This is a genomic window from Curtobacterium sp. VKM Ac-1393 (assembly GCF_015350995.1).
Lineage (GTDB): Bacteria > Actinomycetota > Actinomycetes > Actinomycetales > Microbacteriaceae > Curtobacterium.
On sequence record NZ_JADKRW010000004.1, the window covers coordinates 55,541 to 169,804 of the forward strand.

Sequence of the window (114,264 nt, forward strand, 5' to 3'; positions counted from 1 at the left end):
GAACTTCTCGGAGAAGCCGGCCGAGTGAGATCCCGACGCCCGCTTCGGTAAGATGAGCGGCGTCAGCCGGCATGGCGCAATTGGTAGCGCACCGTACTTGTAATACGGGGGTTGCGGGTTCAAGTCCCGCTGCCGGCCCCATATACTGGATTCGCAGGCCGCGACCTCTTCGCCGCCCGCACCGCCTTCAGCCCCGCCGCGCGCGGGGCTGTCGTGCGTCTGGGGCGCGTCCACCACTCCGCCCTCGTCAGGGCCAGGCCCCCGCGCCGTACGCGCAGCGTTCGATGTCTGAGACGAGTGCGGCGAGAACCCGCGCCTGACGATGGTCGCGTTCGTCGACGGTCTGGGACCTCACCCAGACGAACGCTACGAGATCAGCGATCTGCAGCATCCGCGAGTAGTGACTCGGCGCGAAGTGCACCGTGTCGAGAAGCCGTTCGAGCCGGGTCTGCATGTACGTTCCCGGCGTCCCGTAGGCCTGGTACACCGCGAAGCGCTCACGATGGCGGTCCCGATCCGACCGTTCGTCGGCGATGACCAGGGCGTGCATCTCCAGGTCGCCCGCTCTCCTGTCCACCCGCTGCAGCAGGTGCTGGAACGCAACCTGCTCCGGAGCATGCCGATCACGGAAACCACGCGCGTCCTGGTAGCGACGGAGTTGCTCCGGCCGAGCGCCGCGGAGCAACACCGTCGCGCCGGAAGCAACCACGGCTTCGACGACGTCGAGGAACACCTTCACGCGCACGCGCGGCGGCACCCCGCTCCACTCCCCCTTCCCGTGGAAGATCGGATGGGCATGGAGCTCCGTCTGCGCTTCGACGCCGTACTCCTGGAGCGCGGCGACGATCTCGTGCATGCGCTGTGTGAGCCAGCGGGTCTGCGCTGCATCCGCCATCACTGCACCGAACCCGTAGAGGTCTGGCTTGAAGGATTCGTCGACGAAACAGAGCAGCACGCTGGAATACTGCCGTACAGGATGCACCGGAGGGATCGCGACGCTCTGTCGACCACGAAGCGATGCCCCGGGTGATCACTCACCCGGGGCATCGGCGCATCGTGAACACGGATCAGGGAGTGTTCCGGGCGCTGGACGCGGTAACCAGCCGGTCGTGCGACGAGGATGACACCTCACCCAACCGTGCGTCCACACGGGGACGCCACATCAGCGCGAATCCGCACGAACGTGCACGGATCCTCAGCGTCCGCCGGTGATCTTGCGCACGCGCTGAGCGACACCTGCCGTGCCGTACGGGTAGTCGTCGATGCGCGGAGCGCTGGCGTCGGTGAGCTGCGTGAGCTCCGCGTCGGTCAGCACGAGGTCCGCCGCACCGAGGTTGTCCTCGAGCTGGGACACCGTCCGGGCGCCGAGGATGACGCTCGTGACAGCCGGTCGGGCGAGCAGCCAGGCGAGGGCGACCTGCGAGCGCGAGGCGTCGTGCGCCTCGGCGACCGCGGACACCGCGTCGAGGACGGCCCAGGTGCGCTCGTCACCGTTCCGCGCCTCCCACGCCTCCATCCCACGCGACGGGTTCTCGCCGAGACGGGTGGAGCCGCTGGGTGCTTCGTCTCGCTGGTACTTGCCGGACAACCAGCCGCCGGCCAGGGGCGACCAGGGCAGCAGGCCGATCCCCGCGTCGAGGCTGGCGGGGACGATCTCGTGCTCGATGTCGCGGACGAGCAGGTTGTACTGCGGCTGCAGCGTGACCGGCGGCGCCCAACCGTGCGCCTTGGCCTCGTACACGGCCTTGGTGATCTGGTGGCCGAGGTAGTTCGAGAAGCCGTACGAACCGATCTTGCCCGCGGAGACCGCATCGTCGAGGAACCGGAGTGTCTCCTCGATCGGCGTCAGGGCGTCCCACGCGTGCATCTGGTACAGGTCGATGTGGTCGACCCCGAGGCGCTCGAGCGAGGCGTCGAGGGCGACCCGGAGGTGCCGGCGCGACAGGCCGACGTCGTTCGGACCGTCGCCCTGCGGGAAGCGGCCCTTCGTGGCGAGGACGACCTGCTGCGCCTCGGTGGGGTGTGCCGCGAGCCAGCGACCGATGATCCGCTCGGACTCGTTGCCCGAGTAGACGTCGGCCGTGTCGATCAGGGTGCCGCCGGCGGCGACGAACGTGTCGATGATGGTGTGGGAGGTGGGTTCGTCGGCTTCGCTGCCGAACGTCATGGTGCCGAGGGTCAGCGTCGACACCGATGTCCCGCTGTTGCCGAGGAGTCTGTAGTCCATGGCCGGGACGGTACGCGCGCCGACCCGGGACAACGAGGACCTGGCAGTACCCGTCAGCGTGGGGCGGACAGTCTTCCGCCCTGCAGGAACGCCAGCGCCGCCTCGCGGAACGCCCGCGACGTCGGGGCGTTGAAGTGGTTCCGCCCCGGGATCTCGAAGAACGACGCGTCCGGAGCCGCCTGCGCCAACCGCACGGCGCTGTCGCGGATGCCGTCTTCGCTGCCAGCGGCCATCAGGATCGGCTGCGCGGGGGCGTTGTCCGGCGTCGGCTCGATGCTGTTCCGCATTCCCTCGACCATCGCCACGAGCGCCGCGAGGTCGTTCCCCTCGACGTTCCCCGCCATGGTCAGGTAGCCGTTCGTCACCCGGTCCTCGATCGGCGTGCCGTCCGCCAGGTACGCCTTCGCCTGGTCGACCCGCACGCGGCGCATCGGGTCGGCGTCGGGGATCCCGCCGAACACGGCACGGGTGATGCGGTCCGGCAGCCGTTCGGCGGTGTGCCAGCCGACGCGGGCGCCGAGGGAGTACCCGAGGAACGCGACCTCGTCGAGCAGGTAGGTGTCGATGACGGTGGTGACGTCGGCGACGAGCAGGTCCATCGAGTACGCACCGGGGTCGCGCGGCTTCGCGCTCGCGCCGTGCCCGCGCTGGTCGAACGCCAGCACCCGGTACCCGGCGCGGACGAGGTCGCGGGTCCAGCCGGAGGCGTGCCAGTTCAGCACCGCACCGGAGGCGAACCCGTGCACCGCGACGACCGCGGGGGCGTCGGGGTCGCCGAAGTCGTAGGTCGCGAGGCGCAGGCCGTCGGGCGACATCACGATGCGGGGACGGGGCGCTTCGGGGACGAGTGACATGTCCCCTCCAGGCTACCGGGGCACTGTGGTCGTCATGGACGGCTACGGCGGTGACCAGATCCGGGCGGCGGAGCGGCCGCACCTCGACGCGGGTGAGCCCCTCATGCAGCGCGCGGCCGACGGGCTGGCTCGCATCGTCGGCGACCTGCTGGACGACCCGGCCGTCCGGCCGGGTGACGGACCGGGGTCCGTCCTCCTGCTGGTGGGCAGTGGCGACAACGGTGGTGACGCCCTGTTCGCGGGTGCGCGGCTGGCGGCGGCCGGGAGGCACGTGGCGATCCTGCGCGTCGGCTCACGTGTCCACGAGGCGGGCCTGGCAGCGGCGCTGGAAGGCGGGGCGCGCCTGCTGGACGACGCTGCCGGCCCCGAGGCGGTCGTGACGGACGCTGCGCTCGATGCCGACCTGGTGCTGGACGCGATCCTCGGGATCGGGGTGCGGGGGCCTGCGGCCCTCCGCTCCCCCGCCCGCGAGGTCGTCGACGCGATCCGCGAACTCGCCCGCGACCAACGCGCGCCGTTCGTCGTCGCCGTCGACGTGCCGAGCGGCATCGACGTCGACACCGGCGGCATCGCCGACGAGCACGTCCTGCACGCCGACGTCACGGTGACGTTCGGCGGGGTGAAGGCCGGATTGCTGATGGGTCCGGCCGCCACCCTCGCCGGGCGGATCGAACTGGTGGACGTCGGGATCGGCGCGGACCTGGCGACCGTGGAGCCGCTGGTCCGCACCTGACCCCGATCCGGTCAGCGCAGCCGTCCCTCAGCGGTGCTGGTACAGGACCGGCTCCGGCAGGCCGTGCTCGGCACGGATGCTGCGTGCGATGCCCTCGACGGCGATGAGGGCGTCCACCACGAGCTCCGGCGTGACCGGGAACGGCATGTTGTGGATGGTCTCGCCCTCGACCGTCGCGGCCTCGGCGACGGCGCGGAGTTCCGTCGTGTCGTCGACGGTCAGCCCGATCTCGGTCAGGGTGTTCGGCAGGCCGACCTTCGTGGTGAAGACGACGAAGTCCTCGATCTCCTCGGCCGGGGCCCCCTCGAGCACGAGCTGCGCGATCGTGCCGATGTTGACCTTCTGACCGTGCGCCAGGCCGTGCGCCTGCGGGGCCGCGGTCAGTCCGTTGTGGATGGCGTGCGCGGCCGCGAGCCCGCCGGACTCGAAGCCGAGGCCCGACAGCAGGGTGTTCGCCTCGACGACCTTCTCGAGCGCGGGCGTGACCACCTTGGCCTTCACGGCCTCGATGGCCTGCAGGGCGTTCTCGTGCAGCAGCTTCCAGGACAGCTCGGCGAGCGCGACGCCGGTCTCGGTCTGCAGCCCGCCGGCCATGGTGTCGGCGTTCGCACGCTTGGCGGCACGGGCCTCGACCCAGGTGGCCAGGGCGTCGCCGATGCCCGCGACCAGGAACTGGACGGGCGCGTTCGCGACGAGCTTCGTGTCGATGAGGACGAGGTCGGGGTTGTGCGGGAAGAACCGGTACTCGATGAACTCTCCTTCTTCGGAGTAGATCACCGCGAGCGCCGAGGTCGGGGCGTCGGTGCTCGCCGCCGTCGGGACGCTCGCCCAGCGGATGCCGGCGAGGTGCCCGGAGGCCTTCGCGGCGTCGATCGCCGAACCGCCGCCGAGCCCGACGATGACGTCCGCCTCGGTCGACCGGATCTGCTCGACGAGGTCGTCGACCGCCTTCGGGGTGGCGAACCGGCCGAACCCGACCCGCTCGACCCGCAGGTCGGCTGCTTCGAAGCTCGCCGTGACCGCCGCTTCGACGATGCCCCACACGACGTCGTCGGCGACGATCAGGGGACGCTTGCCGATGGGGGCGACGAACTCGCCGACGCGGGTGATCGCGTCCTTGCCCTGCACGTAGCGGGCGGGGCTCATCACGGTGCTGATGGGAGTGGCCATGGTGTGGTTCCTTCCGGTTGGACGACACGTGTCGGGGTCGCCGACGATCCCGACGGTACGCCCGGGGCATGCGTGCGGCGTGCGAGTCCGGTGAGCCGTACATTCGGGGCATGACGTTCAACGACGATTCGCAGCTCAAGGGCGGCCGGGTGAAGCGCCGGGGTCGGACAGCCGCGGTCGGCGGCGGAGCGGTCGGCGTCACGGCCATCATCGTGTTCCTGGTCGCGCAGTTCACCGGTTTCGATCTCAGTGGGCTGGTCGGCGACGGGGGCACGACGCAGATCCAACAACAGGGGGAAACCGTAGACGCCGCACCGGAGTGCCGCACCGGCCGTGACGCCAACCTGAAGGTCGAATGCCGGATGGAGGGCGCCGCGGAGTCCCTCGACGGCTACTGGACGGCCGAGGCACGGGCGCTGGGGATCGCGTACACGGCGCCGGACTTCTTCCTGTTCGACGGCTCGACCGACACGTCGTGCGGCCAGGCGTCGGCCGCCACCGGACCCTTCTACTGCCCGCCGGACCGCGCGGTCTACCTCGACACCGCGTTCTACGACGACCTGCAGTCGACGTACGGGTCGTCGGGCGGACCGCTCGCGCAGATGTACGTCGTCGCGCACGAGTGGGGCCACCACATCCAGCAGCTGCAGGGCGCGTTCGCCAGCACGGACCGCTCGGGCACCGGGGCGTCGTCCGGCAGTGTCCGCGTCGAGCTGCAGGCCGACTGCTACGCCGGCGCGTGGGTCGGCGACGCCGCGAACACCGAGGACGCGAACGGCGAGACCTTCTTCGAGCCGATCAGCCGCTCCGAGATCGCCGACGCCCTGTCCGCCGCGAGTGCGGTGGGCGACGACAGCATCCAGGAGCGCTCGAGCGGCCGTGTCGACCCGGACTCGTTCACGCACGGGTCGAGCGAACAGCGCCAGAAGTGGTTCATCCGCGGCTACCAGCAGGGCGCGACGAGCTGCGACACGTTCAGCGTTCCGGGCTCGTCCCTGTAGGCGACAGCGACGCTCAGCGGCGCATCACCCCTTCGACGGCGTCGCGCTCGGGGTGGGCGTCGGCGTCGGGGTGGCCTCGGTGGCTCCGGCCGCCGTCACCACGAAGGTGCGGAAGTCGTCGTTCGTGATCGGCGAGGTCAGCTCGTACTGCTGCCCGTTCACGAGCACCAGCGGTGTGCCGGGGAACTCGGTGAGCGTCGACCCGGGGATGTCCCCGCCGGACACCGCGGTGGTCTGCTCGTCGACCCACTTGCTGTAGTCCTGGTCGGCGATGCAGCTCGTCACGGCGCGGCGGTCCTGCAGCCCCGAGACGCCCGTGACGACCTTGGTGAGCTGCGCGTCGGTGAGCCCCGGGGTGCCCTCTTCCGGCTGCTCGGCGTAGAGCGCCTTGTTCACCGCGTAGAACTGGTTCGGCGAGCGCTCGGCGACACAGGCGGCAGCGTTCGCGGCGCGGAGCGAGTACTTCGTCCCCTGCGACCGGTTCGACAGGATCGCGACGGGGTGGATGTCGACGGTGGCCGCCCCGGAGTCGACCAGGCTCTCGATGTAGTCGCCGTTGGCCTGCTCGAACTCGCCGCAGGTCGGGCAGAGGTAGTCGACGTACAGGGTGATGCGCACGGTGCCGGCACCTGCGGTGGCCGAGGCGCTCGGCGACGCACTGCTCGAGGCGGTCACCGGCTTCAGACCCTGGCCGAGCGTGATGCCGCCCTGCGACATGGTCGACGGACCGGGGCCGGCGGGCTTCACGGAGTCGACGAGGACGAGCGTCACGATCGTGGCCGCGGCGAGGAGCACGACACCGATCCCGATCTGCAGTCCGAGCCGGGTTCCGCGCTGACGGCGCTTCTGCTGTGTCCTGTGGCGCTGCGCTCGCTGTCGGGCGGCTTCGCGGCGCTCGTTCCGCGCGGCGCGGGCGTCACCCTCGGGGCGGTTGGTCATCGGTGCGTCGTCCTCCTGATCGGCGTCCGCACGACCTACCCCCGCTCGGCGGACGGACCCGGCGATTGTAGTAGGCCGCTCTGGGAACCACCCAACCACGCTCTGGGAACGGCCCGGCCGGGTGGAAAACACTGGCGCAGCCGCGAGAACTCGTGTTGTATGAAGCTCGATGGTCGACGACGACCATCCGGGGCCCTCGCGGGCTGACCGCTTCACTCGGATCGTCCGGCACGTACCTGCCGGTGAAGAAAGGACCGAACGCTCATGGCGTCCGTCACCTATGACAAGGCAACCCGTCTCTACCCCGGAGGCAACCGTCCTGCGGTCGACTCCCTCGACCTGGACGTCGCCGACGGCGAGTTCCTCGTCCTCGTCGGCCCCTCGGGTTGCGGCAAGTCCACCTCCCTCCGCATGCTGGCCGGCCTCGAAGAGGTCAACTCCGGTCAGATCCGCATCGGCGACCGCGACGTCACGGACGTCCCGCCGAAGGACCGCGACATCGCGATGGTCTTCCAGAACTACGCGCTGTACCCGCACATGACCGTCGCCGAGAACATGGGCTTCGCGCTCAAGATCGCCGGCGTCGGCAAGGACGAGCGCGCCACCCGCGTGCAGGAGGCCGCCAAGCTCCTCGACCTCGAGGACTACCTCGGCCGCAAGCCGAAGGCGCTCTCCGGTGGTCAGCGACAGCGCGTCGCGATGGGCCGTGCGATCGTCCGTCAGCCGCAGGTGTTCCTCATGGACGAGCCGCTGTCGAACCTCGACGCCAAGCTCCGCGTCCAGACCCGTACGCAGATCGCATCGCTGCAGCGTCGTCTCGGCGTCACCACGGTCTACGTCACGCACGACCAGACCGAGGCCCTCACCATGGGTGACCGCATCGCGGTGCTCAAGGACGGCATCCTGCAGCAGGTCGGCACGCCGCGCGACCTGTACGAGAAGCCGAACAACGTCTTCGTCGCGGGCTTCATCGGCTCGCCGGCGATGAACCTGCTGCCCGCCGACGTCGTCGAGGGCGGCATCAAGTTCGGCTCGCTCAACCACGCGATCGACCGTGACACGCTCTCCAACGCGCGTTCCGCCCAGATCACCGTGGGCATCCGCCCCGAGGACGTCGTCGTGGCGCAGTCGGGCGAGGGCCTGCCGGTCACGGTCGACGTGGTCGAGGAACTCGGCGCCGACGGCTACCTCTACGGTCACGCCGACGTCAAGGGCACGCGCGTCGACATCGTCGCCCGCGTGGACGGCCGTTCGCACCCGTCGATCGGTGACACCATCGTGGTGACGCCGAAGTCGGGCCACGTGCACGCCTTCGACACCGAGTCGGGCGAGCGCCTGGACGACAAGGCCGTCGTCAGCGCGTAACCGAAGCGCACTCCCCGAGAGCCCGCGCCGCCTCACAAGGGCGGGTCGCGGGCTCTCGGCTGTCCCCCACGACACCGAAGGATCCACCGTGCCCGACTCGATGTCCATCACCGCAGCCACCGTCGACCCCGGCCTGCTCGACCTGCCGTGGGACCTGCCGCTCGCGGACTGGCCGGACGAGACCATCGTCGCCCTGCCGAAGGGCATCTCGCGGCACCTCGTGCGGTTCGTGCACCTGAGCGGCTACGTCGCAGCGGTCAAGGAGACCGGCGAAGAGGTCGCCCGGTCCGAGTACGACATGCTCCGCACACTGCAGCGGATGGACGTGCCGTGCGTGGACCCCGTCGCCGTGATCACGAACCGGGTGGACGCCGACGGCGAGCAGCTGCACCCCGTGCTCGTGACGCGGCACCTGCGCTTCTCGCTGCCCTACCGCGCGCTGTACTCGCAGACGCTGCGCCCGGAGACCGCGACCCGACTCGTCGACGCCCTCGCACTGCTGCTGGTCCGACTGCACGTCATCGGCTTCTACTGGGGCGACGTCTCGCTCTCGAACACGCTGTTCCGGCGCGACGCCGGCTCGTTCGCCGCGTACCTGGTCGACGCCGAGACCGGCAAGCTCTACCCCGGCGGCCTCTCGAACGGGCAGCGCGAGAACGACCTCGAGGTCGCACGCGTGAACATCGCCGGCGAACTCCTCGACCTCGAGGCGGGCGGCCGGCTGGACGAGAACGCCGACCCCGTCGACGTCTCGAACCGCATCGTGGCGCAGTACCGGACGCTCTGGACGGAGCTCACCGGCACCGAGCAGTTCGACATCAAGGAACGCTGGCGCATCAACGACCGCGTCGAGCGACTCAACGAGCTCGGCTTCGACATCGAGGAGCTCTCGATCCACACGACCGAGGGTGGTTCGCAGGTGCGGATCCAGCCGAAGGTCGTCGACGCCGGACACCACCAGCGTCGTCTGCTCCGGCTCACCGGCCTGGACGCCGGCGAGAACCAGGCCCGACGCCTGCTCAACGACCTCGACTCGTACCGCGCACGCAACGGGCGCGACGAACTCGACGAGGAGATGGTGGCGCACGAGTGGGTCTCGCGGGTGTTCGAGCCCGTCGTCCGCTCGATCCCCCGCGACCTGCGCGGCCGGCTCGAGCCCGCCGAGGTGTTCCACGAGCTGCTCGAGCATCGCTGGTTCATGTCGCAGGAAGAGGAGCGCTCGGTCTCGCTGCCCGAGGCCACGACCGCGTACATCAACGACGTGCTGCGACACCGTCGTGACGAGCGCCTGCTCATCAACCCGCCGACCTCGTCGATGACGCTGCCGATCCCCGTCGTCGACGACGCCGAGCCCGCAGCCGACGAGTCCGACGACGTCGAGGACTGGCGCGCCACCGTCTGACCCGCGCGCGCAGCCCCGCCAGCCCGCGCCCCGCCCCGCCCCGTCGAGGTTCCGAAATCTCGGAACCTCGGCGCACCGAACGTCCGTCTGTGGAACCTCGGCACGACGCACGCGGCATGTCGTGGAACCCCACGGACGCACAGGAGGCCCGGTGCCGGTCTCGCGGACCGGCCCCGGGCCTCCAGGGTGGTGGCGTCTACTCGGCGCGACGGCGCCGGGCGACCTCCCACAGGGTGACACTCGCGGCGATGCCGGCGTTGAGGGACTCGGTCGCGCTCGAGATCGGGATCGACACGATCGCGTCGCACGTCTCGGTGACCAGGCGCGACAGGCCCTTGCCCTCGGAACCCACGACGATCACGATCGGCCGGTCGGCGAGCGCGAGGCCGTCGAGCTCCACGTCGCCGTCGCCGTCCAGCCCGAGGACGAACAGGCCCATCGACTTGAGGGACTTCAGCGTCTGGGTGAGGTTCGGGGCCATCGCGACGGGCGTGCGGGCCGCGGCACCGGCCGAGGTCTTCCATGCCGAGGCCGTCACGCCGACCGAGCGACGCTGCGGCACGATGACGCCGTGCCCACCGAAGGCCGCAGTCGAGCGGATGATCGCACCGAGGTTGCGCGGGTCGGTGATGCCGTCGAGTGCGACGAGCAGCGGGACCTGGTCGCGCGAGAAGGCCTGCTCGACGATGTCCTCGGACACGGCGTACTCGTACGCCGGCACCTTGAGCGCGACGCCCTGGTGCACGCTGTCGTGGCCGGTGATGCGGTCGAGCTCGGGACGCATGAGCTCGATGATCGGCACGCTGCGGTGGTTCGCGAGCGTCAGGATCTCCTTGACGCGGTCGTCGACCTCGATGCGCGACGCGATGTAGAGCGTCGTCGACGGGGTCTTCGTGCGCAGCGCCTCGAGCACGGAGTTGCGTCCGGTCACCAGCTCGGAGTCGTCGGTCTTCCGAGCAGGCGGACGACCGGTGCGGCCCTGCGAGCTGCTCGAGGAACCGTGCCGGCCCTTGGCCGCCTCGAAGCGGTCCTTCGCGGCCTTGCGCTTGCCGGCGGGGTGGTACGGCCGGTCCTCGGCCTTCGGGGTCGGCTTGCGACCCTCGAGCGCCTGGGCACCCTGACCACCGGAGCCGACCTGCTTGTTGCCCTTGCGACCGGCGCGGACGGCGCCGGGCCGACCCTTCTTGCTTCCCGAGACGTTCTTCATGCGTAGCTCCTGTTCGGCACTGCCGTGTTCAGGCGATGCTCCAGCGTGTTCCGGACGGCGTGTCCTCGATCGTGATGCCCGCGGCTGCGAGGTCGTCGCGCACGCGGTCGGCCGCAGCGAAGTCCCGTGCTGCCCTTGCGTCCGCGCGCTCCTGCACGAGGCGTTCGACGAGAGCGGCGAGCGGGCCTGCCGAGGTGTCCTGGCCGCCCCCCGACCAGTGGGCGGCTCGCGGGTCGATGCCGAGGACCTCTACCATCGCGGCCACCTGATGGTACGCGACGCCGAGCGTTTCCGCATTGTCGGCGTCCAGCGCTGCGTTGCCGGCCCGGACGGTCTCGTGCAGGACGGCCAGCGCCTGGGGCACGGCGAGGTCGTCGTCCATGGCCGCAGCGAAGGCATCCGGTACGGCCGGGGCGTCGGCGAGGTGCACGCCCTCGAGCCGCTTCTCGCCCCGCGCCAGGAACCCGTCGATGCGGTCGTAGGCGGCCTCGGCCTCGGCCAACGAGCCGTCGTGGTGGTCGATCGAGGAACGGTAGTGCGCGGCGCCGAGGAAGTACCGCACGACGGCGGGCCGGGCCGCGGCGAGGAAGTCGGCGGCGAAGATCGAGTTGCCGAGCGACTTCGACATCTTCTGGCCCTCGACCGTGACGAGGCCGTTGTGCAGCCAGTACGACGCGAACGGGTCACCCGCGGCGGTCGACTGCGCGAGCTCGTTCTCGTGGTGCGGGAAGCGCAGGTCGAGGCCACCGCCGTGGATGTCGAACGCCGGGCCGAGGTAGCGCCGGGACATCGCGGAGCACTCGATGTGCCAGCCCGGACGGCCGGGTCCCCACGGGGAGTCCCACGACGCGGTCGACGGCTCACCGGGCTTCGCGCCCTTCCAGAGGGCGAAGTCGCGGGCGTCGCGCTTGCCGCGGGGGTCGGCGTCGGCGGCTTCGACCATGTCCTCGCGACGCTGTCGGGTGAGCGCCCCGTAGGACTCCCAGCTGCCGGTGTCGAAGTAGACGTCACCCGAGTCGTCGGCGGCGACGTAGGCGTGGCCACGCTCGAGGAGCTTCGTGATGATGTCGTGCATCTGCGGCACGCTCGCGGTGGCACGCGGCTCGTACGTCGGGGGCAGGATGCCGAGGGCGTTGTACGCGGCGGTGAACTCGAGTTCGACGCGGTACGCGCGGGCGAACCACGCTTCGTCGGTGCCGGCGGCCAGGTCGAGCACCTTGTCGTCGATGTCGGTGACGTTCCGCACGAGGGTGACGCGCAGGCCGCGGTACGTCAGCCAGCGCCGCCAGATGTCGTAGACCAGTGCCGAGCGCAGGTGCCCGATGTGCGGCGACGACTGCACCGTCGGACCGCAGACGTAGACGCTGACCTGTCCGTCGACCAGGGGGACGAGGTCGACGACGGCTGCGGCGCGGGAGTCGTAGAGGCGAACGGTCACGATCCCCAGCCTAGGACGTCAGACCGGACGGATGACGGCCGTGGCGATCGCGGCGAGCCCCTCGCCCCGGCCGGTGAACCCGAGGCCGTCGGTCGTCGTGCCGGACACCGCGACCGGGGCACCGACGGCGGCGGACAGGGCGTCCTGCATCTCGGCGCGACGGGCCCCGATGCGCGGTCGGTTCCCGATCACCTGGACCGTGACCGACACGGGCACGAGCCCGGCGTCGGCGAGCAGCCCGACGGCGCCGCGGACGAAGACGTCCCCGGCGGCACCGGCGTAGGCGGGGTCGGACGTGCCGAACGTCCCGCCGATGTCACCGAGTCCGCCGGCGGACAGCAGCGCGTCGCACACGGCGTGGGCCACCGCGTCGCCGTCGCTGTGGCCGGAGAGCCCGGGTTCGCCGGGGAAGTCGAGCAGGCCGACGCGGCAGGGCGACTCGGCGTCGAAGGCGTGGACGTCGACCCCCAGGCCGAAGCGGACGGGCGCGGCGGGATCGGCAGCACCCCCGGCCCCGGAACCGGACCGCGACCGGACGATCGACTCTGCTCGTCCGAGGTCCCACGGCGTCGTGATCTTGAACGCATCGGCGTCGCCGGGCACGAAGCGCACCGTGCCACCGGCAGCCTGGAACACGCCGGCGTCGTCGGTCTCGGACTGCGCCGACAGCGCGTACGCCCGTCGGAGCGCGTCGAGCGGGAAGCCCTGCGGCGTCTGGACCCCGACGAGTGCGGCGCGGTCGACGGTCTCGACGACCACGTCGCCGGACACCCGCTTGATCGTGTCCGTCACCGGGAGCGCGGGCACGAAGCCGACAACACCACCGACGTCGACGTCGACGCCGGCGCCCGCGCCCGCGCCCGCGCCCGCGCCCGCGCCCGCGTCGAGCGAACCCGCGTCGAGCGCACCCGCGTCGAGCGCACCCGCGACAGCGTCGAACACCCGCGCGAACTGCGCAGCGGGCGTCAGGCACCGCGCCGCGTCGTGCACCAGCACCGAGGTGACGGAGTCCGGCAGCACGGCCAGGCCGGCCTGGACCGAACCATGGCGATCCGTGCCTCCCGGCACCACCGCCGTGTACGCGACCGCAGCGCCCGCGACCGAGGCGACCACCTGGCGGCAGTCCTCGAGCAAGGCCGAGGGCGCGACCACGACGACCAGCGTCGGGGACGCCAGCGTGAACAGCGGCGCGAGCGCCCGTGCGAGCATCAGCTGCCCCGCGACGGGGACGAACGCCTTCGCGGTGCCGATGCCGAGTCGGGTCCCGGAACCCGCTGCAACGACGACGACCGCCCGGTCCACCCCTTCGGGGAACCGCGCGGTCGTGGTCGTTGCGTGCAGTGCGCTCAGGACGCGAGGACTTCGTCGAGGACGGTCGATGCCTTGTCCTCGTCGGTCTTCTCGGCCAGGGCCAGCTCGGAGATCAGGATCTGGCGCGCCTTGGCCAACATCCGCTTCTCGCCGGCGGACAGGCCGCGGTCCTGGTCTCGTCGCCAGAGGTCGCGGACGACCTCGGACACCTTGATGACGTCCCCGGAAGCGAGCTTCTCGAGGTTCGCCTTGTACCGGCGCGACCAGTTGGTGGGCTCTTCGGTGAACGGAGCCCGGAGGACCTCGAACACCTTGTCGAGCCCTTCCTTGCCGATCACGTCGCGGACCCCGACCAGGTCGACGTTGTCCGCCGGTACCTCGATCGTCAGGTCGCCCTGCGTGACCCGCAGTTTCAGGTAGACCTTTTCCTCACCCTTGATGACGCGCGTCTTGACTTCAGAGATGGTTGCCGCCCCGTGGTGGGGGTAGACGACGGTCTCGCCGACCTCGAATTGCATGTATCAGGCTCCGTTCCCAGACTTCCAGTTTACCACAAGGGGTGTTCGGGTAAGGGGACCCTCAGCACTCGGGCTTCCCGGTGATCGCTAAGATGGAGCGGGACCGTCTGGTCCTCATCGTCTTACGGAGGAATATCTTGCGAGCTCGGGTACTCGTGTCCGTCGCCGTTGCGGCAACCATCGCGCTGGGCGCCACCGGGTGCGAGTTCATGTCGCCCGCGCACACCGTCGACATCAAGCAGATCACCGACGGCGTGAACGTGACGACCGGCAAGGTCGACGTCCGCAACGCGATCCTGATCTCGGACGACGGCGAGGGTGCACGCTTCATCGGCACGTTGGTGAACAACTCGGACACCGACGGCATCACCGTCTCCGTCGAGATCGGCGGCGACACCGAGACCGTGCTGCTGCCGGCGAACTCGACCGTCGACCTGGCGAACGACTCGCAGCACGCCACCCTCGACTTCGACAGCGCGGACGCGAAGCCCGGCTCGCTCGTCAAGGTGTACTTCTCGTACCCCGACGCCGAGGGCGTCTCGGCCAACGTCCCGGTGCTGACCACCTCGCAAGAGGAGTACGCCACCCTCGCGCCGACCTCGACCCCCGAGCCGACCGGCGGGGTCACGCTGCCCGTCGAGACCCCGTCGGCCACGCCGACGGACGGCGAGTAGCCGCTCCGCGCACGCGCGAGCGCACGCGCTTCAGACCGGGAGGCCCGGTGCGAGTCCCTGGGACTCGCACCGGGCCTCCTGTCCGTGCGTCTCAGGCCTCGATGCGGTACCCGAGTCCGCGCACCGTCACCAGGATCTCCGGGGTGGAGGGCACCCGCTCGATCTTCGAGCGAATGCGCTTGATGTGCACGTCGAGCGTCTTCGTGTCGCCGAAGTAGTCGGAGCCCCACACCCGGTCGATGAGCTGGCCGCGGGTCAGCACCCGGCCAGCGTTGCGGAGCAGCAGCTCGAGCAGCTCGAACTCCTTGAGCGGCATCGCCGTCTCCGACCCGTCCACCGACACGGTGTGCCGCTCGACGTCCATGCGGATGCCGCCGACCTGCAGGATCCCGCTGTCCGCCGGGTCGTCCTCGGTGCGGCGACGCAGGACCGCACGGATCCGAGCCAGCAGCTCCCGGGTCGAGTACGGCTTCGTCACGTAGTCGTCGGCGCCGAGCTCGAGCCCGACCACGATGTCGACCTCGGAGTCCTTCGCCGTCAACATGATGATCGGTGCGTTCGACCTGGTGCGGATCTGACGGCAGACCTCGGTGCCGGACAACCCCGGCAGCATGAGGTCGAGGAGCACCAGGTCCGGGTTCTCCGAGTCGAACTTCGACAGCGCGGTCACGCCGTCGGCGGCGACGGAGGTCTCGTACCCTTCGCGCTGCAGCAGGAACTCCAGGGGCTCGCTCAGGGCCGGCTCGTCGTCGACGATGAGGATCTTGGTCACGATGGCTGCTCTTCCAGTTGCTCTTCGAGTGCGGTGGTCAGTTCGGTGTCCGCCTCGGGCAGGCGGATGGTGAAGGTCGAGCCCTTGCCGGGCTGCGACCACACACGGACGTCGCCGCCGTGGTTGCCCACGACGTGCTTGACGATGGCGAGGCCCAGGCCGGTGCCACCGGTGGCCCGCGAGCGCGCCGGATCGACACGGTAGAACCGCTCGAACACGCGGTCCAGGTCGGCCTCGGGGATACCGACGCCCTGGTCGGTGATCGCGATCTCGACGAACCCCTTGGCGGAGCGGACACCCACGCCGACACGGGTGTTGTCCGGCGAGTACTTCACCGCGTTGGCGATGAGGTTCGACACGGCGACCTGCAGCAGGCCGGGGTCGCCCATCACCCGGAGCTTGGACTTCTTCGCCCGGATGATCTCGATCGAACGGGCCCGGGCGACCACCTCGTTGGCGTCGATCGCGGCCTGCACGATCTTGTCGATGCCGGTCTCCTCGCTGTTCTCCAACGTGTCGACCGACTGCAGCCGGGACAGCTCGATGATGTCCTTCGTCAGCGCGCCGAGTCGTTCGGACTCGGTGATGAGCTGCGCGGCGAACTTCTTGACGTGTTCCGGGTCGTCGGCCGCGATCACGAGCGTCTCGGACAGCAGGCCGATGGCGCCGATCGGGGTCTTCAGCTCGTGCGAGATGTTGGCGACGAAGTCACGGCGGACCTCGTCGATGCGCCGGCTCTCGGTCAGGTCGTCCGCGGTGATGAGCACGTACCGGTTGCCGAGCTGCGCGGCCCGGAAGCTGAGGTACCCGATGAGCTCGCCGTGCCGACCACGTGGGAGTTCGAGGTCCTCCGCCCCCATCTCACCGCTCTTGCGGACCCGGTCGACCAGGTCGAGGAGCTCCTGGTGGGCGAGCCGGCGGCGCACGACCAGTCCGACGGTCAGTGCCTGCGGGGAGGCGGCGACGACGGTGTTCGACGGGTCGATGACCACCGCCGGGTTGTGCATCGTCGCGATCACCGCGGCGACGCCGTCCGGCAGGGTCCGCTCCGCCACGTCGGCAGCACGTGCCGTGCGCTCGGCGGTGATGATCAGCACCACGACGCCCGCGCCGAAGACCCCGCCGAGGAGCATCGACAGTGGCACGAGCCACGCGTTGTCCATGTCGCCAGTGTAGGGATGGTCATGCGGGGTTCCGGTACCGTTCACCCGCCCCGGAAGGCCGGATCGCGAAGCGTTCAGCCCCACGTCACCGTTCGTTCACCTGGGCTGACGACACTCGTCCGGTACGCAGAGAGAGGTACTCCCCCATGCGCGAAGTCTTCCAGCAGGAACTCCAGGACGTCCAGGAGCGACTGACCGAGATCGCAGGACTCGTCGAGTCCGCCATCACCCGGGCCACCCAGGCCTTCAGCGACTCCGACGTCGCCCTCGCCGAGGAGGTGATCGCCGACGACCAGAAGATCGACGAGGCCGCCAACAGCCTCGACGAGATCGCCATCGACATCCTGGCCCGCCAGGCACCGGTCGCCCGCGACCTGCGCGTCGTCGTCACCGCCCTGCGCGTGAGCTCCTCGCTCGAGCGCATGGGTGACATGGCCGAGCACATCGCGCAGCTCGCCCGCCAGCGCTTCCCCGAGAAGGTGGTGCCGAAGGGCCTCCGCGGCACCTTCAAGGAGATGGGTCGACACGACGTCGCGATGTCGCAGAAGCTCACGCGGCTGCTCGCGACCGAGGACATCGCCCTGGCGGCCGAGATCCGCGACGAGGACGACGCCGTCGACGAACTGCACGCGAGCGTTTTCGACTTCGTGCTCGGCGAGGCCTGGAAGGGCGGGCCGATCGACACGGTCGACGCCACCCTGGCCTCGCGGTACCACGAGCGCTTCGCCGACCACGCGGTGTCGATCGCCAAGAAGGTCGAGTACCTGGCGACCGGCGACTGGACCGGCGCCTCGAACTCGACCGCCGCGGTCTGACCCGGTTCGGGCCGCTCGGTCCGTCCGGGCCGCTCGGTTCTGCGAGGATCGTGACATGGCCCAGGTCGCGATCATCGTCAACGGCATGCCCGGTTCCGGCAAGAGCACGATCGGCACGGCGCTGGCCGAGGTGCTCGGGTGTCCCTTCCTGTCGAAGGACCGGATCAAAGAACCCCTCGCCGACATCGTCGGGCCGATGATCGCGTCGCGTCCCCTCGGTGGCATCGCCATGGACACCATGTGGTCCATGACGCGGGCCGTCGAGAACGGGGTCGTCCTCGACGCCGTCTGGCTGCCGTCACGTGATCGCGCCCTCCTGGAGGCTGGGCTCGCGTCCGCGGGATCGCCTCGCGCCGTCGAGGTGTGGTGCGACACGGACCGCGCCACCGCCGAGGACCGGCTGCACGACCGCTACGACCCGGGCACCGTCCCGGTGCGGCACGAGGTGCACGGGGACCTGGCCGACGTGCTGGCCTTCTGGGACGAGCACGGCGACGCCGCGCAGCCGGTCGGTCTGCCGGGTGTCCCGGTGGTCCGCGTCGACACGACGAAGCCCTACGACGTCGGAGCCCTCGTGCAGGAGATCGCGTCGCACTTCGTCTGACCAGCTGGAACCACGAACGCCCCGTCCGGACTCGGACGGGGCGTTCGCGTTTGCCGTGCTACTTCTTGGCGCCCTGGGCGGCCACGGCGGCAGCGCCGGCGGCAGCGGCCTCGGGGTCGAGGTAGTACGCCGGCTTCGTCGGACGGAAGTCGTCGTCGAGCTCGTACACCAGCGGGATGCCCGTCGGGATGTTCAGCCCGGCGATGTCGTCGTCGGAGATGTCGTCGAGGTGCTTGACGAGCGCGCGGAGCGAGTTGCCGTGCGCCGTGACCAGCACGGTCTTGCCCTCGCCGAGGTCCTTCGTGATGTCGGACTCCCAGTACGGCAGCAGGCGGTCGATCACGAGCTTGAGCGACTCGGTGCGGGGCAGCTGGTCACCGAGGTCGGCGTAGCGGCGGTCGCCGGCCTGCGACCACTCGGCGCCGTCGGCGATGGGGGGCGGCGGGACGTCGAACGAGCGGCGCCACTCCATGAACTGCTGCTCGCCGTACTCGGCCAGCGTCTGGGCCTTGTCCTTGCCCTGCAGGGCGCCGTAGTGGCGCTCGTTGAGTCGCCAGTCACGCTTCACCGGCAGCCACGCCAGGTCGGCCTGCAGCAGCGCGATGTCCGCCGTCTGGATCGCGCGGGTCAGGAGCGAGGTGTACAGGACGTCCGGGACGATGCCCGACTCGGCGATGAGGTCGCCGGCGCGCTTCGCCTCCTTCTCGCCCAGCTCGCTGAGCCGGACGTCGACCCAACCGGTGAACAGGTTCTTCTGGTTCCAGTCACTGTTTCCGTGACGGAGCAGGACGAGCGTGGAGGTCATGGTCACGAGTCTACCGAGCGTCGGCAGGCCCGTACCCTTGACGTCATGCCCATCGGGAACGTGACGCGCGGGACGACCGGGTACAACCGGCTCCGCCGTGTCGACCGGTGGATCGCGTCGCTGCCGGCGCTCCGCAGGGCCGACGATCCGCTGGTCGCCGACGTCGGGTACGGGGCTTCTCCGACGACGACGCTCGAGCTGCGCGACCGCCTGGCCCGGGGGCGTCCGGACGTCGAGGTCACCGGCATCGAGATCGAGCCGGCACGCGTGGCGTTCGCGAACGCTGGTGCCCGCGACGGGGTGACGTTCCGGCTCGGCGGCTTCGAGACCCCGACGCCCGGGCAGCGCCGGCCCGCCGTGATCCGGGCGTTCAACGTGCTGCGGCAGTACGACGAGTCCGCGGTGGTCGGGTCGTGGCGGATCATGCAGGACCGGTTGCAGCCCGGCGGCGCACTCGTCGAGGGGACGTGCAACGAGGTCGGACGGGTGGCCTCGTGGGTGACGCTCGACGCGTTCGCGCCGGTGACCTTCACGGTGTCACTGCGGCTCGCCGGACTCGACGTGCCCTCGATCGTCGCGGAACGGCTGCCCAAGGCGCTCATCCACCGGAACGTGCCCGGCGAGCGGGTGCACGCGTTCCTGCGCGACCTCGACCTGTCGTGGGCGGTCGCGGCGCCGCTCGGCACGTACGGACCCCGGCAGCGGTGGATCGCCACGGTGCGGGGCATGCGCGACCGCGGGTGGCCGGTGCTGCACGGGCCGACCAGGTGGCGACTCGGGGAGCTCAGCGTGCCGTGGTCCGCGGTCGCACCGGCCTGACGGCGGACCTAGGAGCGCTTGACGGCTCCGAGGCGGGGCAGCCGCGGGACGTTCGCCGTGGCGCCGGCCTCCGGCGGGACGATGGTCTCCTGCGCCGCCGTCACCACGACGTCGTCGGCGGTGAGCGTCAGCGTCGCGGTGGGGTCGAGGGACCGCTTGACCACGGCGAGCCCGATCGGTCCGAGTTCGTGGTGGACCGCCGAGGCCGACAGGCGCCCGACTTCCTTGTCACCGAGCATGACCGGCGTTCCCGGAGCGGGCAGCACCGCGTCGGACCCGTCGAGGTGCAGCTGCACGACACGACGCGGTGGGTGGCCCAGGTTGTGCACCTTCGCGACGGTCTCCTGCCCGCGGTAGCAGCCCTTCGACAGGTGCACGGCGGAGCGGAGCCAGTCGAGCTCGTGCGGGATGGTGCGCTCGTCGGCGTCGGACAGCGTCGGCCGCCAGGCGGCGATGCGCAGCGCCTCGAACGCCAGCAGCCCCGCGACGGACCGGTCGGACGCTGCCAGACCGGCCGCGGCCTCGGGCGTGAGCACCGCGATCCGGAGGGTCCAGTCGGAGCCGGGGTGGGCCTCCAGGCTGGCGTAGCTCCACCCACCGGGCGTGACGGACGCCCACGGGTCGACCCACTCGACGACCGCGTCGGTGACGGCACCGGTTTCGGTGAAGGAGCCGACGGTGACGAAGTCGGCGCTGCGGTCCGTGACCTCGACCCGGAGCATGAAGCGCATCGAGTCGAGCCAGGCGGCGAGCGGCGCCGCATCGGCACGCTCGGCCAGGAGCCAGACCGTCGCGCCGTCGTCGACCACGCGGGCCGCGTGCTCGACGCGACCGGACTGGTCGAGCACGAGGGTCTCGGTGCTGACCCCCGTCGGCAGGCCGCTCAGCTGCTGCGAGGTGATCGAGTTGAGCCACGACAGGCGGTCCGGGCCGGAGACGGTGACGACGCCCAGGCCGAGATCGACGACGGCCGAGCCACGTTCGAGCAGTCGCTGCTCGCCGATGGGGTTCCCGAAGTGCGCAGCAGGGCCGCTCGCGGAGGCGACGAAGCCGTCGCGCGCGCCGAAGACGGCCATCAGTCGACCTTCGCGAGCTGCCCCGAGGCGTGCGAGGTGAGTTCGCGGCCGAGCGCCGCGATGTCCCAGGCCCAGAAGAGCTTGCCCTCGACCAAGCCGTACAGGCGGGTCGCGGCGGAGTAGTCCTTGGCGTTCGGCGAGCGCATCACGGCGTCGGTGGCCAGGTCGATGCGGCCCTTCAGCACGCGACCGACGTAGAGCTCGTTGACGCCCGTCGGGTGCACGATCGCCGCTTCGACGTCGAAGCCGTCGGTGGCGTTGCGCAGCGCCTCGACGCTCTCGACGGTGCTGAACGGGGTCGGCCCCTCGCCCAGGAGCATCGCGGGGCCGCGGTCACCGGGTTCGGTCGGCCGGTCGATCCGCCAGTAGCCCATCTCGGCGGCGAGCGGGGTGTGGTCGTCGTCGAGCAGCCAGGTGGTGGACGAGTAGTTGAGGTAGGGCAGGCCGTCGTGGCTGAAGCTCACGCGCTGGCCGAACTCGTGCGTCCGGACCTCGTCGTCGGCACCGACGGGGTACTCCACGACGCCGGTTCCCTCCCAGACGCCGACGAGCCACGACAGCGGCACGAGTTCGGGCGCGAGGCCTTCGGGGAGCTCGATCAACGCTGACCCTTGAACAGCTTCACGACGACGACGACCGAGACGAACGCGATCGCGAGCGACGCCAGGCCGAGGAGGCCCACGTAGAACAGCTCGAGCGCTAGCAGCGAATCCATGCTGCGGAGTCTACGCGGCTCGGCTCAACGCGCCAGGAGCACCACCGCGGTGACGAGCACGACGACGAAGGCGCCGGACGACGCGATGCTGATCCGTTCGACCAGCCCGTCCTTGGTTGCGGTGATCAGCTGGAGCACGAAGCTCACCATCACGCAGGCGACGAACACGAGCAGCAGCCAGGCGAACGCGTCGCGCTCGGCGAGCGCCAGCACGAGCACCGCTCCGACGACGCTGAGGATCCAGACCGGCAGGACGGACGTCAGCTTGAGACGCCGCTGGTCGGTGGGCTGCACTGGCTGGGTCACGCGTTCCATCATGACAGGGGTCGCGCCCGGCGCTTGCGGCTTCACGCGCAAACCGTCCGGCCGGATGAGGACTTCCCGAGCATCACTAGGATGTGTCCACGACGTCATCCACCTGCGGAGGTCCTGTGGCACAGCTCCTGGTACTCACCTCGACCGCGCCCGGCGACGTCCTGCCGAGCCTGGGTCTCCTGAGCCACCGGATCCGTCACGTGCCGGCCGAGGCCGCACAGCTCGTCAACGCGCCGCAGAGCGACCTGATGTTCGTGGACGCCCGCACCGACCTGGTCAGCGCGAAGGCCCTGTGCAAGATCCTCGCCTCGTCCGGGTCGACGACGCCCATCGTGCTCGTCGTCACCGAGGGCGGCCTGACCGCCGTCAACAGCGAGTGGAACGTCGACGACGTGGTGCTCGAGAGCGCCGGGCCGGCCGAGATCGACGCTCGCATCCGGCTGTCCGCCGGCCGTGCGGCCAAGGGGCAGTCCAGCTCGAAGATCCAGGCCTCGGGTGTCGTCATCGACGAGGCCAGCTACTCGGCGAAGGTCCGTGGCCGGCCGCTCGACCTGACCTTCAAGGAGTTCGAGCTCCTCCGCTTCTTCGCCACGCACCCCTCCCGGGTCTTCACGCGCGAGCAGCTGCTCAGCGAGGTCTGGGGCTACGACTACTTCGGTGGCACCCGGACCGTCGACGTGCACGTCCGTCGTCTCCGCGCGAAGCTCGGCGACCTCGAGTCGCTCATCGGCACCGTCCGCAACGTCGGCTACCGCTTCAACGTCTACGACGACGAGGCCGAGCGCCTGATGGGTCAGTAGTGCCGGACCTCGCACGGTTCGTCGTGCCCGGTGAAGCACCGCCGTTCTCCGACCAGACCCTGGTCGACGTCCGCGCGGGGCGCGCGACCGTCCTCGAGGCCGACGACGGGGTCGCCGTGGTCCGCGACCGTGAGCTGGAACTCGTGGTCGACCGGGAGGCCCGTGGCCGCGGCACCGGGACCGCCCTCGTCACGCGGGCCCTCGCGCTGGGCGGCGGGGCCGCGCCCTTGCTCGCCTGGGCGCACGGGGACCACCCCGCAGCGCGGGCCCTGGCCGACCGGTTCGGCTGGCGCGCGACCCGCACCCTGCTGCAGCTCCGGGCGCCGATCGACCGGGCCGGGCCTTCTCCGGACGCGGCTCCTGCCGACGTGCCGGTCGGGTTCCGCCTGTCCGCGTTCCGGCCCGGCACCGAGGACGAGGCCGACTGGCTCGCCCTGAACGCCGCCGCGTTCGCGCACCACCCCGAGCAGGGGCGGATGACACTCGACGACCTGCACGCCCGCGAAGCGGACGCCTGGTTCTCCGGCGACGACCTCCTGCTGCTCCGCGACGCCTCCGGGCAGCTCGCGGGCTCGTGCTGGCTCAAGGTCGAGGACGGCATCGGCGAGTTCTACGCCGTCGCAGTCCGACCCGACCTGCAGGGACAGCGCCTCGGCGGGGTGCTCATGCGTGCCGGGACCGCTCGGTTGACCGGGCGTGGGCTGACCGCCGCCGCCCTGTACGTCGAGGGGGACAACGAGCCCGCACTGGCGTTGTACCGGCGGTCCGGATTCGTGCAGTACGCGATCGACGTGCAGTACGCGGCTCCGGGGCACGCCGAGCCGCCGTCCGGCCGGTAACATTGCGTGGTCGGCGAGGGGTCGGCCAGCGGGGCAATCGGGAAGTCGGGGGACACAGTGGCGCAGTACGGTCAGGGTGAGCCGCTCGGCGCGTCCTACCGGTTGGTCGAGTTGCTCGGCACCGGTGCGACCGGTGAGGTCTGGCGGACCGAGCACGTTGCGACGGGTGAGCAGTTCGCCGCGAAGCTGCTCCGTGCCGAGCTCGCCGCCGATCCGCAGATCGTCGAACGCTTCGTCCGCGAACGCTCGGTGCTCCTCGCGCTGCAGCACCCCTCGATCGTGCGGGTACGGGACCTCGTCGTCGAGGGCGACCGGCTCGCGATCGTCATGGACCTGGTGCCCGGCGGGTCCGCGCGCGATCTGCTCGCCTCGAACGGTCCACTGACCCCGCGGGACGCCCTCACGATCACCGCCGAGACCCTCGACGCCCTCGCCGCGGCACACGAGCGCGACGTGACCCACCGCGACGTCAAGCCCGACAACGTGCTGCTCCAGACCCCCTGGGTCCCCGGTGCGACGGGCGACGTCCGGGTCACCGACTTCGGCATCGCGTCGGTGGTCGCCGAGCGGGAGCGCACCACCACGGGGCTCCTCGGTACGCCGCAGTACATGGCCCCCGAGTCGATCAGCCACGGTCGCGCGGGTCCTGCTGCGGACGTCTACGGCGCCGGCGTGATGCTCTACGAGCTGCTGTCCGGTCGGACGCCCTTCGCCGGCCCCGGCACGGACTTCGCCGTCGCGTACCGGCACGTCACCTCGAACCCGCCCCGGCTCGAGGTGCCGGACGCCCTGTGGACCGCACTGTCCGCGCTGCTCGCGAAGGACCCGGCCGTTCGCCCCTCGGCAGTGGACGCGTCCGCGACCCTTCGTCGTCTGGCGCGCGCACTCGCCTCGACCCCTGCGCTCGCCGCGACGAGCGACCCGGATGCGTTCGACGAGGTCGAGCGGCCCGCCACCGTGGTCCGCGGGCTCCGGCCGGACGGCGACGCCCCCGGCTCCCCCGCGGACGGCGACGACGACGCGGCGGACTCCGCCGGGCCGGTGCCGGAACTCGGGCCCGCGGGATCCCAGACCGTCATCCGCCCGATGGTCCGACAGCCGCTGCCCACCGCCCCCGCTGCCGAGCCGACACCGCCGCGTCGGTTCGGACGCCCCGAGTGGCTGACGAACCGAGCCCTGCTGTTCGGCGGCATCGGCGTCGTGCTCGTGGCCGTGCTCGTCGTCGCCGGGGTCGTCTGGCTGCCCGGTGCCCTGCGGAAGACACCGGGGCCCGGCACCGCGACCGCGCAGGCTGCCACCGCGTACCAGCAGGACCGCCCGCTGCCCACCGGCCTCGCCACCACCCGCCGCGCGACCATCGACCCGGCGAAGGGAACCGTCGACCTGCGCGTCACGTACGCGGCGCAGGCATCGGCCCTGACCGGTCCGTTCCTCGAGGTCGTCCCCGGTGCCCGCTCGGGTGCCTCGTGCCCCGCAGTCACCTGGACCGGTGAGGGCATCTCGGCGAAGCGCAACCAGCCCTCGCTGACGGGTGTCGACACCGCGTGCGCCTGGGCCCTGTCCGGCGTCGAAGTCCCCGCCGGCGGTGACGTCACGGTCGAGGCCTCGGTGCCGCTCGCATCCGTCACGGACGGCGCGGCGCTGCAGACGTGGCTCGACGGCGTCGGCGAGGCCACCACCGCTTCCGTGACCAACGACGCCGTCCGCGGGACCGCCTACCCGGTGCAGCGGTTGCAGGGCATCGAGGTCCGGACGCCCGACCGCACGGTCAGCCAGACGGCGCTGCCGGTGACGCTCGTGCCGGTGTGGCCGAGCGGCGCGGACGAGCTCAACCCGCTCTACCGCAGTCCCGCCACGGGGCGCCCGTCACAGATGCTCGTCGACGTGGCCGGCGGAGAGTCCGGCGTGCGGTTCGCCGACGGTTGCTCGGGAGCGCTGGCGGTGTCGTCCGACGGGCTGGTCGTCACGGCGCTGTCGGTCGCGCCGTCGTGCACGGTGCGGGCGACGGTGGGGAACTTCACGAACCTCGAGAGCTCGCCGTTCGGGATCACGACGCGCGACTGAGCGCGCTGTTCCGGACACCGAGCGGCCGCGCTCGTGCGCCCGTGTGCCCTGGTCGCGACCACCGTGCGGACTGGAGGCGCGTGGCCGTGCCCGCCACGGGCCTCCCGTCCGTCTGTTCGTGCGTTCCAGTCAGCTGCCGGCAGACGCGGTCTGCACGAGACGGACGGTCCCGCCTGAAGCGGCGTAGCCGCGACCGACGGTCAGCGCGACCGGTGCGCGACGCGGCAGCGTGACGCCGAGGAGCTCGCCGTCGTAGTCGACGTCCGGCTGCAGCAGGACACCGCAACGGGACTTCCGGACCGATCGGGTCCAGTGGCTGTACAGCGACCGGAGGTCAGCTGACCGGCCAGCCGCCACGACGCACAGTCCGGGGCGCTCGGTCGTGAGCAGCGTCGCGATGGCCTGGTCGCCGTCGTCGAACCGCTCCGCGTCGTCGATGAGCAGCAGGACCGGGCCGCGCTCGAGGCGGAGTCCGGCGAGGAGCGCCGGCACCTCGTCCGCACCGACCGCGATCCGGTCGAACGCTCCCGAGGCGAGCGGGGAACGGCGGTCACAGATCGCCCAGACCGCCGGACGGACACCCTCGGCTGTCCGTGCGAGCTCGGCGACGGCGAGGAGCACGCTCGACTTGCCGGACCGCGCCGGGCCGGCGACGAGCACGTGTTCGCCGTCGTAGACCTCGACGGACGCCGGCTGCAGGTCGTCCTCGGCGATGCCGATCGGGATCCGCCAGGGCTCACCCGCGAACACGGCTCCGGTGCCGAGCTCGTCCACGAGCACGGCATCGGGCAGCCGACCGACGGCGCTCGCCTTCCTGCTGCTGCCCGAACGGCTCTCCGCGATCCGGGTGACGGCCTCGGCGAGCGGGACGTCCGGTGTCGCGACGTGCGACTGCAGCCGCTTGGTGGAGTCGATGAAGCGGCCGGGCACCGGCGGCGGGACGTCCTTCGGGCGGACCCCGATGGACGCGTAGTCGTAGGGGTCCGCGAGACGGAACATCCACTTCTGCGTGGTGACCTCGTCCATCGCCGACGGCACGGCCTTCGCGCGGGTCGTGGAGACCGCGAAGGAGATGCCGAGCGCTGGACCCTCGGCGTACACCCGGTAGAGCGCGTCGAGCAGCTGCTGCCCCTCGAAGTCCTGGTACTCGTCGCGCAGGGCGGCGAGGCCGTCGATGAGCACCACGGCACGGCGCCCACCGGGTGCCGCACGACGCCGCTCGAGCTCGACACGGAGGTGCCGCAGGAAGCGGGTCTGCAGCTCACCCGCACCCGCACCGGAGCCGACGTAGGCCGTCGTGTGCGGCAGCTGCGTGAGCGGAGCGAGGTCCCCCGGACCCATGTCGAGCACCAGGAGGTCGAGTTCGTCGGGGCTCGATGCTGCGGCGAGCTGCAGCGCGATCGTGGCGAGGGCGGTGCTCGTCCCGCTGCCGGGGATGCCCATGAGCATGAGGTTGCCCTCGTCGAGGTCCCAGCCGCTGGTGACCTGGCGTTGGTGGTCCGGGTCGTCGGCGAGCGCGACGGGCACCGTCCTGGGTCGCCCGTCGGTCAGTGCGGCGAGCTCGACGCGGTCGCCGAGCGCCTCGGGCCAGATCGGACGCGGCGGGGCGTACCCGGCGGCTTCGTTCGCCTGCCCGATCGCCTCGATCAGCTGGTCGAGGTCGGTGACGTCCGACGCGGTCGGGGCCGGTGCCGGCATCGGCGCGGGGACACCGAACACGTCGGTCGGCCGGACCGAGACCGGCTGCTCGGCACGCTCGTCACGGGCTCGGCCGGTGACCAGGGCGGTCTGCACCGGGGTGATGTCGTCCTGCCCGAGCTTCACGTAAGCGCGGCCGGTCTGCTGTCGCCCGATGCCGGCTGCCGCGGGGACGCCGATGACGTTCGTCGAGTCCTCGCGGCTCTGCACCCGCAGGGCGACCCGCATGTTCGTGTTCGCGAGGATGTCCTCGCTCACCACACCGGCCGGCCGCTGGGTCGCCAGGATCATGTGGACGCCGAGCGTGCGACCGACGGCCGCGATGCTGACGAGCGACGTCAGGACGTCCGGGAAGTCCTTCGCGAGCATCGCGAACTCGTCGACGACCAGCAGCAGACGCGGCATCGGCTCGACCGGCTTCGTCGCCAGGTAGGCATCGAGGTTGTCGATGTCGGCTCCGGCTGCGGCGAACACCCGCTGGCGTCGTTCGAGTTCGGCTTCGAGCGCCCGGATCGCACGGTCGGCGAGTTGTTCGTCGAGGTTGCTGATCGTGCCGATGGTGTGCGGGAGGCGCTCACACGCCGCGAAGGCCGCCCCGCCCTTGAAGTCGACGAGCAGGAAGTTCAGACGCGTCGGGTCGTTCCGCGCGGCGAGCCCGGCCACGAGGGACCGGAGGAACTCGCTCTTGCCGGAACCGGTGGTGCCGCCGACCAGGCCGTGGGGGCCGTCGCGGACCAGGTCGATCTCGAGGACACCGCTCTCCGACGAGCCGATCGGGGTCGAGAAGCCGGTGTGGGTGTCCCACGCCGCGCGGATCCCGTCGCTCGACAGCAGCTCGGGCAGGCGGACGAGCGAGGGCAAGGACGCCCCCGGCACCAGCAGTTCAGGATCGTCGAAGTGGGCGACGCTCCGTGCACTGCGCTCGGCGGTCTCGACGCTGAGGCCGGCGAGCACGACGTCCTCGACACGGGTGCGGTCTTCTGGCCGGTACACGGTGGCTGCGGCGTCCGCACCCACGGTGATGATCGACGTGCACGCGGCGGGCAGCTGCTGCTCGTTCGTCGCGATGACGATGCCGCTCACCTTCCGCGGTCGCTCGCCGGGGCGGTGGGACTGCCCTGGCACGGTGCGGCCCTGGCCGAGCAGGTTGCGGGCGGGGGCGTCCCGCCCCTCGGTGAGCACCTCGGAGTCGACCACGACGAGCAGGTTCGGCGTCGGCAGCTCGTCGAGCGACTCCCGCAGGCCACGCAGCATCGCCGCGCTCTGGTCGCGTTGTGCCGACATCCAGCGGGCGCCAGTGCTGCTCCCCGCCACACGCGCGTGCGGCAGCCAGGAGGCCCACCCCCAGTCGTCCGCGCGGCCTGCGTCGCAGAAGACGCCCAGCGTCAGGTCCGCGGGACCGCAGTGCACGGTGGCTTGCGTGAGCAGGCTGCGCGCCAGGGCGAGGGCACCCTGACGATCACCGACGATCCCGACCACGCCGGCGTCCGACAGGTCGGCCACCACCGGAGCGGCCGTCAGGCGGCTGTCAGCGATGGCGGCCTTCGCCGCGTCCTCGATCTTCGCGGACGCAGCGCGCTGGTCGACCTCGGGCCGCCATGGAGCGTCCCCGGTGCCGGCGTGCAGGCTCAGGAAGTCCTCGTCGTCCGAGCGACGCTGCCACAGCAGGGTGGTCGGCAGTTCGGCTCGCCGCACCACGGTCGCCGGATCCGGCACGAGCTCCTGGCGGCGGGCAGCTTCGACGGCCGCGGTTTCGGAGATCTCACCGCGGAAGGACTCCACGGCCTCGGCGAAGCGGGTGTCCTCCTCTTTCAGGTTCTTGGCGCGGCGGTGCTTCTGCTCGAACCACATGCCGATCGCGGTGACCGGGGAGAGCAGGGCGAAGAGCGCGAACCGTGCGTCGCCGAGCAGGAGCACCATCGCCCCGGCGAGCACCAGCGGCGCGGCGACGGTGATCCAGCTGAACTTCGACGCCGGTGGCACGTCCTTGCGCCCCGGTGGCACGACCGTCTCGGCGTCGGAGGTCCGTCCGGCGCGCGGCGGACGGTTGAACGGCGCCGTCGCCGCCGGGGTCAGGTTCGCCAGCGAGCCGGCCGCGGGAACTGGCACCTCGTCGAGCGCCGGCCGGACGAGCAGCACGGCCCCACCCACGATGACGCTCGTCGTCCCGGTGAGCAGGACGCCCTCGGGATCGATGCGTTCCCCGGCGATGACGGTGCCGTTCGTCGATCCTGCGTCGCGCACCCGGACGCCGTCGTCTTCGCGCTCGACGGTGCAGTGCTCCCACGACGCGCTCTCGGTGGGGAGCACGACGTCGGCCTGCGGCGCCCTTCCGACCACGAGCTTCCGCCCGAGCGGGACCGGCACCACGAGGCCGGCTTCGAGCCCGCCCGCGAGCGTGACGGTCCAGCCGTCGGTGCCGAGCGGACGTCCCGCGGGCGTCCGGCCGATGCGGGAGCCCTCGAGCAGCACCAGGTCACGGAGCGGGGTGTCGACGCTGGTGCGGTGCCCGTCGACGGCCAGGGTGGTGCCGGGTTCGAGCGTGACGCCGATGGCCGCGACGACGAGCTCCCCGAGCGAGGATGCGCCGGACCACCCGTCGACCTCGACCGCATCACGTCGGTCGTCGAGCTCGATCAGCAGGCGCATGCTCGCGTTCCTCTTCCGGGTCGGTGCGTGGGTGGGTCAGTCCGTGCTGGAGTCGTCGAACCAGACGAGCGACGCGGTCTGGGCAGCGTCGGTTCCGCTGCCGGTGCCGTCGCCGTCGCCGGACACGGTGCTGGCCGGACGGAGACCGAGCTGCTGCGCAGACGCCGCGAGCACCGTCGCGTGTGCGCCGAGTGCCTGCTGCCGCGTGAAGTCGAGCGCGGGACCGGCGATGCCCGCATCGGCGTCGACATCGAGCGCGGCGAGGGCTTCCGTGACGTCCGCCGGGTCGACGCTCCGCGCCGCACCGACCGCGCGGACCAGGGCGATGACGGCGTCGTGGCTGCGCGAGTCCGCCGCGCCCGCGACCGCCGAGAACGGCTGGTCGCCCGTGAGGTTCTCGGCGTCCTGATCACCGGCGAGCACCCGGACACCGCCGAGGAAGGCGGACATCGCGCGGCCCCCGGCGTCGGAGGCGAGTGCTCGGGCGTCGTCGGTGGCGACGCCCACGGTCCGGAAGGCACCGCTCAGGCTGCCGCCGGCCTCGACGAGTGCGGCGCCGAACGCCGGGCTCGTCGCATCCGGCGTGAGGACGACCGGCACCGTGACGTTCTCAGCCTGGAGCGCGGCGACGAAGGCACCCTGGCGTTCCGCGGAGCCGCTGACGACGACGGCGTCGGAGTCCGGCGTCACGGTCTTCGCGTCGGTGTCGGCATCGGCGTCTTGCTCGTTGTTCGTCGCGCCGGTGCGCTCGGCGACGGTCGTCGCGAGCGCTGCGGTGTCCGCGGTGTCGTCACCGTCCAGGACGTGTGCCACCCGCAGGCCCGCCGGAGCGCCGCCGCCCAGGTCGACCAGCAGTGGATCGTCGGCGTCGCCGAGTGCCGTGGTCATCGCCTTGCTGATCGAGCCAGCCGCCGGTGCAGTCGACCAGGAGTCCTTCTCCGCCGGAGCGTAGGGCAGGACGACCGGGATGCCCTTCGCCGCAGCTGCAGTGAGGGCACCCGACACGTGGCTGCCCGACGAGGCGACGACGATGCCCGCGACACCGCTCTTCGCGAGGGCGTCGACCGCGGCCTTGCCCCCGGCAGCGGTCCCGCCGTCGTTCTTCGTGACGAGCGCGACGTCCGTGCCACCGAGTGCGAGCCGACGCTCCGCAACCAACGCGCCCTGCGCCGCTTCGTTCCACTCGGATCCCTCGCTGTCACCGAGGGTGACGATGATGCCGATCTTCGTCTTCGCCGGGACGTGCGCCACCGTGATCTTCACCGGCACGGTCGCCGACACCGCTTCGGCCGGGGTACTGCTGCCGAACGCCCGGAACGTCAGGACGGCGGCGACCACCGCGGCCACGAGCAGCACCGCGATGCCGACGAGGACGAGCGGACGACGGCTGCGTGGACGCGTGCCGTCGGGGCCCTCGGTCTCGGTGGCCTCGGTCGTCTGGTCGCTCATCGGTCCGCCCCGATCCGGAAGGTGTACAGCGTGGTCGAGGTCGCGCTGGCCGGGACCTTCAGCTGGAACGCCGGCAGCGTCGTCGCCGCATCGAGCGACGCGCGGAACTGCTCCTGCTGGAGCAGGATGCCGGCGACGTCCTCGGCGCGGACGTTCGCGTAGCCCGCGGCGTTCTGCGACGCCAGGGCCAGCTGGTAGTCGGCGGAGTCGGACTTGGCCGCGCTCGTGGCCATCGCGCCGAGGATGCCGGAGCCGTTGACCTTGCGGTCGCCCAGGTCGAGCATCACCCGGTTGAGGTCGCCGGTCAGCAGCGTCGAAGCGCCCTGCACGTCACGCGTCGAGGCGCTCGTGCTGGCCGCGATGCGCTCGAGGCTGGACGCCGTCTGCCGGTCGACGGCCGAGGAGAGCGCCGAACCCTCTTGCTCGAGCGTGCCCTTCTGCTCGTCGATCGTGCCCTTCGAGTCCTTCGTGACCTCGCCCGAGGTCGACCGGAGGCCGGCGATCGACTTGTCGAAGGCGTCGCGGACGGCCTGGTTGCTCTCGGACGCCGTGGTCGAGACCTTCCGCACCTGCGCGTCGATGGCCTTCTTGAAGGTCTCCGACGACTGGTCAGAGGCATCCTTGAAGGTCTTCTCGACCTCGGCAGCCAGGTCGATCTGCGTCTGGCGGACCGTCCCGAGCTGCGTCGCGATGACCGCCTGCGACCCGTCAGCCTTCGTGAGAGCCGCGCGAAGGCTCTCGATCGTGGAACCCACGTCGTCGCTCCCACCACGGACAGCCTGTCGGACAGCGCGGATGCTGTCGTCGAGCGCGGTCAGATCGGTCCGCAGGCCGGCGATGGCGCTGCCGATGGAGCCCTCGGTCGTCGCGTCGGCGCTGGTCGAGTCGACGACCTCTTGCCAGCGCGCCGTCTGGTCGTCCAGTCGTTCGTCCATCGGGTCGGTGAACCCGAGGCCGGGCTGGAGCACGGTTCCCTCAGGCGCACCGGCGCAGGGCTCGGCCGTCAGGTAGCCGCGGAGGCGATCGGCGTCGGCCTGGTCGAGCTGTCCGAGCGTCGCGAGGGTGCAGAGCTGGTCCGCGACCGCTGAGTTCTGGCGTTGCATCGACAGCGGGAACCCTGCGCCGTCGACCAGGTCACGTGCAGCCTCGGCCCGGTCGTGCGTGGTCTGCACGGCCGTCGCCAGGGCGTCGAGTCGCTTGCCGATCTGGTCTGCGCTCGCCGACAGCGCGCGCAATGCGTCACCGGTGCCGCCGTCCCCACCGTTCTCGTACTCGTCCAGGGCATCGGAGATGCTGGTCAGCTGCGTGTCGAGGTCGGCGGCGCTCGCGATCGCGGCGTCGACCGTCTCCGGCTGCAAGCGCGCGGCGAGCGCCTGCCCGGTGCTCACCAGTCCGATCAGCGAACCGTTGATCGCGGTGGACGACTCGTAGAGCGTGCAGGTCAGCGTGTCTCGTGCTTCCGTCGCAGCGCAGGTCGTCGCGTCCGGGGCCTTCGGGCCGACGGCAGCGGCGAGCTGCGCGCTCACCTGCTGCTTGCACGCCTCGCTCGCGTCGGCGTAGCCCTGGAGCTGCGACGAGACGCGGAGCAAGTTGCCGTAGACGCTGCCGCCCGCGGTCGAGGTCTTCGGCGTCGCCGCACATCCGTTGCCGTCGAGCACCGTGGCCGGTGCCGTGGCCGAGGTGTCGCCGAGCAGGCTGTCGAGGCTGGTCGTGGTCTGCTGGAGCTGCTGCAACACCGTCGACTGTGTCGCCTTGACGGTCGTGCCGAGGTCCCCGTTCAAGGAACCGAGCTCGCCGGACAGCGACCGCATGGTGCCCGCGAGGGACGAGCTGCTCTCCTTGAGCCGCTCGGCCGTGCTGACGCCGAGGGTCTTCGACGTGGTCTCGAGGTTCGACCGGACCTCGGTGATCGTGCCGCCCGCTCGTGCGAGCACCTCGTTGACCTGCGAGATGAGGTCGATGGTGCGGCGCTGGAGCGCGAGTTCGGAGTCGCTGTCGGACCCGAACGCGGCGTTCACCACGCCGGTCGAGGACAGGTCCGTGGACAGCCCGGGCTGCGCGGCAACGTCGAACGTCGGCGCCGTGAAGTCCTTGACGTCGGCGACGAGGTGCAGCGTGCTGCTCGCGCCGGACGTCGGCGGTGCCAGCAGGCGGCCCCACTGGACGACCGCGTCGCCGTCCTCGTTGGTGCTGACAACACCGTCGGTGGACGAACCGGAGTCGGCGGCATCCGTGACGATGCGGTCGGCCGCGGTGCCGGCGAGCACGGTCGAGGCCGCGACGCTGAAGGGCGCACCCACGAGCGCCGGCGTCGACCGAGAGGTGCCGGCGACGTCGTAGGTCAGGTTCTTCGACGTGACCGTGAGGTTCTCGATCGTCAGGTCGATCGCGATCCGGCCCGAGTACCCGTCGAGGTCCGCGAGGTCGGTACCGGTCTTCTTCGACGTCGAGTACTGCGTCGTGATGCGGAGCGGGAGGTCGCCAGCCGCCTTCGCCGGATCGTGGTCGGTCGTCGCGGACGATGAGTCCTTGCCCGCGACGGAGATCGCGGTGTCGGAGATCGACGTGATCGAGCCGTCTGCGGCCAGACGGGTGTCGACCGTCTGCAGGATCCGAGACGGGTCAGCCACCGGCTTGTCGTCGGACGTGCACCCGGCGAGCACCAGCGCGGCGACGCCGGTGACGGCGACCGCCCCCACGAGCCGTCGAGTGGCACTTCGTGCTCCGGTGTTCCCGGCACGCTGGTTGATCACGGTCTTCCCCCCAAGAGAATCGTCGAGCACATCGATGCTAGTTGCTCGATGGCGTCGGGTCCGCGTCGATCGGCCGCCCTGACCGCCCCCGTTCGGGCCACACGCCCCGACTGGAATACAACGTATCGCATCCGGCGAGCTGCGCGATCGCCGTCCACAGCCGCGCTGATACTCTGCACGCATGATCCAGGGGGACCGGGGCTGTCAGCCCGTTCGACGTCGACGTCCAACAGCACGATCGAGGGGCGACCGGTGAACATCAACCTCTCGCCGGTGCTCATCGCCGTTCTCGTGATGATCGCCATCCCGGCCGTCGTCAGCGCGCTCGTCCGCCAGAGCGACCGGAAGCGACCGCCGTCCACCGTCGTCGGGGACGAGGCGAACGGGGTGCTCTTCACCGTCCGTGCACGCCGGTGGAGCTACCTCCTGCTCCGGATCATCGGGATCGTGTTCATCGTCGTGGGAGGGTTCTTCTTGCTCGTCACGCTGACGCTGCTCGACGAGCCTGACGCGATCGGGATGCTCATCACGGCCGTCGGCCTGGTGCTGTTCGGGACCTTGTTCGTCTACCTCGGCATCGGGCAGAAACGTCGCCGGGTCGAGGCGTACGACGACCAGCTCGTCGTCACACCGATGTTCCGCGCCGCTGGCGCCGTCGGCCCGGGCGCGATCACACGCATCAGTCCGACCACCAACCGGTTCGGTGGACTGGACATCAGGGCGAAGGGCCGGCGAGGCGTGATCAGCGTCCTGGCGATCGATGCCGCCTACCCCGAGCTGTGTGCCTGGCTCGAGCAGCGGGCGCCGGGACCGTGGGGTGAGTTCGCGCGCTGAGCGCGCGCCACCGCCCGACAGTTGGTGCAAATTGGAGCTATTCACCGTCGGACGTCGCACAGACAGCGCCGTGTCGCGGTCCCGCCCAGAACCGTCGCCCCGTTCGTGCGTCGGCAAAGGCGACGCTCGGCCCGTTCCACCGCCGACGATCTACGCGCTATCCGGACACTCTGTGTAGTGGTAGATCGACGGGACCACTTTCACCAGCTTGAGTACGTTCCGCAACTTGAACGAGCCGGCACCGAGTTCGAACCGGTACTCTTCACCCGCGCTCACCGCCGCGGCCACACTCTCCATGGTCGAGCGATCCACCTCACCCCAGAGCAGATTCCCGCAGTCGGTGTGAAAGTTGACTTGAGCCTGCGAAACACCTCTTGACGCATGGATCTCCGCCGCCGCTGAACGAACCCGACAGACGACGTCCACGCGGTGCTGATCGTCGTACCGTCCCAGTAGCCACGGGCCGAATCCGATTGCCATCAGGGGGACCACCACCACACCCATGAGAATGACGATCGCGATCGCGCGGTCACGAAGAACACGAGCACGCGAACCCCGGATGTGCCGCGCAGCCCGTCGGCCGTGCTCCTTGCTGTGTTCTGCACGTTGCACGATCACTCCTGCCTCGTTCGCTCGTATCGGCTGCGCATCGAGAAGCGGACGCCAATCCCCGACTTCATCCTGAGAATGCGACCGCTTCGCTCATCGGGTAAGTTCGCCTCAGCTCAACCGACGAGCCTGCTTCCGAGCGGTCTCGATCAGCTTGACGAAACGGTCCGACCGTTCGACGTCGGGCCTGCCTTCGCTGTCAACGAAGTACTGATCAGAAAGTGACCCAGGACCCGCGCGCAACAATCGCAAGATGTTCTCACGCGTTTTCTCGATCGCAGGCCCCGGTGCGACGACCCTCACCTCCGCCGCGTACTCCGCGAGGGCTGCCGCAGCCTTGCCTTCGGGCAACTCAGCGGTGAGCCGAGCGAGTTCCTCGAGCACCGCAGGCAAGCGGATGATCTCCTGCTGAACAGCACGCTTCAATGATCTCTCCCCTCCTCTCGAAGGTCTCGATGTGAGCGACCGGTAACTCCTGATGCCGACTAGATCGTGCACGCGGAGTTCATGTCTGGGCCATCCCGCCCCCAGGCAGAAAAGGCCCCTTCGAAACCAAGTGGGAGCGTTCCCCATCGACAGCGATTGCCTCCGCGGCTGCTCATCCGAAGTGACGTCAACCGCGGCGCGCTGTCAACTCGCCTTCCGGAATTCCTTCACGAAGACCGCTTGACGCATTGCCTGCAGCAAACCTCGAAGGTTGTACGAACCGGCCCCGATCTGAAATTCGTATCGCTGGCCCGACTCCACCGTCGAGGCGAGCCGGTCTTCATTTGCAGGCGTGACTCCCCACCGGAGAACGAGCGTCCCACAATTCGACGATTCGAACACGACCTGTGACGACGACGTGCCGACTCCTTTCAACGAGTGCGAGGACGCGGTCCCGCTGTGGGCGGACGTCACTGTACAAGTCACAGAGGTCTGGTGGGCCGCATCGTAGGCTTTCAGCGTGAGCGGACCGATGAATATGACGAGCAGAGGGACGAGGACGACAACGGCGAGTACGGAGATGGCCTTGACGCGATCGCGCCGAACCGACCGCGGGCCCTTCGTCCCACTTCTTGTTCTGCTGTCGTTCAAGTCGTCCCCTTTTCGATCCACCGGTGGCTCAATCAGTGCACCTCGACGGTCGGCCCACTCGCGCCCGAGATGGCACCGTTGATGCCGTCCTGGAGGTAGTCGCTCGGGTCCTTGCCCACGATGACGTCGTTTGTCACGGCACCGACCGCGCCCGCAAGGCGGTCGACTGTACCAGTGGCGATCGTGTTCCAGGCAGCAACGTTCGGCGCCAACGCGTGCTCGGGCACGAAGACATGCCGACCCGTCGGGACAGGGAAGCGTGGGGTGATGTGGAGATTGTCCACGACGTAGTCACCGAGCTTCCCCGACCCTGCACTGAACACTGTTCCGGTTCCGAAGCCCACTGCCGCCGTCTGGGCGAAGCCGCCGATCGTCTGGTCCTTGCCGTTCAGCGCGTAGTCAGTCATGTTCGAGGCGGCACCGGACGCTCCTGCGGCCAGGGCAGAACGGCCTGTCGAGCCGAGCAGAGGAGCGGCAGCACGCTGCACAACGTTGGTGGCGACCTGACCCGTCGCCGGAGCCAGCTTCGCGAGGCCGGTCGCAGCGGCTCCTCCCGCTGCGCCACCGGCGGCACCGATGACGGCGTCAACTCCGACCTTGTTCCAGTCCACTGTGCCGTTCTGCACCTTCTGAGTGGCGACTGACACACCGCCGGAGATCAGGGCACCCGAGGCCGCCATGAGGGCGATTCCAGCAGGACCGCCCACGCCGGTGAACATCAAGGCGACACCGACCACGATCGCGGCCCCTGCTACGACGTAATCACCGTATTCGTTCCACCAGCTCCCTACAGCAGCGATCGCACCCTGGTTCGCATCCCGGTACGCCTGCAGGTCCTTGTCCGTCGCCGGTCGCAACCCGAGCGGGTCGACGGCCTGCAACGGGTCGTTGCCCGCGTACGAGTAGGGGTTCCCCGACCACGCCGCACCCAGGATCGGCGCAAGCGGGTCGACCGACAGGAAGCCTCGCGCCGCCGGGTCGTACACACGGGCGCCGAGCCACTCCAGCCCGGCGACGGACACTCCCCCGGAGCCGGTCAGGGACACGCCCGCGGGCAGTCCGAGGTCGGTGACGGCGGCGAGCGCCGCCCAGGGGTCGGCAGCATCGGTGGCACGAGCGCTGCGCCACGCAGGCTGTGTGACGGACTCGCCGATCGCGGTGACCCCACCGGGCAGGTCGAGCAACGACGTGTCGGCGATGCTGATGAGCGACGGCACGACCGCGGCGGAGTCCCACCACGCGGCGACCCCAGCTGCCTCGGCGAGTTCACCGAGGGCATCGACCCAGACATCGAGTCGGCCGGTCTCGGCGTACGAGGCGTCGCGCTCGACGACGGTTGCGAGGTACCCCAGGTCGGACCACGCGTACTCGGTGGTGGATCCGTCAGCGCCGGTCCGTCGGATGCGTCGGCCGAGACCGTCGTGGACGTACTCGATCCGGCCGGCTTCGGTCGTCGTCGCGAGCAGCTGGGCCGCGGCGTCGTACTCGTGTCGGGTCTCGGTGCCGCCGATCACCTCGGCCACGAGTCGGCCACCGTCGTCGTAGGTCCAGGTCGAGTCCCCGGCGCGGACGAGCTGCCCGGCTGCGTCGTACGCGTACGACACCCGCCCGGAGGGTCCGTCGACGGCGGTGATCCGGGCATCGGCGTCGCGCTCGATGCGGGTGGTGGCGGCACCGTCGAGGCTGGTCGAGACGTGGGCGACGAGGGCACCGCCCTCGTACGACCACGACTGCACCAGGTCGCCGGTGGCCGACTGGAGGATCCGACCCGAAGCGTCGTACGAGAAGGAGCCGGCGGCGGCACCGTCACGGTCCACACCCACGACCCGGCCGGCGACGTCGCGTCGGTAGGTGGTCCGCGTGCCGTTCGGGTCGACCCGCGCGGTCCGGTTGCCGTCGGCGTCGTACTCCCACACAACGGACTGGCCACCCCGGGCACGCCGGACGAGCAGCCCCCGACGGTCGCACTGGAGCTCGTGTTCGATCGTGCGTCCGGCGCCACGGCCGTGGTCGGTCACGACGAGCGTGCGGTGGACGGCGTCGCGGGCGATCTCCGACTGCGCCGCACCGTCGACGAGCACGGCCCGCTGCCGACCGGCGGCGTCGTACGTCCACTCGGTGGTGCGGCCGTCGGGATCTGTCTGACGGACCTGGCGCCCGGCCTGGTCGTAGGACGCCGCAGTGGTCCGGCCGAGTGGGTCGGCGACGGCGATCAGACGGTCGGCGGCGTCGTACTCGCGCCGGGTGACCCCGCCCGCGGGGTCGGTGACGGCCACGAGCCGTCCGCGGTCGTCGTACTCGAACGTGGTGACCCCGTCGAGACCGTTGACGACCTGGATCAACTGCCCCGCGGGGTCGTAGCGGAACCGACGACGGCCGAAGCGTGCGTCGTGGCTGGAGACGAGCCTCCCGGCCTGGTCGTACCGGAACCGCGCGGTGCCGGAACCCGGAGTCGTCTGCGTGACCACGCGTCCGACAGCGTCGTACGCGACTTCTTCGACCTCGCCGGTGGGCAGGGTCCGGGCGACGACACGGGAGTCCGCGTCGTAGGTGAGGGTCGTCCGTGCCCCGGCGGCGTCGGTCGCCGCGGCGGGCCGACCGCAGGCGTCGTAATCGTAGGTCGAGCGCGCTCCCGAGGGGGCGACCAGCGCGACGACACGGCCGGCGAGGTCGCGCTCGAGTCGGGTCAGGCCGCCTTCGCCGTCGACCAGCTCGACGGGTCGGCCGGCGGCGTCGTAGGTGATGAGTTCGGAACCGGTGTCGTCAGAGGTCGATTCGACGGGTCGGCCGTACTCGTCGAACCGGACGGTCGCCGAGTCGAAGGCGTCACGCAGGGTCGCGACGCCGGTCGCGACGTCGTCCGAGAACTCCCGGCGGACGCCCGTCGGGTCGACGGTCGCCGTCAGCTCGCCGACGACGTCGTACTCACGACGCCAGGTCGCGCCCGCTGGGTCGGTGACGGCCTGGAGGCGCGACAAGGCGTCGTGCGCGAACGTCCAGACCGCGCCGCCCGGCAGTGCGAGCTCCGCCAGGTTCCCCTGGTCGTCGAACGTCCGCGAGACACGCCGACCCAGCGGATCGGTGGTCGTCGCCAGTTCGCCGTTCGGTGCGTACTCGAAGGCCGTGCGGGCTCCGAGTGGGTCCGTGATCGCGGCGATGCGGGCGCCCGGGGTGTACTCGAAGCGCCAGACCGCACCGTCGGCGTCATGGCGTGCGACGAGCAGCCCGGCGGCGTCGTAGCGGTACTCGCTCCGTGCGCCGGAGGGGCTGACCGCGGCGACCGGGCGGCCGGCGGCATCACGCTCGATCCGAGCGGTGTCGCCGACGGCGTTCGTGGTCGCGACGAGCTCGCCGAACGCGTCGTGGTCGAGGGTCAGGACCACACCGGTCGGGTCGACGACGTGGGTGAGGGCGCCGTCCTGCCAGGTCAGCTCCGTCCGGCCGCCGACCGGGTCGGTGATCACCGACGGGTCGCGGTCGTCGCCCGCGTACTCGGAGGTGACGACGGCACCGGCCTCGGTGACGACGGTCGTGACGCGGTCCTGCTCGTCGTACCCGAAGGTCAGGTCGCCGCCGGACGGCGTGACGGTACGGGTCTTCCGGCCGCGGTCGTCGTACGCGTGCACGGTGACGGACCCGTCGCGCTCGGTCGCCGACACCAGGTTGCCGTACCGGTCGTAGCTCATCGACTGGCGTCGGTCGTCGGAGTCGATGACCCCGACCAGACGCCCCTTGGCATCGGCGATGTAGGAGTTCGACCGCGACCCGTCGTGGTCGGACACCACCGTGACCCGGCCGGGCAGGTAGGCGAAGCGCACCGTGCGGCCGTGTGGACTGACCTGCTCGGCCACGCGGCGCTGGTCGTCGTAGGTGTTGTCGACCTCGACGACACCGGACGCGCTCGTGACCGTCGTGATGAGGTCGTCGTCGTTCCAGCCGTAGCGCCGGGTGCCGACGGCGTCGGTCGCCGAGACGAGGCGGCCCCGGTCGTCGTACCCGTACTCGACCCGGCGGCCGTCGGACGCGCGGAGGACCGCGACCCGGCCCTCGACGTGGTCGACGTCGATCGAGCGGCCTCGTTCGTGCACCAGACGGACGACGACGTCGTCGCTGTCCCGTTCGACACGGACCGCCGTGCCGGCACCGCCGCGCTGTCCGAGCCACTGGCCCGACGGCGAGAACTCGATGCGCTCGCCCTGGTTGTCACGGACGACGAGCCGGTCGCCCTCGACCGAGAGCCAGCGGTTCTCACCGACTCCGCGCGCCCAGCCCTCGCCGTCGCGCGGGAACCGGACCTGACGACCGTCGGCGCCGACGAAGGATGCGCCCTCGTCGTCGAGGAGCAGCCGGGTCTCGAGGATCGATGCCCAGCCCGGGCCGAAGAGCCCGAGGTGCTGGTCGAGGGAGTTGTACATGCGGGTGACCTGCAGTGCCGCGGATGCACCGGTGAACCCGAGGTCGAGCTCGGGCTCGAGGAAGTTGCCCGTCGTGGTGTTGACCGGGTCCATGGAGTAGCCGGTCGTCGGCTGGGCACCGTAGGCCGACGGCGGATCGAACTGCAGGTCGGTTCGGGACTGCGAGACCCCGGCGGCAGCCAGGGCTGCGGCGAGCGCCGAGTCCGCGACGGTGGAGACCGATCCCTCACCCCCGGCAGCAGCGAACGCGTCGGCGATGGTGTTCGCCCACGTGACGTCCTGCTCGTTGGCGGCGAGCCACTTGTCGAACGCCGACACGAGCCCGTCGGCGTTGATCGTGCCCCACGAGCACTTCGTCGCGAAGTCGTCGAGCTTGCCGCGGAGCCCCGCGGGCTTGCCGGCGAGGTCGCTGTTGAGCGAGGCCGATCCGGTGGCGAAGGAACGCAGGTCCTCCGGCTTCGCCGACGACGTCCCGCCACCACCGCCGCCACCGGCGCCGGGGTTGGGCGTCTGACGCGTCGTCGACTTCGCACTGGCAGGCGCGAAGGTCGGAGCATCCTCGTGCTTGACCTCGGGCGGGTTGTCGTTGCCGCTGGCCCAGTCGACGGCGACCTCGATGAAGTTGCGGTTCTCGTGGTGTTCGTACCAGTCGCTCGCCGTCTTGCGGCGAGCGTTCTCGCTCTTGGCGGCTGCCTTCATCTGGTCGACCCACCCCGCGACGGTGCGCAGGTTCGTGGCGATGTCCTCGGCGTCGCTCTTCGCGGTGCCGGCGTTCTCGGCGAAGAGCTCGGAGAAGTGCCCGCGGAACTCCTGCGATGCGGTGGTGACGTAGGACTGCCGCGAGCCGGCCTGTCCCTCGATCGATTCGGCCGCGCCGTTCAGCGCCGTGCTGAGTGCGTCGGCCGTCGCGTTGTCGAACTCGACCGGCTCATTGCCGTGCAGGTCAGCCATGGTTCATCCCCCGAAGTCGTACTGATCGTGCTGGTGACGCGGCCCCACCGACCGCGAACGCCCGGACCGCCGCGAGTGCGACGGTCCGGGCGGAACGAGTGTGGCTGCTTACGCGCCGCCACCCGCGGTGAAGATGTCCTGCGAGATCTTGTCGAGCTGTGTGCGGAGCTGCTCGAGTTCGGTCTTCGCCTTGTCCAGCGCCGCCTTGGTCTCGGGCCAGGTGGACCCGCGGAAGGTCGAGGCGAGCGGGCCGTCCCAGACGTTGGAGTCGGACAGGATCCGGCCCTGGGCGTCGAGCTGCGAGATCTGGTCGGTGAAACCGCCGTTGATGATCGACTGGACCTGACGGATGGCGGTCTTGGCCTGCTCGGTCGAAAGGACACGCGACATGATGAACCTCTTTCATTCGTAGCTGCACCCCCGCGCAGTGGAATCCCCCCGGAGGCTCTGACAGGACCCACCATACCCACAATCCGGCGCAGATGTCACCGTTCGTATATCGTGATCGTTCCTCCAGATACGCTCCGTTCACCGCGGGTTTCCACAGGCGACACCGGAGCCCCTCCGACCATGGGAGCCGGGTGGCAGGATGTGGACATGGACACCGAACCGCAGCTCGACGGCGAATCCGTCGCACCCGACCTCGACGACTTCGACGAGGTCGTCGAGATCGAGCACGAGTCGCTGCCGTCGGACCGCTACTTCGACCGAGAGCTGAGCTGGCTGCGCTTCAACCAGCGGGTGCTCGAACTGGGCGAGGACCGCACGCAGCCCCTGCTCGAGCGGGCGAACTTCCTCGCGATCTTCGCGTCCAACCTCGACGAGTTCTTCATGGTCCGGGTCGCCGGGCTCAAGCGCCGCATCGACACCGGCATCGCCGTGCCGACCAACGTCGGCCGCGCACCGAGCGACGTCCTGCGCGACATCGCCAAGAAGGCCCACGAGCTGCAGGACCGCCACGCCCAGGCGTTCATCGGCTCGCTCAAGCCCGACCTCGACGCAGCCGGCATCCACATCGAGCACTGGTCCGACCTCGACGAGGCCGACCGGCTGCGGATGCGCGAGTACTTCAACGAGCAGATCTTCCCGGTGCTCATGCCGCTGGCCGTCGACCCGGCGCATCCGTTCCCCTACATCTCCGGGCTCTCGCTCAACCTGGCGGTCCGGGTCCGCAACCCGAAGTCGCAGCGTCAGGAGTTCGCGCGCCTCAAGGTGCCGCAGAACTTCTCCCGCTTCATCAAGCTGCCGGACGACAACTCCGGCCGGATGCGGTTCATCCCGCTCGAAGACCTCATCGCGAACCACCTCGACGACCTGTTCCCGGGGATGGAGGTGCTCGAGCACCACGTGTTCCGGGTCACCCGCAACGAGGACGTCGAGATCGAGGAGGACGAGGCCGAGAACCTCATCCAGGCCCTCGAACGCGAACTGCTGCGCCGCCGGTTCGGTCCGCCCATCCGCCTCGAGATCACCGAGGACATGGACCCGGTGACCCTCGACCTGCTCGTCCGCGAGCTCGACATCACCGAGCAAGAGGTCTTCCGGCTGCCGTCGCCGCTCGACCTCGGCGGCCTGTTCGAGATCTCGAAGATCAACCGTCCGGACCTGCACTACCCGAAGCACGTGCCGACGACCCCGGTGCAGTTCCAGCCCGGCGAACCGAACACGAAGCCCGACCTGTTCCGCGCGATCAAGGCGAATGACGTCCTCGTGCACCACCCGTACGAGTCCTTCGCGACGAGCGTGCAGGCGTTCCTCGAGCAGGCCGCCGCCGACCCGCACGTGCTCGCGATCAAGCAGACGCTTTACCGCACCTCTGGTGACAGCCCCATCGTCGAGGCCTTGATCGACGCCGCGGCGGCCGGCAAGCAGGTCCTGGCCCTCGTCGAGATCAAGGCGCGCTTCGACGAGCAGAACAACATCACGTGGGCCCGCAAGCTCGAGAAGGCCGGCGTGCACGTCGTCTACGGCCTGGTCGGGCTGAAGACCCACTCCAAGCTCGTCCTCGTCATCCGGCAAGAGGGCGGCACGCTCAAGCACTACAGCCACATCGGCACGGGCAACTACAACCCGAAGACCTCGCGGATCTACGAGGACATGGGCCTGTTCACGTCGGACGACACCGTGGGCAAGGACCTCACGCGCCTGTTCAACGAGCTGTCCGGCTACGCGATCGAGAAGAAGTTCAAGCGGCTGCTCGTCGCGCCGTTGCACCTGCGCAAGGGCCTGCTCAAGCGGATCCAGACCGAGGCCGACAACGCCCGCGCCGGCAAGCCCTCCGGCATCCGGATCAAGGTCAACTCGATGGTCGACGAACAGATCATCGACGCGCTGTACCTGGCCAGCCAGGCCGGCGTGCCGGTCGATGTGTGGGTCCGCGGCATCTGCTCGCTCAAGCCGGGCATGGAGGGTGTCAGCGACACCATCCGGGTGCGGAGCATCGTCGGCAGGTACCTCGAGCACTCACGTGCGTTCGCGTTCCACAACGAGGGCGACCCGGCCGTGTTCATCGGCAGCGCCGACATGATGCACCGCAACCTCGACCGTCGCGTCGAAGCGCTCGTGCGGCTGACGGCGCCGGACCACATCACCGAGGTGCTCGACATGTTCGACCTGGCGATGGCCGACACCGCGAGTTCGTGGCACCTCGAGTCCGACGGCGAGTGGACGCGGCACTCGACCGACGATGACGGCCGCCCGCTCGAAGACGTGCAGAATGTGACCATGCGGAAGATCTCGGCTCGGAAGCGCTCCACTCGGTGAGCGGCGGTCCCTCGGGCCCCGTCCTCGCCGCCGGCGCAGTCGTCTGGCGCGAACAGGACGGCACGCCCCTCGTGCTGCTCATCCACCGCGACCACCACAAGGACGTCTCCCTGCCCAAGGGGAAGGTCGACCCGGGCGAGGCCGTCCCGACGACCGCCGTGCGCGAGATCGACGAGGAGACCGGGTACCGCGTGCACCTCGGCGCCCCGCTCGGCACCGCGGAGTACGTGCTGCCGAACGGTCGCGACAAGGTCGTGCACTACTGGGCCGCCCGCGTCTCGTCGAAGGAGTACGCCAGAGCCGGTGACTTCACCCCGAACCACGAGGTCGCCGCGCTCGAGTGGGTCACGATCGACGACGCCCGCAACCGCCTGACGTACGAGCGCGACGTGGCGATCCTCGACCGGTTCGCCGCGCGTGCCGCCGCCGGCCACCATCGGACGTTCGCCCTGATCGCCCTGCGGCACGCGAAGACCGTGCCAGGCTCGGACTGGAACGGCCCGGACGCCACCCGCCCGCTCCTGCCCGTCGGTCGTTCGCAGGCCAAGGCAGCAGCATCGCCCGTCGCCGCGTTCGGCCCGAAGAAGATCGTCAGCAGCACGGCGGCACGGTGCCTCGCGACCGTCGAACCGCTGTCGGCCACGACGAAGCTCGGCGTCTCGAGCACCGCCGACATCAGCCAGGACGCCCACGACCGCGGCGCCGCCGACGTCAAGGGCGTCGTGCGCCGCCGGCTCGACAAGGGCAAGAGCGCAGTGCTGTGCTCGCACGGCCCGGTGCTCCCCGACATCATCGCCCGGATCGCCACCGCGACCGCCGACGAGTCCGGCCGGTTCGACCTGCGCCGCGCCGCGATGCTGTCGGTCGGTGACTTCTCGGTCATGCACATCGCCGGCGAGACCCTCGTCGCCGTCGAGACGCACCGCAACACGATCCCGGCATAGCGACCGCACGCCCTGCACCCGGCCACGCGCCGGGCGTGCGCCGTGCCCGCAGAACGTGATCCGGGCCTCCCGGCCAGCGCCCTTCGGAACATGCATCTGCATCTTCCGCGCGCACGCACAATGCTCCCGATCCTGCTCCCCGCGCAGAGGCGGCGCACGCCGCCCCGTCCAGGACAACCCCTCGTTCACCTCCCGTTCACCAACGCGCGTGATCCCCGTCACCTCGCGTCCCTACAGTCGCTCCCGGGTCGGCACCGGCCCAGGGACCGCAGTGGTCCCACTGCATTCCATTCCCGAAGGGACCCCTGTGAACATCAAGCGAATCGGTTCGATCGCAGCAATCGCGATCGCCGGCGCCGTCGTGCTCTCCTCCTGCGCGGCGAACGAGGACGCGGGCAGCACCGAGTCCTCCTCGAGCAACACCGGCTCCTCGAGCCTCACCGGCACCCTGACCGGCTCCGGCTCGTCCGCCCAGCAGACCGCGCAGGCCACCTGGGCCGCCGGTTTCCAGGACGTCGCCAAGGGCGTCACGGTGAACTACTCGCCCGACGGCTCGGGCGCTGGTCGCAAGAACTTCATCTCGGGCGCCGCGGACTTCGCCGGCTCCGATGCAGCACTGAACGACGAGGAGCTCTCGGGCTCCTTCGACCTGTGCAAGGCCGACACCAAGGCCATCGACATCCCGGTCTACATCTCCCCGATCGCGATCGCCTACAAGGTCGACGGCGTCAGCGACCTGACCCTCGACGCGAAGACCATCGCGGGCATCTTCTCGGGCAAGATCACCAAGTGGAACGACTCGGAGATCGCCGCCCTGAACAAGGACGCGAAGCTGCCGTCCGCGAACATCACGGTCGTGCACCGCTCCGACGACTCGGGCACCACGCAGAACTTCTCGGAGTACCTCTCGGCGAACGCCGGTGACGTCTGGACCGAAGCGCCGAGCCAGACCTTCCCGTACTCCGTGGGCGACAGCGCCAAGGGCGGCTCGGGTGTGGCCTCCGCGATGGGCAGCGCCACCAACGCGATCACCTACATCGACGACTCCGGTGCGGGCGACCTCGACAAGGCGAAGCTCATGGTCGGCGACAAGGCCACCGAGATCTCCGCCGACGGCGCCGCACAGGTCGTCGCCGACTCGAAGGTCGCCACCGGCCGCGAGGACAACGACCTCGCGATCGACATCGACCGCAAGGACACCGCTGACGGCGCCTGGCCGCTCGTCCTCGTCTCCTACGCCATCGCGTGCCAGGAGTACAAGGACTCCGACAAGGCCGACCTGGTCAAGGGCTTCCTGAACTACGTCGTCTCCGGCGACGCACAGGACGCCGCGGCGAAGGAGGCCAAGTCGGCCGCCCTGTCGTCCGACCTGGCGAAGAAGGCCGCAGCAGCGGTCGACTCCATCAAGTAGCACTCCTCGAGCGCCCGGACGCCGGTCCCACCCACACGACCGGCGTCCGGGCTCTTCGCCCGTCCGGGCGCCCCGCACCACGCACCACCCCCGAACCCGTCGCCTCCCCCGGCGTTCCTCCGACAGGAGTCCCATGACGACCGCACCGGCCCAGCCAGGGGCCACCGTCACCCCGACCAAGCCGAAGGCCGTCGTCCGCGTCGGCGACCGGGTCTTCTCCGCCGCATCGGTCATCGCCGGCGGACTCATCCTCTTCGTGCTCGTGCTCGTCGCAGCCTTCCTCGTCTGGCAGAGCATCCCGGCGTTCTCCGCCAAGGTCGGTGAGCTGCCGAACAACGCCACCAACTTCTGGGACTACGTCGGCCCCCTGGTCTTCGGCACCGTCTGGTCCGCGCTCATCGCGCTCGTGATCTCCGTGCCGCTCGCCCTCGGGATCGCGCTGTTCATCTCGCACTACGCACCGCGGCGACTCGCCCCGGTGCTCGGCTACGTCATCGACCTGCTCGCCGCGGTGCCGTCGGTCGTCTACGGCCTCTGGGGCATCGTGGTCCTGGCGCCGTTCGTGAAGCCGTTCTACGGCTTCCTGAACGAGTACCTCGGCTGGTTCCCGCTCTTCTCCGGCCAGGTCTCCGGTACCGGCCGCACCATCCTGACCGCGTCGATCGTGCTCGCCGTGATGGCGATCCCGATCATGACGGCCGTGATGCGCGAGATCTTCCTGCAGGCCCCGACGCTCAACGAAGAGGCCGCCCTGGCCCTCGGCGCGACGCGCTGGGAGATGATCCGCCTGTCGGTGCTGCCGTTCGCCAAGTCCGGCATCGTGTCCGCGATCATGCTCGGGCTCGGACGTGCCCTCGGCGAGACGATGGCGATCGCCCTGGTGCTGTCGGTGTCGACGAACGTCACCTTCCAGATGCTGACCTCGCAGAACCCCTCCACGATCGCGGCGAACATCGCGCTGCAGTTCGCCGAGGCATCGGGGACCGCCCTGAACGCCCTGATCGCGTCGGGTCTGATCCTGTTCGTCATCACCCTGGTCATCAACATGCTCGCGCGGTACATCGTCCGCACGCGAGTCAGCTGAGAGGTCCACCCGATGTCCCTCGCTCTCCGTCAGACCGGCACCGCCGGCAACGTCTACGCCAACGGCAAGCTGCACCGCTCGGTGCCGTGGCTGCTGCTGGTCGGCAGCTGGGTCGCCCTGGTGGCCGTGTTCGCCCTGCTCAACGCCGGTGGCTCGGTCAAGGACTTCAACGTCGTCGCCGCGCTGTTCCTCGGCACGGTCCTGTTCGACGTCCTCATCGTGGTCGTCTCGCGCATCGTCGAGGGTGGCCGCCAGGCAGTCGACCGGCTGATCACCTCGCTCGTCATCACCGCGTTCGTCGTCGCGGTCCTGCCGCTGGTGTCGCTGCTCTGGACCGTCCTGGCCGACGGTCTCGCCCGCTTCGACGCGAACTTCTTCTCGTACTCGATGCGCGGCGTGATCTCCGAGGGCGGCGGCGCGGTCCACGCCCTGGTCGGCACGCTCGAGATCACCCTGTTCGCCGCGCTCATCTCGGTGCCGATCGGTCTGCTCACCTCGATCTACCTGGTCGAGTACGGCCGCGGTGCACTGGCCAAGGGCATCACGTTCTTCGTCGACGTCATGACGGGCATCCCGTCCATCGTGGCCGGCCTGTTCGCCTACTCGCTCTTCGCCCTGTTCCTCGGCCCCGGCGCCCGCTTCGGCCTCGTCGGCTCGGTCGCCCTGTCGGTACTGATGATCCCGATCGTCGTGCGCTCCACCGAAGAGGTGCTGAAGATCGTGCCGATGGAACTCCGCGAAGCGTCCTACGCCCTCGGGGTGCCGAAGTACCTCACGATCCTCAAGGTCGTGCTCCCCACGTCGCTCGCCGGCATCACCACCGGCGTCATGCTCTCCATCGCCCGCGTCATCGGCGAGACGGCACCACTGCTCGTCACGGCCGGGTTCACCGCGAGCATGAACTACGACCTGTTCCGCGACCCGATGATGACCCTGCCGGTGTACGCGTACACGCAGTACTCGCAGCAGGGCGCCAACCCGATGCCGTTCATCGACCGTGCCTGGACCGCAGCCCTGGTGCTCATCCTCATCGTGATGGCCCTCAACCTGCTCGCCCGGTTCGTCACCCGACTCTTCGCCCCCAAGCTCTCGCGCTAGCGAATCCGCTTCCCCACCCACAAGAAGGATCAACGTGTCCAAGCGCATCGAGGTCGACGGCCTCAACGTCTACTACTCGAAGTTCAAGGCGGTCGAGGGTGTCGACATCACCATCGAACCCCGCACCGTCACGGCCTTCATCGGCCCGTCGGGCTGCGGCAAGTCCACCTTCCTCCGCACCCTGAACCGCATGCACGAGGTCATCCCCGGCGCATGGGTCGAGGGCTCGGTCAAGATCGACGGCGACGACCTGTATGGTGCCGGCGTCGACCCCGTGCTCGTCCGTCGACAGGTCGGCATGGTCTTCCAGCGTCCGAACCCGTTCCCGACGATGTCCATCAAGGACAACGTGCTCGCGGGCGTGAAGCTCAACAACAAGCGCGTCTCGAAGTCCGAGGCGGACGACATCGTCGAGCGGTCCCTGCAGGGCGCGAACCTGTGGAACGAGGTCAAGGACCGCCTCGACAAGCCCGGCATGGGCCTGTCCGGTGGGCAGCAGCAGCGTCTCTGCATCGCCCGCGCCATCGCGGTGCAGCCGGACGTGCTCCTGATGGACGAGCCCTGCTCGGCGCTCGACCCCATCTCGACCCTGGCCATCGAGGACCTGATCGGCGAGCTCAAGAAGGAGTTCACGATCGTCATCGTCACGCACAACATGCAGCAGGCGTCGCGCGTCAGCGACAGGACGGCCTTCTTCAACATCGCGGGCACCGGTGCGCCGGGCAAGCTCATCGAGTTCGACGACACCGCCACGATCTTCTCGAACCCGTCCGTCCAGGCCACCGAGGACTACGTCTCGGGTCGCTTCGGTTGATCGCTGTCCGTCCGTCGTGCTGACGGACGACCGGGAGGCCCGGTGCACGTCCGCCACGGACGCGCACCGGGCCTTCGTGGTTGCGCCGGCCGCGGGGCGGGCGTGGGGCGGGCGTGGGGCGGGCGCGCCGACTCGGAACGACAGTCGCGACGTCGTGCGACGTCGACCTCGTCGCTCGTTGCAGGCGCTTCCCGTTGCAGGCGCGCAAGAACGACGAAACCGCTGTCGTGTGACAGCGGTTTCGTCGTTCTGCGTCGGAGCCCGGCCCGAGCGGATCAGACCGAGGTGGTCGGCACCGCCATGATCGGCGTCGTCGTCGGCTGCTTCGAACCACCGGCGGGCTCGACGGTCATGCCGATCGTCGCACCGTCGGACATCGAGCCCTCCAGCACGGCGGAGTGCACACCGTCGGCAGCCCCGTCGACCAGGCCGGCCGACTTGATGGTGCCGCCCTCGTTCTCGGAGCCGATGTACCAGAGCTCGTACGTCTTGCCCTTCGGCGCCTGGGCGACACCGTCGAGGATCACCGCGGACTTGCCGAGGTCGCTCGACCACACGACCGTGGCCGTGCCGCCGCCCTCGACCTTGGTCGTGCTGCGCTGGAAGTCCGACGCGGCGTAGATGCGGTCGAGGCCACTGGAGGCCTGCGTCGTACCGGTGCCCGGTCCGTCAGCCGGACCGTTCACGGCGCCGACACCGAGGCCGACGCCCATGAACACCACGGCCACCGCAGCGGCACTGGCGAGCATGGCCGCCGGACGCTGGAACCAGCGGCGGCGGGCCTCACCGGAAGCCCGGCCACCGGCGGTGGAGCCGTCGGCGATCGAGGCGACGTGCCTGGCGGGCTCGGGACGGGCCTCCTGGACGGAAGCGGTCTCGGCGACCGGGGTCTCGTCGACGGTCGTGTCGGCCAGTGGTGCAGCCTGCGGGGTCGTCGCGATCTGGGCCAGCAGCGATGCCCGGAGGGACGTCGGCGGCTCGATCGGAGCGGCGGCGAAGGCGAGCTGCAGCGCGGTCTCGCGCAGCGAGTCGGCCTCGGCCTGGAGTTCTGGGGACGTCGTGAGGACGTCCTCGAGGAGCTGGCGCTCGTCATCGGACAGTGCGTCGACTGCGTAGGAGCCCGTCAACAGGGCCAGGTCGTCGTATCGGTCGTTCATGAGGTCACCCCCATCTCGTCTCGGAGTCGGATCATCCCGTCACGGAGACGGGTCTTGACGGTGCCGATGGGGACACCGAGTTGTTCGGCCATCTCGCTGTGCGAGAAGCCTCCGTAGTACGCGAGCTGCACGGCCTGCCGTTGGAACTCGGTCAGCTTGCCGAGGGCCCGGCCGACCCGTTCGTGCTCGATGCGGATCTCGACCGACTCGGACACCTGGTCGAAACCGGCCTCGAGGTCGCGGATGCCGATCTTGGTGTCGCGGTCGTGCGATGCCTGCGAGGCCCGGACCCGGTCCACCGCTCGGCGGTGCGCCATGGTGAGGACCCAGCTGGAGGCGGTTCCGCGCTTCCGGTCGAATCGGGTGGCCTGCTGCCAGACTTCGAGGAAGACCTCTTGCGTGACCTCTTCGGACTGGGCGCGATCCCGCAGGAGACGCGTCACGAGTCCGAGGACCCGGCCGGAGAGGACGTCGTAGAGGTCCGCGAAGGCGGCCTGGTCACCGGAGGCAACCCGCGCCAAGAGGTCGTCCGGCGATGCCTGAGCCGGCTCTGACGAGCTCCAGCGTTCGGTGTCGCTATCCACGAGGGCAAGCATTGCAGGTTTCCCTCCTTCCGGGTGCGTCGGCGGCCGGTTGTGGCCGTTCTGTCAGGGGCGGTGCTGGTGATGCCGTGCGGTGCTTCGAGACGAGAGGCCGGCGTGACCCACAGGGAATTGACCGGCTGACGCCGATCCGGGTCACGCCGGGCCTCTCGCGTTCGTGACGGTCATCAAGTCCGTCACGCTGATGATTCGGCGCGGGGCCCGTGATGGATTGGATCAGTCGCCGAGAACTTGTGGGCGGGTCGTCGCCGGACTGGCACGCCCGGGTCCGGTTCTGTCCACCGAGAGTGAACAGGGCAGCGGACACAGCTCGCGTCTCGTAGACTGAGCCTCGCCGGGCCGCAGCAAGCCCCGGGCTCCAAAATTCGCCGCTTCGAGCGGCCTCGCGCCGAGAGGCGCTTCTGCGGCCCGGTTTTTCTGTGCCCGGTTCGCCTGTGTCCGGTTTGTCGGTGCGCGGTTCGTCTGTGCCCGGTTACGGGTGCGCGGCTGTCGCCGTTCGGCCGGGAGGCCCGGTGCGGGTCCGGCGCGTTCGCTCGCTAGTCCAGGCTCTCGCGACGCCAGAGCGCCGCAGCCTCGGTCAGGTCGGCCGCCAGCTCCGTGAGCCGGAGGGCCCGCCGCGTCAGCTCGCTCGCGCGGCCGGTCGCGGTCAGGTCGGAGTCGTCCGCCACCGCCGTCGCGCCGGCCGCGGTCAGCCGGCAGAACGCCGCCCCACGGTCGAGCGCCACCGCGAAGTCACCCGTGTACAGCCCGTGCAGGATGCGGTCCGCCAGCGTCAGGATCTCGGCGGGCCCCGTCGGCTGCTCGGCCCCCGCGACGGCCTGGTCGATGGTGCCGATGCGCTCGGTGCCGCGCTGGAAGAAGAACGCGATCTCCTCCGGGTTCTGCCGGATCACGGTGCGGACGAGGTACACCCGCCACAACGCACCCGGCAGCGTGTGCGCACCGACGCGGGCCCAGAGTTCGGCGATCGCGTCGATGCCGTGCACGTCCGTGTAGGTCACGAGCCGCTCGACCACCGCGGGGTCGGGGTCCTCGCGCACCCGGTGCAGCAGTGCGTTCGCGGTCTCGTGCGCGACACGGTTCACGACGGCAGGGTCCTCGCCGCCCTGGATCGCGGCGAACTCGGCATCGGTGAAGTGGACAGGACGGTGGTGATCGCGAGGCACCGCGTCAGTGTAGGCACGGCCGGTGACAGGACCTGCTTCCGTTCGCCCAGAACGCAACCGCCCCGTCGCGCGTACGGTGTCTGGTCGGGAGGCGCTCCTCCCGCACGCGAAGGAAGAGGACTCCCATGAACCCCCTGCTCATCATCCTGGCCGTGATCGCGGTCGTCCTGCTGTTCGTCGGTGGCTTCACCGCGAGCCTGAAGTTCCTGCTCTGGGTCGGCTTCGTGCTGCTCATCGTCGCGGTCATCCTGTGGCTGCTCCGCACGCTCACCGGACGCCGCGGCTGACCCGCACACTTGGTTCTTCCCAGAGGCCCTCACCCGCTAATCTTGCGGGTGAGGGCCTCTAGCTCAGTTGGTAGAGCACCGGACTTTTAATCCGAGGGTCGTGGGTTCGAGCCCCACGGGGCCCACTCCTCAGTCGTGGTCACGTCTCCGTTGTCTAAGATGTGGCGGATGGCACGACGACTCCTCCCCGGCATCGCGCTCGGAGCAATGGCTCTCGGCGTGAGCGGGCTGCTCGTCATCCTGCCGACGGTGTCGAACGCCTGCCAGCCCGCGACCACGTCGTCGAGCGTCTCGTCCGCCGAGGTCGCCGACGCCATCGCCCCCGGTGCAAGCGTCCTGATCGTCGGTGACTCGTACACGTCGGGCCGCGGGTCGACCAGCGAGGACACCGGCTGGGCGCAGGACCTCGTCGCCGACCGCCACTGGAAGGCCACCATCGACGGCTACCCCGGCACGGGCTACGTCGACACCGGCCGCACCGGGTCGTCGCACTACACCTTCGGGCCGCGCCTCGAGCGGCATGCCGAGGATCTCGACCCCCAGCTCGTCATCGTGCAGGGCAGCCAGAACGACTGGCTCGTCGACTCCTCGACCCTGCAGGAGCGGGTCGAACGCACGCTCCGGAACGCCGAGCAGACCTGGCCGGACGCCGTCGTCGTGGCCCTCGGCCCGTCGGCGCCGCTGCCGTGGGCGAACGCCACGGTCGGGGTCGCCGCCTCGGTCTCGGCGGGCGCCGCCGCAGCGGGTGTGCCGTACATCGACGCGCTGGCGGGTCAGTGGTTCACGACGGCGAACAGCCCCGGGTACGCGGCCATCGACGGCGGACACCTCAACGACGCGGGCTACCAGTACCTGGCGGACCGGGTCGGCGAGTCCCTCGATGCCCTCGCCGCGCCGGACGACGGCGACCGCTGCGCCTGATCGCCTCCGAGCGGGCCACGTCGCCGCTCGACCGGGGTACAAGTCGTCCCCAGCTGGCTCATGGCAGATCCCCTGCACACCTCAGCCGGCGCACAGCCGACTGGTGGGCTGCCGCCGATAGTGTCGTTCCCGGATCCGATCACCGGATCCTGCAGCACCGCACCACCACGAACGAACGGGGTACACCGTGATCGAGCCCATCGAAGCCACGCAGACCAGCAGCACCGGGGACGCGCGCCGCATCGTCGAGCTCGCCGCAGCGACCAACACGACGATGAGCAACGAGCTCCTGCTCGACACGCTCCGCCGCAACGCGAAGGTCACGACCCGGCACATCCGCAAGGACTTCATCGAGGTCGCGACGGCCACCGCCGTGCTCGGCTACGTGTGCCGGCAGCGCAAGGACTTCATCGCCCTGCGCGGCGACGACCCGGCGTGGGCGCACGAGGTCGGTCGGTACGCCAGCGAGTCCCTCGCGGTCGAGGCCCTGCGCATGCGCCGCGGCTGACCACAAACGCCCCAGCTGAACGAGGAAGGCCCCGCCGGACGTCCGGCGGGGCCTTCGTCGTGCGGTGCGGCGGTCAGGACCAGACGCGGCGGATGCCCCAGGTACCGGTCCAGGTCTCGTCGGGCTCGAGCCAGCGCAGGCCCTCACCGGAGTTCAGCGCGTTGGCCGGAGCGGTCATCGGCTCGACCGCCACGGCCAGGCCCTTGCCGTCACCGCGCGGGTACTCCCGCGAGGTGAACACCTGCACGTACGGGAACGACGCGTCCTGCCAGAGCTGGACTCCGTCGCCCTCGGGGCCGTGCAGCGTGGTGTGACGGACCCCGTCGGCGTCGGGCGTGATGTCCGAGTACGCGGTGTCGAGGTCCGAGTCGCCCGCTCGGCGTCCCGGTCGCAGGTCGAACGGCGTGCCCTCGACCGGCACCGACCCGTTCGGCACCTTCTGCTCGTCCGTGGTGAACGCGGTCGCGGCGTCGAGCGTGACGACGAGGTCGTCGGCCGGGGTGTCGCCGGCGCGCAGGTACGGGTGCGCACCCACGGCGAAGGGAGCCCGGACGCCGGAGCGGTTCGTGATCTCGTGCGTCACCCGGATGCCGTCGTCGACGAGCTCGTGGTGCACGCGGGTCTCGAGGGTGAACGGCCAGCCGTGCTGCGGGTGGATCGTGGCTTCCTGCACGATGCCCGTCTCGGTCTGCGACACCAGGCGGTACGGCGCGAAGCGGAGCAGGCCGTGCGAGGCGTTGCCGTACTTCGGCTCCGAGACGTCCAGCTGCTGGCGCTTGCCGTCGAGCTCCCAGACGCCACCGGCGACGCGGTTCGGCCACGGCACGAGCACGATCCCGTTCGCGCCCGGCGGCTGCTCGGTGACGGGGAACGGCTCGGTCAGGTCGAAGCCGGCGACGCGGAGTTCACGGATGCCGGCGGCGACCTCGGTCACGACGGCCTCGACGACGCCGTCGGGTCCGGCGTGGTGCAGGCGGTACTGGCCACCGGTGGGTGCTGCGGTCATGGGGTGTGGTTCCTTCCGGCTGTGTCCTCGCCGTCCGCGACGACGACCTCGACGCCGGCCGCACGGATCGTGGCGACCGCATCGGCCTCGGCCTCGGCGGTGACGACGACGTCGATGTCCTCGAGCGCGCGGACGACCCCGATGTGGGCTCGGCCGAACTTCGACCCGTCCGCGACGACGACGGTACGCCGAGCCGTGGCCGCGAGCATGCGCTTCGCCTCGGTCTCGGGCAGGTTCACGTTGGTCAGACCGTGCGCTTCGTCGACGCCGGTGCCGCCGAGGAACACGATGTCAGCGGCGATCATCGGCAGGATCGATCCGTTGAACGGTGCGACCAGGGAGTGCTGCAGGGGGCGGAGCGTCCCGCCCGTGACGATCACGGTGAAGCGCGGCACAGCGCGCTCGAGGGCCAGGGCCGTGGTCAACGAGTTCGTGACGACGGTGACGTCGGACAGCTCCGTTCGGGCGACGAGCGCCTCGGCGACCGCGGCGGGGGTCGTGCCGACGTCGAGCACCACGCACTCGCCGGAGCGCACGAGCGCCGCGGCCGCACGGCCGATGGCGGCCTTGGCCACCTGGTGTTCGACGGCGGTCTCCTCGAAGGGACGCTCGGTGGACCCGGCCCCGAGGCGGACCGCGCCGCCGTGCACCCGACGGATCCGGGCCTCCTGGTCGAGGACCGCGAGGTCCTGCCGGACCGTCACCTCACTCGTGCCGAGCGACGCGGCCAACGCGGCGGTCCGGACCATGCCGGGCGCGCCCTCGACGATGGAGACGATGCGGTCCTGCCGCAGCGGCGCGGGCAGCGATCCGGCCAGGAAGGAGATGTCGTCGTCGGTCACGACCCTAGTTTCGCTTGCTTCCGAAGACTTTCGCAACGCTTCGGATCGGCACTAGGCTGTTCCGGTGATCACCAAGCGCGTGACGAAGCTCGCGGACGGCCGCGACCTGTTCTACTTCGACGATGCGGACAGCACCCTGCCCGCTGACCGTGCCATCGACGAGCGTGCGCTCGACCCCCGGCCCGACACCGCGCGGATGCGCCAGGACGTCCTGACCGGCGAGTGGGTCTCCATCGCCGCGAGTCGCCAGAACCGCGCGTTCCTGCCCCCGGCCGACCAGGACCCACTCGCGCCGCAGACGCCGCAGAACCCTTCCGAGATCCCCAGCACCTACGACGTCGCCGTGTTCGAGAACCGCTCGCCGTCGTTCGGTCCCCTGCTCGAGGCCGAGGACGCCCCCGGGTCGCTCGACGCCCTGACCGACGTCGGTCTGAACCGCCAGCTCCGGTCCGTCGGCCGTTGCGAGGTCGTGTGCTTCTCCCCCGCGACCGAGGGCTCGTTCGCGTCGATCTCCGAGTCGCGCGCCCGCACCGTGGTCGAGGCATGGGCGGACCGCACCGCCGCGCTCTCCGCGATGCCCGGCATCCAGCAGGTCTTCCCGTTCGAGAACCGCGGCGAGGCGATCGGCGTCACGCTGCACCACCCGCACGGGCAGATCTACTCGTACCCGTACATCACGCCCCGCACGCAGCGCCTGCTCGACTCCATCGAGCGCTTCGGGCCGGACCTGTTCGAGCAGCACCTGGCGAACGAGCGAGCCTCGGACCGGGTCGTGCTGCAGGGCGAGCACTTCACGGCGTTCGTCCCGTTCGCCGCGCGCTGGCCCATCGAGATCCACATGCTGCCGCACCGACACGTCCCCGACTTCGCCGGTCTGACCGACGCCGAGAAGGACGAGCTGGCGCACATGCACCTGCGGCTGACCCGCGGCATCGACAAGCTCTACGACGACCCGACTCCGTACATCGCCGCGTGGCACCAGGCGCCGGTGCACGTCGGTCGCGACACCGTGCGGCTCATGCTGCAGATCACCTCGCCGCGTCGGGCGGCGGACAAGTTGAAGTTCCTGGCCGGCAGCGAAGCCGCCATGGGCGCCTGGATCGGGGACCTCGTGCCCGAGAAGGCGGCCGAGTTCATCCGAGGAGGGATCGAGCGCGCATGACGTTCCAGCAGGTCTACGGGTACGAGCCGACGGTGCACTACTCCGCACCCGGCCGGGTCAACCTGATCGGTGAGCACACCGACTACAACGACGGTTTCGTCCTGCCGTTCGCCATCGACCGGCGCACCACGGCATCCATCGCGCAGCGCGACGACCGTGTCCTGCGCGTCGCCTCGGCGTTCGACGCCGCGGCCGAACCGATCACGCTGACGCTCGACGCGCTGTCCCCGGAGCACATGGACGGCTGGTCGGCCTACGTGCTCGGCATCGCCTGGGCGCTCCGTGAGCAGGCCGGCATCGACCTCGCCGACAAGACCGGGTTCGACGTCTTCATCGAGTCCGAGGTGCCGGTGGGCGCCGGGCTGTCCTCCAGTGCGGCGATCGAGTGCGGTGTCGCACTCGCCTTCAACGACCTGTGGGAGCTCGGCCTCGACCGCAAGACCCTGGCGCGCGTCGGTCAGTACTCCGAGAACCACGCGGTCGGTGCCCCCACGGGGATCATGGACCAGTCCGCCTCGCTGCTCGGCGAGCAGGACGCCGTCGTCTTCCTCGACTGTCGCACGCTCGACACCGCCGTCGTCGACCTCGCACTCGAGGCAAACGGACTCGAGGTCCTGGTCGTCGACACCCGCGTCGAGCACGCGCACGCCACGGGTGGGTACAAGGCCCGACGCGAATCGTGTGAGCGTGGCGCGCAGGTGCTCGGCGTCGAAGCGCTGCGGGACGTCGGCGTCGACGACCTTCCTCGTGCGCAAGAGCTGCTCGACGACGAGACCTTCCGTCGTGTGCGCCACATCGTGACCGAGAACCAGCGCGTCCTCGACACCGTCCGGACGCTGCGCGAGCAGGGTCCGCGGGCCATCGGGTCCCTGCTCGTCGCATCGCACGAGTCGATGCGCGACGACTTCGAGATCTCCGTACCGGAACTCGACCTGGCCGTCGCGACCACCGTCGAGCACGGCGCTGTCGGTGCTCGGATGACCGGTGGCGGGTTCGGCGGCGCGGCGATCGCTTTGGTCGACCAGGAATCGCGTGGTGCGATCACCGAGGCCGTCACCGCCGCGTTCGCAGCCGCCGGGTACCGCGAGCCGAACGTCTTCACGGTGCACGCCGCACAGGGCGCCCGCCGCGACTGAGCCTGACCGGCGGAGTTTCGCGCTCAGCGACACGTCACGCGGCGATCAGCCCGTGAACTGTCGCTGACCGCGAAAACTCGGTGGAAGCCGCCGGGCGGCACGAACGGACGAACCGACCGGACGGCAGCACGCCCGGACGAACCGGCGGCACGGCCCGCGCGCCTACTTCAGGTGGCGCTCCGCAGCCTCGACGACGTTCTTCATGAGCATCGCGCGCGTCATCGGCCCGACGCCTCCGGGCACCGGCGACATGAACCCGGCGACGGACGCGACCGCCGGGTCGACGTCGCCGTGCAGCTTGGCCTTGCCGGTCTCCGGGGAGACCACGCGCGTGATGCCCACGTCGATCACGGCCGCACCGGGCTGGATCCAGTCCGGCTTGACGAGCCCGGCGACCCCGGCGGCCGCGACGACGATGTCGGCGCGACGGCACTCCGCGGCGACGTCGGCCGTCAAGGAGTGGGTGAGGGTGGCGGTGGCCTCGAGGCGGGTGAGCAGCAGCCCGAGCGGGCGACCGACCGTCAGACCCTGCCCGATGATCGTGACGTGCGCGCCGCGGATCGGGATGTCGTACGCCTCGAGCATCGCGACGATGCCCCGCGGGGTGCAGGGCAGCGGTGCGTCGATCGTGCCGGCCCCACCGGGCACGGCGAGCACGAGCTCACCGAGGTTCGTCGGGTGCAGGCCGTCGGCGTCCTTCGACGGGTCCATGAGCTCGAGCATCGGCGTCGGGTCGATGCCCTCCGGCAGGGGCAGCTGCACGATGAACGCGGTGACCCGGGGGTCGTCGTTCATCTGCAGGATCGCGGCGCGGATGTCCGCGGCGGACGCCGTCGCTGGCAGGTCGATGCGGTGCGAGTCGAGCCCGATCTGCGCCGAGTCGCGGTGCTTTCCCGCGACGTAGGACAGCGAACCCGGGTTCTCACCGACCAGGATCGTGCCGAGCCCCGGGCGGATGCCGTGCTCGTGCAACCGGTCGATGCGGACACGCAGTTCGTCGAGCGTCCGGGCGGCGAGTGCGGTGCCGTCGATGCGGACGGCACTGCCCTCACCAGCCCAGTGCTCGCGAGCCAGCGGAGCAGCCACGAAACCGCTCACGCGTACAGCGGGAACGCGTCGGTCAGGGTCTTCACCCGGGCCGAGAGCGCTGCGATGTCCGGGTTCGGCATGAGGGTCAGCGCGATGATGTCCGCGACCTCGGTGAACTCGGCGTCGCCGAAACCACGCGTGGCCAGCGCCGACGTGCCGATGCGGACACCCGAGGTGACCATCGGCGGACGCGGGTCGAACGGCACGGAGTTGCGGTTCACGGTGATGCCGACCTCGTGCAGCAGGTCTTCGGCCTGCTTGCCGTCGACCTCGGAGGTGCGGAGGTCGACCAGCACCAGGTGCACGTCGGTGCCGCCGGTGAGGACGTCGACGCCGGCCGCGCGGGCATCCGGCTGCGTGAGCCGATCCGCGAGCAGGCGGGCACCGCGGATGGTGCGCTCCTGACGGGCCTTGAACTCGGGGGTGCCGGCGAGCAGGAACGCGGTGGCCTTGGCGGCGATCACGTGCATGAGCGGGCCGCCCTGCTGGCCCGGGAAGACCGCGGAGTTCAGCTTCTTGAACAGGGTCTCGTCGTTGGACAGGATGATGCCCGACCGGGGGCCGCCGAGGGTCTTGTGCACCGTCGACGAGACGACGTGGGCGTGCGGCACCGGCGACGGGTGCAGACCGGCGGCGACGAGGCCGGCGAAGTGCGCCATGTCGACCCAGAGCTTCGCGCCGACCTCGTCCGCGATCTCACGGAACTTCGCGAAGTCGAGCTGGCGCGGGTACGCGGACCAGCCGGCGATGAGGACCTTCGGCTGGTGCTCGATGGCCTTGGCACGGATGTCGTCGTAGTCGACCTCGAACGTCTCGGGGTCGACGCCGTACGCCACGGCGTTGTAGATGCGGCCGGAGAAGTTGAGCTTCATGCCGTGGGTCAGGTGACCGCCGTGCGCGAGCTCGAGGCCGAGGATGGTGTCGCCGGCCGAGGCGATGGCGTGCAGGACAGCGGCGTTGGCGGTGGCGCCCGAGTGCGGCTGGACGTTGGCGTAGGAAGCCCCGAAGAGCGCCTTGGCACGGTCGATGGCGAGCTGCTCGGCGACGTCGACGTACTCGCAGCCGCCGTAGTAGCGCTTGCCGGGGTAGCCCTCGGCGTACTTGTTGGTGAGGACGGAGCCCTGGGACTCGAGCACGGCGCGCGGCACGAAGTTCTCGGACGCGATCATCTCGAGGGTGTCGCGCTGACGGCCGAGCTCCTGCTGCAGGACGGCGGCGATCTCGGGGTCGACCTGGTCGAGCGGGGCGTTGAATGCTGCGCGGTCGGTGTCGACGGAGCCGTCGACGGCGGGCAGATCGGTGATGGACACGGTTCTCCTACGTGGGTTGGCGACGACCGGGAGGTCGCGCACGGACGATCGGTCGGTGCAGCCCAGGCGTACGGCCGCGCACCGTGTCAGGTGTCGCTCCCCGATGGTGACCCATCCAACGCCAGTCGCGACGTGACGATCGTACCGAGCCGTCCGCCCTGTGTCACCCTGGATGCATGACGCTGACCTCGCCCGACGTGGATGAACGGACCACCCCGGACGAACGGACCAGTGCGCGCGCGGACACCCCGTGGGTCACCGTCGTGTGGGATGACCCGGTGAACCTGATGTCGTACGTCACCTACGTGTTCCAGCGGCACTTCGGCTTCGGTCGCGAGCAGGCCGAGCGGCTCATGCACCAGGTCGACACCGAGGGGCGGGCCATCGTGGCGACGGGGCCGCGCGAATCGATGGAGGCCCACGTCCAGTCGATGCACGGCTACGGCCTGCAGGCGACCGTCGACAAGGCCCCCGAGGCGTGATCCCCTTCGTCCGCCGCTCCGACGGCGTCCACCTCGGCATGTCCTCCGGCGAGCGCGGTCTGCTCACGTCCCTGACCGAGCAGCTCCGCCAGGTGCTCGACGGCGACCTGTCGGTGGACCCGGTCACCGAGCGGATGTTCCCGGATGCCTACCCGGACGACGACGACGCCAGCGCGGAGTTCCGGAAGTACACGCAGTCCGACCTGCTGGTGCAGAAGACCTCGAACGCGACGACCGTGCACGAGTGGCTGACGGGGACGCGCGACGGCGCCCTCGATGCCGAGGACGAGCAGGCCTGGCTCCGCACCCTGACCGACCTGCGGCTGACGATCGCCGACCGCCTCGGGATCGTCGACGCCGACGACGAGGAACGCTCGGTCGAGGCCGACGCGGGCGTCGGCCTGCGCGACGTCTACGACTGGCTCGGGTACGTGCAGGAGCACCTGATCACGACGATGACCGACCCGCGGTGACGGTCACCTTCCGCGCGACCACCGAGGACGACCGGGAGGCCCTGCTCGCGTTCTCGACGGAGGAACCGGTCGCGTGCCCCGAGCGTTGAACCCCGTCACCCGAGCAGGTCGTCGCGGTGGGCCCTCGCCCAGTCGGTCAGGCTGCGCGGTGCGGTCCCGGTGATCCGCAGCACGTCGTCGCTCATCACGTCGACACCGTCGAGTCCGCGCCGCACCACCCGGCCGAACTGCTGCCGGAGCCCCTCGGCCAGCCACGCCGGCACGCCGCTGCGTCGCAGCACGCCGGCGTAGACCCGGCTCGGCAGGTGGAGCGCCCGCACCGGACGCCCGAGGCCAGCGGCGAGCGCGGCAGCGACCCCACGGGCGTCGAGCAGGTCCGGGCCGGTGAGCACGGGCTCGGTACCGTCGTGGCCGTCGCTCGTCAGCACGCGAGCAGCTGACCGGGCGATGTCCTCGGTGTCGATCCAGCCGATCACACCACGACCCGTCGTGTGCGGGAACCACCCACGACGGATCGCGGGCGCCGACGGGGTCACGTTGGTCATGAACGACGACGGGTGCAGGATCGTCCACGCCAGGCCGCTGTCGCGCACCAGGCGGTCGGTACGCCAGGCGGCACTCGCCCACGGCATCGGCGAGTGCTCGGCGGCGTCGCCGCCGGACAGGTGCACGATGCGCCCGACGCCGGCCCGTTGCGCCGCTCGGACCCCGGCGGCGCCCTGCGCCGCCTGCTGCGGACTGACCGGGGTGACGAGGAAGAACCGGTCGACCCCGTCGAGTGCTGCGGTCAGCGCGTCCTCGTCGTCGAGGTCGGCGCGGCGCGCGTCGATCCCCTGGGCGCGGAGCGCCGCGACCTGCTCCGGTCGGCGGACGATCGCACGCACCGAGGCGCCCTCCCGCCGGAGTTCGTCCATCGTCTTGCCACCGACGTCTCCGGTCACGCCGGTCACCGCCACGATCTCGCTCATACGCACTCCTCGTTGGTATCAGTTTTCTGATACCTGACCCTACGTCGGTACGATCGCCTCGTGTCCCAGGAACCCGCAGCGCCACGCACCGACGTCGACGGGATCGTGGCGTGGACGGTGATCCGCGCAGCCCGGACCCTGTCACGGAGACTGGCGGTCGACCTGGCACCACTCGGACTCACGCCCGTCGAGTTCGGGGTGCTCATCCAGCTCGCCGCCGCGGGCGAGCTCAGCCAGGCCGACCTCGCTCGCGCCGTCGGCGTGCGACCGCAGAGCATGACGACGCTCGTCGGCGGGTTGTCGACGCGCGGACTCGTCGAGCGGGGCGCCGCGCCGGGCCGGGGGCGGGCCTCCCGGATGCACCTGACGCCGGAAGGTGACGCGCTGCTGGCGCGCGCCCATCCCGTGGTGTCCGCGAGCAACGCGTGGTTCGGACACCTCGGCGACCAGGTCAACGATGCGTTGCACCCGCTGCTCGGATCGGAGGACACGAGCGACGACGACGCAGCCGTCCCCTGACCGATACCAGAAGGACAACTTGCAAGTTGCCCTGGTGAGGCGTAGCGTCCGAGCGTGACCGACGCACCCAAGACCGACGCGACCGACCTCGCCGACGCCGTCCTCACGATGCACGGCCGACTCCGACGGTCGCTGCTCGCCTCGAAGGCCGACGAGGTCACCGCCTCACAGACCGCCGCACTCGGGCGGTTGCTGCGGTACGGCCCCGCCACCGTGGCCGACCTGGCACGTGCCGAGGGCGTCCGGCCGCAGTCGATGGGCGCGACCGTGCAGGCCCTCGTCGACCTCGGTCTCGCCGAGCGCCAGGCCGACCCGACCGACGGGCGCCGCTCGATCATCAGCGCGACCCAGGCCGGGGCGACCGCGCGCGAGGCCACGTGGGCCGTCCGGAACCGCGAGCTCGCCGATCGACTGGCCACGCTGTCCGAGGCGGACCGTCGGGTCGTCGCACGCGCGATGGCGGTGCTCGGGCCGGTCGTCGAACCCTGAACCGAGAGAGAAGCCACACCACGTCCACCTCGACCACCCCCGCTCCCGTCGTCGACCCGGCAGCCACCGGCAGCGGCTTCGGCCCGAAGCTCCTCATCCCGGTGCTCGTCGGGCCGCTGCTCAACCCGATCAACACCACGATGGTGTCCGTCGCCCTCACACCGATCTCCCGCGACCTCGGGATCGGTGCGGCACAGGCGATCTGGCTCGTCGCAGCCCTGTACCTGGCGAGTGCGATCGCGCAGCCGACGATGGGCAAGCTCGCCGACCGCTTCGGCCCGAAGAAGGTCTTCCTGACCGGGCTCGTGATCGTCGGCGTCGCCGGGGTCGTCCCCGAGTTCCTGACCGGCTTCGGCGGCGCGGTGTTCGCCCGCGTCCTGATCGGCATCGGGACCTCGTCCGCGTACCCGGCGGCCCTCACCACCCTGCGGCAGCACTCGGCGCGGATCGGGAAGCCGACCCCGCCGCTCGTGCTCGGAGCGCTGTCGATCACCTCGCTCGTGTCCGCCGCGGCCGGGCCGCCCCTCGGCGGTGCGCTCATCGCGGCGTTCGGCTGGCACGCGATCTTCCTGGTGAACGTGCCCCTGGCGGCGTTCGGCATCGTCGTCGCGTCGATGTGGCTGCCGTCTGACCGTCTCCGTCCGCGTGACGACGAGGCCCTGCCCGTCCTGCAGGCGCTCGACCCGTTCGGCATGCTGCTGATGACGGGCACGGTCTCCGCGCTGCTCGTGTTCCTGCTCGACCTGTCCGCCGGGCTGTGGTGGCTGCTCGCGGTGGCGATCGTGCTGCTCGTCGCCCTGGTGCTCTGGGAGCTGCGGGCGGTCCGGCCGTTCGTGGACGTCCGGATGCTCGCGCGGAACGGCGCCCTGTCCCGCACCTACGTGCGGCTGTTCCTGACCTACCTGCTCGCGTACACGATGACCTACGGGTTCTCGCAGTGGGTGCAGGACGTCGCCGGGTACTCGAGCGACGTCGCCGGGTACATCCAGCTGCCCGCAGCGATCGTGGCCGGGATCGCGTCGTTCGTCGTCGCCCGGAAGACCGCCGTGCGCGGACCCCTGATCGTCGCGGCCGTCGTGCCGATCGTCGGCGGGGCGCTCCTGCTCTTCCTGCACACCGGGTCGCCGGTCGTGCTGCTCGCCCTCGCGCCGGCGCTGTTCGGCGTCCCACAGGCCCTGGCGTCGGTGTCGAATCAGGCGGCGCTGTACCGACTGGTGCCCGCGTCGTACATCGGCACCGCGGCCGGGCTGTCCCGCACGGCGGTGTACATCGGGGCGATCGGGGCGTCGTCGCTCATCGGTGGTGTGTTCGGGCAGGCCCCGACCACGCCGGACCTGCACGTGCTGGCGTGGGTGATCCTCGGCGTCGCGGTGCTCCTGACGGTCCTGACCCTGGCCGACCGGCGCCTGCGCGCGGCCGCCGCGCCCGCCGCCGCCGCGCCCGGTACCCTGATCCGGTGACCGACCCGACCCCCACGCACTGGACCCTGACGCTCGTCTGCGACGACCAGCCCGGGATCGTGCACGCCGTCTCCGGAGCGGTCGTCGCCGCCCACGGCAACATCACCGAGTCGCAGCAGTTCTCGAGCGTCGACACGAACACGTTCTTCATGCGCCTGCAGGTCATGGCGCCGGTGGACCGCGCGACCTTCGAGGCAGCACTCGCCCCCGTCGCCGCCCGCTACGACGCCCGTGTCCAGCTCGACGTCGTCGGTCGCCCGCTGCGCACCCTGGTCCTCGTGTCGAAGGCCGGCCACTGCCTGAACGACCTGCTCTACCGGCAGCGCGGCGGACAGCTGCCGATCGAGGTCCCCCTCGTCCTGTCGAACCACCCGGACCTGGCCGAGCTCGCGTCGTTCTACTCGGTGCCGTTCGAGCACCGGCCGGTGTCGGACGCGCAGAGCAAGGCCGCCATGGAGCGCCGTGTGCTCGAGGCGGTGGAGGAGCACGACATCGAACTGGTCGTCCTCGCCCGCTACATGCAGATCCTGTCGCCGGAGCTCTGCGCGGCGCTCGAGGGCCGCGCGGTCAACATCCACCACTCGTTCCTGCCCGGCTTCAAGGGCGCGAACCCCTACCGCCAGGCGCACGCCCGCGGCGTGAAGCTCATCGGTGCGACGGCGCACTTCGTCACGAGCGACCTGGACGAGGGCCCGATCATCGAGCAGAACGTCGTCCGCGTCGACCACACGAAGGACCCCGCCGAGCTGGTCTCCATCGGCCAGGACGAAGAGTCCCGCACCCTCACCCAGGCGGTGCGCTGGATCGCAGAGGACCGCGTCCTGCTCGACGGCGCCCGCACCATCATCTTCAAGTAGGCAGCACCATGACGAACGCCCCGCAGTCCCCCGTCGACTGGGAAGCGGTCCCCGGCCCGTCCCCCGCCGGCAAGCAGCGACGACCGTTCGACGCCTGGCGCGTGCTCCGCATCCTGGTCTGCACGTTCGGCCTGCTCTCGCTGGCGTTCTGGGGCTACTGGTCGTGGCAGCTCCCCCTGCCCGGCTACCTGTTCATGATCGGCGCTCCGCTGTTCGCCGCCGTCGTCTGGTACTTCTTCCGCTCGCCGGCCTCGCCGATCGAGACCGACATCGTCGGCAAGACGATCGTCGAGGTCGCCCTGGTCATCGCCGCAGGCGCGACCTGGCTCTCCATCGGCCACCCGGTCGTGGGCTTCGTCTTCATCGTGATCGCCGCCCTGAGCGGCGTGATCGCGTTCCGCAGGGAGACCGCATGAGTGCCACGGGCCTCCAGGCCGGCCGGGAGGCCCAGCGCACCCTGGTGCGCGCATCCCGCGTCGTCGACGCGGCCGGGTCCACGGCGGACGGCTGGGTCCTGCTCACCGGTGACGTGGTCCACGCGGTCGGCTCCGGCCCCGAAGCTCCCGCGGCGGACCGGGTCGTCGACCTGGGTGACGCGGTCCTGACGCCCGGGTTCACCGACCTGCACGGACACGGCGGAGCGACCGAGTCCTACGAGGACGACTCGTTCGCCGGGTCGCTCGCGATGCACCGGTCGCACGGCACGACCCGCTCGGTCTTGTCGCTCGTCGCGAACCCGATCCCGGCCCTCGCGGCGTCGCTCGCGCAGGTCCGTGCCGTGATGGCGGCCGACCCGCTCGTGCTCGGGGTGCACCTGGAGGGGCCGTTCCTGTCCCCGCACAACAAGGGTGCCCACAACGAGTCGTTCCTCGTCGACCCGTCACCCGCAGCGGCCGAGGCGCTGCTCGAGGCCGGCGAGGGCGTCATCCGCCAGGTCACCATCGCGCCGGAACTCCCCGGTGCCCTCGACGCCGTCCGCCGGTTCGTCGCCGCCGGGGTCACCGTCGCCGTCGGCCACACCGTCAGCACCCATGACCAGGCCCGTGCCGCGTTCGACGCCGGCGCGACGCTGCTGACCCACGCGTTCAACGCGATGCCGGGGCTGCACCACCGTGCACCGGGGCCGATCGGTGCCGCCGTGGCCGACGACCGGGTGACGCTCGAGCTCATCCTCGACGCCGTGCACGTGCACCCCGTCGTCGCGGACACCCTGTTCCGGGCTGCTCCGGGCCGGGTCGCGCTCATCACCGACGCCATGGGTGCTGCTGGAGCGGCCGACGGCTCGTACCGGCTGGGGTCGCTCGACGTCACCGTGACCGACGGCGTGGCACACGTCGCCGGCACCGAGACCATCGCGGGTTCGACGTTGACGCAGGACGTGGCGCTGCGGAATGCGGTGTCGCTCGCCGGACGGACGCTGCCCGAGGCCGTGGCGGCGCTGACGAGCGTGCCGACTGCGGCGCTGGGGCTCGGCGACCGGCTGGGGCGGCTCGCGCCGGGGTACGCGGCGGATCTCGTGGCGCTGTCGCCGGCGCTCGAGGTACAACGGGTGTGGGGCGGCGGGCGCGAGCTGCGCTGACCCGGTCAGTGCCGGACGAGCGCTCCTGCGACGAGCCGGAGCAGCAGGGCGACCGCGCCGACCACTGCGACGGCCGCGCCGATGACGACGACGATCACGAGTCGGGCGACGAAGTGCGCCTCGGTCTCGTCCTCACGGAGGCCGAGTGCTGCGGCGCCGACGAACACGAACAGCGCAGCGACGAGCAGCAGCACGCCGATCCAGGTCGTGGCGCGGAGCGCGGCCGGCGCCGGTACCCGGTTGCGGTCATCCGGGGTCGCCGGTCGGGCCTTGGCGCCCTCGGTCTCCCAATCGGCGAGCTCGGTCATGGTGATCCCCCTTCGTCGGGACGATCGTAGGGGACGGCACGCGCCGAGGCCCGCACGTTCCGCTCCCGTCGCGCGGTCACTCGACGGGGTGGTCCGCCTCGTGCTGGAAGATGCCGTGGAGTTCAGCCATGGTGATGGGGTCGCCGGGCAGCGGTTGGCGGGTGCCGTCAGCGCGGAGCCCGTCGAGCACGATGCCGACCTGCCTGCCGATGATGCGACCGGCGTCGTCGGGGGGAAGGTTCGAGTAGCTGCCGATGCGGAACGCGGCGAACGTCACGTCGTTCGCGGTGACGTCGGCTCGGAGCGATCCCTCCGCCTGCGCTGCGTGGATCAAGGCGTCGAGATGGTCGTTCCACGTCGAGGTGAACTGGTCGCTGTCGTCCAGCGCGACCATCTTCCGGTTGAGGCGCGGGATCGCGGGGTGCTCCTGGAGGACGTCGATGATGCCCATGACCAGGGCGACCACGGCGTCCCATGCGGTCGATCGTGCTGCGACCATGTCCTCGACCCGTGTGAAGTGCACGATGAGTCGAGCGTGGAGTGCGCGGATGACGTCGTCGACGCTCGCGTACCGGCGGTAGAGCGTGGCGATCCCGACACCGGCGAGCTGCGCGAGCTGCACCATCGACGGGTCGGCGTCCTTCACCGCGTAGTGCGCCTCTGCCGCCGCGAGGATCGCCTCGCGACTGCGACGTACTTCGACACGTTCCGCTCGCACACGACGGTTGTCGGACATGCAGGCAACCTATCCGGTTCTTATCTGGAGAGGAACCTCCGTTTCGGAGTACCCTCGCTGAGGGCGCCTGCTTCCAGACCCGAACTCGAAGCAGGCGCCCGCACCCCCTGAGTCGTGTCAGCGGTACCACTCCTCGTCGATCCCGGCCAGCCGAGACGGGTGGAGCGCCGCGGACAGCCCGTAGAAGCGCTGGAAGCTCATGATCAGGGGACGCCAGCGATCCGGATCGATCCGATCGGCGGTTCCCGGAGCGCGGATCGAGTCGTGGACGTGGACCCGGGTGATCGCGGCCTCGAACAAGAAGGTCGCGCTGTCGTCCGTGTCCCCCGTCCCCAGCGGTCGAACGTGCACGACGCGGGCTTCGAGGTTCACGGGGCAGTCGTCGATGCGTTCCGCGCGCACGGTGTCCCCGGTTCTGCCGTGCAGGCCGGCCGAACGCAGCTTGTCCGGTTCGTGGCGGTACCCGGCGGCGGCCTTGTCGATCGGCACCGGTGACCGGCCGGTGGTCAGGGCGAGGTCGTCGACTGCAGGTTGATGACGCACTCCCCGGTGGCGCGCAGGTTCTGGGCGGTCTGTGATCGGCCGCCCATCCCGAGGATGGCGGTCTGCCCTCGCGGCGGTCACGAGGCATCTGCGAGTCTCTCGATCCGTGACACGTTCCGCTGGCGGGTTCGCGACATCGCAACCGCCTGCCACGGCCGAGCGATGTGCAGCGGCGAGCGCCGTACTCTGGTCCAGTGGCAGGGGGAAGCACGAGGGCGCAGCCGGATCAGCGCAGACGACGACCGCGGAAGCGTCGCCCTCACCGACCACTGACGTGGGCCCGCTTCTGGCAGGGCCTCCGGACGTACGCCCGCAACACCTGGGCGCGCTGGTTCACGATCATCGGCGGCCTCGCCATCCTGCTGACGGTGCCGTACCTGCCCGGCGACGTGTCCGCACTCCGGCAGAACACCGACCTCCAGCAGCGTGGCCGCACGGCGCAGGCGGTCGTCGTCGAGGTCAGGCACGAACACCACGGCGGGTACCGGGGAGGCTCCTGGGACGAGTACTGGCCGGTGACCCAGCAGTCCGTCGACGGCGACGTGTTCACTGCTTCGCTGCGCCGGTACTCCACGCGGGATCCCGACGTCTACGAGCGCGGGAGCCGCCTCGCGGTGCTCTACGATCCGGACCACCGCTGGACGGTCGCGCTCGCAGGCGACGACGCGCGAGCCTTCTTGGAGCGCCAGGTGCGGCACGGGGTCACGGTCGGAGCGGTCGGACTCGCCCTCGTGGCCGTCGGCCTGCCGTTCGACGTCCGCCGCGCACGACGGAAGCGTCGGCGCACGGAGACCGGACGGCCACTCGGTACCGCGCCACGCAGACCCTGCCGCTGACCGCACGGTCGAAGGGTCAGACCTCGACGGCCCCGGCCCGACTCAGCGGTCGATCGGCCGCCCCCGCTGTCCGCTCGCCCAGCGCGTGTCCGCCGTGTCCCCGACCCGGAGCGACAGCGTGCCACCGCGGGTCACGAACGACGCCGGTACCCACGACTTCTCGAGGGCCTGCCCGTTCAACCGCGCACCGTGCACGTACTCCGCCGTGCCCGAGGACCGGATGACGATCCGTTCCCCGCTCGACCGCCGGATGTCCACCGTGCTGAACGTCGGGCTGCCGATGAGCATCTCCGCGCGCCCCGGCGTCTGCGGGAACAACCCGATCGACGCGAAGACGTACCAGGCGCTCATCGTGCCGAGGTCGTCGTTGCCCGGCAGCCCGCTCGGCCCGGTCGCGTAGGCGTCGTCGACGACCTGCCGCACGGTCTCCTGCGTCTTCCACGGCTTGCCGAGCGCGTTGTACATCCACGGCGTGTGGATGTCGGGCTCGTTCGTCGGGTCGAACTTCGTGGCGTCGCCGCCGGTCACCGCGAACGCGCCGCTGCTGTCGTGGAAGAACGCGTCCAGCCGCGCGGCAGCGGCGTCGTCACCACCCAGCGCGGTCGACAGTCCCTGCACGTCCTGCGGCACGAGCCACGTGTACTGCGCGCTCGTCCCCTGCGCGAACCCGGTGCCGGTCGAGGGGGACCAGTCCGGCGTCCACGACCCATCGGCCTGACGAGCGGCCTGGTAGCCGACGGCGGGGTCGAAGGTGTTCTTCCAGTAGGTCCCGCGCTCCGCGAACATCCGGGCGTCGGAACGCAGCCCCAGCGACCCCGCCCAGTACCCGAGCGCACTGTCGGAGATCGAGTCCTCGAGCGTCTCGGCAGCGCCACCCCAGCACGAGCAGTCGTCGTTCGCGGCGTACTGCCGCTGCAGGTACTCGTCGAGCGCCGGCCGCTGCGCCAGGCACTGGCCCGGGCACCCGATGTCGCTCTCGGCGTCGGCGTTCTCGACGGTCGCCTGCCGTTTCAGCGACTGGTAGGCGGCCCGCACGTCGAAGTTCCGGACCCCCATGGCGTACCAGGTGGCGAGCGTCGCAGCCGAGGGGTCACCCGTCATCACGTGCGTCGGCGCCCCCAGGTGGAGCCAGCGGTCCCACACCCCGCCGTTCTGCTGCGCGAACCGAAGCATCGACTGCGCCATGTCCCCGGCGACGTCCGGCCGCAGCAGCGCCAGCAGTTGGATCTGCGCCCGGTACTGGTCCCAGCCGGAGTACGTGCCGTAGACGGCACGGTGTCCCCGGTCCGTGCGGTGCACCCGCTGGTCCGGCCCCAGGTAGCGGCCGTCGCGGTCGTTCAGCGTGTTCGGCTGCATGAGCGCGTGGTAGACGGACGTGTACAGCTGGGTGGTGCGGTCCGCGGTGCCGCCGCCGACGCGCAGGCGCGACAGTTCACGGTTCCAGGAGGCCCGTGTACCGGCCGCCACGCTGGCGACGGTCGAGCGCTGGGTCACCTCGCCGTCGCGGTTGGCGACCGCTCCGGCGGCGCTCACGTACGAGATGCCGATCTTCGCGTGCACCGTCGCACCGCGACGCGCGTCGAAACCGACCCACGCGCCGGAGCCGCGTCCGGCACGGTCGGCGCCGGTGAGGTAGCCCTCCCCACCGGAGGAGGCCGTGCCTCCCGGTCGGACCGTGCCGTCTTGCCAGGTGCCGGTGCTCGTGAAGGCCGTGTCGAAGGTGGCCGTGAAGAACAGGCGGTAGTAGCTGCGGCGGTCGGGGTTGGTGGCCCCGCCGCCGTTCGCGCGGCGGCTGCAGAAGCCGCCGGTCAGGACGCTGCCGCTGACGGTGCGGGTCCGCGCGTCGACGCGGGTGGTCGCGGCCTCGCTGCCGTTGATCGAGTTCGAGGTGCGGAAGAGCAGGTTCGCAGCGCCGCCCGCCGGGAATGCGAACTCGCCGACGCCCGCGCGGGTGGTGACGGCGAGGTCGGTGCGGACGCCGTTGTCGAGCGCGACGCTGTACCGACCGGGGCTCGCGGACTCGTCGTCGTGCGAGTAGCCGGCGGCGTAGACCGCGTCGGTGGAGTCGGACGACGGCGACGTCGTGACCGGGGTCGTGATCGGCATGATCGGCACGTCCCCGGCGGCTCCCGGCGCGCAGCCGGCGCCGTTCAGGTGGGTCAGGCTGAACCCACGCAGCCGGTTCACGTCGTACGAGTAGCCGTTCGCGACCGGGGTCGAGGTCTGGTCGCCCGAGGTGCCGGTCGGGCTCCACTGGAGCATGCCGAACGGGGCGGTGGCGCCGGGCCAGGTGTTGCCGTCGCCGCTCGTGCCGATGAACGGGTCGACGTACCGCGCCGGGTCGGAGACGGTCTTCCCCGCCTGCGTTGCCTGCGCCGAGGGCGAGGCGACGGCCGGTGCGGCGACCACCGCTGTCCCGAGCAGCGCGGTGATCGTGGCCACCGCGGCGAGCGGGAGCGGGCGGAAGAGCGGGCGACGGTGCACGCGGGATCGGTTCACGTCGGCGACGCTAGCCCCCTCGGACGGGGGACGTGCGGTCGGTCACCGAGCCCTCTCCTGCTGTTCACCGGCCGGGTGGTCTTCCACGCGTTCCACTGCCGCGGACGGGTGCCCACTGTCAGGATGGGCGCATGAGCGTCATGGTCTCCGTGTTCGATGCGCACCGCAGCCGTACGAGCGAGAAGTACACGGCGTACCCGCCGGACGTCCTGCCGATGTTCGTCGCCGAGATGGACTCGATGCTCGCGGAGCCGGTGCGTGACGCCCTCGTCGCCGCGGTCACGAACGGCGACACCGGGTACGTCGGCCACGGCCGGGCCCTGCCCGAGGCGTTCGCGGACTTCGCTGAGAGCCGGTGGGCCTGGCGCGTCGACCCCGACCTCGTCCGCACCACCACGGACGTCTCGGTCGCGGCGGTGGAGATGCTCCGCCGGATCATCGAGCCCGGCGACCAGGTCGTCATCATGCCGCCCGTGTACCCACCGTTCTGGGAGTACGTGTCCGAGGCCGGCGGCACCGTCACCGAGGTCCCGTTGCTCGCACCCGACGGCCCCGCGGACCCGTTCGACACCACCGCCGGTTGGCAGATGGACCTGGACGGCCTCGCGCAGGCGTTCGCTGACGGGGCCCGCACGGTGCTGCTCTGCAACCCGCACAACCCCCTCGGCCTGGTGCACGACCGCTCGTCGCTCGTCGCACTCGCGAAGCTGGCGGCCGAGTGGGACGCCGTGGTCGTCTCGGACGAGATCCACGCGCCGCTCGTGCACGCCGACGCGGTCTTCACGCCGTTCCTGGAGTCCTGCCCCGAGGCCGCCGCGCTCGGGGTCTCGTTGACGAGCGCGAGCAAGGCCTGGAACCTCGCCGGCACGAAGTGCGCGCTGATCGTCGGCGCCTCGGAGCGGGCCCGCGGCTGGTTCGACGCGCTGCCGACCGAGGTCGTCGAGCGCACCGGCATCCTCGGGTACACCGCGAGTGTGGCCGCGTTCAGCGAGGGCGGCCCGTGGCTCGCGTCCCTGCTCACCGAACTGGCCGCGAACCGGCGCACCCTGGCCGAGCGGATCGGTGAGGTCCTGCCCGGCGCGGAGTACCGGCAGCCGCAGGCGTCCTACCTGGCGCGGCTCGACCTGCGCGCGCTGCCGTGGGGCGACGACCCCGCGGCGGTGCTGGTCGACGAGGCAAAGGTGGCGCTCGCCTCGGGACCGGCGTTCGGACGGCAGGGCACGGGGTTCGCGCGGCTCAACTTCGGGTGCTCGGCCGAGACCCTCGACGAGGGCCTCAGTCGCCTGCACATCGCGTTCCGGCAGCGCGCAGACGGCTGACGAGTCCCTCGAGACGCCGGCGTACTGGGTTCAGAAGACGCCGGCGTGCTGAGTTCGGAAGACGCCGGCGTGTGCACTCGACGCCTCGGAACTGACGAGACGCCGCCGAATTCGGCGGCGTCTCGACGACTTGGCGGCGTCACGGCAACACGCCGGCGTGCTCGACCACGCACCGGCGCACTGCTTGAGCAACACGCCGGCGTCAGGGCAACACACCGGCGTCAGGGCAGGTCCTACTCGAACACCTGCCAGGCCGGCTTGTTCGCGTGCGTGTAGCGGTAGTAGTCGGCGAGATGCAGGCCTGCAGCGGCCTCCTCGTCGACGACGACCGTCGCGTGCTCGTGCAGCTGCAGCGCCGAACCGGGAACGAACGAGCTGAGCGGCCCCTCCACCGCGGCGGCGATCGCGTCGGCCTTGGCCGAGCCCTGCGCGACGAGGACGAGCTGCTGCGCCTCGAGGATGGTGCCGAGCCCCTGCGTCATGCAGTGCGTCGGGACCTGCTCGGGCGAGTCGAAGAACCGGGCGTTGGCGTCACGGGTCGACGGCGCGAGGGTCTTGATGCGGGTGCGCGAGGCGAAGGACGACGTCGGCTCGTTGAACCCGATGTGCCCGTTCGCACCGATCCCCAGGATCTGCACGTCGATCCCGCCGGCAGCACGGATCGCGGCGTCGTACTCCTTGGCCGCGAACTCGAGGTCGTCGGCACGACCGTCGGGCACCCGCACCCGCGAGGGGTCGAACCCGAGCGGCGCCACGACGTCGCGTGCGATGACGGCGGCGTACGACTCCGGATGCTCGAGCGGGATGCCGACGTACTCGTCGAGGGCGAACCCCCGGGCTTCGGCGAACGAAATCTCGCCTGCACCGACCCGACGCTGCAGGTCGGTGTAGATGCCCTGCGGGCTGGATCCGGTGGCGAGACCGATGACGGCGGACGGCTTCTTGGCGACGACGGACGCGATCTTGGCCGCGGCGACGCGACCGACCTCAGCCGGCGTGGGCAGGATGATGATCTCCACGCCCCCATGCTACTGGTCATGACCAGTCTCCGACAGGGCCGGATCGGTAGCGTGGGCGCATGCCCACCCCTGACTTCGTCCTGTCCCTCCGTTCGAAGATCGGCACCGATCCGCTCTGGATGACGGGCGTGACCGCGGTGGTCACCCGGGGCGACGGGGACGATCGCGAACTCCTCGTGGTCCGTCGTGCGGACAACGGCTCCTTCACCCCGGTCACCGGCATCATCGACCCGGGTGAGGAACCCGCCGTCGCCGCCGAACGCGAGGTCCTCGAGGAAGCCGACGTCGTCGCCGTCGCCGAGCGGCTGGCGTGGGTGCAGGTGCTGCCGGAGCTGACGTACCCGAACGGCGACCGGGCGCAGTACCTCGACCTGGTGTTCGCCTGCCGCTACGTGTCCGGCACGCCGAACCCCGCCGACGGCGAGAACACCGAAGCGTTCTGGGCACGGCTCGACGACCTGCCCGAGATGCACCCGAACATGCGTGCGCGCATCGCGGCGGCGTTGGCCGACGAGCGCGAGGCGCGCTTCCAGCGCTGACCCCACCGGCCTGGAGGCGCGGGGCGGCCCCGCCACGCGCCTCCAGGCCGCCCGTGGTCGCGCCCACCCCGCGAAAGCGACAGTGTGCCGCCAACGTTCCGCGGGGAACTGTCGCTTTCGCGAAGGGAACGTGCCCGGCCCGGCGTGGACTGTCGCTCAGCGCGAGAGGACGCAGCCGTCAGGCGAGCGGGGCGACCGCCACGGGAGCGCCGAGCAGGCGCACGGCGACGGCCTGGCCCGCGGCACGGCGGTCGCCGACCTCGTGCTGCACGGTGACGACGGTGTCGTCGTCGAGGCGGACCGTGGTGCGGCGGATGGACCCGAGGAAGCTCGAGCTGACGACGGTGCCGGTGATGCCCTCCGGGGCGAAGGCGACGTCCTCCGGTCGGACGTAGGCGAGCACGGGCCCGTCGGCGACCGAGGAGTCGAGCGCGGGCACGCGGAACCCGTACACGAACACGTCGCCGCCGCGCAGATCACCCTGCAGCCGGTTCGACTGGCCGACGAAGTCAGCGGTGAACGCCGACGACGGTGAACGGTACAGCTCCTCCGGCGTGCCGATCTGCTCGATGTCGCCGGCGTTCATCACGGCGATGCGGTCGGAGACGGCGAGCGCCTCTTCCTGGTCGTGCGTGACGAACACGGTCGTGATGCCGAGGTCGGTCTGGATGCGGCGGATCTCGTCGCGGAGTGCGACGCGGACCTTGGCGTCGAGGGCGGACAGCGGCTCGTCGAGCAGCAGGACGCGCGGCCTGGTGACCAGGGCGCGGGCCAGGGCGACGCGCTGCTGCTGCCCGCCGGACAGTTGGTGCGGGTACCGCTCGGCGAACTCGCCCAGGTGCACCATGTCGAGCGCCTCGACGACCCGGGTCCGGCGTTCCGCTGCGGGGACGCGACGCATCTCGAGGCCGAACGCCACGTTCTGCCGCACCGTCATGTGCGGGAACAGCGAGTACTGCTGGAACACCATCCCGATGTCGCGCTTGTTGACCGGGGTGGCGGCGACGTCCTGCCCGTCGATGCGGATGGCGCCGGCGTCGATCGCCTCGAGGCCGGCGAGTGCCCGGAGCGCCGTCGTCTTGCCGCAGCCGGAGGGGCCGAGCAGGGAGACGAACTCGCCCGGTTCGACGCGGAGCGACAGTCCGGCCAGTGCCCGGTGCGCGCCGTAGTGCTTCTCGACGGCCTCGAGCTCGACGGTCGCACCCGTGGAGGAGAGCGACGCCGGGGCGGCGGGGGCGATGACGGTCATGCGGACTCCTTGGTGCGGGAACGGCGACCGGTGCCGATCCGGCCGATGACGACGAGCAGGACGAAGCCGAACACCAGCGCGCCGACCGAGAAGATCGCGGCGACGTACGGGTCGGTCTGCTGCACGAGCACGAGCGCGGTCTGGAAGGTGGTGCGGGACAGGAACGCGGCGAGCGTGTACTCGCCGAGGACCACGGTGATGGTGAGGAAGCACGCCGCGGTGATGCCCCGGCGGAGGTTCGGCAGGAGCACCCGCCAGGTGACCGTCCACCACGACGCCCCGAGCGACCGGGCGGCCTCGGACAGGACCGTCATGTCCATCGCGGTGATGGCGGCGGCGATCGGGCGGAACGCGAACGGCAGCGTGATGACGCCGATCGCGAAGGCCAGCGTCCAGGCACCCGAACCGAAGACCTGCGCGACCACCTGGTAGACGGGGATGAAGCCGACGACGAGCACCACGACGGGCACCGTGATCGGGACGATGCAGACGAACTCCAGCACGCGGCGGAGCCTCGGGTAGCGCAGCGCCGTGATGACCTGCGCGGGCAGCAGGACGAACAGCACGATGCCGACGGTGATGGCGGCGATGAGCAGCGACGCCCCGAGGCCGTCGAACACCGGCTGGTAGGTGGCCGCGTTGACCGGGTCGCCGATGGCCGCCCAGTGCGCGAACGTCAGTCCGCCGTCGGTCCCCTGTCGGAAGGTGAACTGCACCAGGGCGACCAGCGGGACGGCGAAGGCGAGCCCGACCACCGTGAGCACGGCCGTGGCGGTGCCACGAGACGGGGCCGTGCCGAAGCGGCTGACGCGGGTCGGGCCTCCCGGCTGCCGTGGACCGGCCGTGCGCGCGCCGACAGCCGAGTCGACCGCTGCTGCCCCACTGATCGCGCTCATCGCTGCCACCGGGCGGCTCGGCGCTGCAGCAGCGAGTACGCGCCCATCACGATCGCCATCACGACGACCATGCCGAAGGCGAGGACTCCGGCGACGTTCTGCAGGCCGATGAGGGTCTCGCTCGTCAGCTGCGTGCGGATCGTGAGCGGCACGATGCCGCCCTGCGAGATGAGCGCCGCGGCGGTGGCGAACGACGAGAAGCCGTTCGCGAAGAGCAGGAGGAGCGAGCCCCAGAACGCCGGCGCGAGCACGGGCAGGGCGATCCGGCGCCAGTACGTGGCGCGGGAGGCGCCGAGGGTGGCGGCGGCCTCACCCCACTGTGCCTTGACGCCCTCCAACGCGGGCATGAACGTGAGGACCATCAGCGGCACCTGGAAGTAGACGTAGGGGATCACGAGCCCGGGGACCGTGTACAGGAACGCGCCGTTCGCGTTGAGGTCGACGTGGAACACGGCGACCAGCCACGTGGTGACGAGCCCCTGCGCGCCGATCGTGGCGATGAACGCGAACGCGAGCATCACGCCGCCGAACTGGGCGAGGACGCTGGCCGCAGAGTCGATCATCGAACGGACGAGTCCGTCCGGACGCAGTGCTGACAGCGCCCAGCAGACGAGCGCACCGACGACGGCACCGATCACCGCGGACACGGCGGACAGGCCGAACGAGCCACCGAAGGCGCGCAGCACCGACGGGTCGGCGAAGGCCGCGAGGTTCGCAAGGGTGAACGCCCCGTCGCTGGTGAAGAACCCGCTGCCGACGGCGATCACCGCGGGTACGGCGAGGAAGAGCAGGACGTACGCAGCGAACGGAGTGAGGCCGAGCCAGGCCAGGCCGACGCGGCGCCGGACACGGGGTCCGGCGCCGCGGGTGGCATCGGCGGGCACGATCAGCGTGCTCGTCGCGGGTGCGGCGGTCTTCGGGCGCGCGCCCGCCGATGCGGTGGTCATGCTGGTCAGGACCCCATCGTGGAGGACCACTTGGACGACAGCACCTTCGCGGCGTCCGCGACCTGCGCGTCGGTCAGCTCGACGTAGTCCTTCGGCGCGCCACCGGCGGCATCGAGGGCGTCCTGGTCGACCTTGCCCGACTTCTCCATCGCGGAGAGCGTCGCGGGGAAGGCACCGGCCTGCAGGTACAGGTTCTGTGCCTCGGGGCTGGCGATGTACTCCTGCCACAGGCGGGCGGCCGCGGGGTGCGGGGCGTCCTTGTTGATCGCCTGCGAGTAGTACGAACCGAGCGCCTGGCCCTCGGGCACGACGGTCTTCCAGTTCTTGTTGCCGGAGGCGCCCGCGGCCGGACCCCACGCGAGGTTGTTGTACGACCACTGGATGACGACCGGAGTCTCACCCGAGGCCACCGTGGCCTGCGTCGGCAGCACGTTCTGGAAGTTGCCGGCCTGCTTCAGCTTGCCGAAGTAGTCGACGCCCTTGGTGATGTCGTCGGCCGAGCCGCCGTTCTCGAGGGCCGCCAGGTAGACCGCGGATGCTGCCTGGTTCGCCTGGGTCGGGTCGCCGGCGATCGAGACCTTGCCCTTGTACTCGGAGCCGAGCAGGTCCGTCAGGTCCTTCGGGGCGTCGGAGATCTTCGACGAGTCGTACCCGATCGACATCAGGCCCGTGTAGTCGCGGGTCCAGGCGCCGTCCTTCTCCTTGAGGTCGGTGGGGATGTCGTCCCAGTTCGCGACCTTGTAGTCGGTGAGGAGCCCGAGGTTCTCCTGCAGCACGGCGTTGCCGAGGTCGAGGACGTCGGGAGCGGTGGACTGCCCCTTCTGCGACTTCACCGCGGCGACCTCGTCGGCGCTCGAGCCGTTCGGGTTCGCGGAGTTGATCTTGATGTCGTACTTCTTCGTGAAGCCGTCGACGATCTTGCCGTAGTTGGCCCACGACGGCGGCAGCGCGATGACGTTGAGCTGTCCCTCGGCCTTCGCGGCCTTGACCAGGGCGTCCATGCCGCCGGAGGACTCGGCGCTCGTGGCGGTCTTCCAGTCCGTGTCGTCCTTCGTCGTGCTGGCCGAGCTCGTGGCCGAGCATCCGGCGAGGGTGACGATCGCTGCGGCGGCCAGGGCGATGCCGGCGATGGTGCGCTTGTGCTGCACGTGAGGTGCCTTTCGGGTGGGTGCTGCGGGTGCTTCGGGTTGGGCCGCGGTTCTCGGCCCGGGACGATCGTGGACGCGGCCGGTTTCCGCCCCGTGCTGCGGCGGTGAACGGTGGCGGAACAGCGGGTGCGGCTGTGATCTGCGCAACCGGCTTCGGATCGGGCATGATATCTGGCATGCCAGCACCGACCGGAGTCGTTCGATTCCGCGCCTACCGTCAGTACGAGGCACTCCGGGTCGAGGCCAGCAACGCGCTGATGGGGCTCCTGGCCGGCGCGCAGCTCTCGAACCACCTCCTGCAACTGAACCGTGGATCCGATCGCCTGCTGCCGGAGGTCTACCCGAACGTCCCCCACATCAAGCGGTTCAACCTGACCGCGGAAGCTGCCAGCGACATCCTCGGGGAAGCAGACGTTCACCTCGGCGCGATGAGCATCGCCTATGCCCTGGCACTGCACGAGGACTACATGAAGACCTGTTTGCTGATGGCGGCCGACGCGGGACTGCTCTCGCGCCGTCGTGCACGAGACGCACGCTCGGCGGGCCAGCACGAGGCGCTCCAGCTCGCCGCCGGCGCGCAACTCCATCCGGTCCCGTTGGAGCAACTGACCGTGCTGCGGAGGATGCGCAACGCGGTGATCCACGACGGTGGACGGATCGACGACGGTCTCGTGACGACGATCGACGGGTTGAGCCCCGAAGCGATCTCTGCATGGACGAAGGTGACCGGGACGGACCCGACCAGTCTCCGCGCGGGCCAGAAGCTGCGTCTCGGCCACGGGGAGATGCTCCTCGCCTTGGCGGTGACCAAGAACGTCGACCGAGGCTGCAACGGTCTGCTCCAGGTCGGGATGAGCCGGAACGAGTGGACCCGCGTCGCCGTTGACGATGCTCTCGAGGAGCACCCGGGCTCGCTCCGCGCCGGAACCGCGCTGCGGAAGTGTCACGGCGTCGCACGACACCTGTACGGCCCACTCAATCTGAGCAGGACAGAGATCGCAGCAGAGTTGGACCGCCGGGGCCCACTCTGAAAGACAAAACGGGGCTCTTCTCGTTGAGCTACGGTTCACCGCCGGGACTTGCACCCGGGTCTCCGCGTTTCTGTGGGAACTCCGGCCGCGAACCGGACGCGGCCTTCGCCGAATCCCTCGAGTCCACGCTACCAGCGCACCAGTCGGCGACCAACCCCGGGCAGCAACACGGCGCCGGACGGAACGCACCCGTGTCCCGTCCGGCGCCGCGGTCTCTCTCCCCCGAGGGGGACCACCGGCCCCGCTGCCTCAGGCCCGGCGTACCCGCAGGGTCACGATCTCGAAGGGACGGAGCGTCAGCACGACCGGCTCCCCCGAGTCCCACGAGTCCCCCAGCGGGCGTTCCAGCAGGTCCACCGTCGCCACCGAAGCGACGTCGAAGCCGAACGACACCCCGACGTCGGTCGCCCGACCCCCCGAGGCCTCGTACAGTCGCACCACCACGTCACCGGAGCGGTCCTCGGCGAGCTTCACTGCCTCGACCAAGACCTGCGGCGACGACACCGTCACGAGCGGGTCGACGGCAGTGGTGCCCGCGACGGTCCGCACCGGCAGGTTCAACCGGTAGCCCGAGTCGGCGGCGTCGAGCACCGAGGCACCCACCCGCAGCACCGTCCGGAACACGTGGTGCCCCTGGTCGGCGTTCGGGTCCGGGAACGTCGGTCCGCGCAGCAGCGACTCGCGCACGAGCGTCGTGGTCCCGCCGTCGGGCCGGGTGCTCCGGGTGATGTCGTGCCCGTACGTGGAGTCGTTCGCCACCGCGACACCGAACCCCGGCTCCGCGACGTGCACCCAGCGGTGCGCCGACGTCTCGAAGCGGGCGTGGTCCCACGAGGTGTTCTGGTGGGTCGGCCGGTCGATGTGCCCGAACTGGATCTCGCTCGAGGCCGCCGCGGCACGCACGTCGACGGGGAACGCGAGCTTCAGCAGCTTCTGGTGCTCGTGCCAGTCGACCTCGGTCTCGATCACCAGCTCTGCGAGCCCGGCGACCGCCGAGTACCGCGTCGTGAGCGTCGACGACCCGAAGGACCGTTCCACCACGAGCGAGGAGCCGTCGATCGTGACCGACGAGGCCGACAGCACGGTGCCGTTGCGCTGGTACGCACGGTCGATGTCCCACGCCTCCCACTGGTTCGGGGTGTCGCGGAACACCGTGTACTCCGCAGCGGCAGCGCCGGGTGCGATCGCGTCGCGTCCGCTGGCGCGGTCGACGAGCGACACGACGTGGCCGGCTCCGTCGATGGTCGCCGTGACGACGCCGGTGTCGAAGACGAAGTGGTCGCCGGAGCGGACGGGAGGCACGGGGTCCGCCGCAGATCCGAGCGAACCTCCCAGGGCGGCCGCGTCCCCTGCCGCGACCGGCGAGGCGTTGAAGCGCACGACGTTCCCGGGCGACCCGCTGCCGCCGACGGCGTCGGCGCCGGACGGCGCGTCGAGCAACGCGCTGCTGCCGCCGGCAGCCGTGGACGACGAGGCACCGACCCCGGCGAGCGCCGCAGCGCCCCCGTTCGCGAGGGCGGTCGTCGCGGTGCCGATGAGCCCCTCGAGGACCTGGGCGATCTGCGCGTAGTTCTCCTCGGCGTTCTCGTAGACCCAGGCGATCGAGGACCCCGGCAGGATGTCGTGGAACTGCTGCAGCAGGACGGTGTGCCAGGCCTGCTCGAGTTCCTCGTACGGGTAGTCCAGTCCGAGGCGCACGGCTGCGGTCGACGCCCAGAGCTCGGCTTCGCGCAGCAGGTGCTCGGAGCGGCGGTTGCCCTGCTTCGTGCGGATCTGCGACGTGTAGGTGCCGCGGTGGAACTCGAGGTACATCTCGCCGGACCACACGCCGGGTTCGGGGAGCACGCGTTCGAGTTCCTCGAAGACCTGGGCCGGAGTACCGAGCTGCACCCGGGGTGAGCCGTCCAGGTCGTGCTGGCGTCGGGCGGCTGCGACCATCTCGCGGGTGGGGCCCCCACCGCCGTCGCCGAAGCCGTAGAGCAGCATCGAGGTGTTCGCGACGCCGCGCTCCTTGTTGTTCCGTTCGCCGCGGTGCAGGTCGGCGGCGGAGACGTCGGAGTTGTAGGTGTCCGCTGGCGGCAGGTGGGTGAGCACCCGCGAGCCGTCGATGCCCTCCCAGTGGAAGGACGTGTGCGGGATGACGTTCGTCTCGTTCCACGACGGCTTCTGCGTGACGAACCACTTCGAGCCGGCCGCGCGGACGATCTGCGGCAGGGCGCCCGAGTAGCCGAACGAGTCGGGCAGCCAGGCCTCGGGGGTGTCGATGCCGAACTCCTCGAGGAAGAACCGCTTGCCGGCGACGAACTGTCGGGCGAGCGCTTCCCCACCGGGCAGGTTCGTGTCCGACTCGACCCACATGCCGCCGACCGGGATCCACCGGCCCTCGGCGACGCGCTCCTTGATGCGCGCCCAGATCGACGGGTAGCCGTCGCGGATCCACGCGTACTGCTGCGCCGACGAGCACGCGAAGGTGAAGTCGGGGTCACGGTCCATCAGGTCGAGGACGTTCGAGAACGTGCGGGCACACTTCCGGATCGTCTCGCGCACCGGCCAGAGCCAGGCGGAGTCGATGTGCGCGTGGCCGACGGCGATCGCCCGGTGGGCCGCGGCGCTCGCGGGGACGGCCAGGACGGGTGCGAGCACCTGACGGGCATCGGCGGCGGTACCGGCGACGTCGTCCGGGTCGAGGGCGTCGGCGGCCAGTTCGAGAGCGTGCAGGATGTCGGCGCCCCGGGTGCCGTCGGTGGGCAGTTCCGCCATCAGGCCGCGGAGCACCCAGAAGTCCTGCTGCAGTTCCCACACGGTGTCGTCGCGTTCGACGAGCTCGAGGGAGCGTACGCGGTAGATCGGCTTGTCGCCCGCGGTGGACCGCGAGCCGAGGGGCGTCGCGCCCTGGAACGAGTCGCCGCCGATGTCCGGGTTCGCACCGGCCTCGACGTAGAGCTCGAAGGACTCCCCAGGACCGACCTCGAGGGGCACGGTGTCGTTCCGCGGCTCGATGCCCTTGATCGTGGAGCCGTCGGTGCGGTACGCCAGGCCCTCGGCCTGGAACCCCGGGTGCCGCTTCGTGAACCCGAGGTCGACGAGCAGTTCCGCGGTGGTCCCCGGCGCGGTGCCGAAGTCCGCCGGCACTGTGCCGGTGATCCGGAACCAGGTGGTCCCCCACGGTCGGCCGCCCCAGTGCGAGCCCACCGTGAACGGCGTGAACGACTGGCGGACGGCGGAGTCGAACGGCACCGGCTCGTCCGGCACCTCCCACGCCTCGATCGTCACCGGCGCCGAGCGTCGGTGCACGGCGGGGTCGACACGGTCGCGGACGAGGCGGGCGATCCGTGCCTCGACGAGCGGTTCGTCCTGGTGCATGTGGTTCCTTTCGAGAGAGCCGGCCGGAGCCAGCGGATCAGCCCTTGATGCCGCCGGCGAGGGCGTTGCCGCCGCCGAGGCCTCGGGACACGATCACGTAGAGGGCGATGACGGGCACGGAGTAGACGATCGAGAACGCGGCGAGCTGTCCGTACGCGACCGCCCCGTTCTGCCCGAAGAAGTTGAAGATGCTCACCGCGGCGGGCACCTTGTCGGGCGAGAGCAGCAGGACGAACGGGACGAAGAAGTTCCCCCACGCCTGGATGAACACGAAGATGAACACGACGGCGATGCCCGGGCGCATGAGCGGGACGACGATCCGCGTCAGGGTGGTCATCATCGACGCCCCGTCGGTCCACGCAGCTTCTTCGAGCGAGATCGGCACGGAGTCCATGAAGTTCTTCGCCATCCAGATCGCCATCGGCAGGGACGTCGCGGCGAGGAAGAAGATGCAGCCCCACACGTTGTCGATCAGGTTGAGCGACACGAACAGCGCGTAGACGGGCACCATCATCGCGGTGATCGGCAGGCCGGTCCCGAACAGGATGCTGTACAGGAACGGCTTGTTGACGCGCATCTTGTAGCGGGACAGCGGGTACGCGGCGAGCAGCGCGAAGACCACCGTGACGACCGCCGTGCCGCCGGAGAGCAGCAGGCTGTTCGCGAGCGGGATGAACGACAGCTCGGGCGTGAGCACCTTCGTGAAGTTGTCGAGCGTGAACTGCGTCGGCAGCTTGACGGACAGCGACGCCTGGGTGTCGACCGAGGCGAGGACGAGCCAGAGCAGCGGGACCGCGAAGCACACCGCGATGACGAGCAGCACGGTGTTCGCCACCCACCGCATGGTGCGGCCGCGCGGCGACGTCATGTGCAGCGAACCGGGTGCGGTCACCGAACGGGTGGTGGTCGGGTCGAGGGACGGGGCAGTGATGGCCATCAGTCCACCTCCGGCTTGAGGGCTCGGATGTAGATGATCGAGAAGACCGCCCCCACCACGAGCAGGATGGTCGCGATCGCGGTCCCGAAGCCGAGCTGCGAGAACTTGAACGCCTCTTGGTAGGCGAGGATCGGCAGGGTCGACGAGTTCGTGCCCGGCCCACCCCCGGTCATCACGAAGATGAGGGTGAAGACCGACAGCGTCTGCAGCGTCGTCAGCATCAGGTTGGTCGAGATGCTCCGTCGGATCACCGGCAGGGTGATGTAGACGAGGCGCTGCCACCCGGTGGCACCGTCGACCTCGGCGGACTCGGTGATCTCCTCCGGGACCTCCTGCACGGCGGCGGAGTAGACGAGCATCGAGAAGGCCGTGCCGCGCCAGATGTTCGCCAGGATCACGGCGAACATCGGGAACGTGTACAGCCAGTTCGGGCCGCTGATGCCGATGGACTTGAGGAACTCGTTGAGCGTGCCCTCGTCGTTGAAGAACGCGTACGCGGCGAACGAGGCGACGATCTCCGGCAGGACCCACGCGGCGACGACGAACGTGCCGACGATCGCGCGGACGGCCTTGTTGGCGGAGCGCATCAGGAGCGCGAGGCCGAGCCCGAGCACGTTCTGTCCCACGACCGCCGAGGCGAGCAGGAACACGACCGTCAGGACGACGGACTTCGGGAAGTCCGGGTCCTGGAAGAGCTCGACGTAGTTCTGGAAGCCGACGAACTGCTGGTCGGCTGCGCCGGCGCCGGTGAGCGCGGAGTTCGTGAACGACCCGTAGAACGACGAGATGACGGGGCCGAGCAGGAAGATGACGAGCAGGACGAGGGCGGGCAGGAGCGGGACAGCTCGTCCGACGTTCCGCAGTGGTCGCCGCTTGCGCGGCACGGGTGGGTCGGTGCGCTTCGGCGCACCGGGCGCCGACAGCGTCGGCGCGAGGGGGGTGCTGGACACGATGGGTGCCTTCCGGGTGCGGAGGGGTTCCGAAGGTGGGGAAGGACGGACCGGGAGGCGCGGTGCGGGGTCGCCCCGCGCCTCCCGTCCGTCAGTGGGTGACGTCCGTCAACCAGCCGAGACGGTGTTGTCCTTGCCGACCACCTGTTCGACGGCCTTGTCGTACACGGCAGCCGCCTGCTTCGGTGTCTGCTGTCCGGTCATGACCGACTCCATCGCGACCTGGATCGCGTTGGACACCTGCGAGTAGTCACTCGTCGCCGGGCGGAAGTTCGTGTTCTCCACCAGTCCGGAGAAGAACTTGAACGTCGGGTTGGCATCGGTGTAGGCGGTGTCGTCCGCGACGTCCTTGCGGACGGCGATCTGGCTGTTCTCGGTGTCGTACTTCAGTGAGCCGTCCTTGTCGAGGAAGCTCGTGATGAAGTCGAACGCTGCCTGCGGGTTCTTCGACTTCGCGCCGACCGCCAGGGTCCAGCCGCCGGACATCGAGTTGTAGCCCGGGTCCTGACCGTTCTGCGTCGGCATCGGTGCCTGACCCATCACGTCGTTCCACTCGGCCCACGGCGCGGTACCGGACTTCAGCCACGTGCCGGACTGCCACGAACCGTCGAGGTCGATCGCGAGCTTGCCCTTCGGCAGCCACGTCTGCGCGATGGTCGTGCCGACGTTCGTGTCGAGTGCCTGCTGCGGTGTCGGTCCGAGGCCGCCCTGGTAGACGTCCTTCACGAACTGCAGCGAGTCGACGAACTGCTTCGACCCGGTGACCCACTTCTTGTCCTTGTAGAGCGTGTTGCCGGAGCCGTCCGCGCCGTACAGGAGCATCTCGAAGCCCTGCATGGTCGATGCCTCGCCCTGCGCCTTGCCCGAGTAGATGTTGAACGGGATCAGGTCGGGCTTCTTGTCCTTGATCGTCTTCGCCGCGGCGAGCACGTCGTCCCACGTCTTGGGCTGCCACGGCACGGGCAGTCCGACGGATTTGAAGATGTCCTTGTTGTACCAGAGCGCGCGGGTGTCGGTGCCCATCGGGACGCCGTAGATCTTGCCGTCGTCACCCTGCCCGGCCTGCTTGGCGTTGTCGAAGAACTGGTCCCAGTCCTTCCACTTCGCCGTGTACTTGTCGAGCGGCAACAGGTAGCCGGCCTCGGCGTCGGCCTTGACGAGGAACGTGTCCTCGTACATGACGTCGGGAGCCGTCGCGGGCGCCTTGTTCATGAGCGCGAGCTTCGTGTAGTAGTCGTTGCCCTGGGCCTGGATCGGGACGAGCGTGACCTTCTTGCCCGGGTTGTCCTTCTCGTACTCCTTCTTGACGACCTTCATCTGGGCGTCGAGCTGCTGGAAGGCTCCGAACTTCTGGTACGCGATCTTGATCGTGTCGCTCGAGGCGGACCCCGAGGCTGAGCAGCCTGCCAGGCCGACCGCGGCGACGGCCACGGCTGCGAGTCCGGCGATGATGCGGGTGCGTTTCATCGGTGCTCCTTTGCACGGGTGACATCCGCGGGCTCCGTCGCCCGCGCGCAGGATTAGTCCACCGTATGGACTTATCCGTGTCAAGGGGTTTTTCGCGCCGCGCGCGTCGGGGCGCTGCTGTTTGGGGAGTACCTGGTCGAATCGGGCGTACCTGGTCGGAACTTTCGACCAGGTACGCCCGATTCGGCTTTCCATCCCACGCGCTCTGGGAAAGAACGTGTGTCAGGAGATGGGGGTCGCGCTCCCGGTCACCGTGATGCCGCCGGATGCCGGCACGTCGACGAGCAGCACGCTCGGACGACCGACGTGGCGGCCCTGCCGGGTGACGACACGGTCGCCGGGGACCACCGCACCGACCTCGCGCAGGTACGCCCCGGTGGACGCTGCCGCCGAACCCGTCGCCGGGTCCTCGGTGATGCGGCCGGCGGGGAACAGGTTCCGCGCCTCGTACTCGCGCTCCCCGGTCCGGAGCAGCACCGTGACCGTCCCCTGCCAGCCGGCCTCGCGCTTGAGGTCGGCGAGTGGTCCGGGTGCGAACCGGAACTGGTGGAAGAGCTCCCGGTCGTGCAGCACGAGTACCGGGTGCCAGTTGCCGGCGAAGGACTCGAGCACCGGGAAGCCCGGCGCGATGTCGTCGGCCGTGAGCCCGAGCAGGTCGAACAACCGGGCGAGGAGCGCCGGGTCGATGTCCCGCGTCGCCGGTTCGACACTCGTCATCGCGACCTGGACCACCCCGTCCGGGCCGGTGGTGGCGTCGAGGGCGACCTCGCCGGCGGCCGTCGTGAACACCCGGCGGCCGAGCCCCTGCCGTTCGGCGAGCGCCACCGCGAGCGCGACCGTCGCGTGCCCGCAGAACGGCACCTCGGCGGCGGGCGAGAAGTAGCGGACGTGCGGGCCCGTCGCCGTGGTGCCGACGACGAACGCGGTCTCGGGGTAGCCGACCTCGCGGGCGACGGCGAGCATCTCGTCGTCGGTCAGTGCCGCTGCGTCGAGGACCAGTCCGGCGGGGTTACCGCCTCCGGGCTCGGCGGCGAAGGCGGTGTACCGGAGGACGTCGGTGCTCATGGTGCGACGCTACTGCGGGACCGGTGCCGTCCGCGCGGGCCGATCGGCGACGCGTGGCACGGCCTCGCAGCCGGTGGGGGTAACCCCCGCACGACTCCGGGTGCGCACGTGATGTTTCAGCGGGTGATCCGTCACGAGACTGGGTGCATGAGCATCGACACGCGCCCGAACACCTCCCGCCGCACCCTCCGCATCGCCCTCGCCGGGGCCGCAGCACTGTCCGCGCTCCTGCTGACCACGGGGTGCAGCGTGCTCGAGGACATCGTTCCGAACAAGACGCCGCAGAAGCACTTCGCCACGTACTCGGACGCGCCGCGGTCCGGTGAGTCGAAGGACATGGCGTTCTTCATGCCGGAGTGGGTTCCCGAGGACGCGAAGAACATCGACGTCCGGCTGCATGCCTCCCAGCCCGGGTACGTCATCCGGTTCGCCTCGCAGGAAGGGGTCGACCTCGCCGCGTGCACGAAGCTCGACGGCTCGTACGGCGGCCCGGCGATGACTGCGGACTTCCTGCCCGACGACCTGCCCACGAAGGGCCTCGTCACGTGCGGCGACGGTCGCGCGGTCGCCGAGATCGGGGACCGCTGGTACGGCTGGACCACGAAGAACGCCATCCCCGGTCAGGACGACTCGAGCACGCTGCGCACCGACGGCTGACGCACCCACAGGGCAGACGGGAGGCCCGTGGCGGCCTGGCCACGGGCCTCCCGTCCGTCCGTGGGGCGCGCCCACTGCACGGAGTGAGCAGAAGACGTCGGGTCCGCACCACGAACCCGACGTCTTCTGCTCACTCGGAGCCCCCGTGGGGCCTGGGGACTACTCCGGAACCGCCGCCTTGCGACGACGGCGGACGATCAGGACCCCGGCGCCTGCCGCGAGCAACAGGAACGCCAGCAGCGTGCCCGCGCCGAGGCCCTCGGCACCGGTGAACGCGAGCTCGCCCGCCGGGGTGATCGTGATCGGTGTCCAACCCAGTACCGTGCCGTCGGCCGCGGTCACCACGATGCGGTGCGCACCGGCCGGAGCATCGGCCGGGATCGTCACCCGGACGGTGCCGTCGGCCGCGACCGTCACCGTGCCCAGCAGCGTCGGCGCCGAGAACAACCAGACGTCCACCACATCACCGGCGTACTGCGTCCCCACCGTGACCGTGATCGTCTCCCCCGCACGAGCTGATGACGGCGCCGACACGGACCCACGGGTCGCGTCCGTCAGGCTCGTCTCCGACGGAGCCCCCGGCGCGACCGGCGCGACCGTGCTCGGCGCCGACGGCGTCGGCCCGGGAGTCGGCTTCGACGTCGGGGCCGGCGTCGGCTCGGTGCCACCGTCGCCCGGCGACGGCGTCGGCGTCGGCCCGGTGCCCGGGTCGGTGTCGCCGCCCTCGCACGGGTACGTCCCCGTCCGGAGCGAGAAGCCGTCGGTGTCGTTGTCGTCGGCGTAGAACGTGGCGCGCTCCCCGTCCGTGCAGACGCCGGAGATCGCGAAGCCCTCGTTGGCGAGCGTGCGGTCGGCGTTCGACGGTGCTTCGTGGACCTCCGCGGCGGTGAAGACACCGTCGGTCACCTCGTACACGGCAGTGCGGCCGGCGCAGGCATCGTCACAGACCACCCAGAGCGCGTCGAGGGTCGGGTCGAACTGCACGTCGGCGACCACGGCGAACGGCGAGGCGATGGTGGCCACGCGCTGGAACGAGCCGTCGTCCATCAGGGCGTAGGCGTAGACGCTCGCGGTGCCCTCGACGCCGACGAAGAACAGGCCCTCGCCGTGTCCGGCGTACGAGGACGGGGAGTAGGCCGCACCGGTGTGCTCGTCCGCGAAACCGTGCGCGGTGAGCCACGAGTCCGGGATCCAGGTGACGCCCTCCAGGCCGGCGTTGGCGCCGAGCCCCGGGAAGTCGGCGGCCAGGTTCCACTCCTCGGTGGCGCGCAGGGTCGACTCGGACCCGTCGGTGGTCGCGTAGCGCAAGACCGACGGGCGGCTGGTCTTCGACACGTCGTTGTCCCGCTCGGTCGACACGTACACGGCGCCGGGGTCGTCGCTCGCGACGGTGACGCCCTCGGCGTCCGGGGTGCCCGTTCCGTCGGCGTACCGCAGGTCCGTACCCGCGGCGTTCGACGGAGCCCAGCCGCCGTGACCGTCCGAGGCCAGGTGGTAGAGCAGACCGTCGCCGTTCTGCACGGCCCAGAGCTGGCCGCCGCGCGACGTGCCGGAACTCGTCCAGTCGACGCCGCTCAGGTCGCCCGAGAAGGTGTCCTCGTCGTCGAGCACGGTCTCGTCCGGTCCGCCGGGCCAGGGCTCGGCGGTGACGACTCCGGCGAACCGGTTCGCCGCGCCCTTCGTCGGCTCGGCAGTGTCGGCGAAGGCACCGGTGCCGTCCGGGTTGCGGCCGTACGTCGAGGCGGCGTGGGCCGTCCACGAGTACGAGTCGACCAGCGCACCCCGCGGGTCGAACACGCGGGCCGAGTCGGCCTTGCCGAGCCCGAAGCCGAAGTCCGCCTCGTCGAGGACGGTGAACCCTCCGGCTGCGATGGTCGTGGCAGCGGGGACCGTGTACGCGTGGTCGTCCTCGCTGTCCTTCAGGACGTACCCGCCGAGGTCGACCGTGGTGCTGCCGACGTTGGTCAACTCCACCCAGTCGCCCGGGGTGCCGTCCTGCGACTCGACCTCGTTGATGCGGACGGGCGACGAGCAGTCGTTCGCCGCGCCCTTCGTCGACGCGGTGGTGTCGACCAGCGCACCGGTTCCTCCGGCGCAGCGACCGTACGTGACGACCGCATGGCTCGTCCACGAGTACCGGAGCACCAAGTCACCGGACGGGTCGTAGATGCGTGCGGTGTCGGCACCGCCGAGCCCGAAGTCGAACCCGGGCGCGGTCGCCGAGAGCTGGTCGATGACGAAGTACCCGCCGGGCGCGATCGTCGAACCAGCGGGCAGGACGTACGCGTCGTGGGTGCTGTCGTCGTCGAGGAAGGCGTAGCCGGTCAGGTCGATCGACGCGGACGACGTGTTCCGCAGCTCGACCCAGTCGGTGTCGTCGCCGTTCGACTCGACCTCGTTGACGACCAGGCCGTTCGCAGCAGTGGCACCGACGCTCGGGTCGTCGTCCCCGACGGCGGCGACTGCCGGGCTGGCCGCGAGCACGCCGGCACCGACGGCCAGAGCGGTCACGATGGCGGCACCGAGCCGCACGGAGCGGGGGCGCAGGGCAGGAGTGCGCATGCAGGTCCTTCTCGGGAGGGGAGGGGAGACCTGCACGACTGTTCAGCACCCGGGCGTCCGAGCGGTGGCCGGACGGTGAACGACAGGTGTCGTGGGTGGCCGCCTCAGTCCCGCGCGACCCCCGAGAAGTCCGGCTCCCCGTCCGGCAGCGCCGGCAACGGCGTGCCGTCGACGTACCGCGGCCAGGCCAGCGCACGAGACGAGGTCGGATGCGGCTCGTACCGGTACCGAGGCGCTCCGGTGCCAGCGGCCGCTGCCGGGGGCACCGCCGGGGACGCTCCCGTGGTGACCGCGGGCGGCGCGTCCGGTGTCGGGGTGGCGTCCCAGGCGGTGACCGGCACCGCAGACGGCGCGACCGGCACCGGCCACGCAGCCGCCGACGCGGTACCCCTCGGGCGGAACAGCGCGTTGCTGAGCGGGACGACGACCGTTCCGAGCAGGTCGAGGATGACCACCACCCACACGAACCGCCAGTACCCCGGCGCGTAGTGCACGTCGGGAGCGAGCAGCGGGATCGACAACAGCAGAGCGAGCAGCCCGATGACGCCGACCGTCGTCTTGGCGACGACCTGGAGCACGGGTGTCGGGTACCGGCGGTGGATGACGAGCAGCAGGTGCACGTGCAGGAGCGCCACCCGGGCAACACCGACGAGCCAGATCCAGTGCCAGAACCGCTCGCCGACGAGCCAGAGGTCGTCTCCACCGTGCGGGTTCGTCGGGACGAGCCAGACCTTGTACAGCCCCGCGACGAGCAGGTACATCGAGGTGACGATGCTGGCGAACGCGAACGTGCCCGATCGGCGTGACGAGACGTCGGCGTCGTACCAGGACAACAGCGCGAAGACGACGACCACGACGATCGTCAGGAGCAGCTGCACCGCGACCCGTCCGAAGTCACCGACCAACACGGCCACGATGCCGACGAGGCCGGCCGCCACGACGGCTCCGATGATCGTCCGGAAGACGAGTGGGCGCACCTTCGCCCAGCGTCGGTCGATCGCTCCGTCGGTGCCGCTGTCCGTCATGTGTCCCCCGCCGTTCCCCGCCGCCCTGACGGATGCTTCGGTTCGCAGCGTAGTGGGAGGTGCCGGCGACCTCCGACCGCGGTCAGCGGCGGATGAGCAGTCCGCTCGCCCGCGGCGACAACGCGGCGTCGAGCACCAGGCAGGCCGCCCCCACCGCGGCGACGTCGGCACCGCGGTCGCTCTCGACGACGTCGACCGCGTGCTTCGGCACGAGCAACGGCGACCCGACGATCGCCGCGCGGGCAGCCGGCAGCGCGGCACTCGAGATGCGCGACCAGAACGGACCGCCGAACACGACCCGGTCGATGTCGAGGAGGTTCACGATGACGACCGCGGCGTCGCCCATCACGGTGCCGGCATCGGCAGCGAGCGAGACGGCGGCATCGTCGCCGGCGTCGATGGCGGCGGCGAGCTCGTCCCAGGCGCGGTTCACCGCGTCGAGAGAATCGTCGGAACCACCGGAACCACCGGAACCACCGGAACCGTCGGACCCACCGGAATCGTCGGAACCACCGGAATCGTCGGAACCACCGGAACCACCGGTGAACGTCACCCCCCGCTCCCGCGCGATCCGCACGAGCCGGTCCGGTGCCACCGCCGCGCCGACCTCGCCGCGGGTGCCCGAGCCGTCGGGGGTGCCCGCGAGCGCCCCCTGGTCGACCATGATGTGCCCGGCGTCCCCGGCGTTGGACCCGACCCCGCGCACGGGTTCGTGGTCCACGACGAGCCCGACGCCGAACCCGGTGCCGAAGTACACGAACGCGAAGTTCCGGGCCGACGACTCCCCCGCCAGGAACATCTCGCCGACCGCCGCCGCCGTGACGTCCTTCTCGAGCAGCACCGGGTAGCCGGTGGCCTCGGCGAGCGCGTCGCGCAGGGGGACATCCCGCCACCGGGGCAGGAACGGCGGGTCGACCACGATGCCGGCGTCGACGTCGATGGGGCCGGGGCTGGCGATCCCGACGCCGAGCACCCCGTCGACGTCCACGCCCGCGTCGGCGATCAGGCCGTCGACCGCGGACCCGATGGTGCGGACGACCTCGGACGGGTCGTCGGCGGTGGGGGTCGAGGTGGTGGACGAGGCGACGACGGTGCCGGCCAGGTCGAGCAGCACGTAGGTGACGACGGCCGGGTCGACGTGCACACCGACGGCGTACCGGCTGCCCGGTTCGAGCCGCAGGATGGTCCGGGGCTTGCCGCGACCGGCGACGACGGTGCCGGACTCGACGATCATGCCGGCCTCGATCAGGAACCGGGTGACGTTCGACACGGTCTGCGCGCTGAGGCCCGTGCGCGACGCCAGCTCGACGCGGCTCAGGCCGTCCGGCGAGCGTCGGACGGCATCGAGCACGACCGTGCGGTTGAAGCCGCCGATCGACGGGAGGTTCGCTCCACGCCGATGTTCTGCCATTCCGCGACCATACCGCGCCCTCCCAGGTCATCCGGCGGGATGACACCACTGGCCCCCGCACGGGTCGCACCGTTACCCTGGCCGCATGGCCGACCTGCGTCTCGAAGCACTCTCCGCGAAGACCGCTGCCGCGGCGAACTCCCTGACGCTCAAGCCGGGCCAGGAACAGTTCGTGCAGCCGACCACCTACGGGGTCGCCGAGTCCGACGTCAAGCCGAGCTCCGCGTGGACCCGCGTGGTGCTGGACGGCGACGACGTCCTGGGCTTGATCATCGGTTCCTTCGACGCGGACAACGCGCAGGAAGAACTGCGCAGCGCGATCTGGCGCGTCAACGTCGCCGGCACCGCGCAGGGCCGTGGCATCGGCCGCTTCGCCGTGCACGGCCTGGCGGACGAGGCACGCAGCCGCGGGCAGGAACGACTGACGGTCGTCTACGAGCCCGGTGGTGACGACAGTCCCGAGGCGTTCTTCCGCGCCGTGGGCTTCGAGGTCGTCCGTGAGACCCAGTACGGCGACCACTTCGCGGTCCTGACGCTCTAGTAATCCCCAACGACGTACTCGACAACGACGTGCCCTCCGACGACGCCGCCGTCGACTTCGGCGCTGCGGTCGCCGAGGTCGTCCGGATGATCCCGTCCGGGCACGTCATGACGTACGGCGACGTCGCCGCGGCGCTCGGCTCACGTGCGTCGCGTGCGGTCGGCAAGGTGATGGCGCACGAGGGCGCCGACCTGCCTTGGTGGCGCGTGGTGCGCGCGGGTGGGCACCCGCCGCTGCACCACGAGGCCCGTGCGCTCCAGCACTACCGCGCCGAGGGGACGCCGCTCGTGCAGGGGACGGCGGCCTGGAGGCTCGACATGCGCCGTGCCCGCTGGTCGCCCACCGCGGACGGAGACCCCACTGCCGGTGCGGACGACCCGGGGTTCCCCCGGGATCCGTTCTGACGGGTCCCGGGGGCGCGGGTCACTTGTAGGCGTTGACGGCGCCGACGTCCATCCGCACCGTGCCGTCAGCGTCGATCACCGGTCGTTTCTCGGACCGCGGCTTCGAGTACGCCTCGAGCTTCTCGATGCGCACCTGGTCACCGTTCGTGATCACGCCGGGCACGCACGTGTACACGTTGTCGTTCGCATCGGCGTCGCGCGCCGCGATCTCGACGACGTCGCCGGCACCGTTGTCGATCGTCATGCCGACCTGGTAGCGCCGGAACGAGCCGGTGCCGTTCGACTGCGCCGAGTAGACGATCGGCACGATCCGCGCGATGGCGGGGTTCATCGTGATCTCGACGACCTCGTCCGCCAGGGTCGTCGTGCCGGTGCCGCGGCGCTGGTCTCCGAGGTGCACCACGGCGCCGTCCGCGGTCGACGCGGTGAAGCGCTGGTCGGTCTTGGTACCGAACTGCGAGACCGTCTCGACGTGGCCGTCCACGTACTGCACCAGCGCGTAGACGTCGTAGTCGGTGCTGTTCGGCCACGAGATGGTGACCGTGATCTTCGCCGTCTTCGTGAGGCTGACGACCTGCCGCTTCTCGAGACTGATGCGGCCCTTCGCGAGACCGAGGTCTGCAGCCGGCACCTGGTCGGCCGGCGGCTCCGTCACCGGTGCTTCCGGAGCGGTCCCCGTCGTCGTGGTCGCGTTCTTCTTGCCGAAACCGAACATCTCGTCCCCCTGGTCGTCCACTGGTCACGTACCCGACCATCTTGCCCGACGACGACGCGGTGTCGTCAGGCGTCGAAGCGTGCGCCCTTCGGGTTCGACGGGACCAGGCACAGCAGGTACACGACGAGCGACCCGATTCCCGGCACGATGTGCAGGAACTGCCAGAACCCGGACAGCCCGGCGTCGTGCAGTCGCCGGGCCCCGAGCGCGAGCGACCCGATGAGCGTCGCGAGGGCCCAGAGCACGAACAGGTAGGACCCGACGGGGTTCTCGAACAGCGCGCTGTCCGGTGCGAACGCCTGCGGGACGAGCTGCAGCACGAGTCCGATCGCGAGCGAGGTCAGCCACCACCACCAGAACTCGGCGCGTGAGGCCCGCCCGGTGAACACGGTGTACTTCCGCCAGAACCGCCGGACGGCCTCGGTGAAGGGTGCGCCGTAGAAGGGGTCGCGCAGGGCGACGCCGCCGGGCTGCACGCTGTCGTTGCTCATGGAGCAAGCCAACCACGTGGTGCAGCCCGGCCGCGTCCTACACGAGCGAGTCGCGCCAGGCCGCGTGCAGCTGGGCGAACCGGCCGGTGCCGGCGATCAGGTCGGCGGGGGTGCCGTCCTCGACGATCGTGCCGTGCTCCATGACGAGCACCCGGTGGGCGATCGCGACGGTGGACAGGCGGTGCGCGATGATCACCGCGGTGCGGTCGGCGAGCAGAGTCTCCAGCCCTTCTTGCACCAGTCGCTCCGAGGGGATGTCGAGCGATGCCGTGGCCTCGTCGAGGATGAGCACCTTCGGGTCCGCGATGAACGCCCGCGCGAACGAGAGCAGCTGTCGCTGACCAGCCGAGACCCGACCGCCGCGCTTGTTCACGTCGGTGTCGTACCCGTCGGGCAGCGCCATGATGAACTCGTGCGCGCCGACCGCCTTGGCGGACGCCTCGATCTCGGCACGGGAGGCCCCGGGCTTGCCGAGCGCGATGTTGTCCGCGACGGTGCCGGAGAACAGGTAGGCCTCTTGCGTGACCATCACGATCGCGCGGCGCATGTCCTGGGTGTCGAGGTCCCGCAGGTCCACGCCGTCGAGCCGCACCGTGCCCTGCGTCGGGTCGTAGAAGCGCGCCATCAGCTTGGCGAGCGTCGACTTGCCCGCCCCCGTGGACCCGACCAGGGCGATGGTCTGCCCCGCCGGGATGTGCAGGTCGAACGCCGGCAGCACCACCTTGCCCGCGTTGTAGGCGAACACGACGTCGTCGAAGTCCATCTTGCCGTGGGCGTCCGCGAGCTTCGTCGGCTTGGCCGGGTCCGGCACGCTCGGCCGTTCCTCGAGGACGCCGGAGATCTTCTCCATCGCCGCCGAGGCCGACTGGTACCCGTTGTAGAACATCGCGAGTTCCTGCGCCGGGTCGAAGAAGCGCTTCGCGTACAGCGCGACCGCGAGCAGCGCACCGACCTCGAGCGTCCCGCCGACGATCCGGAAGCCGCCGACGATGACGACGGCCGCGAGCGTCAGGTTGCCGATGAGCACGAGCACCGGGTCGAAGGTGCCGAACAGGTTGAACACCTTGGTGTTCGCGACCCGGTAGCTCTCGACGTAGCCGCCGTACTCGTCGCGGTTGCGGGACTCCTTGCGGAAGGCCTGCACCGCGCGGATGCCCGTCATCGTCTCGACGAAGTGCACGATCACGCGCGCCGAAGTGGTGCGGGTGGACCGGAACAGCGTCTGCGAGTTCTTCTGGAACCAGCGGATCAGGAACCAGAGCGGCACGAGCGACACCGCGAGCACGAGCCCGGAGGTCGGATCGAGCACCACCAGCGCCACCCCGGTGAACACCATGTAGAGCACACCCTGGATGAGCTGGTTCAGGCCGGAGTCGAGCAGCTCGCGGATCGAGTCGAGGTCGCTCGTCTGGCGGGAGATGATCCGACCGGACGTGTAGGTCTCGTGGAACTCGAGTGACAGCCGCTGCGTGTGCAGGAACACCCGCTTGCGCAGGTCGAACAGGATCGCCTGGCTGATCCGCGCGGCGAGCACGGTGTACCAGGCGGTCAGCACTGCGCCGAGGACGGCCACGACGATGTACGTCCCGACGACGGCGAACGCCGGCACCCAGTCGTTCTGGTCCATCACCGCGGGCAGGGCGTTGTCGATGCCCCACGCGATGAGCGCCGGCCCTGCCACGGTGCCCGCCGTGGAGACCACGACGACGATCCCGAGCAGCACCAGTCGGAGCTTCAGCGGGGCGGCGAGTGACCCGAGCAGCGCGAGGGAGCGACGCCGCAGGCGTTTGCTCTCCGCCTTCGTGAAGTCGTCGCGCTCCTCGCCGCGCACGCCCAGGGTGGTGATCGAGGCGGTGACCGGTGCGGCAGTCTGCGCGCCCGCAGCGTCGTCGGTGACCGGTGCCGGGCCTCCCGGCCGGTTCTGGTCCGTCTGCTGGCTCATGCCATCGCCCCCTGTCGTGCGGTCTGGTCCTCGTCGTCGAGCGACGAGATGACGTAGCGGTAGTGCTCGTTGGTGGCCATCAGGTCGTGGTGGGTCCCGACGGCGGTGATGACGCCGTTCTCCATGAGGGCGACGCGGTCGGCCAGCGTCACCGTCGACGGACGGTGGGCCACGATGAGCGACGTGGTGTCGGCCAGGACACGGCGCAGGCCGGCCTCGACCCGGGCCTCGGTGTCGACGTCGAGCGCCGACAACGGGTCGTCGAGCACCAGCACCGACGGTCGCGCCGCGATCGCACGGGCCAGCGCGAGCCGCTGGCGCTGGCCGCCGGACAGCGAGAGTCCCTCTTCGCCCACGCGGGTGTCGACGCCGTCCGGCAGGTCGTCCACGAAGGATGCCTGCGCGATGTCGAGGGCTTCACGCATGAGCGCTTCGGCCTCGTCGCCCTCGACGTCCGGACGGCCGAGCAGCACGTTCTGCCGCACCGTCGTCGAGAACAGGGTGGCGTCCTCGAACGCGACGCCGACGTGACGGCGCAGTTCCTCGCGCGTGAGGTCACGGACGTCGACCCCGTCGATCGTCACCGACCCGCCGGTCACGTCGTACAGACGCGGCACGAGCGAGAGCAGCGTGGTCTTGCCGCTGCCGGTGAGCCCGACGAGCGCCATGGTCTCGCCCGGTTGCAGCTGCAGCTCGATCCCGTTGACGAGGTCCGGGTACTGCGGTGCGGAGTCCTGGTACCGGAAGTGCACCGCGTTGAACGACAGGGCACCGTGCGGCTCCGTGATCGTCTTCGGGTGTTCCGGATCGGTGATCGTGTTCTCGGAGTCCATGACCTCGAAGAACCGGTCGACCGCCGTTCGGGTGTCGAACGTCATCGACAGGAAGAAGCCGATCGACTCGATCGGGAACCGCAGGACCGTCGCCGTCGCGAAGAACGCGAACAGCTGCCCGACGGTCATCTCGCCCTGCGACGCCAGCCAGATGCCGGCGAGCAGGCACAGCGCGAACGCGACGTCCGGCACCAGCAGCAGCCAGAGCCAGATGCTCGCGATCGCCTTCGCCTTCTTGATCTCGGTGCCCCGGAGCGCCTCGGCCTGCTCGCTGAACTCCTCGAGCTTGGCGCCGCCACGGCCGAACGCCTTGAGGACGCGGATGCCGTGCACGGACTGCTCCACGCTCGTGGCGAGGTCACCGACCTGGTCCTGGCTGCGGCGCGCGACGACGGAGTACCGACGTTCGAACAGCAGCCCGTTGATCCACAGCGGGATCGACGCGACGAGGAAGATGAGCCCGAGCAGCCACCCGAAGGTGAACAGGACGACGAACCCGACGACGATCGTGACGATGTTCACCACGAGCAGGACGACCCCGAAGGCCAACCACCGGCGGATGAGGGACAGGTCCGACACGGAACGTGACAGCAGCTGACCCGACTCCCAGCGGTCGTGGAAGGCGACGGGCAGGTCCTGCAGCTTCGCGTACAGCGCGTTCCGCATGCTGGTCTCGATGCGGGTCGACGGGCGCATCACCATCCGGCGGCGCGAGGCGATGAAGAACGCCTCGAGCACACCCAGGGCGAGCACGGCGAGGCCTGCGGGCCAGATCTGTGCGGAGTCGCGCGTCGACAGCGGACCGTCGACGAGCCACTGCAGCACGTAGGGGATTGCGAGCGCCACCAGGGAGGCACCCAACGCCGCGGCCATGCCGGCGATGAGGCGGCCCTGGTAGGGCTTCACGTAGGGGTAGATCCGCGCGATCGCGCGGAAGGTGGACGGGCGCGCCGTGGTGGGCGACTTGGACATGCGTTGCGTCCTCATGCGTCTGCCGGGTCCCCGGGTCGCGCTGCGCGGTGTTCGCCTGCTGCGTGTTGCTTGCTTGCTGACGTGCGGTGCGCGGCTTCGGCCTGGAGGCTCGGTGTGGCGTTGCGTGGTGATCATCGGCCGGGCGCGTGGTCGCGTCTCCGCCGTCACTCGCGTGACGTCGGTCGGGCCGGAGGGCACCGGGAGACACTCGTCCCCCGGGTTCAGGCGGGTGGTTCGCGAACGCTGGTGGTGCTGCGCCGCGAGGCCGTGGGAACGGCCTGGCTAGACGGCGGCCGCGACGCGCGGTCGCGGTGCGATCAGGGATCGCCGTGCGGGAGTGGTCCCCACGACGGACACGAGACCTGCACGGGCGGCCGTCGCCACGGTTCCGGTCATGTTGTCCATCGTCACTCCAGTCGTCGTCTTCGTCACCGTTGTGTCCGCGGTGCCACCGGTCCCGAGGGATCGTCGGCTGCCTGTCGCGGAGCCTTACAGACTATTCCCAGTGACTCTCAGCGCGCAATAGGGTGCCGCGATTTGTTCACTTCAGTGGACGAAGTGGTGCTCGCCTCAGTGGACGAAGTGGTGCTCGCCTCAGTGGAAGAAGTGGCGCTCGCCCGTGAAGTACATCGTGACGCCGGCGGCCGTCGCCGCGGCGATGACCTCGTCGTCACGCACGCTGCCACCGGGCTGGGCCACCGCACGAACGCCGGCGTCGAGCAGCACCTGCAGACCGTCGGCGAACGGGAAGAACGCGTCGGACGCCGCGACGCTGCCGGCCGCACGGTCACCGGCACGGTTCACCGCGAGGTGGCAGGAGTCGACCCGGTTGACCTGGCCCATGCCGACCCCGACGCTCGCGCCCCGGTTCGCCAGCAGGATCGCGTTCGACTTGACCGAACGGCTCGCCTTCCACGCGAAGGCCAGGTCAGCGAGGGTCTGGTCGTCGGCGGGCTCGCCTGCGACGAGGGTCCACGTGGACTGGTCGAAGGCGGTGAAGCGGTCGGCGTCCTGCACCAGGAAGCCGCCGGAGATCTGCTTGACCTCGCGCGGCGCCAGTGCGAAGTCGGACGGCAGGGTGAGCAGACGGATGTTCTTCTTGCGCGACAGGATCTCGAGCGCCTCGGGGTCGAAGCCCGGGGCGACGACGACCTCGGTGAAGATGTCCTTCACGGTCTCGGCCATCGCCACGGTGACCGGACGGTTCGTGGCGATGACCCCACCGAACGCCGACAGCGGGTCGCAGGCGTGCGCGGCGGCGTGGGCCGAGGCGATCGGGTCGGCGGCGTCGGCCGGGGCGGTCGCGATGCCGCACGGGTTGGCGTGCTTGATGATCGCGACGGCGGGGGTGTCGAAGTCGAATGCCGCACGGACGGCCGCGTCGGCGTCGACGTAGTTGTTGTACGACATCTCCTTGCCGTGCAGCTGCGTGGCCTGGGCGATGCCGGCGCCGTCCGTGCTCGTGTACAGCGCGGCGGCCTGGTGCGCGTTCTCGCCGTAGCGCAGGGTGGCGGACAGCTCGGCGGTGACGCTGAGGCGCTCGTCGAACGCACCGGGCGTCTCGACGTCGCCACCGGTCGTCGGCGCCGCAGTGTCCACGACAACATCGCTGGCGAAGTACGACGCCACCGCGGTGTCGTACGCCGCGGTGTGCGCGAACGCCTGGGCGGCCAGGCGCTTGCGGAACTCGAGCGAGGTGCCGCCCGCGCGCACGGCCTCGACGACCTCGGCGTAGGACGACGGCGACACGACGATCGCGACGTTCGGGTGGTTCTTCGCCGACGCGCGGACCATCGCGGGGCCGCCGATGTCGACGTTCTCCACCACGGTTGCCGCGTCGGCACCCGATGCCACCGTCTCGACGAACGGGTACAGGTTCACGACGACGAGCTCGAACGCCGCGATCCCGAGGTCGGCGAGCTGCTGCTCGTGCGACTCGAGGCGCAGGTCGGCGAGCAGACCGGCGTGCACCGAGGGGTGCAGCGTCTTGACCCGGCCGTCGAGCGACTCCGGGAACCCGGTGACGCTGGCGACGTCGGTGACGGCGTACCCGGCGTCACGGATCGTCTGGGCGGTGGACCCCGTCGACACGATCTCGACACCCGACTCGGCGAGGGCACCGGCGAGCTCGAGCAGGCCGGACTTGTCGCTCACCGAGACGAGTGCGCGGCGGACCGGCACCACGTCACGGTCGCGGTAGAGGCTGGGGTCGGCTGCGTGCACGCTCATGCGCTCGGGGTGCCCTTCAGGTCGGTGGTGCCGTTGGCGATGTCGAGGATGGTCTGGATGAGCAGGCGGCGCTCGACCGGCTTGATGCGGTCGTGCAGCGTCGACTCGGAGTCGCCCGGGAGCACGGGGACGCGCTCCTGGGCGAGGATCGGGCCGGTGTCCACGCCGTCGTCGACCGCGATGACGCTCGCACCGGTCTCCGTGACGCCGGCAGCGAGGGCGTCCCGCACGCCGTGGGCGCCGGGGAACTCGGGCAGGTACGCGGGGTGGGTGTTGATGATGCCCGGGGCGAACTCGGACACCACGGCCGGGGGCAGCAGGCGCATGAGGCCGGAGAGCACGAGCAGGTCGGGCGACCACGGGCGGATCTGCTCGGCGAGGGACTGTCCCCACTCGGCGCGGGTCTCGTAGCGCGAGAACGGCACGGTGAAGGTCGGGATCGAGAACTCCTCGCCCAGGCCGAGACCCTCGGCGTCGCGGTCGGCACCGATGGCGACGACACGGGCGGGGTACTCGGCGTCGAAGGTCGCTTCGAGCAGGGCTCGGAGGTTCGACCCGGTACCGGAGATCAGGACGACCAGTTCGAGCACGGCACCAACCCTACCGGGACCCGCGCCGCGTGACGCCGTCGCTAGCGATCGTCCTTCGGACGGCGCCACCAGGGCAGCTCGTCGTCGGGGATCTGGTCGGTGACGTCCCACTTCGTCGGACGGTTCTGCTGTGCCAGCGCAGCAGCGGGTGCCGCGGGTTCGTCGTCCACGTCGTCCCGACCGGCGACGAACTCGGCCGTGCTCCACGGGAACGCCGGCTGAGCGTCGGTCCGCTCGGGCACCGGGGCGGGGCTCGGCTCGGCCTTCGACGGCGTGGACCGTTCCGGTTCGACCGCTGGACGCGGCTGCTCGGCGTCGGCGCCGGTCACCCGGTCGCGGAGTCCGCCGGCACGCTCTCGGAGTCCACCAGCGCGCTCGCGGACGCCGTCGGCGGCACCGTGGAGTCGGTCGCGCAGGGCCCCGATCGCCGCGCGCCCCGAACTGCGGGGTTCGGTCGGGCTCTCGTCGGCCAGGCGCTCCGAAGCGACCGCATCGGTCTTGGCCCAGGCCGGCAGCTCCACGTCGTGGTCGGGGTCGCGCGTCGGTGTGCGCGGCGTCGGACTCGGCGCAGGCACGACCGGTTCGGTCGGACTCTCCACAGCGGTGCGCGGTCGGGCAGCGGTCGACCCGTCGTGCGTCTCCTCGACGACGAACCGGTGCACGTCGGTGGTCCGTCCGGCGCCGGCCTGGTCGAGCGCGGCGAGCAGTGAGCCCGTCCCCGCATCGGCGCCGTTGCGGACGGCCTCGTCGTCGTCCGCCTCGGTCCAGCGCTCGCGTGTCCAGCCGCGGTCCGGCAGGCGGACGAGGTCGCTGCCCGCTGCGAGGGCGATGACCGCTGGCAGGCCGATCTCGAGCGCGGCGAACCCGCCGACGACCAGGGCGTGCGGACCGACGTCGGCCAGCCGTCCGGGGCCGAACGATCCGGAGGACACCCAGGCGATCAGGCCGGTCAGGACGCCGGCGACGATGCCCGTCGCGACACCGGCGAGCGCTCGGTGCAGCGCAGAGTCGGCGCGCCCCAGCGCGCGGACGAGTCGCGGACGCATGGACCCGCCGATCGCGAAGCCGGCGATGACCGGGATCAGGATCCAGACGAGTCCGAAGGTGTGGCCCGAGGTCGGCAGTGCGCCGAACACCGGGAGTCCGGGGATCGGGCCGAGGGTGGTGGCGATCGGGGAGACACTCGACCCGGTGCCGATGGCGAACCCGGGGCCGATCAGCCACGACGTCGCCCACCCGACGAAGTCCGGCAGGAAGGCGAGCTGCCCGACGGTGAGGGCGATGCCGCCGATCACGCCGGCGTGGGACTGCTCGTACAGGGTGATGACCTCGGCGAACGAGGTGAAGAGCAGGAACGCGACGACGACCCCGGCGAACGCGACGACGACCGCGGTGGCGGCGGTCCCGGCGCGGAGACCGAACCCGGCGATCGCACGCCAGAGCACGGGGACCCGGTCGAACAGGTCGATCACGCGCTGGGTGGCGGGGTCCGCCGGCAGGTCACGGCGTCGTCGGCAGACCTCGGAACTGATCAGCGCCGGGATCCCGAACCACAGGGCCGGCAGGACCACGGCCTGCCAGACCGTGGGGTGGGTCGCGGCGGAGGTCGACGACAGCGCGACGCCGAGGCCGAGCGCTGCGACGACCGCCGTCCCGACCAGCAGCCCGGTGGTGCGGTGCTCGGTCTCCGCGAAGCGTCGACCGGCGCGGGCTCCGAGCCAGGCGGTCACGACCGCGAAGCCGAGCGCCGCGAGCGTCACGTGGATGGGGTCGGCGGCGCCGCTGACACCGGAGCTCTTCGCCAGCGCGGACCCGAGCAGGAACGAGACGTCGACGCCGTGGCCGACGAGCCAGACGCTGCCGGTGGCTTTCCAGAACACGTCCCAGTCGACCTGCAGGCCGTACTCGAAGCCCCACAGCAGCGTGAGCGGGACCAGGGCGATCCCGATGCCGACGCCGACCGTCACGACCGCCTCGATCGCGGCGAGCAGAGCGGTTCCCAGGCGGTTCATCGCAGTGAGGATACGTGAGCCGACCCCCGAACGACGGGAGGCTCGGCGCGGAACCCGCACCGAGCCTCCCGGCTTCCCGCCGACCGTCTGTCGGACGACGGTCGCTAGCGGGCGGCGACGACCTCGCGCAGCAGCGCAGCGGTCTCGGACGGCGTCTTGCCGACCTTGACACCGGCGGCCTCGAGCGCCTGCTTCTTCGCCTCGGCGGTGCCAGCGGAACCGGACACGATCGCGCCGGCGTGGCCCATCGTCTTGCCCTCGGGGGCGGTGAAGCCCGCGACGTAGCCGACGACCGGCTTCGTGACGTGCGCCTTGATGAACTCGGCCGCGCGCTCCTCGGCGTCGCCACCGATCTCACCGATCATCACGATGGCCTCGGTCTCCGGGTCGGCCTCGAACGCGGCGAGCGCGTCGATGTGGGTCGTCCCGATGACCGGGTCGCCGCCGATGCCGATGGCGGTCGAGAAGCCGAGGTCACGCAGCTCGTACATCATCTGGTAGGTCAGGGTGCCCGACTTCGAGACCAGGCCGATCGGACCCTTGCCGGTGATCGTCGCCGGGGTGATGCCGACGAGCGACTCACCGGGCGTGATGATGCCGGGGCAGTTCGGGCCGATGATGCGGGTCTTCCCGCCGAGGGCCTTGGCGTGCGCCCAGAACTCGGCGGCGTCCTGCACCGGGATGCCCTCGGTGATGACGACGACGAGCGGGATCGCGGCATCGATGGCCTCGAGCACGGCGTCCTTGGCGAAGGCCGGCGGCACGAAGACGATCGAGACGTCGGCACCGGTGGTGTCGATCGCTTCGCGCACGGTGCCGAAGACGGGCAGCGACACGTCGCCGTGGGTGACGGTGGTGCCGGCCTTGCGGGCGTTGACGCCGCCGACGACCTGGGTGCCGGCCTTGAGCATGAGCGCTGTGTGCTTCGTGCCCTCGCCGCCGGTGATGCCCTGGACGATGACCTTGGAGTCCTTGTTGAGGAAGATCGACATGGTCAGTCCCTTCAGGCCGCGGCAGCGGCGAGTTCGGCGGCCTGCTCGGCCGCGTCGTCCATGGTCGCGGCGACGGTGACGAGCGGGTGCGCTGCCTCCGCCAGGATCCGGCGACCCTCTTCCACGTTGTTGCCGTCCAGGCGGACGACGAGCGGCTTGGTGGCCGCGTCGCCGAGGATCCCGAGAGCGGCGACGATTCCGTTCGCCACGGCGTCGCAGGCGGTGATGCCGCCGAAGACGTTCACGAAGACGCTCTTCACCTGCGGGTCGCCGAGGATGACGTCGAGACCGTTGGCCATGACCTCGGCCGAGGCGCCGCCGCCGATGTCGAGGAAGTTCGCGGGCTTCACGCCGCCGTGGCGCTCACCGGCGTACGCGACGACGTCGAGGGTCGACATGACGAGTCCTGCGCCGTTGCCGATGACACCGACCTGGCCGTCGAGCTTGACGTAGTTCAGGCCGTGGGCCTTCGCCTTGGCTTCGAGCGGGTCCTCGCTGGCGGAGTCCTCGAGGTCCTTGTGCGCGGGGTGGCGGAAGTCGGCGTTCTCGTCGAGCGAGACCTTGCCGTCGAGCGCCAGGATCTGGCCGTCGCCGGTGCGGACGAGGGGGTTCACCTCGACGAGCGTGGCGTCCTCGCCCTTGTAGACGTCGTAGAGCTTCACGAAGACATCGGCGACCGCGTCCTGCAGCTCGGACGGGAAGTTCGCCTGCGAGGCGATCGCGAGGGCAGCCGCCTTGTCGATGCCCGTCAGCGGGTCGACCTCGACGCGGGCGAGCGCCTCGGGCTTCTCGACCGCCAGCTGCTCGATCTCCATGCCGCCCTCGACGCTGGTGAGCGAGAGGTAGGAGCGGTTGGCCCGGTCGAGCAGCACGGAGAAGTAGAACTCCTCGGCGATGTCGGCACCCTGGGCGACCATGACCCGCTTGACGGTGTGGCCCTTGATGTCGAGCCCGAGGATGGCCTGCGCGTGCTCGAACGCCTCGTCCGGGGTCTTCGCGACCTTGACGCCGCCGGCCTTGCCGCGCCCGCCGACCTTCACCTGGGCCTTGACGACCACGACGCCACCGATCTTCTCGGCCGCCGCTCTCGCCTCGTCCGGGGTGTCGGCGATGATCCCCTGGAGGACGGGGACGCCGTAGGACTCGAAGAGGTCCCTGGCCTGATACTCGAAAAGATCCACGCTGTTCTTCTTCCCGCACGGTTCGTGCGATCGGCATCGGTTTCCCGGTCGCGCACTCGACGTCGAGGATCGCTCGATGTCGAGACAACGGCCGTCACGCAGCCTAGCGCGGCGACATGGACGTCCAGACAACCAGCATCGCGGGACGCAGGGGAAGGCGCGGTCGCTCGACCACCCGTCGGCGACCGCGCTCCACTCCCCCGAGCACCGGCAGTGTGCACGGCGGTCGTGACGGGGAGGTGTCGCGGAGGTGAACTCGCGCACCCTGGACGTCGCTCGCACCGACCGGCGTACACCGGAAGGCCCGAACCACTGGAAGGCCCGAACCACCGGACGGCCCGAACGAAGGAGTGCGCATGACCGCGGAACAGAACCAGCAGGCGCAGGAACGACTCGGCGAGATCCTGGAGGCGCGCGCCTTCGACCGGTTCTCCGAGGTCTGGGCCGAGGACGTCGTGGACCACGACCCCGCGCCCGACCAGCAGCCCGGCCTCGCGGGGATCGTCGACTTCTGGACGGCGTTCACGACCGCGTTCCCCGATCTCAGCCTCGAGCCCGACCCGCTCGTCGTCACGGACGACTACATCACCGCGGTGTTCACGATCCGCGGCACGCACACCGGCCCCTTCCAGGGCCACGCCCCGACCGGCCGCACCTTCCAGGTCCGGGGCATCCAGGTCTCGAAGTTCCGCGACGGCAAGATCGCCGAGCGCTGGGGCGCGACGGACGAGAAGGGCCTGGCGGAGCAGCTCGAGCTCGGCTCCAGCGACGTCCACTTCGTCAGCGCGTGACCACCATCCGACACGCACCACCACCCAGGAGGACACCATGAGCGACCCCGGCATCAGCCCCGTCGACGACTTCGACGCCGAGCAGCGCCGCGACGACGACATCGACCGCGAGCACGTCGGCCCCTACGAGGTCGACGAGTCCGATGCATCCGTCGAGACCGTCACGAACGACGCGGTCGCCGGCGAGACCGTCGAGCCGCAGCCCGGTGACGGCACCGACGACGGCCCGACAGGCGGTTCCCCGCGCGAAAGCTCCCCGGACCTGTGGGAGCACGACGCGGACGCGGACCGCCCTGACCTCGGCAACGACCTCGGCACCAAACCGCTCTGATCAACTCGCCCTGGAGTGCGACCCCCAGGGATCGACGGAGCACGGCCCGTACCATCGGGCCGTGCTCCGTCGTGTCCGTGCCAGCGTCCGCAGCATGCCGTCGGCCGCCCGGCTGGTGGCGATCGCCGCGATGCTGCTCGTGGCCGCGTCGGCACACCTCGCCGCCCAGTCGGAGCCCGCGGGCCGCTGGGTCCCACTCCTCGCCGTCGCGGTGGTCGGAGCCGTCGTCACCGGAGCCCCGAGCCGCCTCTGGCCGCTCCCCGCGATCTGGCTCGTGGCCACCCTGCTCGCCCTGACGGGCGACGTCCGGGTCGACGGCACGTCCCTCGCGATCACCCTCGTGACCGGTGCGGTCGCGCTCGTCGCGGCGATCGCCGCTGATCTCGTGCCCGTCCTGCGGGCGCGACGCCGACGGGGTGGACCGTGACCACCCCACGGCCTGGAGGCCCGGCGCCGGGCCCGCACGACGCCTCCCGGCAGCAACGCGGTCGCGTCCACGACCGCAGCCTGCGTCGGTTCCTCGCCGACAGCACGCCCGTGGCCGCGGGCGGCCGCGCCATCCTGCTCCAGATCGCCGACCCGGTCGTCGCGGCGGGGGTCCGCCGGCACTCGGACTTCGCCCGCCGACCGCAGCAGCGGCTGGCCCACACTCTGATGTTCGTGTACGCCGTGGTCTCCGGCACCGAGCAGGACGCTGCGATCGCCGCCGGTTTCGTGAACCGGGCCCATGCGCCCGTGACCGGCGCCGACGACGTCGAGCGGCAGCTCTGGGTGGCCGCGACCCTGTTCGACTCGGCTCGTCGGGCGCACGAGCTGTTCGGTGTGCCCGTCACGGCGGAGCGGGCGGAAGACGTCCTCGCTGCCTACGCCCCGATCGCGACGACGCTGCGGGTGCCCGCCGATCGCTGGCCGACCTCGGTGGCGGCGTTCGACGGGTACTGGACCGAGGCCCTCGACCGGCTCGCGGTCACCGACGACGCCCGCGGCGTGGTGCGGGACCTGCTGCACCCGCGGTTCGCCCCGCTCTGGGTGCGTGCCGCGATGCCGCTGGTCCGGATCGTCACGGTGGGGATGCTGCCGGAACGGCTGCGGGCGGCGTACGGGTTCGCGTGGGGGCCGCGCGAGCGGCGACGGTTCCAGCGGACGGTCGCGCTGGTCCGTCGTGTGCGCTCGGTCCTGCCCGGGGCGCTGCTGCGGCTGCCGGGTCCGCTGCTGCTGCGGGCGATGCGGCGGACGGCCGCGCGACACGCCACGGTACGGTAGCGGGCATGTCGGTCGACCACTTCGCCATCACGGTCCCGCGTTCCTGGTTCGAGCTGCCCGTCGAGCCGGAGCGCCGCGACGACCGGATCAGCGCCCTCGTGCAGGAACGCATCGAGGACCAGCGCGAGCTCTTCGACCACCGCACCGAGATCGTCCGCGCCCTCCGTCGGTTCGCGCGGTCGGCGTGGGACAGTGGAGCCCGCTACTGCGCGGCGTTCGCCGAGCCGAGCGAGGACGGCATCGTCTCCGGCGCCCTGACCGTCACGGTCCTGCCCGCTCCGGAGGCCGGCGGCGACGCGCTCGCCGCCCTGACCGACCACGTCGCCGCGCTCGGCGGCGACGACGACGGCATGCACGTCGACGTGCACGAGGTCCCCCGGGTCGGCCGTGTGCCGCGCGTCTGGGGCGTCTCGACCGTGCAGGCGCCGGACGGCCGCGGCTCGTTCGACGTCGTGCTCATGCAGACGTTCGTGCCGGCCGGCGACCAGGTCGCGCTGGTGAGCGTGTCCTCGCCCGCGACCGACCTGGCCGAGCCGCTCTACGAACTGTTCGAGACCGTGACCGACACGTTCGAGCTCATCGACTCCGCCACCGTCGGCGGCGGGGTCGCCTGATGCGGATCTGGCCGTTCCGGAAGCGCCGGAAGCCCGTCGAACCCGTCGTCGAGCGGGTCACCGTCGACGACCTCGCGCGGATGGCGCAACGCGGCGAACTCGCCCGCGCGGTCGTCACACCGCCGCCGGCTCCCCGTGCGAGCGCGGATCGGGTGCGCTCGACCGTCGCGCAGTTGCCGGGGCGTCCCCTCGGCGGTGCGGGTGCACGGGCGACCGCCGCTCCGGCCCGGCAGACCGCGGCGGCCGTCCTGGTGCTCGACGACCACCAGCGGGTGACCGTGTCCGGTGGCGGGCTGATCGGCCGTGACCCGGCGAGCGCCCACCCGGACGGCGGCTACGCGCACATGATCGCGCTCGAGGACCCGGACAAGCTGCTCAGCCGCACACACCTGGAGTTCGGCTTCGGCGCCGAGGGCTCGCTCTGGGTGCTCGACACGGCATCGGCCAACGGGGTCGAGCTGCAGCGGCCGGGGTTCCCCGCGACGATGGTGCCACCGGCGCAGCGCACCGTGGTGCAGCCGGGCGACGTGGTCGTGTTCGGCGGCCACACCCTGCGCGCCGAGCCGCAGACCGCGCTGGTCGGCGAAGCCCCACTCGGCTGACGCCGAGCGGCGCTGCGACTCGACGAGTCGACGCCGCGGCGACTCGACCCGCGCCGACGTGCTGTCCCCGTCAGTCAGCGGGTACCTGCACGAGCCGCAGCGCCTGGTCGGCGTCGTTGAGCAGCGCACGACCCGGCACCCGGTCCTGCGTCACCAGGCTCTTCGACAGCTTCGTGCCGATCAGGTCGCCGTCGACGGTGCTGAGCGGCGCGAGCAGCATGCCGCGACGGGCCTTCTTCGCGTCGACCTGCCAGCCACGGAACCCGCTCGCGACGCCCTCGACGTCGCCGGCGATGACGAGCCCGACCGAACGGCCACGGTCGGAGTCCATGATCGCCCGGAACACCGGTTCGGCCGGGGTCTCCTTGAGCGCCTCGGCGTCGTCGACGAGCACGAGCGTGAAGCCGTCCGACCCGGTGTCGATCGCGGCGGAGAGGCCCTCGGCGCCGATCCCGCCGTCGGTGACCACGGTCGCGCGCGGTGCGCCCTCGAGTGCCCGGAGCGGGGAGTCCCGCGGCGTGACGGCGACGACCGAGCCGCCGGCGGAGAGCACGTGCCGGGCCATCGCGACCAGGGCGGTGCTCTTGCCGGACCGCGGGCTGCCGGCGACGATGAACACCGGGGTGTCCTGCACGAAGTCGTGGGTGAAGAGCCGGAGCTCGTCGCCGCCGACACCGAGTGCGACCCGACCGACCGAGGCGTCCGCCGAGGGCAGGTACCGCACGGCGTCCTCGAACGTGATGGACCGCGGCAGCACGTCGATCCGGAACGGCTTCGGCACGGTCGCCGGCACGTGTGCGCGGACCTCGTCGCCGATGCCACGGATCGCCGCCGCCTGGTCACGACCGCCGAGGCCACCGGGCAGCACGGCGACCTGGGTCTCCGTCGCGGTGGCGTTCCGGAAGCCGCGACCGGGCGGGATCGACTCCGGCAGCTTCTTGCCGTTGATGCCCTCGTAGTTGTAGTCGCCGCGGTCGGCCAGGGCGAGCAGCAACTTCCGCTCCACCTGGCTCGACATCCGCCCGGAGGTCAGCGTGCGGTCGCCGGAGACGATCAGGTGCACGCCGACGCCGACGCCCTCGCGCAGCAGCGTCTGGACGGCGTCGTGCAGCGCACCGTTCTCGGCATCGGCCAGGGTCGCCATGAAGCTCTCCCACTGGTCCAGGAACACGACGACGTGCGGCAGCGGGGTGGTGTGCTCGTCGGACCGCTGCTCGGCGATGGACGAGTAGCCGCCGCTCGCGAAGGCAGCCTGCCGCTCCTGCACGGTGCGGAGCAGGATGCCGAGCAGCCGCGAGACCCGGTCGGGTTCGTGCCGCTGCACCACGGCACCGCAGTGCGGCAGGGCACCGAGCGCGAGCAAGGCGCCGTTGCCGCAGTCGATCCCGTACATGTGCACGTCGCCGACACCGAGCCGCAGGGCCATCGCACCGGCCAGGGTGCGGAGCGTCTGGCTGCGGCCGGAGCGCGGTGAACCGATGACGAACAGGTGCCCGTCGGCGTCGAGGTCGAACACTGCGGGGCGCTGCTGCTGGTCGGCGGGGTGGTCCTCGATGCCCCAGGCCACGGCGAGTGCCGGCAGGTCCGAGGTGCCGGCAGCGCCGGCGGCTTCGACGTCGTCGAGCCCGACGGCCGCGCCGAGCGGGGGGAGCCAGGGCTTTCGCTGCTCGGGGGTGCCGAGGGCACGGGTGGCGTCGCCGATCGACGCGACGAGGACGCTCAGGTCGGTGACCTCCACGTCGCTGGCGGCGGCCTCGACGGCTGCCGGGCGGGGGGCTGGTTCGCTGTACGAGGCGAAGGTGAGCTCGCGGACCAGGGCGGGCCGGGCCTCCTGGTCGTCCGTGCCGGGCCGGCGGCCGCCCACCCGACCGGACTGGAAGGGCAACAACGAGGCTGCGCCGAGCCGCACGTACGCGCGACCGGGCGTGGTCTTCGCGATCCGCGCGGCGTCGTTGGCGCCGATGACGTCCTGGCTCTCCGACTGGTCGGTGACGCGCAACGCGATCCGCAGGTTCGTGTTGGCACGGATCTCGGGGGAGACGACGCCGCCGGGGCGCTGCGTGGCGAGCACGAGGTGGATGCCGAGCGACCGACCACGCTGGGCGATGTTGACCAGGCCCTTGACGAAGTCGGGCAGCTCGCGGGCGAGCGAGGCGAACTCGTCGATCACGATGAGCAGCCGCGGCAGGCTCGGGATCGCGTCACCGGACGCAGCACGCTTGGCCTGCAGGTCCTGGTAGTCCTCGAGGTCCTTCGCGCCGACCTCGGCGAGGGCGTGCTCGCGGGTGCGCAGTTCGGCGCCGAGTGACTCGAGCGCACGTTCCACCTGGTGCGTGTCGAGGTCGGTGACCATGCCGACCGTGTGCGGCAGGTCGACGCAGTCCTTGAACGCCGCACCGCCCTTGTAGTCGACGAGCACGAAGTTCATCTCGTCCGGCCGGTTCGCGACCGCGAGCGATGCGACGATCGTCTGCAGCAGCTCGGACTTGCCCGAACCGGTCGTGCCGGCGACGAGTCCGTGCGGGCCGTCGTTCCGCAGGTCGATCGCGAACGGTCCGTCGATCGAGGCACCGATCACGGCGGTCGTGCTGCGGCCGCCGAGCAGCCACCGGGCCTGCACGGCCTCGGACGTCGGCGGTTCGAGCTGCAGCACGTCGAGCAGCCGCGCCGACGACGGGATGGCACCGTCCTGCACGTCGGGGCTGGCGTCGACGATCGGCGACAGCGACCGGGCGACCCACTCGAGCCAGTCCTGGTCGACCAGGTCGGGTCGGGCGTCGTCGATGCGCTCGCTGCGCTGCTGGGTGACCCGGATCCGGTCGTCGCGGACGACGACCACGGCGTCGCACTCCTCGGGCAGGAGCCGCTCGTCCAGGTCGAGGCAGATGCTGAACACCCCGACCGACGGCCCCTCCTTCAGCACCTGCACGAGCGACGGCATCGCACGCAGGCGCCGCGCGCCGTCCATCACGACGACGATCTCGTCGGCCGGCGGGGTCTTCTTGCCGATGCCGGCTTCCTTGCGGGCGTCGATGACCGCCGCGAGCTCGGCGATGGCCCGCGCGG

The 114,264-nt window shown here is 70.7% G+C and carries 102 protein-coding genes, 2 tRNA genes and 1 riboswitch (2 of these 105 only partly in view); of the genes, 47 read left to right on the top strand and 57 right to left on the bottom strand.

Going from position 1 to position 114,264, the window contains the following annotated elements:
* Both msrB and ITJ59_RS09775 read left to right on the top strand, forming a co-directional pair.
* Nucleotides 1-28: the 3' portion of a peptide-methionine (R)-S-oxide reductase MsrB gene (gene msrB / locus ITJ59_RS09770; protein ID WP_194650940.1), read on the top strand. 380 nt of this gene lie to the left of the window's left edge; 28 of the gene's 408 nt are visible here — the last part of the coding sequence; its start codon lies off the left edge, out of view; the stop codon is at nt 26-28.
* Between the two features lie 37 nt (nt 29-65).
* A tRNA-Thr gene (locus ITJ59_RS09775) sits at nt 66-141 on the top strand.
* Nucleotides 142-247: 106 nt separating this feature from the next.
* Here the strand turns inward: ITJ59_RS09775 and ITJ59_RS09780 are convergent.
* The 3 genes from ITJ59_RS09780 to ITJ59_RS09790 all read right to left on the bottom strand — a co-directional run bounded on the left by ITJ59_RS09780 (nt 248) and on the right by ITJ59_RS09790 (nt 3,081).
* Entirely contained in the window at nt 248-982 is a 735-nt protein-coding gene (locus tag ITJ59_RS09780) for a DUF3800 domain-containing protein (RefSeq protein WP_194650941.1), read from the bottom strand.
* 213 nt (nt 983-1,195) lie between these two features.
* Nucleotides 1,196-2,227, bottom strand: coding sequence for an aldo/keto reductase (locus ITJ59_RS09785; protein WP_194650942.1), 1,032 nt, complete (start codon nt 2,225-2,227; stop codon nt 1,196-1,198).
* A gap of 53 nt (nt 2,228-2,280) precedes the next feature.
* Nucleotides 2,281-3,081: an alpha/beta fold hydrolase gene (locus ITJ59_RS09790; protein WP_194650943.1), complete on the bottom strand. Its 801-nt coding sequence runs from the start codon at nt 3,079-3,081 to the stop codon at nt 2,281-2,283.
* Between ITJ59_RS09790 and ITJ59_RS09795 the strand changes: the two genes are divergently transcribed.
* Nucleotides 3,080-3,814, top strand: coding sequence for an NAD(P)H-hydrate epimerase (locus ITJ59_RS09795; RefSeq protein ID WP_228511360.1), 735 nt, complete (start codon nt 3,080-3,082; stop codon nt 3,812-3,814). The two genes, ITJ59_RS09790 and ITJ59_RS09795, sit on opposite strands and share 2 nt — an antisense overlap.
* A 27-nt stretch (nt 3,815-3,841) precedes the next feature.
* Here the strand turns inward: ITJ59_RS09795 and ITJ59_RS09800 are convergent, their stop codons facing one another.
* On the bottom strand, nt 3,842-4,984 hold the full coding sequence (locus ITJ59_RS09800; RefSeq protein WP_194650944.1) for a glycerol dehydrogenase: 1,143 nt from the start codon (nt 4,982-4,984) through the stop codon (nt 3,842-3,844).
* A gap of 110 nt (nt 4,985-5,094) precedes the next feature.
* On the opposite strand from ITJ59_RS09800, the gene ITJ59_RS09805 reads away from it, so the two are divergent.
* Nucleotides 5,095-5,985: a neutral zinc metallopeptidase gene (locus ITJ59_RS09805; protein WP_194650945.1), complete on the top strand. Its 891-nt coding sequence runs from the start codon at nt 5,095-5,097 to the stop codon at nt 5,983-5,985.
* A 24-nt stretch (nt 5,986-6,009) separates the two neighbouring features.
* Here ITJ59_RS09805 and ITJ59_RS09810 read toward each other — a convergent pair whose 3' ends face one another.
* Nucleotides 6,010-6,924, bottom strand: coding sequence for a thioredoxin domain-containing protein (locus ITJ59_RS09810; protein WP_194650946.1), 915 nt, complete (start codon nt 6,922-6,924; stop codon nt 6,010-6,012).
* 264 nt (nt 6,925-7,188) lie between these two features.
* Between ITJ59_RS09810 and ITJ59_RS09815 the strand changes: the two genes are divergently transcribed.
* Both ITJ59_RS09815 and ITJ59_RS09820 read left to right on the top strand, forming a co-directional pair.
* On the top strand, nt 7,189-8,289 hold the full coding sequence (locus tag ITJ59_RS09815; RefSeq protein WP_194650947.1) for an ABC transporter ATP-binding protein: 1,101 nt from the start codon (nt 7,189-7,191) through the stop codon (nt 8,287-8,289).
* Between the two features lie 88 nt (nt 8,290-8,377).
* On the top strand, nt 8,378-9,691 hold the full coding sequence (locus ITJ59_RS09820) for a DUF4032 domain-containing protein (protein WP_194650948.1): 1,314 nt from the start codon (nt 8,378-8,380) through the stop codon (nt 9,689-9,691).
* A 196-nt stretch (nt 9,692-9,887) separates the two neighbouring features.
* On the opposite strand, the gene rlmB is transcribed toward ITJ59_RS09820, so the two are convergent.
* The 4 genes from rlmB to ITJ59_RS09840 are packed head-to-tail and all read right to left on the bottom strand — an operon-like array spanning nt 9,888 to nt 14,165.
* Nucleotides 9,888-10,898: a 23S rRNA (guanosine(2251)-2'-O)-methyltransferase RlmB gene (gene rlmB, locus ITJ59_RS09825; RefSeq protein WP_194650949.1), complete on the bottom strand. Its 1,011-nt coding sequence runs from the start codon at nt 10,896-10,898 to the stop codon at nt 9,888-9,890.
* A 28-nt stretch (nt 10,899-10,926) separates the two neighbouring features.
* A complete protein-coding gene (cysS, locus tag ITJ59_RS09830) occupies nt 10,927-12,336 on the bottom strand; it encodes a cysteine--tRNA ligase (protein ID WP_194650950.1) in 1,410 nt (469 codons plus the stop codon).
* An 18-nt stretch (nt 12,337-12,354) separates the two neighbouring features.
* Nucleotides 12,355-13,638, bottom strand: coding sequence for a 2-C-methyl-D-erythritol 2,4-cyclodiphosphate synthase (ispF, locus tag ITJ59_RS09835; RefSeq protein ID WP_194650951.1), 1,284 nt, complete (start codon nt 13,636-13,638; stop codon nt 12,355-12,357).
* A 44-nt stretch (nt 13,639-13,682) separates the two neighbouring features.
* Nucleotides 13,683-14,165 (bottom strand): CarD family transcriptional regulator, encoded by a 483-nt coding sequence (locus ITJ59_RS09840; protein ID WP_017888066.1) that lies wholly within the window; start codon nt 14,163-14,165, stop codon nt 13,683-13,685.
* 137 nt (nt 14,166-14,302) lie between these two features.
* Here ITJ59_RS09840 and ITJ59_RS09845 point away from each other — a divergent pair, with 137 nt between their 5' ends.
* A complete protein-coding gene (locus ITJ59_RS09845; RefSeq protein WP_194650952.1) occupies nt 14,303-14,839 on the top strand; it encodes a hypothetical protein in 537 nt (178 codons plus the stop codon).
* Nucleotides 14,840-14,930: 91 nt separating this feature from the next.
* On the opposite strand, the gene ITJ59_RS09850 is transcribed toward ITJ59_RS09845, so the two are convergent.
* A complete protein-coding gene (locus tag ITJ59_RS09850) occupies nt 14,931-15,611 on the bottom strand; it encodes a response regulator transcription factor (RefSeq protein WP_111085241.1) in 681 nt (226 codons plus the stop codon).
* Nucleotides 15,608-16,774 (bottom strand): sensor histidine kinase, encoded by a 1,167-nt coding sequence (locus tag ITJ59_RS09855; RefSeq protein WP_194650953.1) that lies wholly within the window; start codon nt 16,772-16,774, stop codon nt 15,608-15,610. The genes ITJ59_RS09850 and ITJ59_RS09855 overlap by 4 nt, the downstream gene beginning before the upstream one ends.
* A 146-nt stretch (nt 16,775-16,920) precedes the next feature.
* Here ITJ59_RS09855 and phoU point away from each other — a divergent pair, with 146 nt between their 5' ends.
* Complete coding sequence (gene phoU, locus ITJ59_RS09860) at nt 16,921-17,589, top strand: phosphate signaling complex protein PhoU (RefSeq protein WP_194650954.1); 669 nt, start codon at nt 16,921-16,923, stop codon at nt 17,587-17,589.
* Between the two features lie 55 nt (nt 17,590-17,644).
* Nucleotides 17,645-18,193, top strand: coding sequence for an AAA family ATPase (locus ITJ59_RS09865; RefSeq protein ID WP_194650955.1), 549 nt, complete (start codon nt 17,645-17,647; stop codon nt 18,191-18,193).
* Between the two features lie 58 nt (nt 18,194-18,251).
* Here the strand turns inward: ITJ59_RS09865 and ITJ59_RS09870 are convergent, their stop codons facing one another.
* Nucleotides 18,252-18,998, bottom strand: a complete 747-nt coding sequence (locus ITJ59_RS09870; RefSeq protein WP_194650956.1) for a phosphoglyceromutase — start codon at nt 18,996-18,998, stop codon at nt 18,252-18,254.
* A 45-nt stretch (nt 18,999-19,043) separates the two neighbouring features.
* Between ITJ59_RS09870 and ITJ59_RS09875 the strand changes: the two genes are divergently transcribed.
* Nucleotides 19,044-19,817, top strand: a complete 774-nt coding sequence (locus tag ITJ59_RS09875; protein WP_194650957.1) for a class I SAM-dependent methyltransferase — start codon at nt 19,044-19,046, stop codon at nt 19,815-19,817.
* 8 nt (nt 19,818-19,825) lie between these two features.
* On the opposite strand, the gene ITJ59_RS09880 is transcribed toward ITJ59_RS09875, so the two are convergent.
* From ITJ59_RS09880 to ITJ59_RS09890, 3 genes are all read right to left on the bottom strand, one after another.
* Nucleotides 19,826-20,893 carry a YgfZ/GcvT domain-containing protein gene (locus tag ITJ59_RS09880; RefSeq protein ID WP_194650958.1) on the bottom strand — a complete coding sequence of 356 codons (1,068 nt, stop codon included), beginning with the start codon at nt 20,891-20,893 and terminating at the stop codon, nt 19,826-19,828.
* Nucleotides 20,893-21,495: an FABP family protein gene (locus ITJ59_RS09885; RefSeq protein ID WP_194650959.1), complete on the bottom strand. Its 603-nt coding sequence runs from the start codon at nt 21,493-21,495 to the stop codon at nt 20,893-20,895. Before ITJ59_RS09885 ends, ITJ59_RS09880 begins: the two co-directional genes overlap by 1 nt.
* Nucleotides 21,496-21,632: 137 nt before the next feature.
* Nucleotides 21,633-21,914 carry a hypothetical protein gene (locus tag ITJ59_RS09890; RefSeq protein WP_194650960.1) on the bottom strand — a complete coding sequence of 94 codons (282 nt, stop codon included), beginning with the start codon at nt 21,912-21,914 and terminating at the stop codon, nt 21,633-21,635.
* Between the two features lie 125 nt (nt 21,915-22,039).
* On the opposite strand from ITJ59_RS09890, the gene ITJ59_RS09895 reads away from it, so the two are divergent.
* From ITJ59_RS09895 to ITJ59_RS09905, 3 genes are read left to right on the top strand one after another with little or no spacing between them, the layout of a single operon-like run.
* Nucleotides 22,040-22,723, top strand: coding sequence for a winged helix-turn-helix domain-containing protein (locus ITJ59_RS09895; RefSeq protein ID WP_123293289.1), 684 nt, complete (start codon nt 22,040-22,042; stop codon nt 22,721-22,723).
* Nucleotides 22,723-23,562 (top strand): mycothiol synthase, encoded by an 840-nt coding sequence (gene mshD, locus ITJ59_RS09900; RefSeq protein WP_194650961.1) that lies wholly within the window; start codon nt 22,723-22,725, stop codon nt 23,560-23,562. The genes ITJ59_RS09895 and mshD overlap by 1 nt, the downstream gene beginning before the upstream one ends.
* Nucleotides 23,563-23,619: 57 nt before the next feature.
* The gene (locus ITJ59_RS09905) at nt 23,620-25,626 is read left to right on the top strand and encodes a serine/threonine-protein kinase (RefSeq protein ID WP_194650962.1); all 2,007 of its coding nucleotides are present in this window, start codon (nt 23,620-23,622) and stop codon (nt 25,624-25,626) included.
* A gap of 129 nt (nt 25,627-25,755) precedes the next feature.
* Here ITJ59_RS09905 and ITJ59_RS09910 read toward each other — a convergent pair whose 3' ends face one another.
* The 3 genes from ITJ59_RS09910 to ITJ59_RS09920 are packed head-to-tail and all read right to left on the bottom strand — an operon-like array spanning nt 25,756 to nt 34,175.
* Entirely contained in the window at nt 25,756-29,973 is a 4,218-nt protein-coding gene (locus tag ITJ59_RS09910) for an FtsK/SpoIIIE domain-containing protein (protein ID WP_194650963.1), read from the bottom strand.
* A gap of 36 nt (nt 29,974-30,009) precedes the next feature.
* Nucleotides 30,010-31,422 carry a hypothetical protein gene (locus tag ITJ59_RS09915; protein ID WP_194650964.1) on the bottom strand — a complete coding sequence of 471 codons (1,413 nt, stop codon included), beginning with the start codon at nt 31,420-31,422 and terminating at the stop codon, nt 30,010-30,012.
* On the bottom strand, nt 31,419-34,175 hold the full coding sequence (locus tag ITJ59_RS09920) for a hypothetical protein (RefSeq protein ID WP_194650965.1): 2,757 nt from the start codon (nt 34,173-34,175) through the stop codon (nt 31,419-31,421). Before ITJ59_RS09920 ends, ITJ59_RS09915 begins: the two co-directional genes overlap by 4 nt.
* A gap of 252 nt (nt 34,176-34,427) precedes the next feature.
* On the opposite strand from ITJ59_RS09920, the gene ITJ59_RS09925 reads away from it, so the two are divergent.
* Nucleotides 34,428-35,009, top strand: coding sequence for a hypothetical protein (locus ITJ59_RS09925; protein ID WP_194650966.1), 582 nt, complete (start codon nt 34,428-34,430; stop codon nt 35,007-35,009).
* A 150-nt stretch (nt 35,010-35,159) separates the two neighbouring features.
* Here ITJ59_RS09925 and ITJ59_RS09930 read toward each other — a convergent pair whose 3' ends face one another.
* From ITJ59_RS09930 to ITJ59_RS09945, 4 genes are all read right to left on the bottom strand, one after another.
* Entirely contained in the window at nt 35,160-35,621 is a 462-nt protein-coding gene (locus ITJ59_RS09930; protein ID WP_194650967.1) for a hypothetical protein, read from the bottom strand.
* Nucleotides 35,622-35,729: 108 nt separating this feature from the next.
* The gene (locus tag ITJ59_RS09935) at nt 35,730-36,044 is read right to left on the bottom strand and encodes a hypothetical protein (RefSeq protein ID WP_194650968.1); all 315 of its coding nucleotides are present in this window, start codon (nt 36,042-36,044) and stop codon (nt 35,730-35,732) included.
* A gap of 683 nt (nt 36,045-36,727) precedes the next feature.
* Nucleotides 36,728-42,061: a DUF6531 domain-containing protein gene (locus tag ITJ59_RS09940; protein ID WP_194650969.1), complete on the bottom strand. Its 5,334-nt coding sequence runs from the start codon at nt 42,059-42,061 to the stop codon at nt 36,728-36,730.
* A gap of 108 nt (nt 42,062-42,169) precedes the next feature.
* Nucleotides 42,170-42,451: a pyrophosphorylase gene (locus ITJ59_RS09945; RefSeq protein WP_194650970.1), complete on the bottom strand. Its 282-nt coding sequence runs from the start codon at nt 42,449-42,451 to the stop codon at nt 42,170-42,172.
* Nucleotides 42,452-42,658: 207 nt separating this feature from the next.
* Between ITJ59_RS09945 and ITJ59_RS09950 the strand changes: the two genes are divergently transcribed.
* The 6 genes from ITJ59_RS09950 (at nt 42,659) to pstB (ending at nt 50,175) form a co-directional block, all read left to right on the top strand.
* Entirely contained in the window at nt 42,659-44,824 is a 2,166-nt protein-coding gene (locus ITJ59_RS09950; protein WP_194650971.1) for an RNA degradosome polyphosphate kinase, read from the top strand.
* Complete coding sequence (locus ITJ59_RS19615; protein ID WP_194650972.1) at nt 44,821-45,768, top strand: NUDIX hydrolase; 948 nt, start codon at nt 44,821-44,823, stop codon at nt 45,766-45,768. Before ITJ59_RS09950 ends, ITJ59_RS19615 begins: the two co-directional genes overlap by 4 nt.
* A 307-nt stretch (nt 45,769-46,075) precedes the next feature.
* Nucleotides 46,076-47,179 (top strand): phosphate ABC transporter substrate-binding protein PstS, encoded by a 1,104-nt coding sequence (gene pstS / locus ITJ59_RS09960; protein WP_194650973.1) that lies wholly within the window; start codon nt 46,076-46,078, stop codon nt 47,177-47,179.
* Between the two features lie 133 nt (nt 47,180-47,312).
* Entirely contained in the window at nt 47,313-48,263 is a 951-nt protein-coding gene (pstC, locus tag ITJ59_RS09965) for a phosphate ABC transporter permease subunit PstC (RefSeq protein WP_194650974.1), read from the top strand.
* Between the two features lie 12 nt (nt 48,264-48,275).
* Nucleotides 48,276-49,361 (top strand): phosphate ABC transporter permease PstA, encoded by a 1,086-nt coding sequence (pstA, locus tag ITJ59_RS09970; RefSeq protein ID WP_194650975.1) that lies wholly within the window; start codon nt 48,276-48,278, stop codon nt 49,359-49,361.
* A gap of 34 nt (nt 49,362-49,395) precedes the next feature.
* A complete protein-coding gene (gene pstB, locus ITJ59_RS09975; RefSeq protein ID WP_194650976.1) occupies nt 49,396-50,175 on the top strand; it encodes a phosphate ABC transporter ATP-binding protein PstB in 780 nt (259 codons plus the stop codon).
* A gap of 275 nt (nt 50,176-50,450) precedes the next feature.
* On the opposite strand, the gene ITJ59_RS09980 is transcribed toward pstB, so the two are convergent.
* The 3 genes from ITJ59_RS09980 to ITJ59_RS09990 all read right to left on the bottom strand — a co-directional run bounded on the left by ITJ59_RS09980 (nt 50,451) and on the right by ITJ59_RS09990 (nt 53,100).
* Nucleotides 50,451-51,332 (bottom strand): anti-sigma factor domain-containing protein, encoded by an 882-nt coding sequence (locus ITJ59_RS09980; RefSeq protein ID WP_194650977.1) that lies wholly within the window; start codon nt 51,330-51,332, stop codon nt 50,451-50,453.
* On the bottom strand, nt 51,329-51,928 hold the full coding sequence (gene sigK / locus ITJ59_RS09985; protein WP_194650978.1) for an ECF RNA polymerase sigma factor SigK: 600 nt from the start codon (nt 51,926-51,928) through the stop codon (nt 51,329-51,331). Before sigK ends, ITJ59_RS09980 begins: the two co-directional genes overlap by 4 nt.
* Nucleotides 51,929-52,470: 542 nt before the next feature.
* Nucleotides 52,471-53,100, bottom strand: a complete 630-nt coding sequence (locus tag ITJ59_RS09990) for a DNA-directed RNA polymerase subunit beta (protein ID WP_194650979.1) — start codon at nt 53,098-53,100, stop codon at nt 52,471-52,473.
* A gap of 125 nt (nt 53,101-53,225) precedes the next feature.
* Here ITJ59_RS09990 and ITJ59_RS09995 point away from each other — a divergent pair, with 125 nt between their 5' ends.
* The 4 genes from ITJ59_RS09995 (at nt 53,226) to ITJ59_RS10010 (ending at nt 54,816) form a co-directional block, all read left to right on the top strand.
* Nucleotides 53,226-53,387, top strand: coding sequence for a hypothetical protein (locus ITJ59_RS09995; RefSeq protein ID WP_194650980.1), 162 nt, complete (start codon nt 53,226-53,228; stop codon nt 53,385-53,387).
* Nucleotides 53,388-53,439: 52 nt separating this feature from the next.
* Nucleotides 53,440-53,512, top strand: a tRNA-Lys gene (locus ITJ59_RS10000).
* Nucleotides 53,513-53,555: 43 nt separating this feature from the next.
* Nucleotides 53,556-54,308: an SGNH/GDSL hydrolase family protein gene (locus ITJ59_RS10005; protein ID WP_194650981.1), complete on the top strand. Its 753-nt coding sequence runs from the start codon at nt 53,556-53,558 to the stop codon at nt 54,306-54,308.
* Nucleotides 54,309-54,495: 187 nt separating this feature from the next.
* On the top strand, nt 54,496-54,816 hold the full coding sequence (locus ITJ59_RS10010) for a hypothetical protein (protein ID WP_194650982.1): 321 nt from the start codon (nt 54,496-54,498) through the stop codon (nt 54,814-54,816).
* 73 nt (nt 54,817-54,889) lie between these two features.
* On the opposite strand, the gene ITJ59_RS10015 is transcribed toward ITJ59_RS10010, so the two are convergent.
* Nucleotides 54,890-55,822, bottom strand: a complete 933-nt coding sequence (locus tag ITJ59_RS10015; protein ID WP_194650983.1) for an aldose 1-epimerase family protein — start codon at nt 55,820-55,822, stop codon at nt 54,890-54,892.
* On the bottom strand, nt 55,819-56,664 hold the full coding sequence (locus ITJ59_RS10020; protein ID WP_194650984.1) for a DeoR/GlpR family DNA-binding transcription regulator: 846 nt from the start codon (nt 56,662-56,664) through the stop codon (nt 55,819-55,821). Before ITJ59_RS10020 ends, ITJ59_RS10015 begins: the two co-directional genes overlap by 4 nt.
* 64 nt (nt 56,665-56,728) lie before the next feature.
* On the opposite strand from ITJ59_RS10020, the gene galT reads away from it, so the two are divergent.
* Nucleotides 56,729-57,826 carry a galactose-1-phosphate uridylyltransferase gene (gene galT / locus ITJ59_RS10025; RefSeq protein WP_194650985.1) on the top strand — a complete coding sequence of 366 codons (1,098 nt, stop codon included), beginning with the start codon at nt 56,729-56,731 and terminating at the stop codon, nt 57,824-57,826.
* Nucleotides 57,823-58,962, top strand: a complete 1,140-nt coding sequence (gene galK / locus ITJ59_RS10030; RefSeq protein WP_194650986.1) for a galactokinase — start codon at nt 57,823-57,825, stop codon at nt 58,960-58,962. Before galT ends, galK begins: the two co-directional genes overlap by 4 nt.
* Before the next feature lie 162 nt (nt 58,963-59,124).
* Here galK and ITJ59_RS10035 read toward each other — a convergent pair whose 3' ends face one another.
* On the bottom strand, nt 59,125-60,036 hold the full coding sequence (locus ITJ59_RS10035; RefSeq protein ID WP_194651286.1) for a tetrahydrofolate dehydrogenase/cyclohydrolase catalytic domain-containing protein: 912 nt from the start codon (nt 60,034-60,036) through the stop codon (nt 59,125-59,127).
* 20 nt (nt 60,037-60,056) lie between these two features.
* Nucleotides 60,057-61,361: a serine hydroxymethyltransferase gene (gene glyA, locus ITJ59_RS10040; protein WP_416354860.1), complete on the bottom strand. Its 1,305-nt coding sequence runs from the start codon at nt 61,359-61,361 to the stop codon at nt 60,057-60,059.
* A 53-nt stretch (nt 61,362-61,414) separates the two neighbouring features.
* Nucleotides 61,415-61,500, bottom strand: a riboswitch (ZMP/ZTP riboswitch).
* Nucleotides 61,501-61,537: 37 nt separating this feature from the next.
* On the opposite strand from glyA, the gene clpS reads away from it, so the two are divergent.
* Both clpS and ITJ59_RS10050 read left to right on the top strand, forming a co-directional pair.
* The gene (gene clpS / locus ITJ59_RS10045; RefSeq protein ID WP_194650987.1) at nt 61,538-61,843 is read left to right on the top strand and encodes an ATP-dependent Clp protease adapter ClpS; all 306 of its coding nucleotides are present in this window, start codon (nt 61,538-61,540) and stop codon (nt 61,841-61,843) included.
* The gene (locus tag ITJ59_RS10050) at nt 61,840-62,316 is read left to right on the top strand and encodes a DUF2017 family protein (protein ID WP_194650988.1); all 477 of its coding nucleotides are present in this window, start codon (nt 61,840-61,842) and stop codon (nt 62,314-62,316) included. Before clpS ends, ITJ59_RS10050 begins: the two co-directional genes overlap by 4 nt.
* Nucleotides 62,317-62,411: 95 nt before the next feature.
* Here the strand turns inward: ITJ59_RS10050 and ITJ59_RS10055 are convergent, their stop codons facing one another.
* Complete coding sequence (locus ITJ59_RS10055; protein WP_194650989.1) at nt 62,412-63,284, bottom strand: NAD(P)H-binding protein; 873 nt, start codon at nt 63,282-63,284, stop codon at nt 62,412-62,414.
* A gap of 60 nt (nt 63,285-63,344) precedes the next feature.
* Between ITJ59_RS10055 and ITJ59_RS10060 the strand changes: the two genes are divergently transcribed.
* From ITJ59_RS10060 to nagA, 6 genes are all read left to right on the top strand, one after another.
* The gene (locus ITJ59_RS10060; protein WP_194650990.1) at nt 63,345-63,803 is read left to right on the top strand and encodes a MarR family winged helix-turn-helix transcriptional regulator; all 459 of its coding nucleotides are present in this window, start codon (nt 63,345-63,347) and stop codon (nt 63,801-63,803) included.
* A gap of 54 nt (nt 63,804-63,857) precedes the next feature.
* The gene (locus ITJ59_RS10065) at nt 63,858-64,292 is read left to right on the top strand and encodes a MarR family winged helix-turn-helix transcriptional regulator (RefSeq protein WP_194650991.1); all 435 of its coding nucleotides are present in this window, start codon (nt 63,858-63,860) and stop codon (nt 64,290-64,292) included.
* Between the two features lie 101 nt (nt 64,293-64,393).
* Nucleotides 64,394-65,752 (top strand): MFS transporter, encoded by a 1,359-nt coding sequence (locus ITJ59_RS10070; protein WP_194650992.1) that lies wholly within the window; start codon nt 64,394-64,396, stop codon nt 65,750-65,752.
* Nucleotides 65,749-66,609, top strand: a complete 861-nt coding sequence (purU, locus tag ITJ59_RS10075; RefSeq protein WP_194650993.1) for a formyltetrahydrofolate deformylase — start codon at nt 65,749-65,751, stop codon at nt 66,607-66,609. The genes ITJ59_RS10070 and purU overlap by 4 nt, the downstream gene beginning before the upstream one ends.
* Nucleotides 66,610-66,617: 8 nt before the next feature.
* Nucleotides 66,618-67,025: a YrdB family protein gene (locus ITJ59_RS10080; protein WP_194650994.1), complete on the top strand. Its 408-nt coding sequence runs from the start codon at nt 66,618-66,620 to the stop codon at nt 67,023-67,025.
* Nucleotides 67,022-68,188 (top strand): N-acetylglucosamine-6-phosphate deacetylase, encoded by a 1,167-nt coding sequence (gene nagA, locus ITJ59_RS10085; RefSeq protein WP_194650995.1) that lies wholly within the window; start codon nt 67,022-67,024, stop codon nt 68,186-68,188. Before ITJ59_RS10080 ends, nagA begins: the two co-directional genes overlap by 4 nt.
* 5 nt (nt 68,189-68,193) lie before the next feature.
* Here the strand turns inward: nagA and ITJ59_RS10090 are convergent, their stop codons facing one another.
* From ITJ59_RS10090 to ITJ59_RS10100, 3 genes are all read right to left on the bottom strand, one after another.
* On the bottom strand, nt 68,194-68,496 hold the full coding sequence (locus ITJ59_RS10090) for a hypothetical protein (protein ID WP_194650996.1): 303 nt from the start codon (nt 68,494-68,496) through the stop codon (nt 68,194-68,196).
* Nucleotides 68,497-68,572: 76 nt separating this feature from the next.
* A complete protein-coding gene (locus ITJ59_RS10095) occupies nt 68,573-69,232 on the bottom strand; it encodes a TetR/AcrR family transcriptional regulator (RefSeq protein ID WP_194650997.1) in 660 nt (219 codons plus the stop codon).
* 117 nt (nt 69,233-69,349) lie between these two features.
* Nucleotides 69,350-69,775, bottom strand: a complete 426-nt coding sequence (locus ITJ59_RS10100; protein ID WP_228511361.1) for a hypothetical protein — start codon at nt 69,773-69,775, stop codon at nt 69,350-69,352.
* 194 nt (nt 69,776-69,969) lie between these two features.
* Here ITJ59_RS10100 and ITJ59_RS10105 point away from each other — a divergent pair, with 194 nt between their 5' ends.
* Nucleotides 69,970-70,611 (top strand): hypothetical protein, encoded by a 642-nt coding sequence (locus tag ITJ59_RS10105; RefSeq protein ID WP_194650998.1) that lies wholly within the window; start codon nt 69,970-69,972, stop codon nt 70,609-70,611.
* 42 nt (nt 70,612-70,653) lie between these two features.
* Here ITJ59_RS10105 and ITJ59_RS10110 read toward each other — a convergent pair whose 3' ends face one another.
* On the bottom strand, nt 70,654-73,110 hold the full coding sequence (locus tag ITJ59_RS10110) for a GH92 family glycosyl hydrolase (protein ID WP_323749470.1): 2,457 nt from the start codon (nt 73,108-73,110) through the stop codon (nt 70,654-70,656).
* A 131-nt stretch (nt 73,111-73,241) separates the two neighbouring features.
* On the opposite strand from ITJ59_RS10110, the gene ITJ59_RS10115 reads away from it, so the two are divergent.
* Entirely contained in the window at nt 73,242-74,429 is a 1,188-nt protein-coding gene (locus ITJ59_RS10115) for a MalY/PatB family protein (protein ID WP_194650999.1), read from the top strand.
* A 233-nt stretch (nt 74,430-74,662) separates the two neighbouring features.
* Here the strand turns inward: ITJ59_RS10115 and nagB are convergent, their stop codons facing one another.
* Nucleotides 74,663-75,448, bottom strand: coding sequence for a glucosamine-6-phosphate deaminase (gene nagB, locus ITJ59_RS10120; protein ID WP_194651000.1), 786 nt, complete (start codon nt 75,446-75,448; stop codon nt 74,663-74,665).
* A 59-nt stretch (nt 75,449-75,507) separates the two neighbouring features.
* On the opposite strand from nagB, the gene ITJ59_RS10125 reads away from it, so the two are divergent.
* Nucleotides 75,508-75,987: an NUDIX hydrolase gene (locus ITJ59_RS10125; protein WP_194651001.1), complete on the top strand. Its 480-nt coding sequence runs from the start codon at nt 75,508-75,510 to the stop codon at nt 75,985-75,987.
* A 178-nt stretch (nt 75,988-76,165) separates the two neighbouring features.
* Here the strand turns inward: ITJ59_RS10125 and ITJ59_RS10130 are convergent, their stop codons facing one another.
* From ITJ59_RS10130 to ITJ59_RS10145, 4 genes are read right to left on the bottom strand one after another with little or no spacing between them, the layout of a single operon-like run.
* Nucleotides 76,166-77,236, bottom strand: a complete 1,071-nt coding sequence (locus ITJ59_RS10130; protein WP_194651002.1) for an ABC transporter ATP-binding protein — start codon at nt 77,234-77,236, stop codon at nt 76,166-76,168.
* Nucleotides 77,233-78,132 carry an ABC transporter permease gene (locus tag ITJ59_RS10135; protein ID WP_194651003.1) on the bottom strand — a complete coding sequence of 300 codons (900 nt, stop codon included), beginning with the start codon at nt 78,130-78,132 and terminating at the stop codon, nt 77,233-77,235. The genes ITJ59_RS10130 and ITJ59_RS10135 overlap by 4 nt, the downstream gene beginning before the upstream one ends.
* Nucleotides 78,129-79,079: an ABC transporter permease gene (locus ITJ59_RS10140; RefSeq protein ID WP_228511362.1), complete on the bottom strand. Its 951-nt coding sequence runs from the start codon at nt 79,077-79,079 to the stop codon at nt 78,129-78,131. Before ITJ59_RS10140 ends, ITJ59_RS10135 begins: the two co-directional genes overlap by 4 nt.
* Before the next feature lie 5 nt (nt 79,080-79,084).
* Nucleotides 79,085-80,227 carry an ABC transporter substrate-binding protein gene (locus tag ITJ59_RS10145; protein ID WP_194651005.1) on the bottom strand — a complete coding sequence of 381 codons (1,143 nt, stop codon included), beginning with the start codon at nt 80,225-80,227 and terminating at the stop codon, nt 79,085-79,087.
* A gap of 176 nt (nt 80,228-80,403) precedes the next feature.
* On the opposite strand from ITJ59_RS10145, the gene ITJ59_RS10150 reads away from it, so the two are divergent.
* Nucleotides 80,404-81,258, top strand: coding sequence for a hypothetical protein (locus ITJ59_RS10150; RefSeq protein ID WP_194651006.1), 855 nt, complete (start codon nt 80,404-80,406; stop codon nt 81,256-81,258).
* A gap of 249 nt (nt 81,259-81,507) precedes the next feature.
* Here the strand turns inward: ITJ59_RS10150 and ITJ59_RS10155 are convergent, their stop codons facing one another.
* The 5 genes from ITJ59_RS10155 to ITJ59_RS10175 form a co-directional block, all read right to left on the bottom strand.
* Complete coding sequence (locus tag ITJ59_RS10155; RefSeq protein WP_194651007.1) at nt 81,508-84,621, bottom strand: alpha-mannosidase; 3,114 nt, start codon at nt 84,619-84,621, stop codon at nt 81,508-81,510.
* Between the two features lie 37 nt (nt 84,622-84,658).
* A complete protein-coding gene (locus tag ITJ59_RS10160) occupies nt 84,659-85,558 on the bottom strand; it encodes a carbohydrate ABC transporter permease (RefSeq protein ID WP_333925055.1) in 900 nt (299 codons plus the stop codon).
* Nucleotides 85,558-86,508, bottom strand: coding sequence for a carbohydrate ABC transporter permease (locus tag ITJ59_RS10165; protein WP_194651008.1), 951 nt, complete (start codon nt 86,506-86,508; stop codon nt 85,558-85,560). The genes ITJ59_RS10160 and ITJ59_RS10165 overlap by 1 nt, the downstream gene beginning before the upstream one ends.
* Nucleotides 86,509-86,616: 108 nt before the next feature.
* The gene (locus tag ITJ59_RS10170) at nt 86,617-87,975 is read right to left on the bottom strand and encodes an extracellular solute-binding protein (protein ID WP_194651009.1); all 1,359 of its coding nucleotides are present in this window, start codon (nt 87,973-87,975) and stop codon (nt 86,617-86,619) included.
* A gap of 222 nt (nt 87,976-88,197) precedes the next feature.
* Nucleotides 88,198-89,040, bottom strand: a complete 843-nt coding sequence (locus ITJ59_RS10175; protein WP_194651010.1) for a PhzF family phenazine biosynthesis protein — start codon at nt 89,038-89,040, stop codon at nt 88,198-88,200.
* A gap of 147 nt (nt 89,041-89,187) precedes the next feature.
* Between ITJ59_RS10175 and ITJ59_RS10180 the strand changes: the two genes are divergently transcribed.
* On the top strand, nt 89,188-89,697 hold the full coding sequence (locus tag ITJ59_RS10180; RefSeq protein ID WP_194651011.1) for a hypothetical protein: 510 nt from the start codon (nt 89,188-89,190) through the stop codon (nt 89,695-89,697).
* A gap of 159 nt (nt 89,698-89,856) precedes the next feature.
* On the opposite strand, the gene ITJ59_RS19405 is transcribed toward ITJ59_RS10180, so the two are convergent.
* The 3 genes from ITJ59_RS19405 to ITJ59_RS10195 form a co-directional block, all read right to left on the bottom strand.
* Nucleotides 89,857-92,259 carry a lamin tail domain-containing protein gene (locus ITJ59_RS19405; protein ID WP_194651012.1) on the bottom strand — a complete coding sequence of 801 codons (2,403 nt, stop codon included), beginning with the start codon at nt 92,257-92,259 and terminating at the stop codon, nt 89,857-89,859.
* Between the two features lie 104 nt (nt 92,260-92,363).
* Nucleotides 92,364-93,284 carry a hypothetical protein gene (locus ITJ59_RS10190; protein ID WP_194651013.1) on the bottom strand — a complete coding sequence of 307 codons (921 nt, stop codon included), beginning with the start codon at nt 93,282-93,284 and terminating at the stop codon, nt 92,364-92,366.
* Nucleotides 93,285-93,366: 82 nt separating this feature from the next.
* A complete protein-coding gene (locus tag ITJ59_RS10195) occupies nt 93,367-94,695 on the bottom strand; it encodes an ROK family transcriptional regulator (RefSeq protein ID WP_194651014.1) in 1,329 nt (442 codons plus the stop codon).
* 85 nt (nt 94,696-94,780) lie between these two features.
* On the opposite strand from ITJ59_RS10195, the gene ITJ59_RS10200 reads away from it, so the two are divergent.
* Together ITJ59_RS10200 and ITJ59_RS10205 are read left to right on the top strand one after the other, a co-directional pair.
* Nucleotides 94,781-95,236 (top strand): GNAT family N-acetyltransferase, encoded by a 456-nt coding sequence (locus ITJ59_RS10200; protein WP_194651015.1) that lies wholly within the window; start codon nt 94,781-94,783, stop codon nt 95,234-95,236.
* A gap of 29 nt (nt 95,237-95,265) precedes the next feature.
* Nucleotides 95,266-95,640 carry an MGMT family protein gene (locus tag ITJ59_RS10205; protein ID WP_323749471.1) on the top strand — a complete coding sequence of 125 codons (375 nt, stop codon included), beginning with the start codon at nt 95,266-95,268 and terminating at the stop codon, nt 95,638-95,640.
* A gap of 19 nt (nt 95,641-95,659) precedes the next feature.
* Here ITJ59_RS10205 and ITJ59_RS10210 read toward each other — a convergent pair whose 3' ends face one another.
* From ITJ59_RS10210 to sucC, 9 genes are all read right to left on the bottom strand, one after another.
* Nucleotides 95,660-96,376, bottom strand: a complete 717-nt coding sequence (locus ITJ59_RS10210) for a TerD family protein (RefSeq protein ID WP_194651016.1) — start codon at nt 96,374-96,376, stop codon at nt 95,660-95,662.
* Nucleotides 96,377-96,420: 44 nt separating this feature from the next.
* A complete protein-coding gene (locus ITJ59_RS10215) occupies nt 96,421-96,846 on the bottom strand; it encodes a DUF805 domain-containing protein (RefSeq protein WP_194651017.1) in 426 nt (141 codons plus the stop codon).
* 37 nt (nt 96,847-96,883) lie between these two features.
* Nucleotides 96,884-98,692 carry an ABC transporter ATP-binding protein gene (locus ITJ59_RS10220; protein WP_194651290.1) on the bottom strand — a complete coding sequence of 603 codons (1,809 nt, stop codon included), beginning with the start codon at nt 98,690-98,692 and terminating at the stop codon, nt 96,884-96,886.
* 92 nt (nt 98,693-98,784) lie between these two features.
* Entirely contained in the window at nt 98,785-100,593 is a 1,809-nt protein-coding gene (locus tag ITJ59_RS10225) for an ABC transporter ATP-binding protein (RefSeq protein ID WP_194651018.1), read from the bottom strand.
* A gap of 594 nt (nt 100,594-101,187) precedes the next feature.
* Nucleotides 101,188-102,822: a bifunctional phosphoribosylaminoimidazolecarboxamide formyltransferase/IMP cyclohydrolase gene (purH, locus tag ITJ59_RS10230; RefSeq protein ID WP_194651019.1), complete on the bottom strand. Its 1,635-nt coding sequence runs from the start codon at nt 102,820-102,822 to the stop codon at nt 101,188-101,190.
* Nucleotides 102,819-103,412, bottom strand: a complete 594-nt coding sequence (gene purN / locus ITJ59_RS10235; protein WP_111085342.1) for a phosphoribosylglycinamide formyltransferase — start codon at nt 103,410-103,412, stop codon at nt 102,819-102,821. Before purN ends, purH begins: the two co-directional genes overlap by 4 nt.
* A 41-nt stretch (nt 103,413-103,453) precedes the next feature.
* Complete coding sequence (locus ITJ59_RS10240; RefSeq protein ID WP_194651020.1) at nt 103,454-105,424, bottom strand: DUF6350 family protein; 1,971 nt, start codon at nt 105,422-105,424, stop codon at nt 103,454-103,456.
* Between the two features lie 104 nt (nt 105,425-105,528).
* The gene (gene sucD, locus ITJ59_RS10245; RefSeq protein WP_111085344.1) at nt 105,529-106,416 is read right to left on the bottom strand and encodes a succinate--CoA ligase subunit alpha; all 888 of its coding nucleotides are present in this window, start codon (nt 106,414-106,416) and stop codon (nt 105,529-105,531) included.
* Between the two features lie 11 nt (nt 106,417-106,427).
* Complete coding sequence (gene sucC, locus ITJ59_RS10250) at nt 106,428-107,597, bottom strand: ADP-forming succinate--CoA ligase subunit beta (protein ID WP_194651021.1); 1,170 nt, start codon at nt 107,595-107,597, stop codon at nt 106,428-106,430.
* A 356-nt stretch (nt 107,598-107,953) separates the two neighbouring features.
* On the opposite strand from sucC, the gene ITJ59_RS10255 reads away from it, so the two are divergent.
* The 6 genes from ITJ59_RS10255 to ITJ59_RS10280 all read left to right on the top strand — a co-directional run bounded on the left by ITJ59_RS10255 (nt 107,954) and on the right by ITJ59_RS10280 (nt 111,198).
* Nucleotides 107,954-108,388, top strand: coding sequence for an ester cyclase (locus ITJ59_RS10255; RefSeq protein ID WP_194651022.1), 435 nt, complete (start codon nt 107,954-107,956; stop codon nt 108,386-108,388).
* Between the two features lie 37 nt (nt 108,389-108,425).
* On the top strand, nt 108,426-108,719 hold the full coding sequence (locus tag ITJ59_RS10260) for a hypothetical protein (RefSeq protein WP_194651023.1): 294 nt from the start codon (nt 108,426-108,428) through the stop codon (nt 108,717-108,719).
* Between the two features lie 61 nt (nt 108,720-108,780).
* Nucleotides 108,781-109,146: a hypothetical protein gene (locus ITJ59_RS10265; protein ID WP_194651024.1), complete on the top strand. Its 366-nt coding sequence runs from the start codon at nt 108,781-108,783 to the stop codon at nt 109,144-109,146.
* Nucleotides 109,143-109,982, top strand: a complete 840-nt coding sequence (locus ITJ59_RS10270; protein WP_194651025.1) for an oxygenase MpaB family protein — start codon at nt 109,143-109,145, stop codon at nt 109,980-109,982. The genes ITJ59_RS10265 and ITJ59_RS10270 overlap by 4 nt, the downstream gene beginning before the upstream one ends.
* Nucleotides 109,983-109,987: 5 nt before the next feature.
* The gene (locus ITJ59_RS10275; protein ID WP_194651026.1) at nt 109,988-110,596 is read left to right on the top strand and encodes a hypothetical protein; all 609 of its coding nucleotides are present in this window, start codon (nt 109,988-109,990) and stop codon (nt 110,594-110,596) included.
* On the top strand, nt 110,596-111,198 hold the full coding sequence (locus tag ITJ59_RS10280) for an FHA domain-containing protein (protein ID WP_194651027.1): 603 nt from the start codon (nt 110,596-110,598) through the stop codon (nt 111,196-111,198). The genes ITJ59_RS10275 and ITJ59_RS10280 overlap by 1 nt, the downstream gene beginning before the upstream one ends.
* 70 nt (nt 111,199-111,268) lie before the next feature.
* On the opposite strand, the gene ITJ59_RS10285 is transcribed toward ITJ59_RS10280, so the two are convergent.
* On the bottom strand, nt 111,269-114,264 hold the 3' portion of the coding sequence (locus ITJ59_RS10285; RefSeq protein ID WP_194651028.1) for an FtsK/SpoIIIE domain-containing protein. It continues 1,426 nt past the right edge of the window; 2,996 of the gene's 4,422 nt are visible here — the last part of the coding sequence; the start codon falls outside the window, past its right edge; it ends in the stop codon at nt 111,269-111,271.

Excerpts from the sequence above, each read along its gene's own strand:
- ITJ59_RS10125 (WP_194651001.1), top strand. The coding sequence starts at position 75,508 with ATGCCCACCCCTGACTTCGTCCTGTCCCTCCGTTCGAAGATCGGCACC.
- ITJ59_RS10115 (WP_194650999.1), top strand. The coding sequence starts at position 73,242 with ATGAGCGTCATGGTCTCCGTGTTCGATGCGCACCGCAGCCGTACGAGC.
- ITJ59_RS09980 (WP_194650977.1), bottom strand. The coding sequence starts at position 51,332 with ATGAACGACCGATACGACGACCTGGCCCTGTTGACGGGCTCCTACGCA.
- ITJ59_RS10160 (WP_333925055.1), bottom strand. The coding sequence starts at position 85,558 with ATGGCCATCACTGCCCCGTCCCTCGACCCGACCACCACCCGTTCGGTG.
- ITJ59_RS09995 (WP_194650980.1), top strand. The coding sequence starts at position 53,226 with ATGAACCCCCTGCTCATCATCCTGGCCGTGATCGCGGTCGTCCTGCTG.
- ITJ59_RS09940 (WP_194650969.1), bottom strand. The coding sequence starts at position 42,061 with ATGGCTGACCTGCACGGCAATGAGCCGGTCGAGTTCGACAACGCGACG.
- ITJ59_RS10255 (WP_194651022.1), top strand. The coding sequence starts at position 107,954 with ATGACCGCGGAACAGAACCAGCAGGCGCAGGAACGACTCGGCGAGATC.
- ITJ59_RS09910 (WP_194650963.1), bottom strand. The coding sequence starts at position 29,973 with ATGCGCCTGCTGATCGAGCTCGACGACCGACGTGATGCGGTCGAGGTC.
- sigK (WP_194650978.1), bottom strand. The coding sequence starts at position 51,928 with ATGCTTGCCCTCGTGGATAGCGACACCGAACGCTGGAGCTCGTCAGAG.
- ITJ59_RS09870 (WP_194650956.1), bottom strand. The coding sequence starts at position 18,998 with ATGACCTCCACGCTCGTCCTGCTCCGTCACGGAAACAGTGACTGGAAC.
- ITJ59_RS10055 (WP_194650989.1), bottom strand. The coding sequence starts at position 63,284 with ATGAGCGAGATCGTGGCGGTGACCGGCGTGACCGGAGACGTCGGTGGC.
- ITJ59_RS10200 (WP_194651015.1), top strand. The coding sequence starts at position 94,781 with ATGGCCGACCTGCGTCTCGAAGCACTCTCCGCGAAGACCGCTGCCGCG.
- ITJ59_RS10225 (WP_194651018.1), bottom strand. The coding sequence starts at position 100,593 with ATGTCCAAGTCGCCCACCACGGCGCGCCCGTCCACCTTCCGCGCGATC.
- ITJ59_RS10260 (WP_194651023.1), top strand. The coding sequence starts at position 108,426 with ATGAGCGACCCCGGCATCAGCCCCGTCGACGACTTCGACGCCGAGCAG.
- ITJ59_RS10155 (WP_194651007.1), bottom strand. The coding sequence starts at position 84,621 with ATGCACCAGGACGAACCGCTCGTCGAGGCACGGATCGCCCGCCTCGTC.
- ITJ59_RS10190 (WP_194651013.1), bottom strand. The coding sequence starts at position 93,284 with ATGACGGACAGCGGCACCGACGGAGCGATCGACCGACGCTGGGCGAAG.
- ITJ59_RS09790 (WP_194650943.1), bottom strand. The coding sequence starts at position 3,081 with ATGTCACTCGTCCCCGAAGCGCCCCGTCCCCGCATCGTGATGTCGCCC.
- sucD (WP_111085344.1), bottom strand. The coding sequence starts at position 106,416 with ATGTCGATCTTCCTCAACAAGGACTCCAAGGTCATCGTCCAGGGCATC.
- pstA (WP_194650975.1), top strand. The coding sequence starts at position 48,276 with ATGTCCCTCGCTCTCCGTCAGACCGGCACCGCCGGCAACGTCTACGCC.
- purH (WP_194651019.1), bottom strand. The coding sequence starts at position 102,822 with ATGAGCGTGCACGCAGCCGACCCCAGCCTCTACCGCGACCGTGACGTG.
- ITJ59_RS10280 (WP_194651027.1), top strand. The coding sequence starts at position 110,596 with ATGCGGATCTGGCCGTTCCGGAAGCGCCGGAAGCCCGTCGAACCCGTC.
- rlmB (WP_194650949.1), bottom strand. The coding sequence starts at position 10,898 with ATGAAGAACGTCTCGGGAAGCAAGAAGGGTCGGCCCGGCGCCGTCCGC.
- ITJ59_RS09865 (WP_194650955.1), top strand. The coding sequence starts at position 17,645 with ATGGCCCAGGTCGCGATCATCGTCAACGGCATGCCCGGTTCCGGCAAG.
- ITJ59_RS09800 (WP_194650944.1), bottom strand. The coding sequence starts at position 4,984 with ATGGCCACTCCCATCAGCACCGTGATGAGCCCCGCCCGCTACGTGCAG.
- ITJ59_RS10150 (WP_194651006.1), top strand. The coding sequence starts at position 80,404 with ATGCCAGCACCGACCGGAGTCGTTCGATTCCGCGCCTACCGTCAGTAC.
- ITJ59_RS09880 (WP_194650958.1), bottom strand. The coding sequence starts at position 20,893 with ATGGCCGTCTTCGGCGCGCGCGACGGCTTCGTCGCCTCCGCGAGCGGC.
- ITJ59_RS10215 (WP_194651017.1), bottom strand. The coding sequence starts at position 96,846 with ATGAGCAACGACAGCGTGCAGCCCGGCGGCGTCGCCCTGCGCGACCCC.
- ITJ59_RS10080 (WP_194650994.1), top strand. The coding sequence starts at position 66,618 with ATGACGAACGCCCCGCAGTCCCCCGTCGACTGGGAAGCGGTCCCCGGC.
- ITJ59_RS09785 (WP_194650942.1), bottom strand. The coding sequence starts at position 2,227 with ATGGACTACAGACTCCTCGGCAACAGCGGGACATCGGTGTCGACGCTG.
- ITJ59_RS10195 (WP_194651014.1), bottom strand. The coding sequence starts at position 94,695 with ATGGCAGAACATCGGCGTGGAGCGAACCTCCCGTCGATCGGCGGCTTC.
- clpS (WP_194650987.1), top strand. The coding sequence starts at position 61,538 with ATGACGCTGACCTCGCCCGACGTGGATGAACGGACCACCCCGGACGAA.
- ITJ59_RS09795 (WP_228511360.1), top strand. The coding sequence starts at position 3,080 with ATGTCCCCTCCAGGCTACCGGGGCACTGTGGTCGTCATGGACGGCTAC.
- ITJ59_RS19405 (WP_194651012.1), bottom strand. The coding sequence starts at position 92,259 with ATGCGCACTCCTGCCCTGCGCCCCCGCTCCGTGCGGCTCGGTGCCGCC.
- ITJ59_RS10275 (WP_194651026.1), top strand. The coding sequence starts at position 109,988 with ATGTCGGTCGACCACTTCGCCATCACGGTCCCGCGTTCCTGGTTCGAG.
- ITJ59_RS10130 (WP_194651002.1), bottom strand. The coding sequence starts at position 77,236 with ATGACCGTCATCGCCCCCGCCGCCCCGGCGTCGCTCTCCTCCACGGGT.
- galK (WP_194650986.1), top strand. The coding sequence starts at position 57,823 with ATGACGTTCCAGCAGGTCTACGGGTACGAGCCGACGGTGCACTACTCC.
- ITJ59_RS09915 (WP_194650964.1), bottom strand. The coding sequence starts at position 31,422 with ATGAGCGACCAGACGACCGAGGCCACCGAGACCGAGGGCCCCGACGGC.
- ITJ59_RS10135 (WP_194651003.1), bottom strand. The coding sequence starts at position 78,132 with ATGAGCGCGATCAGTGGGGCAGCAGCGGTCGACTCGGCTGTCGGCGCG.
- ITJ59_RS09875 (WP_194650957.1), top strand. The coding sequence starts at position 19,044 with ATGCCCATCGGGAACGTGACGCGCGGGACGACCGGGTACAACCGGCTC.
- ITJ59_RS10170 (WP_194651009.1), bottom strand. The coding sequence starts at position 87,975 with ATGAAACGCACCCGCATCATCGCCGGACTCGCAGCCGTGGCCGTCGCC.
- ITJ59_RS10005 (WP_194650981.1), top strand. The coding sequence starts at position 53,556 with ATGGCACGACGACTCCTCCCCGGCATCGCGCTCGGAGCAATGGCTCTC.
- ITJ59_RS10140 (WP_228511362.1), bottom strand. The coding sequence starts at position 79,079 with ATGACCACCGCATCGGCGGGCGCGCGCCCGAAGACCGCCGCACCCGCG.
- ITJ59_RS10180 (WP_194651011.1), top strand. The coding sequence starts at position 89,188 with ATGAGCATCGACACGCGCCCGAACACCTCCCGCCGCACCCTCCGCATC.
- ITJ59_RS10175 (WP_194651010.1), bottom strand. The coding sequence starts at position 89,040 with ATGAGCACCGACGTCCTCCGGTACACCGCCTTCGCCGCCGAGCCCGGA.
- ITJ59_RS09855 (WP_194650953.1), bottom strand. The coding sequence starts at position 16,774 with ATGGACAACGCGTGGCTCGTGCCACTGTCGATGCTCCTCGGCGGGGTC.
- ITJ59_RS09805 (WP_194650945.1), top strand. The coding sequence starts at position 5,095 with ATGACGTTCAACGACGATTCGCAGCTCAAGGGCGGCCGGGTGAAGCGC.
- ITJ59_RS09945 (WP_194650970.1), bottom strand. The coding sequence starts at position 42,451 with ATGTCGCGTGTCCTTTCGACCGAGCAGGCCAAGACCGCCATCCGTCAG.
- ITJ59_RS09950 (WP_194650971.1), top strand. The coding sequence starts at position 42,659 with ATGGACACCGAACCGCAGCTCGACGGCGAATCCGTCGCACCCGACCTC.
- ITJ59_RS10015 (WP_194650983.1), bottom strand. The coding sequence starts at position 55,822 with ATGACCGCAGCACCCACCGGTGGCCAGTACCGCCTGCACCACGCCGGA.
- pstC (WP_194650974.1), top strand. The coding sequence starts at position 47,313 with ATGACGACCGCACCGGCCCAGCCAGGGGCCACCGTCACCCCGACCAAG.
- ITJ59_RS10090 (WP_194650996.1), bottom strand. The coding sequence starts at position 68,496 with ATGACCGAGCTCGCCGATTGGGAGACCGAGGGCGCCAAGGCCCGACCG.
- ITJ59_RS10240 (WP_194651020.1), bottom strand. The coding sequence starts at position 105,424 with ATGAACCGCCTGGGAACCGCTCTGCTCGCCGCGATCGAGGCGGTCGTG.
- ITJ59_RS09815 (WP_194650947.1), top strand. The coding sequence starts at position 7,189 with ATGGCGTCCGTCACCTATGACAAGGCAACCCGTCTCTACCCCGGAGGC.
- nagA (WP_194650995.1), top strand. The coding sequence starts at position 67,022 with ATGAGTGCCACGGGCCTCCAGGCCGGCCGGGAGGCCCAGCGCACCCTG.
- phoU (WP_194650954.1), top strand. The coding sequence starts at position 16,921 with ATGCGCGAAGTCTTCCAGCAGGAACTCCAGGACGTCCAGGAGCGACTG.
- ITJ59_RS10095 (WP_194650997.1), bottom strand. The coding sequence starts at position 69,232 with ATGTCCGACAACCGTCGTGTGCGAGCGGAACGTGTCGAAGTACGTCGC.
- ITJ59_RS09810 (WP_194650946.1), bottom strand. The coding sequence starts at position 6,924 with ATGACCAACCGCCCCGAGGGTGACGCCCGCGCCGCGCGGAACGAGCGC.
- ITJ59_RS09840 (WP_017888066.1), bottom strand. The coding sequence starts at position 14,165 with ATGCAATTCGAGGTCGGCGAGACCGTCGTCTACCCCCACCACGGGGCG.